Source organism: Pseudomonas sp. (genome assembly GCF_049653025.1).
In the GTDB taxonomy this organism is placed as follows: Bacteria; Pseudomonadota; Gammaproteobacteria; order Pseudomonadales; family Pseudomonadaceae; genus Aquipseudomonas.
Window position 1 is genome coordinate 1 of sequence record NZ_JBASFM010000003.1, and the last position, 114270, is coordinate 114270.

The 114270-nt window shown below is 64.6% G+C and carries 99 protein-coding genes, 1 pseudogene and 1 riboswitch (1 of these 101 only partly in view); of the genes and pseudogenes, 55 read left to right on the top strand and 45 right to left on the bottom strand.

Translation table 11 applies throughout. The features are described from left to right. Window positions 1–61 precede the first annotated feature (61 nt). From WBK23_RS00615 to WBK23_RS00645, 7 genes are all read right to left on the bottom strand, one after another. Window positions 62–859, bottom strand: a complete 798-nt coding sequence (locus tag WBK23_RS00615; protein ID WP_424482078.1) for a YfaP family protein — start codon at window positions 857–859, stop codon at window positions 62–64. Window positions 860–864: 5 nt separating this feature from the next. Beyond that, the gene (locus WBK23_RS00620) at window positions 865–2502 is read right to left on the bottom strand and encodes a DUF2300 domain-containing protein (protein ID WP_424482079.1); all 1638 of its coding nucleotides are present in this window, start codon (window positions 2500–2502) and stop codon (window positions 865–867) included. A 3-nt stretch (window positions 2503–2505) separates the two neighbouring features. Next, window positions 2506–7056: an alpha-2-macroglobulin family protein gene (locus tag WBK23_RS00625; RefSeq protein ID WP_424482080.1), complete on the bottom strand. Its 4551-nt coding sequence runs from the start codon at window positions 7054–7056 to the stop codon at window positions 2506–2508. Beyond that, window positions 7053–7691 (bottom strand): DUF1175 domain-containing protein, encoded by a 639-nt coding sequence (locus WBK23_RS00630; RefSeq protein ID WP_424482081.1) that lies wholly within the window; start codon window positions 7689–7691, stop codon window positions 7053–7055. The genes WBK23_RS00625 and WBK23_RS00630 overlap by 4 nt, the downstream gene beginning before the upstream one ends. Beyond that, entirely contained in the window at window positions 7688–9520 is a 1833-nt protein-coding gene (locus tag WBK23_RS00635; RefSeq protein WP_424482082.1) for a DUF2138 domain-containing protein, read from the bottom strand. The genes WBK23_RS00630 and WBK23_RS00635 overlap by 4 nt, the downstream gene beginning before the upstream one ends. Before the next feature lie 37 nt (window positions 9521–9557). Then, window positions 9558–10346, bottom strand: coding sequence for a YfaP family protein (locus tag WBK23_RS00640; protein ID WP_424482083.1), 789 nt, complete (start codon window positions 10344–10346; stop codon window positions 9558–9560). 182 nt (window positions 10347–10528) lie between these two features. After that, on the bottom strand, window positions 10529–11470 hold the full coding sequence (locus WBK23_RS00645) for an AEC family transporter (protein WP_424482084.1): 942 nt from the start codon (window positions 11468–11470) through the stop codon (window positions 10529–10531). Between the two features lie 352 nt (window positions 11471–11822). Here WBK23_RS00645 and WBK23_RS00650 point away from each other — a divergent pair, with 352 nt between their 5' ends. Beyond that, a complete protein-coding gene (locus tag WBK23_RS00650; protein ID WP_424482085.1) occupies window positions 11823–13130 on the top strand; it encodes a CitMHS family transporter in 1308 nt (435 codons plus the stop codon). A gap of 67 nt (window positions 13131–13197) precedes the next feature. On the opposite strand, the gene WBK23_RS00655 is transcribed toward WBK23_RS00650, so the two are convergent. Both WBK23_RS00655 and WBK23_RS00660 read right to left on the bottom strand, forming a co-directional pair. Continuing rightward, window positions 13198–13758 carry a response regulator transcription factor gene (locus WBK23_RS00655; protein ID WP_424482086.1) on the bottom strand — a complete coding sequence of 187 codons (561 nt, stop codon included), beginning with the start codon at window positions 13756–13758 and terminating at the stop codon, window positions 13198–13200. 12 nt (window positions 13759–13770) lie between these two features. Beyond that, the gene (locus tag WBK23_RS00660) at window positions 13771–15024 is read right to left on the bottom strand and encodes an ATP-binding protein (RefSeq protein WP_424482087.1); all 1254 of its coding nucleotides are present in this window, start codon (window positions 15022–15024) and stop codon (window positions 13771–13773) included. 199 nt (window positions 15025–15223) lie between these two features. Here WBK23_RS00660 and WBK23_RS00665 point away from each other — a divergent pair, with 199 nt between their 5' ends. The 6 genes from WBK23_RS00665 to WBK23_RS00690 all read left to right on the top strand — a co-directional run bounded on the left by WBK23_RS00665 (window position 15224) and on the right by WBK23_RS00690 (window position 21901). Beyond that, window positions 15224–15937: an SIMPL domain-containing protein gene (locus tag WBK23_RS00665; protein ID WP_424482088.1), complete on the top strand. Its 714-nt coding sequence runs from the start codon at window positions 15224–15226 to the stop codon at window positions 15935–15937. A 223-nt stretch (window positions 15938–16160) separates the two neighbouring features. Further along, window positions 16161–17759 (top strand): ABC transporter substrate-binding protein, encoded by a 1599-nt coding sequence (locus WBK23_RS00670; RefSeq protein ID WP_424482089.1) that lies wholly within the window; start codon window positions 16161–16163, stop codon window positions 17757–17759. Between the two features lie 262 nt (window positions 17760–18021). Beyond that, complete coding sequence (locus WBK23_RS00675) at window positions 18022–19032, top strand: ABC transporter permease subunit (RefSeq protein ID WP_424482090.1); 1011 nt, start codon at window positions 18022–18024, stop codon at window positions 19030–19032. 10 nt (window positions 19033–19042) lie between these two features. Continuing rightward, window positions 19043–19945 (top strand): ABC transporter permease subunit, encoded by a 903-nt coding sequence (locus WBK23_RS00680; RefSeq protein ID WP_424482091.1) that lies wholly within the window; start codon window positions 19043–19045, stop codon window positions 19943–19945. 10 nt (window positions 19946–19955) lie between these two features. Then, window positions 19956–20930, top strand: coding sequence for an ABC transporter ATP-binding protein (locus WBK23_RS00685; protein ID WP_424482092.1), 975 nt, complete (start codon window positions 19956–19958; stop codon window positions 20928–20930). Next, entirely contained in the window at window positions 20930–21901 is a 972-nt protein-coding gene (locus tag WBK23_RS00690; RefSeq protein ID WP_424482093.1) for a peptide ABC transporter ATP-binding protein, read from the top strand. Before WBK23_RS00685 ends, WBK23_RS00690 begins: the two co-directional genes overlap by 1 nt. Before the next feature lie 27 nt (window positions 21902–21928). Here WBK23_RS00690 and WBK23_RS00695 read toward each other — a convergent pair whose 3' ends face one another. Both WBK23_RS00695 and WBK23_RS00700 read right to left on the bottom strand, forming a co-directional pair. Next, the gene (locus tag WBK23_RS00695) at window positions 21929–22705 is read right to left on the bottom strand and encodes a YdcF family protein (protein ID WP_424482094.1); all 777 of its coding nucleotides are present in this window, start codon (window positions 22703–22705) and stop codon (window positions 21929–21931) included. A gap of 26 nt (window positions 22706–22731) precedes the next feature. Further along, entirely contained in the window at window positions 22732–23175 is a 444-nt protein-coding gene (locus tag WBK23_RS00700; protein ID WP_424482095.1) for a hypothetical protein, read from the bottom strand. 200 nt (window positions 23176–23375) lie between these two features. On the opposite strand from WBK23_RS00700, the gene leuS reads away from it, so the two are divergent. The 6 genes from leuS (at window position 23376) to lipA (ending at window position 30521) form a co-directional block, all read left to right on the top strand. Then, window positions 23376–25988 (top strand): leucine--tRNA ligase, encoded by a 2613-nt coding sequence (leuS, locus tag WBK23_RS00705; protein ID WP_424482096.1) that lies wholly within the window; start codon window positions 23376–23378, stop codon window positions 25986–25988. Between the two features lie 72 nt (window positions 25989–26060). Beyond that, window positions 26061–26672, top strand: coding sequence for an LPS assembly lipoprotein LptE (lptE, locus tag WBK23_RS00710; RefSeq protein ID WP_424482097.1), 612 nt, complete (start codon window positions 26061–26063; stop codon window positions 26670–26672). 39 nt (window positions 26673–26711) lie between these two features. Further along, entirely contained in the window at window positions 26712–27758 is a 1047-nt protein-coding gene (gene holA / locus WBK23_RS00715; protein WP_424482098.1) for a DNA polymerase III subunit delta, read from the top strand. Window positions 27759–27835: 77 nt separating this feature from the next. Beyond that, window positions 27836–27994, top strand: coding sequence for an alternative ribosome rescue factor ArfA (gene arfA / locus WBK23_RS00720; protein ID WP_424482099.1), 159 nt, complete (start codon window positions 27836–27838; stop codon window positions 27992–27994). Window positions 27995–28064: 70 nt separating this feature from the next. Then, the gene (locus WBK23_RS00725) at window positions 28065–29342 is read left to right on the top strand and encodes a lytic murein transglycosylase (RefSeq protein WP_424482100.1); all 1278 of its coding nucleotides are present in this window, start codon (window positions 28065–28067) and stop codon (window positions 29340–29342) included. A 126-nt stretch (window positions 29343–29468) separates the two neighbouring features. Next, a complete protein-coding gene (lipA, locus tag WBK23_RS00730; protein WP_424482101.1) occupies window positions 29469–30521 on the top strand; it encodes a lipoyl synthase in 1053 nt (350 codons plus the stop codon). 68 nt (window positions 30522–30589) lie between these two features. On the opposite strand, the gene lipB is transcribed toward lipA, so the two are convergent. The 11 genes from lipB to WBK23_RS00785 all read right to left on the bottom strand — a co-directional run bounded on the left by lipB (window position 30590) and on the right by WBK23_RS00785 (window position 40783). Then, on the bottom strand, window positions 30590–31243 hold the full coding sequence (gene lipB / locus WBK23_RS00735; RefSeq protein WP_424482102.1) for a lipoyl(octanoyl) transferase LipB: 654 nt from the start codon (window positions 31241–31243) through the stop codon (window positions 30590–30592). Further along, window positions 31243–31512, bottom strand: a complete 270-nt coding sequence (locus tag WBK23_RS00740; protein ID WP_424482103.1) for a DUF493 domain-containing protein — start codon at window positions 31510–31512, stop codon at window positions 31243–31245. The genes lipB and WBK23_RS00740 overlap by 1 nt, the downstream gene beginning before the upstream one ends. Window positions 31513–31584: 72 nt before the next feature. Then, window positions 31585–32760, bottom strand: a complete 1176-nt coding sequence (locus WBK23_RS00745; protein ID WP_424482104.1) for a D-alanyl-D-alanine carboxypeptidase family protein — start codon at window positions 32758–32760, stop codon at window positions 31585–31587. Window positions 32761–32882: 122 nt separating this feature from the next. After that, the gene (locus tag WBK23_RS00750) at window positions 32883–33887 is read right to left on the bottom strand and encodes a septal ring lytic transglycosylase RlpA family protein (protein ID WP_424482105.1); all 1005 of its coding nucleotides are present in this window, start codon (window positions 33885–33887) and stop codon (window positions 32883–32885) included. Then, window positions 33887–34897, bottom strand: coding sequence for a lytic murein transglycosylase B (mltB, locus tag WBK23_RS00755; RefSeq protein ID WP_424482190.1), 1011 nt, complete (start codon window positions 34895–34897; stop codon window positions 33887–33889). The genes WBK23_RS00750 and mltB overlap by 1 nt, the downstream gene beginning before the upstream one ends. A 17-nt stretch (window positions 34898–34914) precedes the next feature. Beyond that, complete coding sequence (rodA, locus tag WBK23_RS00760) at window positions 34915–36018, bottom strand: rod shape-determining protein RodA (protein ID WP_424482191.1); 1104 nt, start codon at window positions 36016–36018, stop codon at window positions 34915–34917. Window positions 36019–36056: 38 nt separating this feature from the next. Then, window positions 36057–37946: a penicillin-binding protein 2 gene (gene mrdA, locus WBK23_RS00765; RefSeq protein ID WP_424482106.1), complete on the bottom strand. Its 1890-nt coding sequence runs from the start codon at window positions 37944–37946 to the stop codon at window positions 36057–36059. A gap of 24 nt (window positions 37947–37970) precedes the next feature. Next, window positions 37971–38438 (bottom strand): 23S rRNA (pseudouridine(1915)-N(3))-methyltransferase RlmH, encoded by a 468-nt coding sequence (gene rlmH, locus WBK23_RS00770; RefSeq protein ID WP_160016131.1) that lies wholly within the window; start codon window positions 38436–38438, stop codon window positions 37971–37973. Window positions 38439–38450: 12 nt separating this feature from the next. Beyond that, on the bottom strand, window positions 38451–38822 hold the full coding sequence (gene rsfS / locus WBK23_RS00775; protein ID WP_424482192.1) for a ribosome silencing factor: 372 nt from the start codon (window positions 38820–38822) through the stop codon (window positions 38451–38453). Between the two features lie 37 nt (window positions 38823–38859). Further along, window positions 38860–39504: a nicotinate-nucleotide adenylyltransferase gene (nadD, locus tag WBK23_RS00780; protein WP_424482107.1), complete on the bottom strand. Its 645-nt coding sequence runs from the start codon at window positions 39502–39504 to the stop codon at window positions 38860–38862. A gap of 13 nt (window positions 39505–39517) precedes the next feature. After that, window positions 39518–40783, bottom strand: a complete 1266-nt coding sequence (locus WBK23_RS00785; RefSeq protein WP_424482108.1) for a glutamate-5-semialdehyde dehydrogenase — start codon at window positions 40781–40783, stop codon at window positions 39518–39520. Window positions 40784–41047: 264 nt separating this feature from the next. On the opposite strand from WBK23_RS00785, the gene WBK23_RS00790 reads away from it, so the two are divergent. Continuing rightward, on the top strand, window positions 41048–42277 hold the full coding sequence (locus tag WBK23_RS00790) for an alpha/beta fold hydrolase (RefSeq protein ID WP_424482109.1): 1230 nt from the start codon (window positions 41048–41050) through the stop codon (window positions 42275–42277). Here the strand turns inward: WBK23_RS00790 and WBK23_RS00795 are convergent. Continuing rightward, on the bottom strand, window positions 42274–43128 hold the full coding sequence (locus WBK23_RS00795) for a class I SAM-dependent methyltransferase (protein ID WP_424482110.1): 855 nt from the start codon (window positions 43126–43128) through the stop codon (window positions 42274–42276). The genes WBK23_RS00790 and WBK23_RS00795 overlap by 4 nt on opposite strands. Before the next feature lie 63 nt (window positions 43129–43191). Between WBK23_RS00795 and WBK23_RS00800 the strand changes: the two genes are divergently transcribed. Together WBK23_RS00800 and WBK23_RS00805 are read left to right on the top strand one after the other, a co-directional pair. Next, window positions 43192–43908 (top strand): DNA-3-methyladenine glycosylase, encoded by a 717-nt coding sequence (locus tag WBK23_RS00800; protein ID WP_424482111.1) that lies wholly within the window; start codon window positions 43192–43194, stop codon window positions 43906–43908. Continuing rightward, window positions 43905–45221, top strand: a complete 1317-nt coding sequence (locus WBK23_RS00805) for a bifunctional DedA family/phosphatase PAP2 family protein (protein ID WP_424482112.1) — start codon at window positions 43905–43907, stop codon at window positions 45219–45221. Before WBK23_RS00800 ends, WBK23_RS00805 begins: the two co-directional genes overlap by 4 nt. Here WBK23_RS00805 and WBK23_RS00810 read toward each other — a convergent pair. The 3 genes from WBK23_RS00810 to WBK23_RS00820 are packed head-to-tail and all read right to left on the bottom strand — an operon-like array spanning window position 45215 to window position 46894. Beyond that, window positions 45215–45811, bottom strand: coding sequence for an LON peptidase substrate-binding domain-containing protein (locus WBK23_RS00810; protein WP_424482113.1), 597 nt, complete (start codon window positions 45809–45811; stop codon window positions 45215–45217). The genes WBK23_RS00805 and WBK23_RS00810 overlap by 7 nt on opposite strands. A gap of 10 nt (window positions 45812–45821) precedes the next feature. Beyond that, a complete protein-coding gene (locus WBK23_RS00815; RefSeq protein ID WP_424482193.1) occupies window positions 45822–46532 on the bottom strand; it encodes an LrgB family protein in 711 nt (236 codons plus the stop codon). A 2-nt stretch (window positions 46533–46534) separates the two neighbouring features. Next, window positions 46535–46894 carry a CidA/LrgA family protein gene (locus WBK23_RS00820; RefSeq protein ID WP_424482114.1) on the bottom strand — a complete coding sequence of 120 codons (360 nt, stop codon included), beginning with the start codon at window positions 46892–46894 and terminating at the stop codon, window positions 46535–46537. A 218-nt stretch (window positions 46895–47112) separates the two neighbouring features. Between WBK23_RS00820 and WBK23_RS00825 the strand changes: the two genes are divergently transcribed. The 6 genes from WBK23_RS00825 to WBK23_RS00850 all read left to right on the top strand — a co-directional run bounded on the left by WBK23_RS00825 (window position 47113) and on the right by WBK23_RS00850 (window position 53853). Beyond that, window positions 47113–47568 carry a MaoC family dehydratase gene (locus WBK23_RS00825; protein WP_424482115.1) on the top strand — a complete coding sequence of 152 codons (456 nt, stop codon included), beginning with the start codon at window positions 47113–47115 and terminating at the stop codon, window positions 47566–47568. Window positions 47569–47699: 131 nt separating this feature from the next. Next, window positions 47700–49427 (top strand): C13 family peptidase, encoded by a 1728-nt coding sequence (locus WBK23_RS00830; protein ID WP_424482116.1) that lies wholly within the window; start codon window positions 47700–47702, stop codon window positions 49425–49427. Between the two features lie 61 nt (window positions 49428–49488). After that, a complete protein-coding gene (locus WBK23_RS00835; RefSeq protein WP_424482117.1) occupies window positions 49489–50130 on the top strand; it encodes an oxidoreductase in 642 nt (213 codons plus the stop codon). A 29-nt stretch (window positions 50131–50159) separates the two neighbouring features. After that, a complete protein-coding gene (locus WBK23_RS00840) occupies window positions 50160–50513 on the top strand; it encodes a DUF5629 family protein (RefSeq protein WP_424482118.1) in 354 nt (117 codons plus the stop codon). Window positions 50514–50535: 22 nt separating this feature from the next. Beyond that, window positions 50536–51147 carry a class I SAM-dependent methyltransferase gene (locus WBK23_RS00845; RefSeq protein ID WP_424482119.1) on the top strand — a complete coding sequence of 204 codons (612 nt, stop codon included), beginning with the start codon at window positions 50536–50538 and terminating at the stop codon, window positions 51145–51147. Window positions 51148–51225: 78 nt separating this feature from the next. Then, window positions 51226–53853, top strand: a complete 2628-nt coding sequence (locus WBK23_RS00850) for an EAL domain-containing protein (protein WP_424482120.1) — start codon at window positions 51226–51228, stop codon at window positions 53851–53853. Between the two features lie 138 nt (window positions 53854–53991). On the opposite strand, the gene WBK23_RS00855 is transcribed toward WBK23_RS00850, so the two are convergent. The 4 genes from WBK23_RS00855 to WBK23_RS00870 form a co-directional block, all read right to left on the bottom strand. Further along, a complete protein-coding gene (locus WBK23_RS00855; protein ID WP_424482121.1) occupies window positions 53992–54300 on the bottom strand; it encodes a YceK/YidQ family lipoprotein in 309 nt (102 codons plus the stop codon). Then, complete coding sequence (gene ubiX / locus WBK23_RS00860) at window positions 54293–54925, bottom strand: flavin prenyltransferase UbiX (protein ID WP_424482122.1); 633 nt, start codon at window positions 54923–54925, stop codon at window positions 54293–54295. The genes WBK23_RS00855 and ubiX overlap by 8 nt, the downstream gene beginning before the upstream one ends. Further along, on the bottom strand, window positions 54926–56278 hold the full coding sequence (gene mpl / locus WBK23_RS00865; protein WP_424482123.1) for a UDP-N-acetylmuramate:L-alanyl-gamma-D-glutamyl-meso-diaminopimelate ligase: 1353 nt from the start codon (window positions 56276–56278) through the stop codon (window positions 54926–54928). A 127-nt stretch (window positions 56279–56405) separates the two neighbouring features. Then, window positions 56406–58310, bottom strand: coding sequence for a sigma-54-dependent Fis family transcriptional regulator (locus WBK23_RS00870; protein ID WP_424482124.1), 1905 nt, complete (start codon window positions 58308–58310; stop codon window positions 56406–56408). A 324-nt stretch (window positions 58311–58634) separates the two neighbouring features. Here WBK23_RS00870 and exaC point away from each other — a divergent pair, with 324 nt between their 5' ends. The 5 genes from exaC to WBK23_RS00895 all read left to right on the top strand — a co-directional run bounded on the left by exaC (window position 58635) and on the right by WBK23_RS00895 (window position 64625). Beyond that, window positions 58635–60155 (top strand): acetaldehyde dehydrogenase ExaC, encoded by a 1521-nt coding sequence (gene exaC, locus WBK23_RS00875; RefSeq protein WP_424482125.1) that lies wholly within the window; start codon window positions 58635–58637, stop codon window positions 60153–60155. Window positions 60156–60315: 160 nt separating this feature from the next. Next, window positions 60316–61686: an ethanolamine permease gene (gene eat, locus WBK23_RS00880; RefSeq protein WP_424482126.1), complete on the top strand. Its 1371-nt coding sequence runs from the start codon at window positions 60316–60318 to the stop codon at window positions 61684–61686. A 116-nt stretch (window positions 61687–61802) separates the two neighbouring features. Next, window positions 61803–63197 (top strand): ethanolamine ammonia-lyase subunit EutB, encoded by a 1395-nt coding sequence (locus tag WBK23_RS00885; RefSeq protein WP_424482127.1) that lies wholly within the window; start codon window positions 61803–61805, stop codon window positions 63195–63197. A 14-nt stretch (window positions 63198–63211) separates the two neighbouring features. After that, window positions 63212–64024: an ethanolamine ammonia-lyase subunit EutC gene (gene eutC, locus WBK23_RS00890; RefSeq protein ID WP_424482128.1), complete on the top strand. Its 813-nt coding sequence runs from the start codon at window positions 63212–63214 to the stop codon at window positions 64022–64024. Window positions 64025–64157: 133 nt separating this feature from the next. Next, a complete protein-coding gene (locus WBK23_RS00895; RefSeq protein WP_424482129.1) occupies window positions 64158–64625 on the top strand; it encodes an N-acetyltransferase family protein in 468 nt (155 codons plus the stop codon). A gap of 18 nt (window positions 64626–64643) precedes the next feature. Here WBK23_RS00895 and WBK23_RS00900 read toward each other — a convergent pair whose 3' ends face one another. Then, window positions 64644–66242 (bottom strand): protein kinase, encoded by a 1599-nt coding sequence (locus WBK23_RS00900; RefSeq protein ID WP_424482130.1) that lies wholly within the window; start codon window positions 66240–66242, stop codon window positions 64644–64646. Window positions 66243–66354: 112 nt separating this feature from the next. Here WBK23_RS00900 and WBK23_RS00905 point away from each other — a divergent pair, with 112 nt between their 5' ends. The 9 genes from WBK23_RS00905 to WBK23_RS00945 all read left to right on the top strand — a co-directional run bounded on the left by WBK23_RS00905 (window position 66355) and on the right by WBK23_RS00945 (window position 77463). Then, window positions 66355–67194, top strand: a complete 840-nt coding sequence (locus tag WBK23_RS00905) for a zinc-dependent peptidase (protein WP_424482131.1) — start codon at window positions 66355–66357, stop codon at window positions 67192–67194. 78 nt (window positions 67195–67272) lie between these two features. Further along, on the top strand, window positions 67273–67800 hold the full coding sequence (gene ppa, locus WBK23_RS00910; RefSeq protein WP_341438136.1) for an inorganic diphosphatase: 528 nt from the start codon (window positions 67273–67275) through the stop codon (window positions 67798–67800). Between the two features lie 490 nt (window positions 67801–68290). Next, a complete protein-coding gene (locus tag WBK23_RS00915; protein ID WP_424482132.1) occupies window positions 68291–69862 on the top strand; it encodes an ABC transporter ATP-binding protein in 1572 nt (523 codons plus the stop codon). Between the two features lie 31 nt (window positions 69863–69893). Next, complete coding sequence (locus WBK23_RS00920; protein WP_424482194.1) at window positions 69894–70973, top strand: ABC transporter permease; 1080 nt, start codon at window positions 69894–69896, stop codon at window positions 70971–70973. 1 nt (window position 70974) lies between these two features. Then, window positions 70975–71907 (top strand): ABC transporter permease, encoded by a 933-nt coding sequence (locus WBK23_RS00925; protein WP_424482133.1) that lies wholly within the window; start codon window positions 70975–70977, stop codon window positions 71905–71907. A gap of 86 nt (window positions 71908–71993) precedes the next feature. Next, window positions 71994–73091, top strand: coding sequence for a BMP family ABC transporter substrate-binding protein (locus WBK23_RS00930; protein ID WP_424482134.1), 1098 nt, complete (start codon window positions 71994–71996; stop codon window positions 73089–73091). 178 nt (window positions 73092–73269) lie between these two features. Beyond that, the gene (locus WBK23_RS00935) at window positions 73270–73680 is read left to right on the top strand and encodes a DUF2946 family protein (RefSeq protein WP_424482135.1); all 411 of its coding nucleotides are present in this window, start codon (window positions 73270–73272) and stop codon (window positions 73678–73680) included. Between the two features lie 69 nt (window positions 73681–73749). Then, entirely contained in the window at window positions 73750–75915 is a 2166-nt protein-coding gene (locus WBK23_RS00940; RefSeq protein WP_424482136.1) for a TonB-dependent receptor, read from the top strand. Between the two features lie 18 nt (window positions 75916–75933). Continuing rightward, the gene (locus WBK23_RS00945; RefSeq protein WP_424482195.1) at window positions 75934–77463 is read left to right on the top strand and encodes a PepSY domain-containing protein; all 1530 of its coding nucleotides are present in this window, start codon (window positions 75934–75936) and stop codon (window positions 77461–77463) included. 84 nt (window positions 77464–77547) lie between these two features. On the opposite strand, the gene WBK23_RS00950 is transcribed toward WBK23_RS00945, so the two are convergent. Then, a complete protein-coding gene (locus WBK23_RS00950; RefSeq protein WP_424482137.1) occupies window positions 77548–78537 on the bottom strand; it encodes an AraC family transcriptional regulator in 990 nt (329 codons plus the stop codon). A gap of 184 nt (window positions 78538–78721) precedes the next feature. On the opposite strand from WBK23_RS00950, the gene WBK23_RS00955 reads away from it, so the two are divergent. From WBK23_RS00955 to WBK23_RS00985, 7 genes are all read left to right on the top strand, one after another. Next, window positions 78722–79576 (top strand): MaoC family dehydratase, encoded by an 855-nt coding sequence (locus WBK23_RS00955; protein WP_424482138.1) that lies wholly within the window; start codon window positions 78722–78724, stop codon window positions 79574–79576. 157 nt (window positions 79577–79733) lie between these two features. Continuing rightward, complete coding sequence (locus WBK23_RS00960) at window positions 79734–80489, top strand: hypothetical protein (RefSeq protein ID WP_424482139.1); 756 nt, start codon at window positions 79734–79736, stop codon at window positions 80487–80489. A 74-nt stretch (window positions 80490–80563) separates the two neighbouring features. Then, window positions 80564–80878 (top strand): nucleotide pyrophosphohydrolase, encoded by a 315-nt coding sequence (locus WBK23_RS00965; RefSeq protein WP_424482140.1) that lies wholly within the window; start codon window positions 80564–80566, stop codon window positions 80876–80878. After that, entirely contained in the window at window positions 80875–81624 is a 750-nt protein-coding gene (locus WBK23_RS00970) for a methyltransferase (RefSeq protein WP_424482141.1), read from the top strand. The genes WBK23_RS00965 and WBK23_RS00970 overlap by 4 nt, the downstream gene beginning before the upstream one ends. Window positions 81625–81652: 28 nt before the next feature. Next, window positions 81653–82246, top strand: coding sequence for a DUF4136 domain-containing protein (locus WBK23_RS00975; protein ID WP_424482142.1), 594 nt, complete (start codon window positions 81653–81655; stop codon window positions 82244–82246). 30 nt (window positions 82247–82276) lie between these two features. Then, window positions 82277–82840 carry a DUF4136 domain-containing protein gene (locus WBK23_RS00980; protein ID WP_424482143.1) on the top strand — a complete coding sequence of 188 codons (564 nt, stop codon included), beginning with the start codon at window positions 82277–82279 and terminating at the stop codon, window positions 82838–82840. 15 nt (window positions 82841–82855) lie between these two features. After that, on the top strand, window positions 82856–83344 hold the full coding sequence (locus WBK23_RS00985) for an N-acetyltransferase family protein (protein ID WP_424482144.1): 489 nt from the start codon (window positions 82856–82858) through the stop codon (window positions 83342–83344). A 7-nt stretch (window positions 83345–83351) separates the two neighbouring features. Here the strand turns inward: WBK23_RS00985 and WBK23_RS00990 are convergent, their stop codons facing one another. After that, on the bottom strand, window positions 83352–84251 hold the full coding sequence (locus WBK23_RS00990; RefSeq protein ID WP_424482145.1) for a LysR family transcriptional regulator: 900 nt from the start codon (window positions 84249–84251) through the stop codon (window positions 83352–83354). Window positions 84252–84349: 98 nt separating this feature from the next. Here WBK23_RS00990 and WBK23_RS00995 point away from each other — a divergent pair, with 98 nt between their 5' ends. From WBK23_RS00995 to WBK23_RS01005, 3 genes are all read left to right on the top strand, one after another. Then, window positions 84350–85222 (top strand): MBL fold metallo-hydrolase, encoded by an 873-nt coding sequence (locus WBK23_RS00995; RefSeq protein ID WP_424482146.1) that lies wholly within the window; start codon window positions 84350–84352, stop codon window positions 85220–85222. Between the two features lie 54 nt (window positions 85223–85276). Further along, window positions 85277–85726, top strand: a complete 450-nt coding sequence (locus WBK23_RS01000; RefSeq protein WP_424482147.1) for a DMT family transporter — start codon at window positions 85277–85279, stop codon at window positions 85724–85726. Between the two features lie 112 nt (window positions 85727–85838). After that, window positions 85839–86960 (top strand): GGDEF domain-containing protein, encoded by a 1122-nt coding sequence (locus WBK23_RS01005; protein WP_424482148.1) that lies wholly within the window; start codon window positions 85839–85841, stop codon window positions 86958–86960. 33 nt (window positions 86961–86993) lie between these two features. Here the strand turns inward: WBK23_RS01005 and WBK23_RS01010 are convergent, their stop codons facing one another. The 3 genes and pseudogenes from WBK23_RS01010 to pbpC form a co-directional block, all read right to left on the bottom strand. Further along, the gene (locus WBK23_RS01010) at window positions 86994–87731 is read right to left on the bottom strand and encodes a methyl-accepting chemotaxis protein (RefSeq protein ID WP_424482196.1); all 738 of its coding nucleotides are present in this window, start codon (window positions 87729–87731) and stop codon (window positions 86994–86996) included. Window positions 87732–87863: 132 nt separating this feature from the next. Next, a pseudogene (locus WBK23_RS01015) lies at window positions 87864–88925 on the bottom strand (HAMP domain-containing protein); the annotation flags it as partial. 189 nt (window positions 88926–89114) lie between these two features. Continuing rightward, complete coding sequence (gene pbpC, locus WBK23_RS01020; RefSeq protein ID WP_424482149.1) at window positions 89115–91496, bottom strand: peptidoglycan glycosyltransferase PbpC; 2382 nt, start codon at window positions 91494–91496, stop codon at window positions 89115–89117. Window positions 91497–91621: 125 nt separating this feature from the next. Between pbpC and WBK23_RS01025 the strand changes: the two genes are divergently transcribed. Next, window positions 91622–91915 carry a hypothetical protein gene (locus tag WBK23_RS01025; RefSeq protein WP_424482197.1) on the top strand — a complete coding sequence of 98 codons (294 nt, stop codon included), beginning with the start codon at window positions 91622–91624 and terminating at the stop codon, window positions 91913–91915. A 41-nt stretch (window positions 91916–91956) separates the two neighbouring features. Here the strand turns inward: WBK23_RS01025 and WBK23_RS01030 are convergent, their stop codons facing one another. Together WBK23_RS01030 and WBK23_RS01035 are read right to left on the bottom strand one after the other, a co-directional pair. Then, a complete protein-coding gene (locus WBK23_RS01030) occupies window positions 91957–96876 on the bottom strand; it encodes an alpha-2-macroglobulin family protein (protein ID WP_424482150.1) in 4920 nt (1639 codons plus the stop codon). Between the two features lie 128 nt (window positions 96877–97004). Continuing rightward, on the bottom strand, window positions 97005–97469 hold the full coding sequence (locus tag WBK23_RS01035; RefSeq protein WP_424482151.1) for an aminoacyl-tRNA deacylase: 465 nt from the start codon (window positions 97467–97469) through the stop codon (window positions 97005–97007). 339 nt (window positions 97470–97808) lie between these two features. Here WBK23_RS01035 and WBK23_RS01040 point away from each other — a divergent pair, with 339 nt between their 5' ends. The 5 genes from WBK23_RS01040 (at window position 97809) to ispA (ending at window position 101902) form a co-directional block, all read left to right on the top strand. Then, window positions 97809–99179, top strand: coding sequence for an MATE family efflux transporter (locus tag WBK23_RS01040; RefSeq protein WP_424482152.1), 1371 nt, complete (start codon window positions 97809–97811; stop codon window positions 99177–99179). Then, window positions 99166–100194, top strand: coding sequence for a diguanylate cyclase (locus WBK23_RS01045; protein ID WP_424482153.1), 1029 nt, complete (start codon window positions 99166–99168; stop codon window positions 100192–100194). Before WBK23_RS01040 ends, WBK23_RS01045 begins: the two co-directional genes overlap by 14 nt. Before the next feature lie 28 nt (window positions 100195–100222). Continuing rightward, on the top strand, window positions 100223–100672 hold the full coding sequence (locus WBK23_RS01050) for a DUF2214 family protein (RefSeq protein ID WP_424482154.1): 450 nt from the start codon (window positions 100223–100225) through the stop codon (window positions 100670–100672). 100 nt (window positions 100673–100772) lie between these two features. Further along, on the top strand, window positions 100773–101018 hold the full coding sequence (locus tag WBK23_RS01055; RefSeq protein ID WP_160016186.1) for an exodeoxyribonuclease VII small subunit: 246 nt from the start codon (window positions 100773–100775) through the stop codon (window positions 101016–101018). Continuing rightward, entirely contained in the window at window positions 101015–101902 is an 888-nt protein-coding gene (gene ispA, locus WBK23_RS01060) for a (2E,6E)-farnesyl diphosphate synthase (RefSeq protein ID WP_424482155.1), read from the top strand. The genes WBK23_RS01055 and ispA overlap by 4 nt, the downstream gene beginning before the upstream one ends. A gap of 21 nt (window positions 101903–101923) precedes the next feature. Here the strand turns inward: ispA and WBK23_RS01065 are convergent, their stop codons facing one another. Beyond that, window positions 101924–102814 (bottom strand): phosphatase PAP2 family protein, encoded by an 891-nt coding sequence (locus tag WBK23_RS01065; RefSeq protein ID WP_424482156.1) that lies wholly within the window; start codon window positions 102812–102814, stop codon window positions 101924–101926. 200 nt (window positions 102815–103014) lie between these two features. On the opposite strand from WBK23_RS01065, the gene WBK23_RS01070 reads away from it, so the two are divergent. The 3 genes from WBK23_RS01070 (at window position 103015) to WBK23_RS01080 (ending at window position 110533) form a co-directional block, all read left to right on the top strand. Beyond that, window positions 103015–106287, top strand: a complete 3273-nt coding sequence (locus WBK23_RS01070; protein ID WP_424482157.1) for a carboxyl transferase domain-containing protein — start codon at window positions 103015–103017, stop codon at window positions 106285–106287. Between the two features lie 94 nt (window positions 106288–106381). Next, window positions 106382–108280, top strand: a complete 1899-nt coding sequence (gene dxs, locus WBK23_RS01075; RefSeq protein WP_424482158.1) for a 1-deoxy-D-xylulose-5-phosphate synthase — start codon at window positions 106382–106384, stop codon at window positions 108278–108280. A gap of 66 nt (window positions 108281–108346) precedes the next feature. Next, a riboswitch (cobalamin riboswitch) is annotated at window positions 108347–108558 on the top strand. Between the two features lie 100 nt (window positions 108559–108658). Further along, window positions 108659–110533, top strand: coding sequence for a TonB-dependent receptor (locus WBK23_RS01080; protein WP_424482159.1), 1875 nt, complete (start codon window positions 108659–108661; stop codon window positions 110531–110533). Between the two features lie 47 nt (window positions 110534–110580). On the opposite strand, the gene WBK23_RS01085 is transcribed toward WBK23_RS01080, so the two are convergent. From WBK23_RS01085 to WBK23_RS01110, 6 genes are all read right to left on the bottom strand, one after another. After that, window positions 110581–111378, bottom strand: coding sequence for a helical backbone metal receptor (locus tag WBK23_RS01085; protein WP_424482160.1), 798 nt, complete (start codon window positions 111376–111378; stop codon window positions 110581–110583). Then, window positions 111378–111794, bottom strand: coding sequence for an MFS transporter (locus WBK23_RS01090; protein WP_424482161.1), 417 nt, complete (start codon window positions 111792–111794; stop codon window positions 111378–111380). The genes WBK23_RS01085 and WBK23_RS01090 overlap by 1 nt, the downstream gene beginning before the upstream one ends. Then, entirely contained in the window at window positions 111791–112411 is a 621-nt protein-coding gene (gene ribA / locus WBK23_RS01095) for a GTP cyclohydrolase II (RefSeq protein WP_424482162.1), read from the bottom strand. Before ribA ends, WBK23_RS01090 begins: the two co-directional genes overlap by 4 nt. Window positions 112412–112515: 104 nt before the next feature. Further along, the gene (locus tag WBK23_RS01100) at window positions 112516–113163 is read right to left on the bottom strand and encodes a retropepsin-like aspartic protease family protein (protein ID WP_424482163.1); all 648 of its coding nucleotides are present in this window, start codon (window positions 113161–113163) and stop codon (window positions 112516–112518) included. A gap of 16 nt (window positions 113164–113179) precedes the next feature. After that, entirely contained in the window at window positions 113180–113908 is a 729-nt protein-coding gene (locus WBK23_RS01105) for a substrate-binding periplasmic protein (protein WP_424482164.1), read from the bottom strand. Between the two features lie 14 nt (window positions 113909–113922). Then, on the bottom strand, window positions 113923–114270 hold the 3' portion of the coding sequence (locus WBK23_RS01110) for a phosphatidylglycerophosphatase A family protein (protein WP_424482165.1). It continues 183 nt past the right edge of the window; 348 of the gene's 531 nt are visible here — the last part of the coding sequence; the start codon falls outside the window, past its right edge; its stop codon occupies window positions 113923–113925.

Here is a 114270-nt window from a genome sequence, read left to right on the forward strand (position 1 = left end):
GGTGGGTCGCGCTTCACCGACCCACCCGACGGAACCTGACTCTGCCTAGCCCACCCGGATTTCAGGGATAGCTGAACTGCTTGACCAGGGTCAGCTCGCCGGCACCGCGCATGGGCACGATAAAGGACTCCTGCTTCTCGTTCGCTGTGCCCTCCTGGCTGATCAGGGTGATCTGCGCGGTGGTCAGCGCTTGCGCCGCATCGCCATCACTGGAGCCGCCACCGTAGTAGTTCACATAGACCAGATACTGCCCCGCCAAGGGCGTCGGCGAGGCGATCATTTCCGGGCCGAAGCCGCTGGTCACGTCGACGTCCAGCGCCGCGCCGTTGGCCAGCGAGCGCTCGCCGTACCAGACATGCCCGCCATCCGGCGTCACCAGGTGCAGGTCGAGGTCGCTGTTGTCGCTGTCCCAGGACAGCACCACGCGCAGCTTGGCCGGTGTCTCGCCGCTGCCCTGGTTGTAGAACTGCACCCGACGCACCTGTTGGCCGTCGGGGCTGCGCACCTCGACGTTGCTGCTGCCAGCCGGGAACACGAACGGGCGGTCAAAGCCGCCATCCTCCTGCACCTTGAGCGGCATACTGATGCCATTGACGATCAGCCGCGCCGGCGCGCCCTCGACCTTGGCCATGTTGTTGATCTGGCCGAGGATGCGCGCGGTGTCGGCCTGGTCCGGCGCGCTATTGACCGAGGATGCCGGGTAGTTGACCTCCTGGATAAAGTGCGCGCCATCCGCCGAACCCTGGCGCCAGCCGGCGCGCGGGGTGTCCAGGCGCACGTCAGCAACAGCAACGGCACTCGCGGCCAGCGGCAGCAGGCCAATCAGGATCAGGGCAATAGGGTGCACGCGAAGGGTCATGGGGTCTATTCCAGAAGCAGGTGACGGGCGAGGCTTTCGATATAGCCCTCGTCCTGGCCATTGGGGTGGGCCTCGAAGGCCAGATGCAAGTATTCGTGGGTCAGGTCGAGCCGGTCCTGCAACGACAGCAGGCCGCGCACGTAGATGCGCCGGCGCTCGCGGTCGACATAGGGGTTGCCGGAGAGCAGGCGGCATACGGCGAACTGCGCGGTCTCGCTGTAGCCGGGTTCGCCATCCAGGGTCGTGCGCCATTGCCGGCGCTGTGTGTGCAACCAGCCCTCAGCGGCGTCCAGCGGCTGGCAGGCGGCCACCGGCTTGTCCCAGCGACTAAGGCTGGCACGCGGGAAGGCACGGGCGAGGATGGCGTCGTAGCGCAGACCGGACTCGGCCTGCTCGACCGCCTGGCTCCAGGCCAGGCGCTCAGGCCCAGGCAGATCGGAGTGATAGGTCACGGCGCTGCCGGCCAGCACCAGATCGGCGCTCCAGGCGGTAATGGCGCGCGCACCGGCCGAAGCCGGGCGCGGCGCGACGCGCTGACTGGCGCTGCTGTCGCGGATTGCCAGGCATTCGCCACGGCGCTCGGCGTTCTGCAGCAGATAGGTGCGAATGGTCACCGCCAGGGCCTTGGCCGCCTCGGCCGGCTGCGCCGCCGCCTCGCGATCCAACACCCGCGCCACATATTCCTCACGACTCAAGCGCGCGACCAGGCGCGACTGCTCACCTTCGCGCAAGAGAAACAGCTCACCAGCGCTTTCGATAGGTAGGCGGTTGCCGTTGGCGAACTCCACCTCGTAGTGCCCACGCAACGCCCCGCTGGCCGCGATCCGCTCCTGCTGGCGCACCTGGCGCAGCGGATAACGGTCGAACAGCGCCACCTCCACGCACGTACCCAGCTCCTGCGGCCAGGGCGTCGGCAAGGTGCGCCCAAGCACTTCGGCGTAGCCGCGCAGAATGCTCTGGCTGGTGCCAGAGCCGCCGGCCCACAGCGGCGTGCCATCCACCAGCCAGCCGGCGAAGCCACCCTGACGCGCCTGCGCGTCGCCATCGGCCAGCCAGCTCCAGGTCTTCACCCGCAGACGTCCGCCCAGGGCACCGAGCGCGGTGGCATCCGGCGCATTCAGCGCCACGTCGAGCAATACCCGCCGCGCCTCGGCCTGAGCCGGCAGGCTGGCCAGTACCTCGAGCAGTTCGCTGACCGCCACCCGCCGCTGCGGCTGCAGGCCGTTGAGATCAGTGAGCCAGGCCGGGGCCTGCTGCGCCTGCCAGTAGCTCGACCACTCCCCCGCCTGCAGGCCCAGGCGCGTCGGGGCGAAATACAGGCCGCAGGACTTGGCCAGGGCCTGGTCGCGGTCGATGCGCTCGCCGGCCTGGCAGCAATAGACCTCCTCGCGATCCTGGCCGGCGCAGACGTAGCCCTCATCTGGGCGCTGAGTGTCGGTCAGGTAGGCGTAGACAAATAGCTTCCATAGGCTGCCCAGCGGCGTGTCCAGTTGCGCCGGCAGGCTGCTACGCGCCAGCACCTGCTGGCGATCCAACTGCAGCAGCTGCTCGCCCTGGCTGGTGCGCCAGGCCAGCTGCAACGGTGCCTGCCCCGCTTCGACGAGCAGGGGCACGCACAGCGCCAGCCAGCAGAGCGCGCGCACGGCCTATTCGACCTTCAGCTCGGCCAGCGCCGGCTCCTGCTCGACGGCCTGCTGCTGCGGGTCGTACATGCGCACGTAGCGCGCCGGCGGCAGGTGGAACTGGCCTTTCTGCGAGAAGCGCACCAAATGGCGCAACTGCAGGGTGCCCTGCAGGCTGTCGACCGGCACGGCGTAGAGCATCTGACCCGACTCGTGACGGGCCTTCTCCAGCGGTGCCGCCTCTTCCGAGTCGAGACCGCTGATCTGGATACCCCAGGTGGTGCGCTCGACATCGGCGCCCGGCGGCAGCGGCACTTCCAGCAGGCCGTAGCGGTAGGCGTGCTCCTCGTCGCCGCCTTGCAGGGTCACCTCGTCGAGGTACAGCTCGTCGCTGGACAGCGGGTCGTCGCCCACCTCCTCGACGCTGAAGCTGAAGGCTTTCTCGCCCGGCACCAGGCGCAGCAGACGGCGACTGACCTTGACCGGCAGCTCACCACTCGGCGCGGCGGCGCTGTCGAAGCTCAGCGCAGCATGCACGGCACCGCCCTGTTCGGCCGGCAACGCCAGCTCCTTGGGCAGTTCCTGACCTTGCCACTGCCACCAGCTCTCGCCGGTCGCGCCCTGCTGGGCCAGCCAGCCGGCACCCGGTTCCGGCACGGCGGCAGGCGGCGTTTGCTCGATACGGTTGTGCAGCCAGGTCAGTGCCAGCGCCCGTTCCAGGGTCGCCTGCTGCGGGGTCAGACGCTGCAGCAGGGCATTGACCTGCGATGGATCGGGCTGGCCGTGAGACTGGCGCAACGCAGCGGCAAATGGATGGGAGCTGCTCACCACACGCTGGCGGGCGTCATCCAGGTCGGCAGCGAAGGCCGCCGGCAGGCTGACCTTGGTCGCCGCTGCCAGATCGGCAGCCAGTACTCGCGCCAGCGCCAGGCCAAGCTGCGAGTTCGGGGCGGCCATCACCGGGCTGGTTTCGCCAGCGTCGTCCAGGCTGACGTCCTCACCTTCGCCAGCCTGGCCCAGGTCGGCCAGCAAGCCTTCCAGCAGGCTGTTCACCGGTAGCTGCATCTCGCGGGCGAAGTCGAGGATCAGCGCGCGCTGCAGCAACGGCGTGTTCGCCGCCTGCTTGGCGTAGACCTCCAGCACACGCTGCCAATGCTCTGGCGGCAGGTTGATATGCAGCGCACGGCTGGCATGCCAGTCGGCGTAGTAGGCGTAGGCGGTGAGGAAGGCATCCGCCTCGCCGTCCTGGCCCCACCAGGTGAAAGCGGCTTCCGGGCCGGCCATCTGCACCAGGCGCAGGCGGCTGTTCTGCATGATCAGGCGCAGGCGCTCGCCGATACGTGCCTCTCCCTTGGCCAGGGTCGGATACGCCAGGCTTAGCGGCAGCAGGCGGCTGGCAGTCTGCTCGACGCAGCCGTAGGGATACTCAATCAGATCATCGAGGGCCGAGCGGAACAGCGCTTGCGAGCTGTTATCCAGACGTAGACGGATATTGCCGGCATCGGCCGGCAGGCTTAGCGGATTGTTTCCAGCATTCAGCATCAGGCTCTGCGTATGCAAACGCTGCCAGCCTTCGCCGGCCACGCGCAGGGTCACGCCGAGGGCGTCCACCGGTTTACCGTCCTGCACCAGCTCGGCGCGCCACTCGCCGCCCACCAGGGCGGTCGGCGGCAGCGCCAGGTAGTTCACGCCCTTCTCCAGCTCGACCGACTCACGCTGCTCCTGGCCGGCATAGTGGGTGACCAGCTCGGCCGTGGTGCTCTCTTCGCCCTGGTTAAAGGCAAACAGGCCCATCTGCGGCTTATCACCGGCGCGGAACAGGGTCGGCCCGCTCCATTTCAGGTACAGCGGCTTCTCGGAGCGGATGAACTGTTTCTTCTGCCCCACTTCGCCGGCCTCGTTGACCGCGCGCACGGTGATGCGCCAGCGGGTCAGCGAGTCGGGCATGCGGAAGCTGAAACGCGCCTTGCCGTCGGCATCGGTGACCAGGTCGGGCTGCCAGGCGGCGGTGTCGACTTCCTCGCGGCGCGGCCGCTCCAGCACCTTGACTCCACGCTCACTGCGGTTGGCCCGGCCCGGCGCGGTCGGATTGCCCGGCAGGGCCACGTCGTAGCTAATAAACGACAGGCTGGCGCTGGTGCGCACGTTGTTGCGCCGCGGGTGGTAGAAGAACTGGTCGATGCCCGGGGCGATTTCCGGCTGCAGGGCATAGATCATTTCGTCCACCACGCTGACCGTCAGGCGCGTGGCCGCCGGCTTGCCCTGGAACTGGGTGGCGAGATCGACGGTCACCGTATCGCCCGGCTGATAGCGTTCCTTGTCCGCGCTGATGGCGATTTCCACCTGCGCCTTGGTCACCTTGATCCCGGCGTTCTGGAAGCTGTAGTCGCCACCCTTGGTGTAGAGCACGGAGAAGGTCAGGTTGGGCGCGAAGTGGTCGTCGACCGGGATGCGCGCGCGGTACTGGGTGTCGTTGAGCTTCTCCAGCTTGAGCCAGTCGCCGCCCTTGGACAGCAGTGCGGTGGCCTCAACCTGGTCGCGCTCCAGAGTCAGCAGCGCATCGCCGACCGGTTCGGGGAAGGTGATCAGCGCCAGGGCTTCGGCACCGGCCTGGTATTCATCCTGGTCGAAAACGATCTCCACGGTGCCGGCCACCGCCTTGATCCCGTCGCCGCTGACCGCATGGCCGGTGGCACCGAGGATCAGGCCGTGCTGGTCCTTGAGGGTGATGCTGTAGGTGCCGGGGCGCTCGAAACTGAGGCTGAAGCCCTGCTCGTCGTCACCCAAGCTGCTGCTGTGCTGGCTCTGGTCTTCCAGGCGCACCCATTCGTAGCTGGCTGGTTTGAGTTCGCTGGCCTGCTCGCTGTGGTAGCTGAACGACACGGCCTCGCCCACCGCGCTGAAGCGCTGCGGGGCCTCCAGGCGATAGCGCGCGGCACCGCGCTCGATCAGGATTTCCTTGCTGACCTTGACCCGGTAGGCGGCACCGTCGCTGGCGAACACCGTGAGCAGGTAGCGACTCGGCTTGTCCGCCGCCGGCAGTTCGAGCTCGGCGCGGCCCTGGTCGTCGGTGCTCAGCTCGCTGCTGGAAAGTTCAACCGGGAACTGGCCGAGGTACTGCAACTCGTTGTCGATCATCGACAGCTGCTGGGCGCGCAGGCTCAGCTGCAAGCGCGCGTTCTTCACCGGTTTGCCGTCCGGATAGAGCAGCACCAGGTTGCCGCTGACCTTCTCGCCGGTGCGGAAATCCGGCTTGCTCAGGTCGAGGGCGATCTCGAAGTGCGGCTTGATGTAGTCGGCGACACGGAAGGCGCTGCTATAGAGCTGGTCGCGGTAGCTGAAGCGCAACTCGTAGCCGCCAGCCACGGCGTTGTCCGGCAGCTGGAAGCGGCCCTGGCTGCCGGCCTTGCTGTCGAGGGCCAGGTCGAGGTTCTGCAGCACGGTGCCGGTGGCATCCAGCACGCTGAGCTTGAGCGGCGCGGCCTGGGCGGCCACCGAGTCGCGGGCGTTCTTGAACTCGCGACCGACTATCTTCACTTCCACCCAATCGCCGGGGCGGTACAGCGGACGGTCGGTGAAGGCGTATAGCTTGGTGTCGTAGATTTCGCTGTCGTAATAGAAGTTCTCGGAGACGAACACCCCACCTTCGCCGTCCTCGCCGAGCACGTAGGAACGCTCCGGGCTGGCGTGCTTGAGGCGCAGCAGGCCCTGGTCGTCGGTGTTGCCGCTGCTCATCACGCCCAGGCCATCGCTCCACAGCACCTTGGCCCCGGCCACCGCCGCGCCGTCACGCTTGTGCGCGGTCCACACCAGCAGCTCGTTGCCGGCGACCTTGCTCACCGCGACGGTGTTGGAGACAAACACTACGGTGGTCGCGCGGTACTTGCCGACCAGCGCCTCGACCAGGTACAGCCCCGGTGTGAGCTTGCCCAGCGGGATATAGACGTTGCCCGGATTGACGCTGACGAAGGAGCTGGACGAACCGGCCAGCTCGACGCCCTTGGGCGGCTGGATCGGCTTGGCGTCCCACAGCGGGTAGCGGAACTGGCTAACCAGCGGCAGACCCTTCATCGGCGCGTACTGCGGCTGCGCCTCGAACGGCGTCGGTGCCGCGATCGCGTCGCCCATCTTCAGCTCCGGCGCTTCCGCGGTGACCTGCTTGCGCGACTCGTAGGAGAAGGCGCGCTGCATCACCCGCCGCGAGGTGCGGTACCAGCTGTCCCACAGGTAGCTCAGGGTGTTGGACAGGCCCTCGCCCTTGAACTCGCCCTCGGCCACCACCCGGTGCAGGTTCTTCTGCCGCTTGAGGAAGTCCAGCGGCTTGTCGATGCGGTACACGCGCATGTCGACCCCGCCGTAGGGCTCCATCATGTAGCGTCGGTAGTCGCGCCCCGGTGCCTCCAGGCGCACCTGGGCCACTTCATCGGTGGCGAAGCTGGCATCGGCGAGGAGGAAGAACGACTGCCCGGCCACCGGCGTGTAGTCGCTCGACTCGACGTTGTCGTCGGCTTGGCTAACGCCCAGCGGCAGGATGGCTACGAGAAGGGCCGCAATGGCCAGGCGCGGCAGACTCATCGGGCGAGAAAGTGCAGTCGATAGACGCCGATAAAATTGGGGTTGGATGCGTCGGGTATCCATCGGGTGTCCTTCCATGTCATGAGTTGTTGCAGGCTCACCGAGCGCATGCCGTTGTCTGTTTGGGTAGTGGTGCCAGTGTGATAGGCGATATTGCGGCCCATCCAGATCATCAGGTGCTGGTCGTCACCCTGGTCGAAGAAGATCAGGTCGCCGGGGCGCGCCTGGTTGAGGTCGCGGCCGAGGAACTGGCTGTTGTACTGGATCAGCTTGATCGCGTTGACGTAGGGGCCGACCTGTCCGCCGCCCTGCTGCCACTGCTGGGCGAGTTGGCGCTGCTCCGCGCTCAGTTCCAGCTCCGGCGGCAGGTAGCGGTTGGACAGGCCGTTGGCGCGCAGCCACTTGGCGTCGTGCAGCTTGAGCGCCTCGTTGGCGGCGAAGCGCACCAGGCCGGCACAATCCTGCTGCTGCCAGCGCGGACTGGGGCCCTGGCGCAGCTGCTCCTGAGCGATGCGCACGAACCATGCGCGGAACACCTGCGACTGCTGCACGTCCAGCACCGGCGCGGCCTGCGCCAGCAGCACCGGGCTGCACAGCAGCAGGCAGGCGAGCGTCAGGTAGCGCAGTGCTCTCACAGGGCGCGCCACTGCAATGGCAGCCACTGCCAGGCGCTGCTGGCTTCGCTGTCGGCCGGCAGGGTCAGGGCGTATTTGCCGTGGGTGGACAGGGCGCGCAGCTTGGGCAGCAGGTTGCTCTGCGCGGCGTTGCGGAACACCGGCTCCATGTCTTCCGGCAGGCTCTCCAGGGTCTCGCGCTCGAACAGCGTGGCCAGGGTCTGCGGTGCCAGGTAGGCCGGCACCAGGGCATCCTTGGGCAGCACTTCGGCCAGCGGCGGGAAGCGTTTATCCAGGGTATCCAGGGCCTTGCTCACCAGGCGGTCGTCCAGCGAGAACAGCAGGGTCGAACCGTGCCGCGCCAGGCTGACCCGGAAGAAACCGGTGGAGGCCAGGGCATCTGGATTCTCGGCTTCACCGCCGCGGTACTGACCGAAGTTGGAGCCGACCTGGCGCTGCCACTTGTGCGCCGCGCCCTGCTCGCTGGCCTCGACCGGGAACTGCCCGCCCTCGGCATTGGCCTCCCAGGCACCGATTAGGCTGCCGAACAACTTGCCCAGCTCGGCGTCGGTCTGTGCGCTGGCCTCGCTATTGAGCGTGCCGACCAGCAACGGCGAGTGCAGGCGCGACTCGGCGTACCAGCACAGGCCGGCGGTGCCGCTAAGCTGATTACCCAGTTCGGCGGCCACCTTGGCCTCGGCACCGACCTTGCTCAGCAGGCGTTCGGGTACGGCTGCCGCCACGGGCAGGGCGACGCAGGCGCTGGCACCCATGGGCATGGCGCGCCACACCGGGGTGAAGTCGAACTTGGCCTGATCCTCCACCTCGTTGAGGGCCAGGAAACTGTGCCAGCCCTGCCCGTCCATTTCGAAGCGCAGGCCGGCGAAGGCCGGGATAAAACGCTGGTAGCCGAGGGCGAGGAAGTCCGAGCTGAGGCTGATGCGCTGCTCCAGCGGACCGCGTGCCTCCAGGCCGAAGCGCTCGGGGAAGGGATGCTGGCCGGCCAGCAGGGCCTCGACCGCATCGGTCGACACCTTGGCCAGCAGCGGGCCGGTTGGCTCGACTGGTTCGGCGACGGCCTCCTCAGCAGCGGTCGCCGCTTCCGGATCAGCGGCGGCGACCTCAGTCTCGTCATTCGCACTCGGCACTGCGGCTTCGCTCGAGGCCGGCTCGGGCTCAGGCTCGGGGGCGAACAGCATATCGGCGCTGGACAGCAGCAACAGCTGGTCGCCATGGGAGGCGAACAATACGGAACGGTCGCTGTTGTAGCGCAGGCGGTAGAACGGCACCGCAGCACCATCGACCATAAACTCGCCGGCCTGGCTTAGCTGGGTATCGTCCAGCGCCACCTTGGCCAGCGGCTCCAGGGCCTTGGCCAGGCCGCCGCGCTCGATCACCACCAGGAAGTGCTTGAGCCGGCCGCCGGCATCGCGCCACAGGGCGACCTCGGCCGGCTGGTCGAGCAGCTCGTCGAGCAGGTTGTCGCGCAGCTGCAGGTCGTGCTCGTAGATGATCCGCCGCAGGCTGCCGGTCAGGCCGAGGAGATCGGCGTTGGCCTCGTAATAGAACACCAGGTCCTCGGTCAGGGTGTCGCGCAGCAACGGCACGGCCAGCAGATCCTTGGGCAGGCGGCTCAGCGAGGCGCTCTCGATCAGCACGTCGGGGCGCGCCAGATCGAGGCCGATCAGGTTCTCCTCGCCCAGCTGACGATCGCCCTGCTGCTGCCACAGCCAGCCGAAGATCCCGGCCGCCGCCACCGGCAGCGCCACGGCCAGGGCGAGCAGCAGCGGACGCAGTCGCCGACCGGTCGATGCGCCTTCGCTGGCGACGGGTGTGGTGTTTTCGCTCATGTCTGCAAACCCCGGTTCATCCCTGCTCAGGGAACATTCAATAGTTGAAGGACTTGATCAGCAGCAGATCGCCGATGGTGCGCAACGGCACCACGAACGTCTCGCGCTTCTCGTTGACGGTGTTCTCGTTGAACACCAGGCTGATCTGCGAGGTGATCACCTCGTTGAGGTTGCTGCCGGCCTGGAAGTTGTAGCCCTGGCTGTTCAGGTTGCCCCAGTAGTTCACGTAAATCAGGTAGGTGCCATGCAGCGGCGCGGTCATGGTGAACATTTCCGGGCCGGGACCGTCGACGCTGTCGACATCCAGACCGCCGCCATTGCTCATCACCGGATCGGCCCAGAAGGCGTGCTGGCCGTCGGGGGTGACCACGTGCAGGTCGAGCTCGGCCTTGGGGTCGTCCCAACCGAGGACGATACGCACCCGCGCCGGGGTCTTCTGGGTATTGGCCTCATAGAACTGCACGCGGCGCTGCGGCTGGCCATCGGCACGCAGCTCGACGCTGTTGGAGCCGGCACCGAAGTTGTAGGGCCGGGCGAAACGCCCTTCGGCGTCGGTATACAGCGGCAGCGGGTTGCCGTTGACCGCCAGCACATGGGGCTGGCGCAGGCCCTGGGTGCCGGCGAGCTTGCCTTCGATCATGCTGCGGTTGCGCTGCGCGCCGCGGTCGATCGGCGGCGTCGGGTAGGCCACACGGGCGTTTTCCGTGCGATCGAGCAGGCCGGAATAACGCCAGCCGGCGGTCGGGCCATCCAAATTCGCGGAGGGTTCTGCCAAGGCCAGCGACGCAAACAGCGCCAGGCCAAGCAGTAACAGCGGGGTGCGCATGATTAGTCCTTTAATAGCGCTAAGTTGCCAAGGCTATCGGGCAAGAGCACAACTGGCAATCACCGGCCTGCGGAACTGCCGAGTGCTTGGCAGAGGACATGACTCGACGAAAATCCTGGGCAAGCCTGACACAACACCACGGAAGTCACACCACTCTCGCCGGATCACCTGCGCCGCGGGCGTTAGATCCAGCCACCCCACTGCAGCACGAACAGGCCGATATTGGTGGTGATCGCCGCCGCCAGGGTGGTGATGACGATGATCGCCGCCGCCAGCTGATGATTGCCGCCTGCCGCCTTGGCCATAACAAAGCTGGCAGCGGCCGTCGGGCTGGCGAAGAACAGGAACAGGATGCCCAGCTCCGCCTCGCGAAAGCCGCAGAAGAACGCGCCGAGAGTGCCCAGCAACGGCAGCCAGACCATCTTCATCAGGCTGGCACCCAGGGCCAGCGCGCCGCTCTCACGCAACGCCGCCAGCGACAGGGTGGCACCGATGCAGATCAACGCCAGCGGCAGGGTCAGTTGCGCCAGGTACTCGCCCGAGGTGGTCAGCCAGGCCGGCAGGCGAACCTGCCAGTAGGCGAATGGCATCGCCGCCAGCACGCCGAGAATCAGCGGGTTGCGCAGGATGCTCTTGCTGATGCTCCACACGCTGGCCTTGGCGTTCGGGCTGTAGATCGCCAGGACAATCGCCGACAGGCTGTTGTAGCTGAGGATCACCACGCCGCCGAGCACCCCGCCGAGCGACAGACCGTAATCACCGTACAGGCTGGTGGCCAGCGCCAGGCCGATGATGCCGTTGTTGCCGCGAAACGCCCCCTGCACATAGACGCCACGGTCAGCCCGCGGCACCCGCCACAGCGCCCAGCCCCACACCAGCAGAAAGCCGGACACCGTCGCCAGCAGGAAGTAACCGAGCAAGGCCGGCTGCAGGGCGGTGCGCAGGTCGGCATGCAGGATGGCGAGAAACAGCATGGCCGGCATGCTGACGTTGAACACCAGGGCGGTGGCGGTGCTGATAAAGGCGGCGTCGATCTGCCCCAGGCGCTTGAGCAGCATGCCGAGAAACAGCATGGCGAACACCGGCGCAGTGATGCCGAGGATTTGCGAGAAGATTGCGAACATGCGAAAGCGCTGCGGGGCGAGAGGGTTGGCGATGATAGCAGGCCTGGCTTTCAGGCTGCTTTCAGGTCAAAAAGCCCGCAGGCCAGAGCCGACCGGCTGCAGGTCGGCGAAAGCTGGCTGAAAGCTTGCCTTCGTAGAATCGCCGCTACGGCCGACTCGACTCGGTCACCCCGGCTGCCAGCACGCCTGCGCACCTGACAAAAACAACAACGGTGATTGCCATGTTTATGATGCCGCTCTGCCCACGCCCCGCTGCGCGCCACACCGCGCCCCGTCTCCGCTCCGTTCGCCGGCTGCCGCGCCACGCCTAGCGCCACGCATCCATCCGTACCCGCCCACCCGGAGACTCGTCATGCTGACGTTCCTTGGCTTTGCCATGGTCATCACCTTTATGTACCTGATCATGAGCAAGCGCCTGTCCGCGCTGATCGCGCTGATCATCATCCCCATCGCCTTCGCCCTGATCGGCGGCTTCGCCAGCGACATCGGCCCGATGATGCTCGAAGGCATCAGCAAGCTCGCGCCGACCGGGGTGATGCTGATGTTTGCCATCCTCTATTTCGCCATCATGATCGACTCGGGCCTGTTCGATCCGCCCGTGCGCCTGATCCTCAAGCTGGTCAAGGGCGACCCATTGAAGGTCGCCGTCGGCACCGTGGCCCTGGCGCTGATCGTCTCCCTCGACGGCGACGGTTCCACCACCTACATGATCTGCGTCGGAGCCATGTTGCCGCTGTACAGCCGTTTGAAGATGAGCCCGACCATCATGGCCGGCCTGATCATCATGGCGGGCGGCATCATGAACATGACGCCGTGGGGCGGGCCGACCGCTCGCGCCGCCAGCGCCCTGCATGTCGACCCCTCGGATGTGTTTGTGCCGATGATCCCGACCATGGTGCTCGGCGCCATCGTCCTGTTCGCCGTCGCTTACTTCTACGGCCTGCGTGAGCGCAAGCGCCTCGGCGTGCTGCACCTGCCGGATGGCCAGGCCGGCCAGGAACAGATCAGCGTCTCGCAGTACCCCGAGGCGCGCCGGCCCAAGCTGACCCTGATCAACGCCGCCCTCACCGTGATCCTGATGACCACGCTGATTGCCGGCCTGCTGCCGATGCCGGTGCTGTTTATGATCGCCTTCAGCGTCGCCATGATCATCAACTACCCCTGCCTGCAGCAGCAGAAAGAGCGAGTCGCCACCCATGCCGGCAACGTTCTGGCGGTGGTAGGGCTGATCTTCGCGGCGGGAATCTTCACCGGCATTCTGTCCGGCACGGGCATGGTCGACGCCATGTCCAAGAGCCTGCTGGCGGTCATTCCTGACGCCTTCGGCCCGCACCTGGCAGTGATCACGGCACTGGTGAGCATGCCGTTCACCTTCTTTATGTCCAACGATGCGTTCTACTACGGCATCCTGCCGGTGCTCAACGAAGCCGCCGCCAACTACGGCATCAGCCCGGTGGAAATGGCCCGTGCGTCGATTGTCGGCCAGCCGGTACACCTGCTCAGCCCGCTGGTGCCGTCAACCTACCTGCTGATTGGCCTGGCCAAGATCGAGTTCGGCGACTTGCAGCGCTTCACCCTGAAATGGGCGGTGCTGATCTGCCTGGCGATCCTGCTGGCGGCACTGCTGCTGGGGGTGTTCCCGCTATTCGCCAGCCTCTAACGGCAGGGATAGCTGGGATAAAGCAAGGTCGCGGCAGCGCTTTAAACAGCCTGCCGCGTCAGGCCGCTCAGCGGCGTACCGGGCGCTTCTGCAACTTGCGCTGCAGGGTGCGCCGGTGCATGCCCAGGGCGCGGGCGGTGGCGGAGATATTGCCTTCGTGCTCGGTCAGCACGCGCTGAATATGCTCCCACTGCAGGCGGTCCACCGACATCGGGTTTTCCGGCACCAATGTGTCCAGGTCGGCATGCTGGGTCAGCAGCGCAGCCAGCACGTCATCGGCATCGGCCGGCTTGCACAGGTAGTTGCAGGCGCCGCGCTTGATCGCCTCCACGGCGGTGGCGATGCTCGAATAACCGGTGAGGATCACCACGCGCATTTCGGCGTCCAGCTCCAGCAACTTGGGCAGCAACACCAGGCCGGAGTCGCCTTCCATCTTCAGGTCCAGCACGGCGTAATCCGGCAGATCCTGCTCGGCAATCGCCAGGCCTTCGTCCGCCGAACCGGCGGTGGATACACGCAGGCCGCGGCGGCTCATGGCGCGCGCCATCACGCGAGTGAAGGTCGGATCATCGTCGACCAGCAGCAGGTGGGGCTGTTCTTCACCTTCGAACAGAACTTCGTCGCTCATACGGATATTTCCTTAAGCTCGGCCATAGGCGCGTGGCAGCTTCAGCTCGGTGAGCGTGCCGCCCTCTTCATGGTTATACAGTTTAACCGTGCCGCCGGCACGGGTGACGCTGGCCTGGCTGAGGAACAGCCCGAGGCCGAAGCCCTTGCCTTTGGTGGTAAAAAACGGTCGACCTATCTGCTCGGCAATCGCCAACGGCACGCCTGCACCAAAATCGCGGATGCTCAGGCGCAGCCACTGGTGATCCCAGTCAAGGCGAATATCCAGATTGTCCGGGCAGGCGTCGGCGGCGTTATTCAGTAGGTTGAGCAGCGCCTGGGTCAGGTCGGCCGGCGGCATCATCCGCGGCGGCGCACCACGCCCCAGGCATTGGTAGCGATAGCTGGCTTCGGGGCGCATCAGGTGCCAGCGGTTGAGCGCGGCTTCCAACCATTCCCCTGCGGACAGTTCGATCACCGCCTGCCGCCGATCCGCCTCGGCGGCGCGCACCAGATGCTGCAGGGTTTCCTTGCACAGTTTGACCTGCTCCTGCAGCACCGCCAGGTCCTCTTGCAGGGTCGGCTCCTGATGCTCGCGGCGCAGTTCCTTGATCAACACGCTCATGGTCGCCAGCGGCGTGCCCAGTTCGTGGGCAGCACCAGCGGCCTGGGTGGCCACAGCGAGCAACTGCTGGTCACGCAAGCCTTCCTCACGGCGCTCGGCGCGTAACTCTTCCTGATGGCGCAGCTCTTCGGCCATCTTCGCCACGAAGAAGGTGATCAGTCCGGCGGCCAGGGCGAAGCTCAGCCACATGCCGTAGATCAGCAGACTTTCACGCGGTGCAGCGGGTAAATCCAGCGGGTGCGACCACACCAGCAGAAAGGTGTAACCGCCCAGCGCCAAACCAGACAGGGTGATGGTGTACAGCCAGGGCAAGGTCGCCGCCGCGATGGTCAGCGGCACCAGGTAATAGGAAACGAAGGGATTGGTCGAGCCGCCCGAGTAATACAGCAGCAGGCTGTGGATGATCAGGTCGCAACCCAGCTGTACCGCGTACTCCTGCTCGGTTACCGGCCAGGGGCCGCGCAGGCGCAGCGCGGTCAGCAGGCACAGCACCAGCGAGATACCGAGGGTAACGCTCAGCTCCAGCCAGGGCAGCGGCAGCGCCCCGGATTTATAGGCCAGCCCTACCGAGCCGGCTTGCGCGGCCAGCACCAGGATGCGGATCAGGGTCAGGCGCCAGAGGTTTTGCCGGCTCGCCGACAGTAGCTGCACGGGTGCGAGCATAGATTCTCCAAGAGGCTCATTCAGCGAGCCGCAGGAGTATAACCAAGCCTCTGTGCGCCTAACTGCGGCAACACGCCGCAGCTAGGCGCAGTCAGGATAAATAAAGGGGAACCGGCTTTAACCCGTCTAGTCAGATCGCTACGTCTACCCTCTGGAAAGCCGCGCATAACCCATGCGCCCAACACATAAAGGAATCGTCATGCTGCCATTGTCCCGCCTCGCCACCGCTCTACTGCTGAGCGCCACCACCCTGTTGAGCGCCACGGCCATGGCCGAAGAAGCGCGCTACAACCAGGTCGCGCTGCGTGCCGAGGTCAATCAGGAAATCGCTCACGACCTGATGCACGTCACCCTCTACAGCGAAGCCCAGGACAGCGACCCCGCCGCACTCGCCGCGCAGATCAGCAAGACCCTCAACGCCAGCATCGCCCAGGCGCGCAAGGTCAAAGGCATCAGCGTCACCTCCGGCAGCCGTAACAGTTACCCGGTCTACGATGACAAGGGCCAGAAAATCACCGCCTGGCGCGAGCGCGCCGAGCTGCGCCTGGAAAGCGCCGACTTCAGCGCCCTGTCCAAGCTCACCGGGGAAATGCTGCAAACCCTGAAGATGGGCGGGATGAACTTCAGCATCGCCTCAGGCACCCGCAAAACCCACGAAGACGCCCTGCTCAAGGACGCCGTAGGTGCCTTCAAGGCCCGCGCGCAGCTGGCCACCGCAGCCCTGGGCGGCAGCGGCTACAAGCTGGTTAGCCTGAACCTCAACAGCGGCGGCTTCCATTCACCAATGCCAATGCGCATGGAAGCCATGAAAGGCGCAGCGATGATGGATGCGGCGGTTACCCCGCAGATCGAAGCAGGCACCAGCCAGGTCAGCATTACTGCTGATGGGGTGATTGAGGTGCAAACGCCCTGAGAACTGCTACAAACAGAAGCAGCGCCGTTATCCGACGATAGCGGCGCTTTGCCATGCTTTCGCAGCACAGTTATAGAAATGCGACAGCAAGATACAAGCGCACCACCATTACGCCCCTCAACACGGCATCGCCCTTGCCTACGGCATATGCCGTGCATAGTTTCATCCAAGGTCTCCACAAGAGGCCCCTCAGGATCACAACCACAATAAACATGAGGTCACTATGCGTAAGAACGCCGTCATCCAGGCTTTACTCGCCGCTGGGCTGATCGCCAGCACCCCGCTTGCCAGCGCCGCCGGCAACCTGGTGTTCTGTTCCGAGGGCAGCCCCGCCGGGTTTGACCCGGGCCTGTACACCACCGGTACCGATTTCGACGCGGCAGCGGAAACCGTGTTCAATCGTTTGAGCCAGTTCGAGCGCGGCGGCACCGCGGTGATCCCCGGCCTTGCCGAGAAGTGGGACATCAGCGAAGACGGTCTGAGCTACACCTTCCACCTGCGCCCGAACGTGAAATTCCACACCACCGAATACTTCAAGCCAAGCCGCAGCTTCAACGCCGATGACGTGCTGTTCACCTTCCAGCGCATGCTCGACAAGGAGCATCCGTTCCGCAAAGCCTACCCGTCGGAATTCCCCTATTTCACCGACATGGGCATGGACGCGAATATCGCCAAGCTGGAAAAGCTCGACGAGATGACAGTCCGGTTCACCCTCAATGAAGTGGACGCCGCCTTTATCCAGAACCTGGCGATGAGCTTCGCCTCGATCCAGTCTGCCGAATACGCCGATAGCCTGCTCAAGGCCGGCAAGGCCGCCGATATCAACCAGAAGCCCATCGGCACCGGCCCCTTCGTGTTCAGCCGCTACCAGAAGGACGCGGTGATCCGCTTCAAGGGCAACAAGGAATACTGGCAACCGGATGAGGTGAAGATCGACAACCTGATCTTCGCCATCAACACCGACGCCTCGGTGCGCATGCAGAAGCTCAAGGCTGGTGAATGCCAGGTCACCCTGTTCCCGCGCCCGGCGGACCTCGACGCGCTGAAAAAAGACCCGAACCTGGACATGCCCGAGCAGGCCGGCTTCAACGTCGGCTATATCGCCTACAACGTCACCCACCCGCCGTTCGACAAGCTCGAAGTGCGTCAGGCGCTGGACATGGCGGTGAACAAGCAAGGGATCATCGACGCGGTGTACCAGAGCGCCGGTCAGCTGGCGGTCAACGGCATGCCGCCGACCCAATGGTCGTATGACGACAGCATCAAGGACCCTGCCTACAACCCGGAAAAAGCCAAGGAGCTGCTCAAGGCCGCCGGCATCAAGGAAGGCACCGAGATAACCCTGTGGGCCATGCCCGTGCAGCGCCCGTACAACCCCAACGCCAAGCTGATGGCCGAGATGCTGCAAAGCGACTGGGCCAAGGTCGGCATCAAGGCCAAGATCGTCAGCTACGAGTGGGGCGAATACCTCAAACGCGCCAAGGCCGGCGAGCACGACGCCATGCTGATCGGCTGGAGCGGCGACAACGGTGACCCGGACAACTGGCTGGGCACCCTGTACGGCTGCGACGCGGTGGACGGCAACAACTTCTCCAAGTGGTGCAACGCCGACTACGACAAGCTGGTGAAAGCCGCCAAGCGCGTGACCGACACCACTGAGCGCACCGAGCTGTACAAGCAGGCCCAGGTGCTGCTCAAGCGTGAAGTGCCGATCACCCCGATCGCCCACTCCACGGTCTACCAGCCGATGAGCAAGAAGGTCGTGGACTTCAAGATCAGCCCGTTCGCGCTGAACTCGTTCTACGGCGTCGGCGTCAAGTAAGCACACGCTGCACTCTGGTTGGCGGGCGGTTTTTCGGCCCGCCAACCGGACCATAACCGCCTACACCGCATAACAGCGCCCGGCCTTTGCAGTTAGCAGGCCGTAGAAAAACGTAGGCGAGGCAGGCAAGACAAGGCAAAAACAGGCGAGGAAGCGGAGTGTACTTTTGTACATGAGCATTCCGAGCCTGTTTTTAACGCAGTATTGCCAACGCAGGTAGTTTTTCAACGGCCTGCCGGGCACACACGGAGCACCCATTTGTATGCTGTCCTTTATCGCCCGCCGTTTGGGGCTGCTGATCCCCACCTTTTTCGGTGTCACCCTGCTGACCTTCGCGCTGATCCGCATGATCCCCGGTGACCCGGTGGAAGTGATGATGGGCGAGCGCCGCGTCGACCCAGTGATGCACGCCGAGGCCATGGAGCGCCTGGGCCTGAACAAGCCGCTGTACGCCCAGTATTTCGACTATATCGGCCAGCTGGCCCAGGGCGATCTGGGTGAATCACTGCGCACCCGCGAAAGCGTCTGGAGCGAATTCACCACCCTGTTTCCCGCCACCCTGGAACTGTCCCTGGCCGCCCTGCTATTTGCCGGCTCGCTCGGCCTGATCGCCGGGGTGATCGCCGCCCTGAAACGCGGCTCACTGTTCGACCATGGGGTGATGGGCATCTCGCTGGCCGGCTATTCCATGCCGATTTTCTGGTGGGGCCTGCTGCTGATTATGTTCTTCTCGGTATGGCTGGGCTGGACGCCAGTGTCCGGGCGTATCGACCTGCTCTACGACATTCCGCCGGTCACCGGCTTTATGCTGATCGATACCCTGCTTTCCGGCGAAGAAGGTGCCTTTGTCGACGCCCTGCGCCACCTGATCCTGCCGGCCATCGTGCTCGGCACCATCCCGCTGGCGGTGATCGCGCGGATGACCCGCTCGGCCATGCTCGAAGTGCTGCGCGAGGACTATGTGCGTACCGCCCGCGCCAAGGGCCTGTCGCCGGCCCGCGTGGTTTTCGTACATGGCCTGCGCAATGCGCTGATCCCGGTGCTCACAGTGTTCGGCCTGCAGGTCGGCGCGTTGCTGGCGGGCGCGGTGCTGACCGAAACCATCTTCTCCTGGCCGGGAATCGGCAAATGGCTGATCGAGTCGATCGGCGCGCGTGACTACCCGGTGGTGCAGAACGGCATCCTGCTGATCGCCTGCCTGGTGATCCTGGTCAACTTCGTCGTGGACATCCTCTACGGCCTGGCCAATCCACGCATTCGCCATCAGCGCTAAGGAGAGCCCAATGACCACGCAGGCCACACTCGACCAATCGCTGTTCTACCCCTCACCGCTCAAGGAATTCTGGCAGGCCTTCGCCCACAACAAGGGCGCAGTCGCCGGGCTGCTGTTTATGATTGTGCTGGTGATCTGCGCGCTGTTCGCGCCGTGGATCGCGCCGCACGACCCCAGCGAGCAATACCGCGAGTTTCTGCTGACTCCGCCGGCCTGGCTGGAAGGTGGCCAGTTGCAGTTTCTGCTAGGCACCGATGAAGTCGGCCGCGACCTGCTGTCGCGGCTGATTCATGGCGCACGGCTGTCGCTGCTGATCGGCCTGGCCTCGGTGCTGATGTCGCTGATCCCCGGCATCCTTCTGGGCCTGGTCGCCGGCTTCTTTCCGCGCCTGCTCGGCCCGTCGATCATGCGCCTGATGGACATCATGCTGGCCCTGCCCTCGCTGCTGCTGGCGGTGGCCATCGTCGCCATCCTCGGCCCAGGGCTGATCAACACCATCTTCGCCATCGCCATCGTTTCGCTGCCGTCCTACGTGCGCCTGACCCGCGCCGCGGTGATGGGCGAACTGAACCGCGACTACGTCACCGCCGCACGCCTGGTCGGTGCCAGCCTGCCGCGACTGATGTTTGTCACCGTACTGCCCAACTGCATGGCCCCGCTGATCGTACAGGCCACCCTGAGCTTTTCCTCGGCGATTCTCGACGCCGCCGCCCTGGGCTTTCTCGGCCTCGGCGTACAACCTCCAACGCCTGAGTGGGGCACCATGCTGGCCTCGGCGCGCGACTATATCGAGCGCGCCTGGTGGGTGGTGACCCTGCCGGGCCTGACCATCCTGCTCAGCGTGCTGGCGATCAACCTGATGGGCGACGGCCTGCGCGATGCGCTCGACCCGAAGCTGAAGAATGCGCAGTGAGGAGCCCAGCATGAGCCTATTGGATATCAAGAACCTCAAGGTGCGCTTCGGCGATGCCACTGCCGTACCGGTGGTCGACGGCCTCGATTTGAGCGTGGAGAAAGGCGAGGTGCTGGCCATAGTCGGCGAGTCCGGCTCGGGCAAGTCGGTGACCATGATGGCGCTGATGGGGCTGATCGACGCCCCCGGTATCGTCAGCGCCGACGGCCTGCACTTCGACGGCACCGACATGCTGCGACTCAAGGGCCGCCAGCGCCGGCATATCGTCGGCAAGGACCTGTCGATGGTCTTTCAGGACCCGATGACCGCGCTCAACCCGAGCTTTACCGTGGGCTTCCAGATTGAGGAAGTGCTGCGCCAGCATCTCGGCCTCAAAGGCCAGGCCGCCCGTACGCGTGCCCTGCAACTGCTGGAACGGGTGGAAATCCCCGCCGCCGCCAGCCGCCTGAATGCCTACCCGCACCAGCTTTCCGGCGGCATGAGCCAACGGGTGGCGATTGCCATGGCGATCGCCGCCGAACCTAAGCTGTTGATCGCCGACGAGCCGACCACGGCGCTGGATGTGACCATCCAGGCGCAGATTATGGACCTGCTGGTGGGCCTGCAACGCGAGCAGAATATGGCCCTGGTGCTGATCACCCATGACCTGGCGGTGGTCGCCGAAACCGCCCAGCGCGTCTGCGTGATGTATGCCGGGCAAGCGGTAGAAATCGGCCATGTGCCGCAGCTGTTCGATGCGCCGAGCCACCCCTATACCGAAGCGCTGCTCAAGGCGATCCCCGAGCACAGCCTGGGCCAACGCCGCCTGGCCACCCTGCCCGGCATCGTTCCCGGCCGTTACGACCGACCGCAGGGCTGCCTGCTGGCCCCGCGCTGTCCTTATGTACAAGCCCGCTGCCACGAGCAACGACCGCCGCTCAATGCGCATCAGCACGGCGCGGTGCGCTGTTTCTATCCCCTCAACCTGACCGCGGAGGTGGCGTGATGAGCACCGTACTAACGGCCCGTGACCTGACCCGTCACTATGAAATCTCCCGCGGCCTGTTCAAACCGGCCGCGCAGGTGCAGGCGCTGAATGGTGTGTCCTTCGAGCTGGCCGCCGGCAAGACCCTGGCGGTGGTCGGAGAGTCCGGCTGCGGCAAATCCACCCTGGCCCGCGCCCTGACCCTGATCGAGCAACCCAGCTCGGGCTCGCTACAGATCGCCGGACAGGAAGTGACCGGCGCCAGCAAGGCCCAGCGCAAACAACTGCGGCGCGATGTGCAGATGGTCTTTCAGAACCCCTATGCCTCGCTCAACCCACGGCAGAAGGTCGGCGATCAATTGGGTGAGCCGCTGCTGATCAACACCGCGTTGTCGCGCCTGGAACGCCGCGACAAGGTGCAGGCGATGATGCAGCAGGTCGGCCTGCGCCCCGAGCACTACCAGCGCTACCCGCATATGTTCTCCGGCGGCCAGCGCCAACGCATCGCTCTGGCCCGCGCGATGATGCTGCAACCCAAGGTGCTGGTGGCGGACGAGCCGACCTCGGCGCTCGACGTGTCGATCCAGGCGCAAGTGCTCAACCTGTTTATGGACCTGCAGGAGGAGTTCAACACCGGCTACGTGTTTATCTCGCACAACCTCTCGGTGGTGCGCCACGTAGCCAATGAAGTGCTGGTGATGTACCTCGGCCGCCCAGTGGAAATGGGGCCGAAGGAGTTGATCTACAGCCACCCGCTGCATCCCTACACCCAGGCGCTGCTGTCCGCCACGCCGAGCATCCACCCGGACCCGAGCAAACCGAAGATCAAGATAGTCGGCGAACTACCCAACCCGCTGTCGCCGCCCAGCGGTTGCGCCTTCCATCAGCGCTGCCCACATGCCAGCGAACGCTGCCAGGTTGAACAGCCCGCACTGCGTCTGCTGGATGCGCGGCAGGTGGCTTGCCACCATGCCGAGCAGATCAATAGCTAAAGAATGCGAGCCCCGGCCAGCTGGGGCTTATTCCTGCGCCGGGGCCCGGTAGAACAACCTGTAACCCAGCAGTCCGACTGCTTCATTTAGCAGCAAACCGTTCTGCCAGACCGCCTTGCTTTCCGGCAACCAGCCGCCAGCAGGACGGCCATTGGGCGTACCGAGAAAGCCCATCGGCGCGCTGACCACCTGCAACCCAGCCTGTTCGAAACTCCAGCGCGAGCGCGGCATATGCCAGGCCTGGGTCACCAGCACCACACGGGTAATTCCCGCCTGCTTCAGCAGCTCTGCGCTGTGGGTCGCATTCTCCCAGGTGGTGCGGCTCAAGCCTTCCTGCCAGCGCACCGGCACGTCGTAATCGCGCGCCAGCACCTCGGCCATCAGTGCCGCCTCACTCGGCGGTACTCCATAGTGCAACCCGCCGCTGGTCAGCAGCGGCAAACCTGAGGCCTTGGCCAGCCGAGCGGCGAAACGTACGCGCTCCTGCCCCATCAGACTGGGCTGATCGCTGCCCCAACCGGGGTCGCCGAGTTCACTGCCATTGCCAAGGACTACGATCACATCAGCCTGCTGCGCCAAGCTGGCCCACTGCGTCTCGTTCAAGGCGGGTTCGCGCTCCAGCAGCCGCGCCGAATACTCGACCGCCAGCGGCAAGCTGAACAGCCACAAGCCGCCCAACCCCATGGCAAAACAGCCCGCCGCCAACCGCGGAAAACGCCGACGCAGCCACCAGGCGGCCAGCAGCAAAAGCAGAAAGAGGCCAGGCGGCAGGAAAAACTGTTTGAGAATGTAGCGAATCGGCATCAGGCACCTCCAACGGTGCGCGAAGCCTAACGAGGATTGCTCGCGCGGAACAGCTGTGAGCCGCACGCCTGGCAGGCCTGCATGCCGTGCCCGGATTGCCAGCCGGCCTGAGTGCCGCACAGCGCGCAACACAACTGCATGCGCCGTTTGAGTAGCGGCCGAACCTTGCCAGGGAGTGCCGCAGAGGCCTTGTGTGCCCCGCGCCCGACCTTGCGCGCGCCGGATAACTGTTCGATCTGTGCCATCTCCTGGGCCGCCGCATGCCAGCCGCGCAGCCAGTCCAGATCGCGATTCAGATAGGCGCGGATCAGCTCCATTTCCGCAACGGTGAGGCCACGCAGCTCCAGTTCGAGCGGCGGTTCGGCAGCCAGGCCGCTCACGCTGTCTGCTTCATCCAAGGCCATGGCAAGACGCTGCAGCAGTCGCTCATAGAGCCCACCTGCGCTCGCGCCACGCCTTAACTCTGCCATCCACGCACCTCACGCCGGGCCCAACCATATGGCCCATATAGCAAGCTTAGCGCCCGCGCTTTGAGCGATGACGCGTCGCGACAAACGGCGGGACCGGCCGGTGCCCCTCGGCGCAGGCGCAATCAGGGTTTCCCTGAATAAGCGGGGCTCATGTATGCTACCGCGTTTCCCGCAAGCCCTTATTCCCAGCGCCGGTAGCCATGCAAGAACAGTATCAGCCACGCGAAATCGAAGCCGCCGCGCAGTCCCATTGGGACGCGCAGAAATCCTTTGTAGTGAGCGAACAGCCAGGCAAGGAGACCTTCTACTGCCTGTCGATGTTCCCCTACCCGAGCGGCAAGCTGCACATGGGCCACGTGCGCAACTACACCATCGGTGACGTGATCGCCCGCTACCAGCGTATGCAGGGCAAGAACGTGCTGCAGCCGATGGGCTGGGACGCGTTCGGCATGCCGGCGGAAAACGCCGCAATGAAGAACAAGGTCGCGCCGGCCAAGTGGACCTACGAGAACATCGAGTACATGAAGACCCAGCTGAAATCGCTGGGCCTGGCCGTGGACTGGACCCGCGAAGTCACCACCTGCAAGCCGGATTACTACCGCTGGGAACAGTGGCTGTTCACCAAGCTGTTCGAAAAAGGCGTGATCTACCGCAAGAACGGCAGCGTCAACTGGGACCCGGTCGACCAGACCGTACTGGCCAACGAGCAGGTGATCGACGGTCGTGGCTGGCGTTCCGGCGCGCTGATCGAAAAGCGCGAAATTCCCATGTACTACTTCAAGATCACCGCCTACGCGGAAGAGCTCTTGAGTGGCCTGAACGAGCTGGATGGCTGGCCGGAACAGGTCAAGACCATGCAGCGCAACTGGATCGGCAAGAGCTTCGGTGCCGACGTGGTGTTCGACTATGACCTGGGCAGCGTCGGTATTGACGGCCAGCTCAAGGTCTACACCACCCGCCCCGACACCCTGATGGGCGCGACCTACGTCGCCGTCGCCGCCGAGCACCCGCTGTCGCAGCGCGCCGCCGAGAGCAATCCGGCCATCGCCACCTTTATCGCCGAATGCAAAGCCGGCTCCGTGGCCGAGGCCGACATGGCCACCATGGAGAAGAAAGGCGTCGCGACTGGCCAGTTCGTCATCCACCCACTGACCGGCGACAAGCTGCCGGTGTTCGTCGCCAACTACGTACTGTGGGGCTACGGCGAAGGTGCAGTGATGGCCGTACCGGCGCATGACGAGCGCGACTTCGAATTCGCCAGCAAGTACGCACTGCCGATCAAGCAGGTCTACGCCGCGGCGGACAAGGACTACTCGGCTGCCGAGTGGCAAGCCTGGTACGGTGACAAGGACGGCCTGAGCAGCATCAATTCCGGCAAATACGACGGCAAGAACTTCAGCGAAGCCTTCGACGCCATAGTCGCCGACCTCGAAGCCTGCGCCCACGGCGCACGCAAGACCCAGTTCCGCCTGCGCGACTGGGGCATCAGCCGCCAGCGTTATTGGGGTTGCCCGATCCCGATCATCCATTGCGACGCCTGCGGCGACGTGCCGGTACCGGACGACCAGCTGCCGGTGGTGCTGCCGGAAGACGTGGTTCCGGATGGTGCCGGCTCACCACTGGCGCGCATGCCGGAGTTCTACAGCTGCACCTGCCCGAAATGCGGCGGCGCGGCCAAGCGCGAAACCGACACCATGGACACCTTCGTCGAGTCGTCCTGGTACTACGCTCGTTACGCCTCGCCGCACTACGATCAAGGCATGGTCGACCCGGCCGCGGCCAACCACTGGCTGCCGGTGGATCAGTACATCGGCGGTATCGAACACGCGATCCTGCACCTGCTCTATGCGCGCTTCTTCCATAAGCTGATGCGTGACGAAGGCCTGGTGTCGTCCAATGAGCCATTCAAGAACCTGCTGACCCAGGGCATGGTGGTCGCCGAGACCTACTACCGCACCCTGGAAAACGGCGGCAAGGACTGGTTCAACCCGGCCGATGTCGAGCTTGAGCGTGACGCCAAAGCCAAGGTCATCAGCGCCACGCTGAAGACCGACGGCCTGCCGGTGGAAATCGGCGGCACCGAGAAGATGTCCAAGTCGAAAAACAACGGCGTCGACCCGCAGTCGATGATCGATGCCTACGGTGCCGATACCTGCCGCCTGTTTATGATGTTTGCCTCGCCACCGGACATGAGCCTGGAATGGTCCGACTCCGGCGTCGAAGGTGGCAGCCGCTTCCTGCGCCGCGTCTGGCGCCTGGCCCAGGGCCACGTCAGCCAGGGCCTGCCGGCAGTGCTCGACACCCAGAATCTAAGTGATGAGCAGAAGCTGGTGCGCCGCGCGATTCACCTGGCGATCAAACAGGCCAGCGTCGATATTGGCCAACACCACAAGTTCAACACCGCCATCGCCCAGGTGATGACGCTGATGAACGTGCTGGAAAAAGCCCCGCAAGCCAGCGCACAAGACCGCGCCCTGCTGCAGGAAGGTCTGGAGGCGGTAGCCCTGCTGCTGGCCCCGATCACCCCGCACATCAGCCACCAGCTGTGGCAGGAGCTGGGCCACGACGGCGCGATTATCGACGCCCAGTGGCCACAGGTCGATGAATCGGCGCTGGTGCAGGACAGCTTGACCCTGGTGATCCAGGTCAACGGCAAGCTGCGCGGACAGATCGAAGTGCCGGCCAGCGCCAGCCGCGAGGACGTTGAAGCCACCGCCCGCAGCAACGAAAACGTGCTGCGCTTCACCGAAGGCCTGAGCATCCGCAAGGTCATCGTGGTGCCAGGCAAGCTGGTCAACATTGTTGCCAACTAAATAGTCGCCAACTGATTAAGCTTGGCGCGACCGCACAGCGGCGCGCCGCAAGACACGCCAAGGGGATAAAAGATGAGCAAACGGAATCTGTTGGTAATTGGCCTGGCTACCCTGCTCAGTGCTTGCGGCTTCCAGCTGCGCGGCACCGGTGACGTGCAGTTCGCCCTCAAGGAGCTCGACGTCAGCGCGCGCAACGCCTACGGCGAAACCGTCAATGAAGTGCGCGAAGTGCTGCAGAACAACAACGTGCGGGTCTTCCCGGGCGCGCCGTACCACCTGGTCATCAGCAACGAGCAAGAGAACCGCCGTGCCGCCAGCTTTACCAGCGCGGCCCGCACCGCCGAGTACGAGCTGACCAAGCACCTCGAGTACGAGATTCGCGGCAGCAAGAACCTGCTGCTGCTCAGTGACAAGCTGGAAGCCCAGAGCTACTACAGCCAGGACAGCAACAACCTGGCGGGTGGCGACCAGGAGGCCGCGCAAATTCGCCTGGAAATGCGCCGCGAACTGATCCAGCAGCTGGTACAACGCCTGCAACAGATCACCCCGGAGCAGCTCGACCAACTGCAACAGACCGCCGAGGCCAAGGCGCAAGTCGAAGCAGACGCCCTGGAAGCCGCTCGCCAGCAACAGGCCGCGCAGCCTCAGCAGTCGCCGATCCAGCTGCCGATTCCGGCTCAGTAAGTCCGCCGGGCCGCGCAAGCGGCCCCGCTCTGCGACCCGATGAAACTCAACCCCGCACAACTCGGCAAACACCTGCAGGGCAACCTGAGTCCGGTGTATGTGGTCAGTGGCGACGAGCCCCTGCTCTGCCAGGAAACTGCTGACGCCATCCGCGCCGCAACCCGCCAGCAGGGGTTCAGCGAGCGCCAGGTGTTCAATGCCGACAGCAACTTCGACTGGGGCAACCTGCTGCAGGCGTGCGCCAGCATGTCGCTGTTTGCCGACAAGCGCCTGCTGGAACTGCGCCTGCCCACCGGCAAACCTGGCGACAAGGGGGCGAGCGCCCTGCTCGAATACCTGGCCCGCCCCGCCGACGACACAGTGCTGCTGATCAGCCTGCCGAAACTCGACGGCAGCGCGCAGAAAACCAAGTGGGGCAAGGCGCTGATCGAAGGCGCGCAAACGCAGTTCGTGCAGATCTGGCCGGTCGACGCCAACCAACTGCCGCAGTGGATTCGCCAGCGTCTGGCGCAAGCCGGCCTTAGCGCCAGCGCCGAAGCAGTGGAAATGCTCGCCGTGCGCGTCGAAGGCAACCTGCTGGCTGCCGCCCAGGAAATCGAGAAGCTCAAGTTGCTGGCCGACGGCACGCAGATCGATGTCGACACCGTGCAAGCCTCGGTGGCCGACAGCGCCCGCTTTGACGTATTCGGCCTGATCGATGCCGCACTTAACGGCGAAGCAGCTCACGCCCTGCGCATGCTCGAAGGCCTGCGCGGCGAAGGCGTCGAGCCGCCAGTGATCCTCTGGGCCCTGGCTCGGGAAATCCGCCTGCTGGCGACCATCGCCCAGCAGTACAGCCAGGGCATGCCCCTGGACAAAGCCTTCAGCTCAGCGCGCCCGCCGGTCTGGGACAAACGCCGGCCGCTGGTCAGCAAAGCCCTGCAACGCCTGTCGGCATCACGCTGGGCCGCCCTGCTGCAGGATGCCCAACGCATCGATGCACAGATCAAAGGCCAGGCCGCGGGTGATCCCTGGAGCGGCCTGAGCCTGTTGACCCTGACCCTGTGCGGGCAGCGCCTGGGGCTTGGCAGCGAACGCACGCTTTAGTCCATCTGGACATTCCCCTCACAGCAGCCCATGCTTCGCCCGCCCGCGCACCGCGGCCAGCCGTTAGAGGAACCCCCATGGCGAAGAAAAGCAAACACGGCCCGAACAAGGCCAAATCCCTGATAGCCCAGCCACTGTTTCGCTCTCGCCAGGAAACACCCGGCAAAGGCAAAGGCAGCTACCGCCGCGAAGCCTCCCAGCAAAACTGGGAGGCTTCATACTTTCTGGCCGCCTGAAAAGCCCGCCAACCCGCCTAGCGCCTCAATCGTGCTAAGGTTACGGCCTGCAAAATGTGCCGAGACCACCATGCCTTACCTGTTTCTTCGTGGCCTGACCCACAGCGCCGCAGCCTGCCTCCTGCTGCTGCTGACCGCTTGCGCCGAAGCCCCCGCGCAGCCTCTCGCCGTTGCGCCACTGACTCCAGCCGCCACAGCCATCAGCCCACCCGCCGCCAGTGCCCCCAGCCCGCTGCTGAGTTTCGAGGAGTGGCGCAGCCTGCTGCGCAGCGATGCGATTGCCGCCGGCATTGATGCCGAGCTGTTCGACCGCGCCTTCGCCGGCATCACCCTGGACCCCAAGGTGGTCAGCTCTGACAACAGCCAGCCGGAGTTCACCCGCCCGGTGTGGGAATACATCGACGGCGCAGTTTCCGTGACCCGTATAGCCCAGGGTCGTCTGCTCAAGGCGCAGCACCGGCCAACCCTGAAAGCCATTCGCAGCACCTACGCGGTCGACCATGAAGTGCTGATTGCGATCTGGGGCATGGAAAGCAATTTCGGCAGCAACATCGGCAGCCACAACGTGATCCGTTCACTGGCCACCCTGGCTTACGACGGCCGCCGCCAGGCGTTCTGGCGCAGCCAGTTGCTGGCCGCCCTGCAAATCCTGCAAGCCGGCGACAGCACCGTCCAAGGCCTGATCGGCTCCTGGGCCGGGGCCATGGGCCAAACCCAATTTATGCCGACCACCTTTAATCAGCATGCCGTGGACTTCGATGGCGACGGCCGCCGTGATCTGTGGCGCTCCGCCCCTGACGCCCTGGCTTCCGCCGCGCATTACCTGCAAGCCTCGGGCTGGGAAAACGGCCAGCCCTGGGGCTTTGAGGTGAACCTGCCGCAAGGCTTCGATTACGCCCTGGCCGACCCAGAAGTACGTCGCAGCCTGGCGCAGTGGCGCACCCTCGGAGTCAACCCGGCCACCGCCGTCGATGCCAATCAGCAAAGCCTGGCCACACTGTTTTTACCGGCCGGCCATCGCGGCCCGGCCTTCCTGCTGCTGAACAACTTCCGCAGCATCCTCAAGTACAACAACTCCACCTCTTACGCCCTGGCCATCGGCCTGCTCAGCGATGCACTGGACGGCAACCCTGGTGTACAGGCCGCCTGGCCACGCAATGACCGCCAGCTCGGGCGCAGCGAGCGCATCGAGCTGCAGGAGCTGCTGACCGGCAAAGGCTACCAACCCGGTCCGGCCGACGGCATCATCGGGGCCAATACGCGCAAGGCCGTGCGGGCCTTCCAGCAGAGCCTGGGCCTGCCAGCCGACGGCTACCCCAGCCATGAACTGCTGCAACGACTTAGATAACTGACAGAGGCCGCCTGGGCGGACCGCACGGCAGCCGACAGACTGACCAGTCAGTCGCTGTGATAAACTGCGCGGCGGCCACAAGCCGCCTCGTCCACGGAGCCTCTAGCGGAGCCCAGATTGCCGATGTCCGATACCTCCCCGCCTAAAACCGTTGCCAGCGGCGAAAAATTCCGCACCACCCAAGGCATCACTGCAATCAAGGACGGCCAGAAGCGCCGCGCCTCCAGCGAACCCCAGGTGTTCGAACCCAAGCCCAAGTGGCTGCGGGTCAAGGCCCCCGGTGGCAGCCGCTTCGAAGCGGTCAAACGCAATGTCAGCGAACACCGCCTGAGCACCGTGTGCCAGGAGTCCCACTGTCCGAACATGGGCGAATGCTGGTCCAACGGCACCGCCACCATCATGCTGATGGGTTCGGTATGCACCCGCGCCTGCCGCTTTTGCGCGGTGGATACTGGTAACCCGAATGGCTGGCTGGATCTGGAAGAGCCACAGAACACCGCCAAGTCGGTGGAGCTGATGGCGCTGCGCTATATCGTGCTGACCTCAGTGGACCGCGACGACCTGGATGATGGCGGCGCCGCGCACTACGCCGCCTGCGTACGGGCGATCAAGGAGCGTACGCCGCAAGTGGTAGTGGAAGCCCTGACCCCAGATTTCGACGGCGACCTGCAGGCCATTGAGCGCGTGGTGGACTCGGGCCTGGAGGTGTTCGCGCAGAACGTCGAGACGGTCAAGCGCCTGACCTATGAGGTGCGCGACCCCCGTGCCGGTTACGAAAAGACCCTGCGCGCGCTGGAACATGCCAAACGCCATCGCCCGAGCATGCTGACCAAGACCAGCCTGATGTTGGGCCTGGGCGAGACCGATGAGGAAATCCTGGAAACCATGGATGACCTGCGCGCCATCGGCGTGGACATCCTCACCCTCGGCCAGTACCTGCAACCGACCCGCAACCACCTGACGGTCAAGCGCTGGGTCACCCCGGAAGAGTTCAATCGCTTGCGCGAAATCGGCCTGGAGAAAGGCTTTATGGAAGTCGCCGCCGGCCCGCTGGTACGCTCCAGCTACCGCGCCGACAAGGTGTTCGAGAAGAATAACCTGGGCCTCGCCGCCCCGGTGCCAGTGCCGGGCCAGCCGCTGGACAACAACCTGATTCCGACCCTCACCCTAAACTGATCGGGCCGCACAACGCCTGCCTTTGGGCTTTGCCTGGGGCAGGCGTTTGTTTATCCGCCCGCCCTGCTCTAGCCGTTTATGGCACCAGCCAGGCTCCGCTGCTGCGCGTAGTCGAGGTGTTTGACCAGCTGCTCACGCAGCCGCGCACTCACCTCGGATAGCACTATCGGTCCCGCCGCCAGGTCGGCCAGCTGGGTCATGGGCATGCCGGCATAACCGCAAGGGTTGATGCGCTGGAACGGCTGCAGGTCCATATCCACATTCAGCGCCAGGCCATGGAAGGAGCGGCCGTTGCGGATACGCAGGCCCAGCGAGGCGATCTTCGCGCCATCCACATACACACCCGGGGCATCCGGCTTGGCAGTGGCGCTGACACCATAGCTGGCGAGCAGGTCAATCAGGCTGCGTTCGATCCGGCTAACCAGCTCACGCACGCCAATGCCGCTACGGCGCACATCCAGCAGCAGGTACGCGACCAACTGGCCGGGGCCGTGATAGGTCACCTGGCCGCCGCGATCAACCTGCACCACCGGAATATCACCGGGAAACAGCACATGCTCGGCCTTGCCGGCCTGGCCCTGGGTAAACACCGGAGGGTGTTCGAGCAGCCAGATCTCGTCAGGCGTATCCACGCCGCGCGTATCGGTAAAACGCTGCATCGCGTGCCAGGTCGGCTGATAGTCAACCAGGCCCAGCTCGCGAAAGCCGAGCGGCAGGCTCATCAGAGCACCATGTGGACGATACCGGTCGCGCGCAGGGCGCTATTGATATCGCGCAATTGGTCTTCGCCGGTGGCTTCGATGTGCAGCTGCACAGTGGTGTATTTGCCATTACTGCTCTGGCGCTCGGCCAGCGTAGTGAGATCGACCTTGGCATGCTTGCTAAGGATTTCGATCACCATGTCTTTGTAATTGGCACCACTGTCGCCCACCACCTTGATCGGGTAGTCGGCGCAAGGGAATTCGATTTTGTGCGATTTGACGTCGGTCATGGCAGTAACGGCCTCGTAAGCCGTGGCAACAACAACGCCCCCGCGGTCGGCAGGGGCGTGCTGGTCACGCTATCAGTTGAACAATCCGAAGAAGAACAGGCTGATGCTATCCCACAGCCGGCGGAAGAAACCACCTTCCTCAACGGCTTCCAGGGCGATCAGGTCGGCGCTGTGCACCACCTCTTCACCCAGTTTTACCTCTACCTTGCCGATCACATCGCCCTGAGCAATTGGAGCGGACAGTTGCGGATTGAGGATCATGCCGGCTTGCAGCTTGTCCAGCTGGCCTTTGGGCAAGGTCAGGCTCAGGTCAGCCGCCAGGCCAGCCTTGACCTGACGCACGGTGCCTTTCCACACCTGCGCCTGGGCCAGCTCTTGGCCTTTCTTGTAGAAGGTGCGAGTTTCGAAGAAGCGGAAACCATAGGTCAGCAGCTTCTGGGTTTCAGCGGCGCGAGCCGACTCGCTGACAGTGCCGAACACCGAGGTGATCATCCGCGCACCTTCACGTACGGCAGACGATACCAGGCAGAAGCCGGCTTCTTCGGTGTGGCCGGTCTTAAGGCCGTCGACCGTCTTGTCGCGCCATAGCAGCAGGTTGCGGTTGCCCTGCTTGATGTTGTTCCAGAAGAACTCCTTCTGCGAGTAGATCGCATAGTGTTCCGCGTCTTCATTGATGATCGCGCGCGCCAGGATCGCCATGTCGTGGGCGCTGGAGTAGTGCTCCGGATGCGGCAGGCCAGTGGCGTTCATAAAGTGGGAGTTCTTCATGCCCAGCTTTTCGGCGGTCTCGTTCATCATGTCGGCGAAGCCATCCTCGCTGCCGGCGATGTACTCGGCCAGGGCAATGCTGGCGTCGTTACCGGACTGGATGATCACACCGTGCAGCAGGTCATCCACCGACACCTGGCTGTTCAGCGGGAGGAACATGGTGGAACCGCCGGAAGCCGCACCACCGGTACGCCAGGCGTGCTCGCTGACGTTGACCAGGTCCTGCTCGCCGATCTTGCCCTTGCGAATTTCCAGGGTGGCGATATAGGCGGTCATCAGTTTGGTCAGGCTGGCCGGCGGCAGGCGCTGGTCACCATTGTTCTCCACCAGCACCTTGCCGCTGGCACCGTCGAGCAGCACGTAGGACTTGGCGGCGAGCTGTGGCGGTGCCGGGATCACGGCCTGATCGGCCCACGCGGCCGATGCGCTGAGCAGGGCAAGTGACATGAAAACGCGTTGCGCAAAGCTGGTGATATTCATCCGTCTCTCTAGATTGCTGATGGTCGAACAGGCCCAGTGGGCACATTGGGTACTAGCCCTGGCCCGCTTAAGGCCAGCCAGGGTTGTTGTTTAGTCATGCGAGGGCGCGATAAGTGCCGTGATCAGTCGGCCTTGACCAGCGTCGGCTGACCGAGGTTGGCCAGGCGCACGCTGTCCTGCAGCTGCTCAGCCTCGCCCTGGCTGCCCACCGGCCCCAGGCGTACGCGGTGCAGAATCTGCTGGTTGCGTACCACTGAGCTGATGAACACCGGCGCAGCTACCATCTCGCTCAACTTGGCCTTGAGAAGCTCCGCAGCGTCCGGATTGGCGAAGGCGGCCACTTGGAGATACAGGCCAGAGACTGCGACTGAAGCGTTTTTTTTTGCGTCAATCTGCACGGGGAGCACCGCGGCGGCATGCTGCTGCGGGGGCGGCGAATACTGCTCGACGGGCTGCGCAATAGGTTGCGCAACCGGCTTGGCCTGCGCGACTTGCTGCGGCGCAGCCAGCACCAGCGGCACCGGGCGGCCCTGCTGAGCCCACCACTCGTGCGGATCGATCCCCTCGACCTTGACCCGTGCGGTGCCGCTTTCGGCGTAACCGAGCTTCTTCGCCGCGGCGAAGGACAGGTCGATGATACGGTCGGAATAGAACGGCCCGCGGTCGTTGACCCGCAGAATCGCGCTCTTGCCGTTGTCCAGGTTGGTCACACGCACATAGCTGGGCAGCGGCAGGGTCTTGTGCGCGGCGGTCATGCCGTACAGGTCATAGGTCTCGCCGTTGGCGGTGGCCTGGCCGTGGAACTTGGTGCCATACCAGGACGCTGGGCCGACCGCCTGATAGCGACGCGCATCGGGAATCGGGTAGTACTGCTTGCCAAACACCGTGTAGGGGCTGGCCTTGACCGGGCCGTAATGCGGCATCGGCACCGCATCGGGAATCCGCGATACGTCGACATCCCACCAGGGCGCGCCATCACGATGTGGCTGCTTGTAATCACCCGGGCCGGAAATTGCCCCGCCCGACTGTATGGGCGCAACCGGCTGCGGCGCGCGGCTGGACGAGCAGCTTGCAAGCAGCAATGCCAGGCTGCCGAAAGCGGCCAACTTGAAGGACAGACGCGACATCAATTATTTCCCCGTGCGGCAACCAGTGCCTCGGCCAGCTGATTGACCGCCATGGCATACATAACACTGCGATTGTAGCGGGTGATCACAAAGAAGTTAGGCAGGCCCATCCAGTACTCGGCACCCTCGGCACCTTCCAGACGGAAGGCAGTCACCGGCAACTCGCCCGCCAGCGGGTCGGCACTGCTCCAACCTAGGGAGCGCAACTCGCCGACAGTCTTCACCGGATCGAGGCCCACGGTCAGGCCTTGCTCGGCCTGCTCACCCTCGACGCTGGCGGGGCTGGTGACCGGCTGCCCCGGCTGCCAGCCATGACGTTTGAAGTAACTGGCCACGCTGCCGATGGCATCCACCGGGTTGGTCCAGATATTGATATGGCCGTCGCCGTCGAAGTCCACCGCGTAGGCGCGGAAGCTGCTCGGCATAAACTGCGGCAAGCCCATGGCCCCGGCGTAGGAGCCGGTGAGGGTCAGCGGCTCAACCTGTTCTTCACGGCTCAGCAACAGAAACTCGCGCAGCTCCTTGCGAAAGAACGGCGCGCGCGGCGGGTAATCGAAGGCCAGGGTCGACAGCGCATCCATCACCCGGTAGCTGCCGGTGTTGCCGCCGTAGGAGGTTTCCACACCGATGATCGCCACGATCACCTGGGCCGATACGCCGTATTCGGCCTCGGCACGCGCCAGGGTCGCCTCATGCTGCTTCCAGAACTCGACACCCTTATTGATGCGCGCATCGGTGATAAAGATCGGCCGGTAGTCTTTCCACTGCTTGACCTTCTCCGCCGGGCGCGAGATGGCATCGAGAATCGCCTGCTTGCGCTCGACCTCGGCAAACAGGCCGACCAGTTGCTCACCGGCAAAGCCGTAGTCGCGGGTCATTTCGGCAACGAACTCGGCCACCTGTGGTGACTGCTGATAATCCCCGGCCGACGCCGGTTGAACCATCCCGCACACCCCAGCCAGAGCCAGCCAGGGAGCCGTACGTACCATCCAACCACGCGCGTTTTGCATTGAACTCATAATCCCAATCAAGCCTGTGTCATCCACTTACGATGAGTGTGGATCGACATCAAAATCCCAAATCCCGACAGCAAGGTAATCAACGAGGTGCCGCCGTAGCTGATAAACGGCAACGGCACGCCCACCACCGGCAACAAGCCGCTGACCATGCCGATATTGACGAAGACATAGACGAAGAACGTCATGGTTAACGCGCCGGCGAGAAGCTTACCGAACAGCGTCTGCGCTTGCACGGTAATCACCAGGCCGCGGGCGATCAACAGCAGATACACCAGCAGTAACAAACACACGCCAACCAGGCCGAACTCTTCGGCCAACACCGCGATGATAAAGTCGGTGTGGCTCTCCGGCAGGAAGTCCAGATGCGACTGGGTACCCTGCAGCCAGCCCTTGCCAAATACCCCGCCCGAGCCAATCGCCGCCTTCGACTGAATGATGTTCCAGCCACTGCCCAGCGGGTCGCTTTCCGGGTTGAGGAAGGTCAGCACGCGCTGTTTCTGGTACTCGCGCATAACAAAGAACCACATGCCGATGGCGATCGGCACCACTGCGGCCACCGCGCCAACCACCCAGCGCCATTGCAGACCGGCGATAAACAGCACGAAGCCGCCGGAAGCGATGATCAGCAGCGAGGTGCCCAGGTCCGGCTGCAGCAGAATCAGCACAAAGGGCACGATGATCATCGCCAGACTGATGGCGATATGCTTCAAGCGCGGCGGCAGGCTGCGCCCGGACAGGTACCAGGCGATGGTCGCCGGCATGATGATCTTCATGAATTCCGAAGGCTGGAAGCGGATCACCCCAGGGATATTGATCCAGCGGGTGGCCCCCATGGCGTTATGGCCCATGACGTCCACCACCACCAGCAGGCCGACGCCGGCGACATAGGCCAACGGCACCCAGCGCGCCATAAACCGTGGCTCGAACTGGGCAATGATAAACATGCCGACCAGGCCGATACCGAAGGAGCTGGCCTGCTTCATCAGCAGATCAAGGTTCTTGCCGCTGGCCGAATACAGGATAAACAGGCTGCCGGTGGCCAGGATCAGCAGCAACAGCAGCAGGACGCCGTCGATATGCAGGCGCTGCAGCAGGGTTGCGCGGCGGCGCATCAGGTCTTCAGAGGACAGATTGCGATCGAAGTTACTGTTCATGGCGCGGCGACCTCAGCCGCCACAGGCGGAGCAAACTCGGCTTTCAACTGACCGTTCTCATCGAGCAGCCAGGCGTCGATCACCTGCTTGACCACCGGTGCGGCGACCCCGGAGCCGGACTCGCCGTTCTCGACCATCACCGAAACGGCGATCTGTGGGTTGTCCGCTGGGGCAAACGCAACGAACAGCGCGTGGTCACGGTGACGCTCGGCGACCTTGCTGCGGTCGTATTTCTCGCCCTGCTTGATCGCTACCACCTGCGCGGTGCCGCTCTTGCCGGCAATCCGGTACAGCGCGGCATCGCCCACCTTGCGCGCGGTGCCGCGCGGACCGTGCATGACCGACACCATGCCCTTGACACCGGCGTCCCAGAACGACGGATCGCGCAGCACGATATCCGGCATCGGGTTGGGGTCCACCGGGGCCTGGCCCTGGATGGTCTTGGCCAGGTGCGGGCGAATCCACTTGCCGCGTGTGGCCATCAGCGTCACCGCCTGGGCCAGTTGCAACGGCGTGGTCTGCATATAGCCCTGACCGATACCGAGAATCAGCGTCTCGCCCGGGTACCAGGCCTGGCGGTAACGCGCGCGCTTCCAGTCCCGCGACGGCATCAGCCCGGCGGTTTCTTCGAACATGTCCAGCGACACGCGCTGACCCAGCCCGAAACGGGTCATGTAGTCATGCATGCGGTCGATGCCCATCTTGTGCGCCAGCGAGTAAAAGTAGGTGTCGTTGGAGCGCATGATCGCGTAATCCATATCCACCGAGCCGTCGCCCGTGCGGTTCCAGTTGCGGTATTTGTGGCTGTGGTTAGGCAGCTGGTAGAAACCGGGGTCGAATACCCGGGTCTGCGGCGTTACCACCCCGGCATCCAGCCCGGACACGGCCACCATCGGCTTGATCGTCGAGCCCGGCGGGTACAGGCCGCGCAGCACGCGGTTGTACAGCGGACGGTCGATCGAGTCGCGCAAATCGGCATAGGCCTGGAAGCCGATCCCGGTGACGAAGGGATTGGGGTCGAAGCTCGGCTGGCTGACCATCGCCAGTACTTCGCCAGTCTGCGGCTGAATCGCCACGATGGCCCCGCGACGCCCGGCCAGGGCTTTTTCCGCGGCCTGCTGCAGGCGTACATCGAGGCTCAGGACGATGTCCTTGCCGGGCAGCGGGTCAGTGCGTTTAAGCACCCGCAACACGCGGCCGCGGGCGTTGGTCTCGACTTCCTCGTACCCCACTTCGCCGTGCAGCTCGTTCTCGTAGAAGCGCTCGATCCCGGTCTTGCCGATATGGTGGGTGCCGCTGTAGGCCACCGGGTCGAGTTCTTTCAGTTCCTTCTCGTTGATCCGCCCGACATAGCCGACCGAGTGCGCGAAGTGCTCACCATGCGGGTAGTAACGCACCAACTGGGCCACCACCTCGACGCCTGGCAGGCGGAACTGGTTGATCGCAATCCGCGCGATCTGCTCCTCGGACAACTCAAACAGCACCGGCACCGGCTCGAACGGCCGGCGCCCCTGACGCACGCGGCGCTCGAACAGCGCACGGTCCGCAGGCGTCAGCTCCAGCACCTCGACGATCGAGTCCAGCACCTGCGGCCACTCGCCGGCGCGCTCGCGGGTCAGGGTCAGGCTGAAGCTCGGCCGGTTGTCAGCGATGATCACGCCGTTGCGGTCGAAGATCAGCCCGCGCGTGGGCGGCAGCGGCTGCACATGGATGCGGTTGTTCTCAGCCAGGGTGGTGTGATGTTCGAACTGCACCACCTGCAGGTAGTACAGGCGCGCCACCAGCACCGAGGTCAGCAGCAAAACCACCACAGCACCGACGAACGCCCGCTTGCGAATCAGGCGGCCGTCTTTCTCGTGGTCTTTGAGGCGAATGGGTTGCGGCATCGGTGGCTGCTGATTACTGGCTGATTACTTGTGATAAGGATGACCGGACAACACGGTCCAGGCACGATACATCTGTTCGCCGATCAGAATCCGCACCAAGGGGTGCGGCAAGGTCAGCGGCGACAACGACCAGCGCTGCTCACTGCGCGCCTGCACCTCGGGCGCCAGCCCTTCCGGGCCGCCGACCATCAGGTTGACGGTGCGTGCATCCAGGCGCCATTTGTCGAGCTCGACCGCCAGCTGCTCGGTGCTCCAGGGTCGCCCTTCGACTTCCAAGGTAACGATGCGTTCCCCCGGCGCGACCTTGGCCAGCATGGCCTCGCCTTCCTGACGGATCATCCGCGCCACATCGGCATTCTTGCCGCGGGTGGTCAGCGGAATTTCCACCAGTTCCAGGGACAGCTCGCTGGGCATGCGCTTGGCGTATTCCTGCCAGCCCTCTTCCACCCATCGCGGCATCCGCGAGCCGACGGCGATCAGTTTGATCCGCACCGCTGCGTGTCCTTATTCCTGCTCTGGGCTCGGCTCGGCGCTAAACTGCGCACGACTCTGCTCGGCACCCTGCCACAGACGCTCAAGGTCGTAGAACTGGCGAGCCGTCGGCAGCATCACGTGAACCACGATGTCGCCGAGGTCGAGCAACGCCCACTCGCCGGTATCCATGCCTTCAGTACCGATCGGGCGCACGCCCTGCTCCTTGACCTTCTCCAGCACGTTGTCGACCAGCGACTTGACGTGACGGCTGGAGGTGCCGCTGGCGATCAGCATGAAATCGGTGATGCTGGTCTTGCCGCGCACATCAATGGTGGTGATGTCCTGCGCCTTGATTTCTTCCAGGGCTGTGATGGCCAGTTTGACCAAATCTTCGCTCTGCATTTTTGCCTTAGTCATAAGTAACTCATTTGCCTCGTGTTCAATTCGCGCCACGGTACAGTCCGTGGGCATGGATATAGGCCAGTACCGCGTCAGGCACCAAAAAGCGTGCCGACTTTCCGTTCGCCAGTAGCGAACGGATCTGGGTGGCAGACACCGCCAGGGGTGTTTGCCAGATAAAAGCAATTTGCCCGCTCGGCCCACTCAGGGCCGAAGGGTCACTCACACTGCGCGCCGCCAACAGATCACGCAGCGCCTCCGGCGCTTCACTGTCGGCGTCCGGTCGTTGCAGCACCAGGATGTGGCAGTGCTGCAGCAATTCGTCCCAGCGCTGCCAGCTGGGCAGGCCGCAGAAGGCATCCCAGCCCAGCAGCAGAAACAGCTGATCATCCGCCGCCAGCTCGCCACGCAGCGATTCCAGGGTATCGATACTGTAGGACGGTTTATCGCGCTTGAGCTCGCGATCATCCACCTGCAGGACAGCAGCATCGCTAACCGCCAGCGTGACCATGGCCAAGCGATCCGCCGCGCTGACCTGCGGCGTCTTGCGGTGTGGCGGCCGCGCGCTGGGAATCAGACGCAGCTCATCCAGCACCAAGCTTTCCGCCACTTCCACGGCGCTGCGCAAATGGCCGATATGCACCGGGTCAAAGGTGCCACCGAGCAAGCCAATGCGCCGGGCCATCAGGTGCGCCCCATCAGGTACGAATGTGCCCGTCGCCAAACACCACGTACTTCTCGCTAGTCAGCCCATCCAAGCCGACCGGACCACGGGCGTGCAGCTTGTCGGTGGAAATGCCGATCTCCGCGCCCAGGCCGTACTCGAAGCCATCGGCGAAACGGGTCGAGGCATTGACCATCACCGAAGCGGAATCCACTTCGGTGAGGAAGCGCCGCGCATCAGTGAAGTTCTCGGTGATGATCGCGTCGGTGTGTTTGGAGCCGTAATGGTTGATGTGCTCGATGGCCGCATCCAGCGAGTCGACGATGCGAATCGCCAGGATCGGCGCGTTGTATTCGGCGAACCAGTCTTCCTCGCTCGCTTCCAGCACATCACTGCCCAGCAGTGCGCGGGTCGCGGCATCGCCACGCAGCTCGACGCCCTTGTCGCGGTAGATGGCGGCCAGCGGCGGCAATACGCGCTCGGCGATGGCGGCGTGCACCAGCAGGGTTTCCATGGCGTTGCACGGCGAATAACGATGAGTCTTGGCGTTGTCGGCGACGCGGACGGCCTTGTCGAGGTCGGCGGCGACGTCGATATAGACGTGGCAGACGCCGTCCAAGTGTTTGATCACCGGCACCTTGGCGTCACGGCTGATGCGCTCGATCAGACCCTTGCCACCGCGCGGCACGATCACGTCAACAAACTCGGGCATGGTGATCAGCGCACCGACGGCGGCGCGATCCGTGGTTTCCACCACCTGCACGGCGCTGGCGGGCAAACCGGCTTCGGCCAGACCGTGCTGAATGCAACGGGCAATCGCCTGATTGGAATGAATGGCCTCGGAACCACCGCGCAGGATGGTGGCGTTACCGGACTTCAGGCACAGGCTGGCGGCGTCGATGGTCACGTTAGGACGCGACTCGTAGATGATGCCGATCACGCCCAGCGGTACGCGCATCTTGCCGACCTGGATACCCGACGGCAGGTAGCGCATGCCCTGGATCTCGCCGATCGGATCCGGCAGCGTGGCAACCTGACGCAGACCTTCGATCATCGAGTCGATCACCGCCGGCGTCAGCGCCAGACGGTCAACCATGGCCGGCTCCAGGCCATTGGCGCGCGCGGCGGCCAGGTCCAGCTCGTTGGCGGCAGTCAAATCGCTGCGCGCGGCATCCAGCGCGGAGGCTGCAGCATGCAGGGCACGATTCTTCTGCGCAGTACTGGCACGCGCCAGCACGCGCGAAGCGCTGCGGGCGGCCTGTCCCAGGCGGGTCATATAGTCGAGCACGGACTCAGTCATGGTCTTGGCAGGTCTGGCGGTTGAAAAAAGTCGCTGAGTATAACGGGCGCGCCGCTCCACGCCCAGCGCTGCGCGGCGGACGGTAAACACGGCGTTCGCCGCAGCCTGCGGTAACGCCGGCAAACGCCGCCTTACCGGCGGCAGCGAGAAACAGTGACACCACAGGCCATCAGCCGCCCGAAGGTTAGGTAAACAAAAGCCACCCGAATGTTTACCTTGCCATTAAAAGCAAGACAGGCGGCCGACCGCCGGGGTGGGATCAGCATGCATTACCGTACCGACTACTGCGCCGCACAACTCAACGACCCCCCGCAGGTGCTGCACCTCGGCGACCTGCGCCTGCACTACCAGGCCTACGCCTGCCGCAGCCACGACCCGCGCCCGCCCGTGCTACTGCTGGGCGGCGCGTTCCAGAGCTTTCGCTCGTTTGCCGCCGAGGTCAGCGAGCTGCTTGGCGAGCATCCGGTGATTCTGCTCGATCTGCCGAGCCAGGGTGGCAACCTGCAACTGGTGCCCGACCTGAGCCTGGAGCAGCTGGCCGACCTGATCGCCGCCTTCGCCAACGAGCTCGACCTGCCGCCGCTGATGCCCATCGGCCTGTCCTACGGCTCGGCCCTGGCGGCATTGTTTGCCGCCCGCCATCCAGCGCGCTGCGCCCGCGTACTGCTGGCTGGGATCACCGCCTTTGGCCGCCCCGGCGCACGCCTGCTGTTGCAGGAAGGCTTGGCGCTACTGGCCGAAGGTCGCTGCGACGCCTTTGCCCACGGCGCGTTGACTGGCCTGCTTAACCCCTTGCGCCTGGAGCAGACCGGCGTGGCCCCGGTATTTCGCAAGGCGCTGCTGCGACAGATCCAACGCCTGTCGCCCGCCGATATCGAGCGCTATCGGCAGAACAGCCAGCGCCTGCTGGATTTCCAGGGCTTTCACGCGCACCCCAGCTGCCCGACCCTGGTGCTGGCCGGCGAATATGACCACTTCACCCAACCCTGGGAGCACGCGCACTTTGCCGCTGCCTGCGCCCAGGCCAGTTGCGCGCTGATCCACAACGCCGATCACCTCGCGCAATTCGAACAACGCGATGCCTGCGCCAGCCTGTACAGCCCATTTCTGCGCGGCGAAGCTCTGCCAAACCGCAGCCCAGGCAGCAGCCTGCTGACCAGCCAACAACTGCTGCAATTGGAAAAACGCCACGAGCCACGCCTGCCGCCCAGCCAGCGCCAGGCGCGCCTGCAGCATGTCGAGGGCGGCGAATGGGCCGTGGAGATCAGCGAACTGGGTTTCTTCGGCGGGCTGTTGCAAGCCGATCTGCCGGCTATGCGCGGCGTGCGCGGCTGGCAATTGCTATGCAAGGACCTGCCCGCCCAACCTCTTCTACCGCTGCGCCAGGATCAAAACGGCCTGGCCTTCGTCTTCCCGCACAGCGATCAACTGGCCAGCCAGGCCCTGGCGACCCAGTTCCAGCAACAGCCACTCCCGACAGCGGCCTGCGCTTAAACGCGGGCTTCAATCACCCGCACCAGACCGGCACTGCGCGACGGTGCCAGGCCAAGCGTCTGGCTCGCGCGACTGGGGTCAAACACCTCGACCTGACTGAAGCCGCAATTCTTGAAACCCTGCACAATCGCCTGGTCGTTGCGGTAGTGCAGCGGGTAGTTGCCACGGGTCAGCCGCCCGATCAGGCCGACGCCCCAGCGCAACTGGCGATAGCGTGGGTGCTCGCGCAGGTCCGGGTACAGTTCGGTCAGGTAGGTGGCTTGGGGGAACTCGCGCAACTGATCGGCCAGGCGCGTCCAGAATGACTCGATCAGCGCCAGTTCGAAGTAATTCACCAACCCCTCGGTAATCACCACCACCGGCTGGCTGTGGTCCAGCTCGGCGAACAGCGCCGCCAGACTCTTCGGCCCGTCCTCGGCGAGAATATCCACCGCGCGCACCTGATGCTGGTTACCCAGCCAACCCTCGCTGTTGAGCAGCAAGCGCTTGCGCGCCGCCATCACCGGCAGATCGGCCTCGACATAGCGCAGCTCGGGATAACGCTCGGTAAAGCGCCTGCCACGGGGCGACAGCCCGCAGGCGATTTCCACCACCTGGCGCACCCCGCCCTGCTCGATGGCCGCCGTCAGCTGGGCATCGATCTGCAGGTGCCGCTGCAACAGGAACTGCTCGATATCCAGGCCGAAACCCACTCGCGCGCCCCAGGTGATCGGCGTCAGCAGTCCATGCACAAAGCGCCCGAACGCAGTAACGAACGCTGGCTCGGCCAACTGATGGCGGTACCAGACATAGCCGGTGTAGTGGGCACTGGGACTGATGTGGGCGCTGCTGACGCGGGCACGTTCAGACATGGTTCAGACTCTTATTGTTATCATCGCCCCAGCCTATGCCCAGCCCAGCCACAACGACAGCGCATGCCCAACGAACCCACCCTTAGTTTGCCCTGGCCCGACGCCCGCGCCCTGCCGGCGAGTTTCTTCGACCGCGACGCACGCCTGCTGGCCCGCGAGCTGCTGGGCAAGGTGATTCGCCATAAGCAGGGCGAACGCTGGCTGAGTGCGCGCATCATCGAGACCGAAGCCTATTACCTGGCGGAAAAAGGCAGCCACGCCTCGCTCGGCTACACCCACAAACGCCGCGCGCTGTTTATGGACGGCGGGCACATCTATATGTACTACGCCCGCGGTGGCGACTCGCTGAACTTCAGCGCTCACGGCCCAGGCAATGCGGTGCTGATCAAATCCGCCTACCCCTGGCAGGACCAGCACTCGGACGCCGCCAGCCTGGCGCAGATGCAAACCAACAATCCGGACGCCCAGGGCCGGCCGCGCTCGCCGCAAAGCCTGTGCGCCGGGCAAACCCTGCTGTGCAAGGCCCTCGGCCTGAAAGTGCCGGATTGGGACGCGCAACGCTTCGATAATCAGCGCCTGTTTGTCGAGGATGTTGCCGAACGCCCTGCCGTCGTAGTGCAATGCGCGCGCCTGGGCATCCCTGCCGGCCGCGATGAACAGCTGCACTACCGCTTTGTCGATGCCGCCTTTGCCCGCCACTGCACACGCAACCCACTGCGCCGCGGGCAAATCGCCGGCCAGCACTTCCATCTACTCACCCCTAAGGATAACTACCGATGAGCCAGTGGCTCGACAGCTTGACCCTGTGGCTTGGAGCCAACCCTGAGTGGCTGGGCCTGGCGATATTCCTGATTGCCTGCGTCGAATGCCTGGCGATTGCCGGCATCATCGTGCCGGGCACTATTGTGCTGTTCGCCGTCGCCGTACTGGCCGGTAACGGCGTCCTGTCGCTATGGGAAACCCTGGCGCTGGCCTACTTCGGCGGCTTGCTGGGCGACGCGCTGTCCTACTCCATCGGGCGCTATTTCCATCAGGACATTCGCCGCCTGCCGCTCCTGCGCAGTCACCCGCAGTGGCTGAGCGCGGCCGAAATCTACTTCCAGCGTTATGGCGTCGCCAGCCTGCTGGTCGGCCGTTATATCGGCCCACTACGGCCGATGCTGCCGATGGTTGCGGGCATGCTGAACATGCCGCTCGGGCGTTTTATCGTCGTCAGCATGCTGGCCGCCGCCGGCTGGTCCGTCGCCTATATGCTGCCCGGCTGGGCCACTGGCGCGGCGCTGCGCCTGCCGTTGCCGCCAGGCTTCTGGCCGCAGGCCGGTGCAGTGGCCGCGGGTTTGGCCCTGGTGCTGGTAATCAGCGCCCAGGGCAGCCTGCGCGGGCAGCGCCACGCCAGCCTGCTCACCGCCGGCTCAAGCCTGGCATTGCTGATCGGCCTGTTCTATGGCTGGCCGCAACTGACTCAGCTCGACCAGGGTTTGCTGGCGATCATCCAGGAACAGCGCAGCCCCGCGCTCGACAACCTGATGGTACTGGTTACCCGCCTGGGCGACCTGCAAACCCAAGTGGCCGCGGGCGTCTTGCTGACCCTGGTGCTGCTGGTGACGCGGCAGTGGCGCGCCGCGGCGTTTGCCGGCGCTACCTTGCTCGGCACCGCGCTGGCCAACGACCTGCTGAAAAGCCTGTTTGCCCGCACCCGCCCGGAAGTCCTGCTGGAACCGCTGGGCAGCTTCAGCTTCCCCAGTGGCCATAGCTCGGCGGCGTTCGCATTCTTCCTGGCGCTAGGGATTCTCGCCGGACGCGGTCAACCGGCGCGCATGCGCCTGACCTGGCTGCTGCTGGCCTGCCTGCCGGCGGCAGTGATCGCCATTTCACGGGTGTACCTGGGGGTGCATTGGCCCAGCGACATCATCGCCGGGGCCGTACTGGCGACCAGCATCTGCGCGCTGAGCCTGGCCCTGGTGCAGTGGCGTACACCGCTGCTGGCGCTGCCGGCCAAGATCTGGTGGTTGCTGCTGCCGGTGATCCTCGCGCTGCTGGGCGGCATCGCCACCTGGCAGTGGTCCGCCGACCTGCTGCGCTACCGCTACTGACTGCCGCCCGCCTGGCCTTGCAGCTGCTCAAGCAGTTCATGCAGCAAGTCCAGGCGCGGCTGTACCTGCGCCATGCCCAGCAGTTGCAACTTCTGCTCGAGCGCCAGCGGCAGCAGGTACGCCAGCTGATTAGCCAGCGCATTTTGCCCATCCGGCTCGTTCTGCATGCCTAGCGCCGCGACCAGCGGGTGCACGCTCAGGGCACTAAGCAGCGCCGCCAGATCGGCATGCTCGTCCAGCAGCGGCTGCTCCAGCGGCTCATCCAGCCACTCGACTTCCGCCAGGGTCAGCTGGTCAGGCAGCACCTGGGCGCGCTGCACCTTGAAGCGCCGCCCGCCTTCCACGCGAATCCCCAGCAGGCCATTGGCTAGCGGCTGAAAATCCCGAATCAGCGCCTCACAGCCGATCGCCGCGAATTGCCCGGCAGCCGCGCCGACCTCGGCACCCTCGAGAATGCCGACCACGCCAAAGCCCGTGCCTTGCCTCATGCAGCGGCTGATCATGTCCAGATAGCGCGCCTCGAAAATCTGCAGGTCGAGCATGCAACCGGGAAACAGCACGGTATTGAGTGGGAATAACGGCAGGGTCATAGGCATCACCTCAGATCAGCAACAGAATCGCCAGCGGCAGCAGCACGGCGGTGAACATGCCCATCAGGCTCATCGCCAGGGCGGCGAAGGCCCCACACTCCTCACTCTCCTGCAAGGCCCGCGCGGTACCCACCGCATGCGCAGTCAGGCCCAGGGCCATGCCCAGCGCAGCCGGGTGGCGCACGCCGCAGCGTTTGAGCAGGGACGGCCCGACTATCGCGCCGATGATCCCGGTGATCATCACGAACACCGCCGCCAGCGCGGCAATCCCGCCAATCTGGTTGGCCACCAGCATGGCAATCGGCGAGGTCACCGATTTCGGTGCCATGCTCATCAGCATGATCTGCTCGGCACCGAAGGCCCAGGCCAGACTTACGCCCAGCGCGGTGGCAAATACGCCGGCCAGCAGCAGGGTGATCAGAGTGGGCCAGAACAGCTGGCGAATCCGCCGCAGATTGAGAAATAACGGCACCGCCAGCGCCACCGTGGTCGGCCCGAGGAACAGGGTCAGGGCCGCGGCGCTGGCCTGATAGTCGGCAAAGCTCAGGCCGCAGGCCAGCAGGATGCCGATCACCGCAAGCATCGAGACCAACACGGGCTGCAGGAACACCCAGCGGGTTTTCTCGTAGGCGGCAATAGCCAGCTGATAGGCACCCAGGGTGATGCCCACGCCAAACAACGGATGGTGGATCAGCGCCTGCCAGGCGGCGTGCCATTCCAGGCTCATGCGTCCTCCCGGCGCTGCTGGCGTTCGATCAGCTTCTGCATCAGCCAGCCGGCGAACAGGATCGACACCAACAGCGACAGCAGCAAGGCCCCCGCCACCGCCCAGAAATCCGCGGCAATCGCTTCGGCATAGACCATCACCCCCACCGCCGGCGGTATCAGCAGCAATGGCAGGTATTTCAGCAGGCTGCTGGAGGCCAGGTGCAGCGACTCGCCGACTTCGCCACGCAGCAGCAGAAAGCCGAACAACAGCAACATGCCAATAATCGGCCCCGGCAGCATCGGTACCAACAAGACGTTGAGCGCCGTGCCGAGCAACTGGCACAGCACCAGCCAGGAAAGGCCGCGTAACAGCATGATGGGTAATCTCCGAATCGTATGATCCCAGGCGCAGTGCCACGCATTATAAGCAGATGCAGCCCTACAACGACCGGTTTACAGCGGTTGCGCGATTTTCACGGGAAGTTTGCCGCGCACCTACGAGGCACTTGACCCTGCGCCAAACCCATGATGATCTTAGGGCAGAAGGATTTACGCCCCAAAAAAAACAACACTTGCGTCTTCAAGGAGAAACCATGACTTCAGTACCCGCCGCCGAATTGCCCAGCTATATCGGTAAAGAACTCGGTCGCTCCGAGTGGCTGACCATCGACCAGGATCGCATCAACCAGTTCGCCGAATGCACCGGCGACCACCAGTTCATCCACGTCGACCCAGTCAAAGCCAAGCTCACCCCATTCGGCACCACCATCGCCCACGGCTTCCTCTCGCTGTCGCTGGTACCCAAGCTGATGGAAGGCATCATGCTCATGCCCCAGGGCCTGAAGATGGCCGTCAACTACGGCCTGGACAGCGTGCGTTTTATCCAGCCGGTCAAGGTCAACTCCAAGGTACGCCTGGTGGTCACCCTCACCGATGCCCACGAGAAGAACCCCGGCCAATGGCTGCTCAAGGCCAAGGCCGTGCTGGAAATCGAAGGCTCGGAAAAACCGGCCTATATCGCCGAACCGCTGACGCTCTGCTTCGTCTGAAGCCAGCCGCAGCACACAGGCGCGCATCCACCAGGGGCGCGCCTTTTTTATGCCCGCAAGCGTTCTGCATCACGGCGCAGCCGCCGGTTTGAGGCATACTCGGCCACACCCTTCCAGCCTGGATCATCGTCATGCGCCGCCTTGCCCATCTGGCTCCGCTGAGCCTCGCCCTGCTGCTTGCCGCCTGCGGTGACGGCGAACCCCTGCTGCCACCCGATGCCGTATTGCCCGATGGCGGCCGCTACCGCGGAGAAGTGATCAATGGCCTGCTGCAAGGTCAGGGCCGTATCGACTACAGCGACGACAGTTACTACGAAGGGCAGTTCAAGGACGGCCAGTTCGGCGGCCAGGGCAAATGGTTCAGTGAACATAACGAGCACTACGAGGGCGAGTTCCAAGGCGGCAACTTCCACGGCCAGGGCAGCCTCGTATACAGCGACGGCAGCCGCTACCAGGGCAACTTTGCCAACGGTACGCCCAATGGCGAAGGCCACCTCAAACGCGGCGATATGGAATACCGCGGCGAATTCAGCAAAAGCCTCTACAACGGCCTGGGCAAGTTGCAGTGGGGCAACGGCGCGAGCTTTCAGGGCCAGTTCAAGAAGGGCAAACCCCACGGCCAGGGCGTGCTGATCGACGCCGAAGGCAATGAGTTCTCTGGTGCCTTCGAGCAAGGCCAGCTGGACGGCCAGGGCAGTTACAAAAGCCAAAGTGGCGACCTCTACAGCGGCGAGTTCCGCAACCAGCAATTTCACGGCAAGGGCCGCTACCAGAGCGCCGACGGCGAAGTCTGGAGCGGCCGCTTCGTCGAGGGTGCGCTGACCGGCAAAGGCGAATTCAAGTCCGCCGACGGCACCCATTACCGTGGCCAGTTCAGCGACTGGAGCTACCACGGCGAAGGCCGCTTGAGCCTGGTCGATGGCAGCCTCTACCAGGGTAACTTCGCCTACGGCCAGTACGACGGTGCTGGCAACCTGACCCTGGCCGATGGCAGCAGCCAACACGGCATCTGGCAGAACGGCCGCCGGGTGCGCGACGAGCACGGCAAGGCGCTGCCCGACAGCCTTGAAATCGGCCTACTGGAGCAGGGCCGACTGCTCGATGCGGCCATCGCCAAGTTGCCTGCCTCGACACCCGCGATCGAGCTGTACGCCCTGACCCTGGCCGGTGATGGCAAGCAGAGCGTGTTTATGCGCGAAGCCGATTACGTCGGCAAACTGCTGGATGAACGTTTCGCCGCCCACGGCCGCATCACCCTGATCAACCACCGCGACCACCTGGCCGACCGCCCCGCCGCCACCCGCACCAACCTCAGCCGTGCGGTGCAGGCGCTGGCCGAGCGCAGCGGCAAGGAAGACCTGATTTTTATCTACCTGACCAGCCACGGCTCGGCCAGCCATGAGCTGAACCTCGACCAGCCGCGCCTGCAGCTCAACGACCTGCCGGCCAGCGAACTGGCCGCGCTGCTCGAACCGCTGAAGGAGCGGCACAAGGTGCTGGTGATTTCCGCCTGCTACTCCGGTGGTTTTATCCCCAAGCTGCAGAATGACAAGACCCTGGTAATCACCGCCGCGCGCGCCGACCGAGTGTCCTTCGGCTGCTCGGAGGAAAACGACTTCACCTACTTTGGCCGCGCGCTGTTTGCCGAAGCGCTGCAACAGACCGACGACCTGCAGCGCGCCTTCACGCTGGCGCAAAGCAGCGTGGCCGAACGCGAGAAAACCGACGGTTTCGAGCCATCAGAGCCGCAAATATGGCCCGCCAAAGCAGTGCTCGCGCAATGGCGCAGCCTGCGCGAGCAGCAGGCCGAGCGCGCCTTGAACAATGCACTTGAGGCGCAATCTGCGGTCAACCCATAACAGCCATGCGCATGCCCAACAGCCTGTTAAGCTGAGAGATATCAGCGGAGAACCCCAAGCTATGTATTTGACGCCCCAGCATATCCTTCTCGCAGGTGCTACCGGCTTGACCGGCGAGCATCTGCTGGACCGTCTGCTGAACGAACCCACGGTGGCCCGCGTGCTGGCTCCCAGCCGCCGCCCGCTGGCTGCGCACGCGCATCTGGAAAATCCCCAGGGCGAGCTGCTGGCACTGTTGCCGCAATTGGCCGGCAAGGTCGACACCGCCTTCTGCTGCCTGGGCAGCACAATCAAACAGGCCGGTTCGCAGGAGGCCTTCCGCGCTGTCGATCATGACCTGGTGATTGCCTTTGCCGAACGTGCCCGCGCACTCGGCGCACGTCACCTGCTGGTGATCAGCGCCCTCGGCGCGGACGCTCGCTCCACGGTGTTCTACAACCAGGTCAAAGGCGAAATGGAACAGGCCCTGCGCGCGCAGGACTGGCCGCAGCTGACCATCGTCCGCCCTTCGCTGCTGCTCGGCGCACGTCAGGAATTTCGCCTCGGCGAACGTCTGGCCGCACCGTTTATGCGCTGGCTGCCGGGCAAATACCGCGGCATCGAAGCCACCGTGTTGGCCCGTGCGCTCTGGCGCCTGGCGCTGGAAGAAGACGGCGGCACCCGCGTGATCGAATCAGACCAACTGCGCCGTCTTGGCCGCTAACAGCCGCGAATAAAAGAAGCCATCGACTTATGAGCACCACTCCGCACGACCTGATCAGCGCCCTGAGCCATGCCGACATGCTGGAAATCGACGGCCTGCACGCCTGGCAATTCAGCCTGGACGCCGAGCAGCTGGCTCGGCACCAGGCCGACAGCAACCCAGGCACCACTGACACCCCGCTACTGAGCATCGAATGCATGGATGGCCGCGCCCTGCGCAAATGGCAATTCAGCCTGGCGCAGGTCGTCGCCGCGCGTTTCGACGGCGAAGCCGACGCCTGGAGCATCAGTGGCGCTGCCACCCCCCACCTGATCAAGTGCTTTGCCGCCGTCAGCGGTGACAATGCCGACCAGCCGGACGACGCCAGTAACGACGCCGAATAGCACGGCGGATGAGGGCAAGTGCATGGGCCTGTATGACCGCTACCTGCTACCGCACCTGATCGACTTCGCCTGTGGCATGGGCGAGGTGATGAAAGCGCGCTCGCAACTGGTGCCCCAGGCCCATGGCCGGGTGCTGGAGATCGGCATCGGCAGCGGCCTCAATCTGGCGTTCTATGACGCCAGCAAGGTCAGCGTGATCATCGGCGTCGACCCCAGCGCCGCCATGCAGAAGCTGGCCAAGCAGCGCGCGGCGCAAATCAGTACACCAGTCGAGATGATTGCCCTCGAACTGGGGCAGATCAAAGCGGCCGACGCCAGCTTCGACTCGATCGTCTGCACCTTTACCCTGTGCACCATTCCCGATGCCGTAGCGGCGCTGAAAGAAATGCGCCGCGCGCTCAAACCCGGTGGCCGCCTGTTGTTCTGCGAACACGGCATGGCCCCCGAACTGCCCGTGCTGCGCTGGCAAAACCGCCTGACACCGCTGTGGAAGCCACTGGCCGGCGGCTGCCATCTCAACCGCGATATCCGCGCATTGATCGCGGCCGGCGGCTTTCACATCGGCGAACTGAGCAATCGCTACCTCAAGGGGCCGCGCCCCATGACCTATATCTACCAGGGTTGGGCTGAGTAACCGCCTCGACTAGCCAATAGCCAGCATCCGTCAGCACCGGGGCCATATTCTGACTATCGTTAGGCCACGGACTGTCGAATGGACGTTGGCCCACGCATGAAGCGCCTGTCATTTCCCCTGCTCGCCCGCCTGCTCCTCGCGCTTAGCGCCCTCACGTTGCTAGCTAACGCCGCCTGGGCGCAGCCGCGCCAGATCAGTGTCGGGGTATACGCCAACGAACCCAAGCTGCTGCTCAGCCAGGATGGCAAGCTCTCCGGCATCCTCGGCGAACTGCTCAACGAAATCGCTCGCCGGGAAGATTGGCAGCTGCAACCCGTGCCCTGCGAGTGGCTACGCTGCCTGGAGCTGACCCAGCTCGGCGAAGTGGACCTGATGCCCGACGTCGCCTTCAACGAGGCCCGCGCCCAGGCCCTCGATTTCCACCGAGTGCCCTCGCTGTTCAGCTGGTCGCAGCTGTACAGCGCGGAAAACCTGCAACTCCAATCGGTCCTCGACCTGCAAGGCTTGCGCATTGCCGTGCTGCAAGGCTCGGTGCAAGAGGAATACCTGCAGGGGCTGCTGCACAGTTTTGGCCTGAAAGCCCAGCTGATCGGCGTGCAAAGCCTGCCGCAGGGCTTCGAACAGGTCGCGGCCGGCCAGGCTGATGCAGTGGTGGCCAACCAGCGCTTTGGCGACTTCCATGCGCCGAGCTACCAGCTGCAAAGCAGTTCGATCATGTTCCAGCCGGCGCAACTGTTCTACGCCACCCGCAAGGGTGACAACGCCGACCTGCTCGCCAGCATCGACAAGCACCTGCTGAACTGGCAGGACTCGCCCAACTCGGTGTACTACCAGATCCTCCAGCGCTGGGGCGGCGAGCGCCCCCGCCTGCTGGTGCCGACCGCCGTCTGGTGGGGCCTGGCGACCCTGGCGTTATTGCTGATCGCCGCCCTTGGCGGTGCCGTGCTGCTGCGCCGCCAGGTCCGCGAGAAGACCCGCCACCTGCAAGCCAGCGAACAACGCCTGAATACCATCCTCGACAGCGTCGAGGCCTACATCTACATCAAGGACGCGCAGCTGCGTTATCAGTACGCCAACCGCAAGGTCTGCGAGTTATTCGGCCAGCCCCTGAAACAGGTCATCGGCAAGACCGACGAATACTTTTTCGACATCGATACCGCGACCAACCTGCACGACAACGACCGCCGCGTGTTGAAACTCGGCGAGCGCGTGCAAACCGAGGAAATCAACCGCAGCCTGGATGGCCGCACCGAGCTGGCCTTTCTCTCGGTCAAGCTGCCGCTGCGCGATGGCAACGGCAAGATCTACGCGCTGTGCGGCATTTCCACCGACATTACCGAACACAAGAAGAACCTGGAAAAGATCAACCAGCTGGCCTTCTACGACCCACTGACCGGCCTGCCCAATCGCCGCCTGCTCCTCGACCGCCTGCAACAGGCCCTGGCCAAGCATGCACGTGGCCTGCAACAGGGCGCGCTGCTGTTTATCGACCTGGACAACTTCAAGGACCTCAACGACACCCTCGGCCACGACATGGGCGACCAGTTGCTGCAGCAGGTCGCCGAGCGCCTGAGCAGCCATGTGCGCGCCCAGGACACCCTGGCCCGCCTGGGCGGCGATGAGTTCGTGCTGATGCTCGAGGGGCTGAGCCTGAAACCCATGCAGGCCGCTCAGCAGGTCGAAAGCGTCGGCAACAAGATGGTCACCGCGCTCGCCGCGCCCTACAACCTGCACGGGCGCAGCCATATCAGCACCGCCAGCATCGGCGTCGCACTGTTCCCCAACGAACACAGCAGCGTCGATGAAGTGCTCAAGCGCGCGGACCTGGCCATGTACCAGGCCAAGGCCGCCGGGCGCAACGCGCTGCGTTTTTTCGACCCGAAGATGCAGGCCGACGTCAGCGCCCGCGCCAGCCTGGAAAGCGACCTGCGCCAGAGCCTCGGCGAGCGGCAGTTTATTCTGCACTACCAGCCGCAGGTGAATGCCCTGGGCCAATTGGTCGGCGTCGAGGCCCTGGTGCGCTGGCAGCACCCGAGCCGCGGCCTGGTGTCGCCGGGGGAATTTATCCCGCTGGCGGAAAGCACCGGACTGATCCTGCCGCTGGGCCGCTGGATTCTGCACAGCACCTGCCAGCAACTGGTGGCCTGGGCCACGCACCCGCAACTGAGCCAGCTGACCCTGGCGGTCAACGTCAGCGCCCGGCAGTTCCACCACCCGGACTTTGTCGACGATGTACTCGCCGCCCTGAAGGAAAACGGGGCCAACCCGCAACGCCTGGAACTGGAGCTGACCGAGAGCCAGCTGGTGGAGGATGTGGAAACCCTGATCAGCAAGATGAGCCAGCTCAAGGCGCATGGTATTCACCTGGCGCTGGATGACTTCGGCGCAGGCTACTCCTCGCTCAACTACCTCAAGCGCCTGCCGCTGGACCAGCTGAAGATCGACCAGTCGTTCGTCCGCGACCTGCTGGTGCAGCCCAGCGACGCCGCCATCGTGCGCACCATCCTGGCCCTAGGGGCCAACCTCAACCTGGCGGTGACCGCCGAAGGAGTGGAAACCCAGGAGCAGTACGATGCCTTGCAGCGCATGGGCTGCCGACGCTTCCAGGGTTATCTATTCGCTAAGCCCGGCCCGGCGCAGGCGCTGCTGGACTGGCCTGAGACCGCAAGCTGGTTGGCCAGCGCCACACTTAGCCCTGACGTTTAGAACCTGTTTACGATCTCGCGAGCTAGAGCGAGACAAGGCAGAAATGGCCGAGGGCGCGGAGTTTACTGGCTGTAAATGAGCAGCCCGAGGCCATTTCTAACGCCGGATCGCCGACGCGCAGCAGATCGTAAACAGGTTCTAAAGGCCGCCGCTGACGCCAAACTGCACGCCCATGGCGGTGGCCAGTGACAGTGGCAACAGCAAGGTGTCGAGCAAGGCACTGGCCGGCAGATCGACCGCCGGATAGGCCGGTGCCTCGGCCCCGAAACGCTCGCTGGCGCAGCAGCCACCGTTGAGTGCATACAGGTCCAGGCGCGTGCCGGCGTAGACCACCGGCGCATTGAGCTTGGCGGCATCCAGGGTGCGCACGGTGGCGCAGCCACTGCACAGCAGCATCAGCATCAGGCAGGCCAGGTGCCGGCTCACCCGCCGCGCTGGCTCAGTCATCGGCGCTGACTTGATGATGCTCACCCCAGCGCGGCAGCATGTCCTGGGGAATATTCAGGCAGTTGAGGATGCGCGCCACCACGAAGTCGATCAGGTCATCGATGGTCTGCGGCTGGTGATAGAAGCCCGGCGCGGCCGGCAGAATGATCGCGCCCAGGTTCGACAGCTTGAGCATGTTCTCCAGGTGAATGCTGGAAAACGGAGCCTCGCGCGGCACCAGAATTAACTGGCGACGCTCTTTCAGCGCCACATCGGCGGCGCGTTCGATCAGGTTGTTGCAGGCCCCGGTGGCAATCGCCGACAGCGTACCGGTGGAGCACGGCACCACCACCATGGCGGTGGGCGCGCCGGAGCCGGAGGCCGCCGGGGCCATCCAGTCTTCCTTGCCATACACGCGAATCTGCCCCGGCGCGGCACCGGTGTACTCGCTCAAGAACGCCTGCATCGCCTGGGGTTTGGCCGGCAGGGTGACGTCGGTCTCGGTGGCCATCACCAGCTGCGCCGCCTTGGAGATCAGAAAGTGCACCTCGCGGTTTTCCTGCACCAGGCAATCGAGCAGGCGCAGGCCGTATTGCGCGCCCGATGCTCCCGTCATGGCCAAAGTAATACGTTCAGGACCGGACATTTACCCCTCCAGGGCCGCAGCCAGCTTGCCGTGCAGGCCGCCAAAGCCGCCATTGCTCATCACCACCACCTGGGTGCCCGGCGCAGCCTCGGCCTTGACCCCGGCGATGATCGCTTCCAGGGAATCGCAGACCTGGGTCGGCACGGTCGAGCTGGCCACGGTGCCGGCCAGGTCCCAACCGAGGTTCGGCGGCGCGTACCAGTACACCGAATCGGCCTGCACTACGGATTCCGGCAGACCATCGCGATGCGCGCCGAGCTTCATCGAGTTGGAGCGCGGCTCGACGATGGCGATCAATTTGGCGTCGCCGATACGTTTGCGCAGCCCATCCAGGGTGGTGGCAATAGCCGTCGGGTGGTGGGCGAAGTCGTCGAAGATGGTCACGCCATTCACTTCGGCAACCTTCTCCATACGCCGCTTGGCGTTGATAAAGCCGCACAGCGCGGCGATGCCCAACTCTGGCACCACGCCAACATGGCGCGCCGCCGCCAGCACCGCCAGGGCGTTGGCGACGTTGTGCTGACCGGTCAACTGCCAATCCACGGTGCCGGCAACCTTGCCCTCGAAACTGACTTCGAAGCGCGAGCCGTCAGCACTGAGCAGACGCGCCTGCCACTGACCGCCCTCACCGGTGGTTTGCACCGGGGTCCAGCAGCCCATCTGAATTACCCGCTTGAGCGCCGGTTCAGTGGTTGGATGAATGATCAGGCCGTCACCCGGAATGGTGCGTACCAGATGGTGGAATTGCCGTTCAATGGCCGCTAGATCCGGGAAGATGTCCGCGTGATCGAACTCCAGGTTATTCAGGATGGCGGTGCGCGGGCGGTAGTGGACGAACTTGCTGCGCTTGTCGAAGAAGGCGCTGTCATATTCATCGGCCTCCACCACAAAAAACGGCGTGCCACCGAGGCGCGCGGAGATACCGAAGTTCTGCGGCACGCCGCCAATCAAAAAACCCGGACTCATGCCGGCATGTTCCAGCACCCAGGCCAGCATGCTCGAACTGCTGGTTTTGCCGTGGGTGCCGGCCACCGCCATCACCCAACGGCCCTGCAGCACATGGTCGGCCAACCACTGTGGGCCGCTGACGTAGGGCAGCCCCTTGTTCAGCACATACTCCACCGCCGGGTTACCGCGCGACAGGGCATTGCCGACCACCACCAGATCCGGCGCGGGGTCGAGCTGGGCGGCGTCATAACCCTGGGTCAGTTCGATGCCCTGAGCCTCAAGTTGGGTGCTCATGGGCGGGTAAACGTTGGCGTCGGAGCCGGTCACGCGGTGGCCAAGTTCCTTGGCCAGCACGGCCAGCGAGCCCATAAAAGTGCCGCAGATGCCGAGAATATGGATATGCATGATTTACCTTGAAGGCGTCGTCAGAGCCGGTGAATAAGGCGGGATAAAAACTGGCCGCAGATTAGCACAGCGCCGCCGCCCCGCAGAGGCCTGGCGGCGCGCTGCGAGGCAGGGTTCAACAGGCCATTCAAACCGCTGAGCGCAACTTGATCCCATGTTTGCGCAGCTTGCGGTACAGGGTGTTGCGGCTGATGCCCAGCTGTTCGGCGCTGCGACTCATCTGCCAGTGCTGTGCCTCTAGGACCGCGAGCAACGCCTGGCGTTCGGCGTCGCCCAGCTGGTCGGGCTTGGCGCTGGGCAACAGGGCAAGTGCGGGGCGTGCATGGCGAATTTCAGCGGGCAGTTCGGCGTGGCTGATCACGCCGTGTTCGCACAGCGCGCAGAGGGTGCGCAGCACATTGCGCAGTTGACGCACATTGCCCGGCCAGGGATAAGCCAGCAACGTTTCGCGCGCTTGCTCGTCGAGACGCAAGGCCTGGCCGCGCGCTTCCTCGGCCAGAAGGAAATCCAGCAGCGTCAGCTTGTCGCTGCGCTCACGCAATGGCGGCAGGTCGATCACCAGGCCATTGAGGCGATAGAACAGGTCCTGGCGAAACTCGCCGCTGGCCACCCGCTGAGTGAGATCACGGTGGCTGGCGCTGATCACCCGCACATCGATGGCCTGCGATTCACCACCAATTGGTTCGACCCGGCGTTCTTCAAGCACCCGCAGCAAGCGGGTCTGCAACGCCAGCGGCATATCGCCGATTTCATCGAGAAACAGCGTGCCGCCGTCGGCCTGCTGCAGCTTGCCGCGCATGCCTTCCTTGCGTGCGCCAGTAAAGCTGCCGCCGCGATAGCCGAACAATTCGCTCTCGATCAGGCTCTCGGGAATCGCCGCGCAGTTCAGCGCCACAAACGGCTTGCCGCCGCGGGAGCTGACCTGATGCAGGGCCTTGGCAAACGCTTCCTTGCCGGTGCCGGTTTCACCGCCGATCAGCAGCGGCACATCGCGCTCGTACACCCGCAGGGCACGGCGAAAATTGTCCTGCAACGCCGGATCGGCCAGGCATAACCCTGGGGTTGCTAGCGCTGCCGGGCCCAGCGCCTGGGCGTTGCGCCGGGGTTGGCCGCGCAGCATGGCGAACAGCAGCTGGCCACGCTGGGTGTACAGCGGCCAACTCGCGCTGGGTTGCGCCGAGGCGCGACCGAGCAGGTCATCCAGGCGGCAGTCGAACAGCTCGATCAGGGTGCGCCCGAGCAGTTGCCGGCGCGCCAGGCCGAGCAGGTTGATCGCGCTCTGATTCACCGCACTGACCCGGCCATCGCCGTCGAACGCCAGCAGGCCCTCACTGAACTGGCCGATATATTCGGCCTGGGCGTGGAAGCGCAGCAGCCACTCGCCTTCGTAGCTGCGCAGGAAATGGCAGCCTTCGATGGCCTTGGCCGACAGGTTGACCAGCGCCATGGTGTGGAACTGGCTCTGCCGCGATACGTCATGCCGCGCCGAGGACACATCCAGCACCGCCAGCAGTTCGCCATGCGGGTCGAACACCGGACTGGCCGAGCAGGTCAGTCCGGTATGCCGGCTGCGGAAATGCTCATTCTGGTGGATGGTCAGCGGCTGACGCTCGACCAGGCAGGTGCCGATGCCATTGGTGCCTTCGCAGGCTTCGCTCCAATCGGCACCGAGCCACAGGCCGGCCTGCTCGAAGGTGCGCTTCTCCGCCTGCTCGGTGACGCAGTTGAGGATCACCCCGCGCGCATCGGTCAGCAGCACCGCGTGGCCGCTGCCGGCCAGCTGGCGGTGCAGGCTGTTCATCTCGTTGCTGGAGATCTCCAGCACCTGTTGCAGTTGCTCGCAGCGCTCGAGCATATGCGCATGCTCGAGCACCGCCGGGGCCATGGCCTGCGCCGGGTCGAGGTGGTGCTGCTCCAGGCAGCGCAGCCAGGAGCGCGCCACGGAGGGATCGGCCGCAGGCCCCGCGAGCGGATTGCGACCTTGGGCCACAGTCAGCACCTGCTGAGCGTGGCGGCTTGCGTGATTGTGCATTGTTATTGTTCTCCATTCTGGAGTCGCACGTGACGCTGCCAGCGCGTCTTAGCGCAGCAGCATCCACCAGCCCGAAAGCCATTGCAAGATGGCCTGACCCGCGAGTCATCGCGGCGTACCAAGTCTGGTACAGAGTGTCACCCCAGGCTGTATCGACGCTGACACAACCACTCAGCCGCAACCCTCACACACCCACGCCGCGAGCGCTCTAACTCGCCACTCTCGCACTCCTGGCCCAGCCCTTGCTCTAGCCCAGAGCAAGCGCCACCGCGCGTCTTCCCGCAGCATCACAAAAACAAGCATAAAAGCCAGGAGACACACAGCATGCGTTACGCCCACCCCGGCACCCCAGGTGCCCTCGTTTCGTTCAAATCCCGTTACGGCAACTACATCGGCGGCGAGTTTGTCGCACCGGTCAAAGGCCAGTACTTCACCAATACCTCGCCGGTGAATGGCCTGCCGATTGCCGAGTTCCCGCGCTCCAGCGCCGAGGATATCGACAAGGCCCTCGACGCCGCCCATGCCGCTGCCGACACCTGGGGGCGGACCTCGGTGCAGGAGCGCTCGCTGACCCTGCTGAAGATCGCTGACCGCATCGAAGCCAACCTGGAAGTGCTGGCCATCACCGAAACCTGGGACAACGGCAAGGCCGTGCGCGAAACCCTCAACGCCGACATTCCGTTGGCCGCCGACCACTTCCGCTACTTCGCCGGCTGCCTGCGCGCCCAGGAAGGCTCGGCTGCCGAGATCGACGGCAATACCGTGGCCTATCACATTCATGAACCACTGGGCGTGGTCGGGCAGATCATCCCGTGGAACTTCCCGCTGCTGATGGCCGCCTGGAAACTTGCCCCGGCCCTGGCCGCCGGCAACTGCGTGGTATTGAAGCCCGCCGAGCAAACGCCGCTGGGCATCAGCGTGCTGATGGAGCTGATCGGCGACCTGCTGCCGCCGGGCGTGCTCAACGTGGTGCAAGGTTTCGGCAAGGAGGCCGGCGAAGCCCTGGCCACCAGCAAACGCATCGCCAAGATCGCCTTTACCGGCTCAACGCCGGTGGGCGCGCACATCATGAAATGCGCCGCCGAGAACATCATCCCGAGCACCGTGGAGCTGGGCGGCAAATCGCCGAACATCTTCTTCGAAGACATCATGCAGGCCGAGCCAAGCTTTATCGAAAAAGCCGCCGAAGGCCTGGTGCTGGCCTTCTTCAACCAGGGTGAGGTGTGCACCTGCCCGTCGCGGGCGTTGGTGCAGGAATCGATCTACCCGGCGTTTATGAAAGAGGTGATGAAGAAGGTCGAGCAGATCAAACGCGGCGACCCGCTGGACACCGACACCATGGTCGGTGCCCAGGCCTCCGAGCAGCAGTTCGACAAAATCCTCAGCTACCTGGAAATCGCCAAGCAGGAAGGTGCCGAGCTGCTCACCGGCGGCGCGGTGGAAAAACTCAGCGGCACGCTTAACGGCGGTTATTACATCCAGCCGACCCTGCTCAAGGGCCACAACAAGATGCGCGTGTTCCAGGAAGAGATCTTCGGCCCGGTGGTCAGCGTCACCACCTTCAAGGACGAAGCCGAAGCCCTGGCGATTGCCAACGACACCGAGTTCGGCCTCGGTGCCGGCCTCTGGACCCGCGACATCAACCGCGCCTACCGCATGGGCCGGGCGATCAAGGCCGGGCGCGTGTGGACCAACTGCTACCACCTGTACCCGGCGCACGCCGCGTTTGGTGGCTACAAGAAGTCCGGGGTCGGTCGCGAGACCCACAAGATGATGCTCGACCACTACCAGCAGACCAAGAACCTGCTGGTCAGCTACGACATCAACCCGCTGGGTTTCTTCTAAGACCCGGGCTTGCGCACCGCGCGAAAACGATCTGGAAACGCCTTCCACATAGCTAAAAACGCACGACGCCCTGCCAGCCGCAACATTCTGTTGCAGCTGGCATGGGCGTTGCGTAAATCCGCAAGTCTCTTGGACTGTTCAACACTCAGGGCGGGTACTCATGACTACAACAACGACACTCAAACCTACACTCGGCACCCTGCATCTCTGGGGTATTGCCGTCGGCCTGGTGATTTCCGGCGAATACTTCGGCTGGAGTTACGGCTGGGGCAGCGCCGGCACACTGGGCTTTCTCGTCACCACGCTGATGGTGGCGGCGATGTACACCTGTTTTATCTTCAGCTTCACCGAACTGACCACGGCCATTCCCCACGCGGGCGGCCCGTTCGCCTACAGCCGCCGGGCCTTTGGTGAAAAAGGCGGGTTGATCGCGGGCCTGGCCACGCTGATCGAGTTCGTCTTCGCGCCACCGGCGATCGCCATGGCCATCGGTGCGTACCTCAACGTGCAGTTCCCGGGGCTCGACCCCAAGCTTGCCGCGGTCGGAGCGTATGCCGTGTTTATGACCCTGAACATCCTCGGCGTGAGCATTGCCGCGACCTTCGAGCTGATCGTCACCGTGCTCGCGGTGGGTGAACTGCTGGTATTTATGGGCGTGGTGGCACCGGGCTTCAGCTTCAGCAACTTCGCACTGAACGGCTGGGCCGGCTCCGACACCTTCAGCACCACCTCGATTGCCGGGATGTTCGCGGCGATTCCGTTCGCCATCTGGTTCTTCCTCGCCATCGAAGGCGCGGCCATGGCGGCAGAAGAAGCCAAAGACCCGAAACGCACCATTCCGCGCGCTTACGTCAGCGGCATCCTGACCCTGGTATTCCTGGCCATCGGCGTGATGATCATGGCTGGCGGCGTCGGCGACTGGCGTCAACTGTCGAATATCAACGACCCGCTGCCGCAAGCGATGAAGGCCGTGGTCGGTGATCACTCCGGCTGGCTGCACATGCTGGTGTGGATCGGTCTGTTCGGTCTGGTGGCGAGCTTCCACGGCATCATCCTCGGCTACTCGCGGCAGTTCTTCGCCCTCGCCCGCGCCGGCTACCTGCCGGTTGGCCTGGCCAAGCTGAACCGTTTCCAGACCCCGCACCGGGCGATTCTCGCCGGTGGTGTGATCGGTATCGCGGCAATCTACAGCGACGGCCTGATCAACCTGCAGGGCATGAGCCTGACCGCCGCCATGATCACCATGGCGGTGTTCGGTGCCATCGTCATGTACATCATGAGCATGCTCAGTCTGTTCAAGCTGCGTAAAACTGAGCCGCTGCTGGAGCGCACCTTCCGCGCGCCGGGCTATCCGATCGTGCCGGGTATCGCCCTGGCCCTGGCGCTGGTCTGCCTGGTGGCGATGGTCTGGTTCAACCCGCTGATCGCCGCGCTGTTCCTCGGCTTGATGGTCGTGGGCTTTGTCTACTTCCAACTGACCCACCAGCAACGCGCCGATGCCCCGGCTGACGCCATGCTGACTGGCGTTTAACATGCACCGCTGCCGGGCCTCGGCCCGGCAGCGGCCCCATTCAGGTGCAGACGGCTACCCTGCGTACCGCCGTTTGCCCCCCAGCAACAACCCGCCGGATCAGGAGCACCACACAGATGAGCGGTTTTTCCCATAGCATCGGCGTGGAAACCTTCCGCTTCGACAGCCTCGCCGAGGTCATGGCCAAGGCCAGCCCGGCACGTTCCGGCGACTTTCTCGCCGGCGTGGCCGCGAGCAATGCCGGCGAACGCGTGGCGGCGCAGATGGCCCTGGCCGACATCCCGCTCAAACACTTCCTCACTGAGGCACTGATTCCCTACGAGGCTGACGAGGTCACCCGACTGATCATCGACAGCCACGACCTGGTCGCCTTCGCCCCGGTCAGCCACCTGACCGTCGGTGGCTTTCGCGACTGGCTACTTGGCGACAGCGCCGATGAAGCCAGCCTGCGCGCCCTCGCACCCGGCCTGACGCCGGAAATGGCCGCTGCGGTATCGAAGATCATGCGCGTGCAGGACTTGGTCCTGGTGGCGCAGAAAATCCGCGTGGTCAGCCGTTTCCGCAACACCGTAGGCCTGCGCGGGCGCATGTCGACCCGCCTGCAACCGAACCACCCGACCGACGAACCGGCCGGCATCGCCGCGAGCATTCTCGACGGCCTGCTCTACGGCAACGGCGACGCCATGATCGGCATCAACCCGGCCACCGACAGCATCAGTTCGATCTGCGAGATGCTGCGCATGCTCGACGGCATCATCCAGCGCTACGAAATCCCTACCCAGGCCTGCGTGCTGACCCACGTCACCACCTCGATAGAGGCGATCAACCGTGGCGTGCCGCTGGATCTGGTGTTCCAGTCGATCGCCGGCACCGAGGCGGCCAACGCCAGCTTCGGCATCAGCCTGAAAATCCTCCAGGAAGGCTATGAGGCCGGCCTGAGCCTCAAGCGCGGCACCCTCGGCGACAACCTGATGTATTTCGAAACCGGCCAGGGCAGTGCGCTGTCCGCCGGCGCTCACCATGGCCTCGACCAGCAGACCTGCGAGACCCGCGCCTATGCGGTGGCGCGGCATTTCAAGCCGTTCCTGGTGAATACCGTGGTCGGCTTTATCGGCCCGGAGTACCTCTACAACGGCAAACAGATCATCCGTGCCGGCCTGGAAGACCACTTCTGCGGCAAGCTGCTGGGCCTGCCGATGGGCTGCGACATCTGCTACACCAACCACGCCGAAGCCGACCAGGATGACATGGACGTGCTGCTGACCCTGCTGGGGGTGGCCGGGATCAACTTCATCATGGGTATACCGGGCTCGGACGATGTGATGCTCAACTACCAGACCACCTCCTTCCATGACGCCCTCTACGCCCGGCAGAGCCTGGGGCTAAAGCCGGCCCCCGAGTTCGAGGGCTGGCTGCAGCGCATGGGCATCCTGACCCAGGCCGACGGTCGCCCGCGCCTGGGCACCACGCTGCCGCCGGCGTTTCGCCAGGCCCTGGCCCAGTTGGGTTAACCGAGGAGTAGCCGATGTACGATGACAGCCCACTCAGCGGTGCCAGCGAAAACCCCTGGCAGCAACTGCGCAATCTGACTCCGGCGCGTATCGCCCTGGGCCGCGCCGGCACCAGCCTGCCGACCCACGCCCAGCTGGATTTCCAGTTCGCCCACGCCCAGGCCCGCGACGCCGTGCACCTGCCGTTCGACCACGCCGCACTGACCGCCGGCCTGACCCACCAGCATCGGCAGAGCTTGCTGCTGCACAGCGCTGCCAAGGACCGCGACACCTACCTGCAACGCCCGGATTTGGGCCGGCGCTTGAGCCACGAATCCGCCGAACTGCTGGGCCAGCATCGCGAAAACAACCCGGACGGTTATGACCTGGCCGTTGTCATCGCCGACGGTTTGTCTGCCCTGGCCGTGCATCGCCATGCCCTGCCCATGCTCGAACGCCTGAGCGAACAGACCCAGGCCGAAGGCTGGAGCCTGGCCCCGGTGGCGCTGGTCAGCCAGGGCCGCGTGGCCGTGGCCGATGAAGTGGCCGAACTGCTTGGCGCACGCATGGTGGTGATCCTGATCGGCGAACGCCCCGGCCTGAGTTCGCCGGACAGCCTGGGCCTGTATTTCACCTACGCGCCCAAGGTCGGCCTGACTGACGCCTACCGCAACTGCATCTCCAACGTACGCCTGGAGGGTTTGAGCTACGGCATGGCCGCGCACCGCCTGCTGTACCTGATGCGCGAGGCCTGTCGCCGCCAGCTGTCCGGGGTCAACCTGAAGGATGAGGCCGAAGTGCCGCTGCTACCCGGCTCAGGCAAGCGCGATAACTTCCTGCTGGGCTAAGCGCGGCGCGGCATTACGACCAAACGCTTGTTTGGATTGCGCTTTCCAAAAGCTTTAGGCAGCATCGGGTTCGTTCGCAGGCAGCCTGCATGTGCTGCCCAGGCCATCCACCTTCATGACGTCGAGGCTCACCATGCGCATTGTTCAAGCCACGCTGGAGCATTTGGATCAACTCACGCCACTGTTCGTCAATTACCGCGAACACTTCGGCCAGCTGCCCTACCCGGACTCCTCGCGCAGCTTTCTGGAAAAGCGCATCGGCCGCAATGAGTCGGTGATCTACCTGGCCATGGCCGATGACGAAGACAAGATTCTCGGCTTCTGCCAGCTCTATTCGAGCTTCTCCTCGCTGTCACTCAAGCGTGTGTGGATTCTCAACGACATCTACGTCTGCCAGGACGCACGCCGCCAACTGGTGGCAGACCGCCTGATCCAGACAGCCAAGAAAATGGCCAAGGAAACCAACGCCGTACGCCTGCGCGTAGCCTCCAGCATCGATAATCTGGTGGCGCACAAGCTCTACGAATCCATCGGCTTCGTCGAAGACACCGAGTTCAAGAGCTTTGTCCTGCCGATTACCGAAGACTTCACCGCACGCTAAACGCTGCACTCGCCGTGCTCAGCCGCTCAGGCTGAGCCACAGGCCGACGGCCAACTGCACCAGCAGCACGGCCAACACCGCCAACTGCCAGCCTGGCCGGCGCTGACGCAAGCGTTGTGCCATGGCGGGTGGCTGTTGCAACGGTTGCTGCAAGGCCTGTTGAAATTCCGACAACGCCTCGAAGCGCGCCTCCGGCCGTGGTGCCAACGCCCGCGCCAGTACACCATCCCAACCCGTCGGCACATGCCCGCTGAACTGCGCCAACGGCACGTAGCGGCTGCTGGCCCCCGCATCAGCCATCGCGGCATCCGGCCAACGTCCGCAAAACAGCCAATACGCCAATGCCGCCAGGGCGAATTGGTCGGCGCGGCCATCCACCGCCTGCGCCGTGCGCAGCTCCGGCGCCAGCGGCACAGCCGCCTCCGGCAGGCACTGACGCGGCACACCCGGCAGCAGCGCCGCATGTTCGGGTAACAGCAACAACCGCCCGCCTTCATCCAGCAGAATACTCCGCGGGTCCAGCCACAAGCCCTGCATGCCGCGCCGCTGCAAGGCACGCACGGCGGCGATCAACTGCTCAAGCAAGGCCAGTAACGTCAGCGCATCCACCGGGCCACGGGCGGCCGCCCAATCATGCAGGCTGCGCATGCCCGGCGCGGCCGGCTCGAACAGCCAGAAGGCGTGCCGACGCGGCTGATGCGACGACAGCACCTGCGGCAGGCTGGCCACCGGGCTACGGCGCAATGCCCATTCGCGCTGCCAGAACGCCTCATCGGCCGCCTTTTCGGCCAGCCACAACATGGCCTCACGACCGCGCTCATCGGCAGCGCGAAACAGCCGCCCCGGCGGGCCGTAAGGGCACGCGGCCTGCACGGTCCAGCCATCCAGCTGCATGCCCGGCCGGGCATCCACCAGCGCCGGCCAGGTCTCACGTACCCAGGTGGCCGGCGTCGGCTCAGACGCTCCGGGCAGCAGCAACACTGCCGCACCGGGAGCCTGCAGCAACGGTTGCAATAGCGGCTGCATCTGCTCGGCCGTCAACTCGGCGCAACCATTGCGAAAGCGCTGTAGATCAGCGACATCCAGCAGCGGCTGCGGCGCCAGCAGCAACGCGGCCCCAGGCGTCAGCGGCAGACTGTGCTGCACCAGCGCCAGCTCGGCCTGCGCGCCCAGCGGCGTACCCTCGCGCCCGACCAGGCTGTGCAGGCTGCCGGCCTGATAGCGCAATAAACCGATGGCCCCGGCCTGGAGAAACTGCGCCGTGTCGCCCTGTAACAGCAACAGCCCGCCGTTCAACTGGGCGCTGCTGCCCCCGGCCTGACGCTGACGAAACAGCTGCAGGTTGAAGGCGGCCAAGACCTGACGTGCCGCCTGGGCCCCGCTCCAGCCTGCGGGCGTGCCGTCGAAATCGGCCAGCAGGCCATCCAGATAGCCGTCGAGGGCGCGCACTACATCAGTGCATTCGCGCGCCCAGAGCAGCAGCACCAGCAGCACCGGTGCGCGCCCCTCGCGGCCCGGCAGCCAAAGGCTACGCGCCCGTGCGGCCTGACTGGGCAGGTCAAGGCCCTGGCCGCAGAGCAGTTTGACGGCGGGATGATGCAGAGGCTCGGTCGACATTGGCAGCCCTCCCAGGTCGCGGTTTACCCAGGGCACTGCAGCCTTTATGCCGACTTGCCCGACAGCGCAGCCACGCTTATGGTGGACGCTTCCTGTCACCCGAGCCGAGTCCATGTGGTCGCTTCACGCCTGGCGTCGCCGGCGCATTCTCGCCCGCCACCCGATCAGTCCCGCCGCCTGGGCCGCCGTGCGCCAGCCGCTGCCAATTCTCGATGGACTGGATGAAGCAGAACAGCAGCGCCTGCGCGAACGCGCCGTATTGTTTCTGCACCACAAACACCTGACTGCGCTGCCCGGCGTCGAGCTGGATGCCGGCGCACGCCTGCAACTGGCGGTGCAGGCCGAGCTGCCGCTGCTGCACCTGGCCGACCTCAACTGGTACCAGGGCTTCCATGAAATCGTCCTCTACCCGGATGATTTCGTCAGCCCGCAGCGCCATCGCGACGCCAGCGGCGTGGTGCATGAATGGGACGCCGAACACAGCGGCGAAGCCTGGCAGCAGGGCCCAGTAATCCTCGCCTGGCCCGGCGTACAGGCCAGCGGCCAGTGGGATGGCTATAACCTGGTGATCCACGAACTGGCGCACAAGCTGGACATGCTCAACGGCGACGCCAACGGCCTGCCGCCGCTGCACAGCAATATGCGCATCAGCGACTGGGCCGACGCCATGCAAAGCGCCTTTGATCAGCTCAATGCCCAGCTCGACGCCGACCCCGAGGCCGAAACGGCCATCGACCCTTACGCCGCGGAAAATCCGGCGGAGTTCTTCGCCGTCACCAGCGAATACTTCTTCAGTGCGCCAGACCTGCTGGCCGAGGCCTTCCCGGCGGTTTACGCGCAGTTGGCGCTGTTCTACCGGCAGGACCCGCTGGCCCGATTGCAGCGGCTGCAGGCCAGCAACTTGGACTACCAGGTCAGAACCGAAGACAGTGAGTTCGCGACCAATGGCTAGGCATCCTGGCGTAGCAACGCTGGGGGAATATGCCTATAATCGCGCCACTTTTTTGGCCCACCCCTCGGGAGTCGCCCCATGAGCTACAGCAAGATCCCAGCCGGTAAAGACCTGCCGAACGACATCTACGTCGCCATCGAGATCCCGGCCAACCACGCGCCGATCAAATACGAAATCGACCACGACATCGATTGCCTGATGGTCGACCGCTTCATGGCCACCCCGATGTTCTACCCGGCCAACTACGGTTTTATCCCGCACACCCTGGCTGACGACGGCGACCCCCTCGACGTGCTGGTTGTGACCCCTTACCCGGTGGCGCCAGGCTCGGTTATCCGTGCCCGCCCAGTTGGCGTGCTGCACATGAGCGACGAAGCCGGCGGCGACGCCAAGCTGGTTGCCGTACCGCACGACAAACTCACCGTGCTGTACAAAGACGTACAGGAATACACCGACCTGCCCCCGCTGCTGATTGAGCAGATCAAGCACTTCTTCGAGAACTACAAAGATCTCGAAAAAGGCAAATGGGTCAAGGTCGAAGGCTGGGGCGGCGCTGAAGAAGCCCGCGGTCTGATTCTCAAGGCAGTCGCGGCTTACCAAAAATAAGTCGGGACTACCCCCTAAAAGCCGGCCACAAGCCGGCTTTTTTATTGCCTGAAGAAAACCTATCTAGCCCAGACCCGAACGTCTAGCCTAGCGAAATCAGCGCCTGGCCACATTGGGCGGCCCCACTCCAGCCACCCGCACCGAGCCCCGGACAGCCATCAGGTTGCCGGGGCCTTTTTGCCGGCGTGGCCACGGGTATGCAGGCCTACACGCTGGAGCAACGGAGTAGCCAGCAATCATTTATGTATACAAAAACACGCAAACAAATCAGCCATTGACTACACGAACAAGATTAATTGTTCACACACTGTTGCAAATCCCTACAAAAGCGTAGTACACAAGACCGCGCAGTCACGGCTCTATGGACCGATCTGTGACGGGCAACAGAAGGGTGCAACGGCCGCCAAGGCGCTGCTCCTCTCCAATAATAAAGGCACCGACACCTGCTCGTTAGAGCGACTAAGGTCATCGGATGACAGGAGAAAACCCCATGAAGCATGAGCACGCCGCCGTTGCGTCTGCTGTGCAGCCGCGCTTGACCCTGACCGGCATCCGCAAGGTCTACCCCACGGTCATCGCCAACGATGGCATCGACCTCAGCGTGATGCCTGGCGAGATCCATGCCGTGCTTGGCGAGAACGGTGCCGGCAAATCCACCCTGATGAAAATCATCTACGGCGTGACCCGCCAGACTTCCGGCGAGATGCTCTGGGAGGGCAAGCCGGTCACCGTGGAAAACCCCGCCCATGCGCGCAGCCTGGGGATCGGCATGGTGTTCCAGCACTTCTCCCTGTTCGAAACCCTGACCGTACTGGAGAACGTCGCCCTCGCCCTGCCGGGCAAACCCGATATGACCGACCTGGCCCGACGCATCGAGTCGGTGTCCAAACGCTATGGCCTGCCGGTCGACCCGCGCCGCCATGTGCATGCGCTGTCCGTCGGCGAGCGCCAGCGAGTCGAGATCGTCCGCTGCCTGCTACAGAACCCGCGCCTGCTGATCATGGACGAGCCGACCTCGGTGCTCACCCCGCAGGCCGTGCGCAAGCTGTTCGAGACCCTGCGCCAGCTGGCCAGCGAAGGCTGCTCGATCCTCTATATCAGCCACAAACTCGATGAAATCCAGGAGCTTTGTCACAGCGCCACGGTGCTGCGCGGCGGCAAGGTGACCGGTGCCTGCATTCCGTCTGAAGAAACCCCGAAGAGCATGGCGCGCCTGATGATCGGCAAGGACCTGCCCGCCTGCGAACACAGCACGGCCCAGGCCGCTGGCGCAGTCCGCCTGAAGCTGGCGGGGCTGTCCCAGGCCTCGCTCGACCCCTTCGGCATCCACCTGAAGAACCTCCAGCTGGAGGTGCGCTCCGGCGAGATCGTCGGCATCGCCGGGGTCTCGGGCAATGGCCAGGCCGAGCTGCTCTCGGCCATTTCCGGGGAGAGCACGTTGGCTGACAAGGCCCAGGTGCAGATCTGCGGCAGTGCCGCGGGACGCTTGCCGCCCGATCGGCGCCGGCAGATCGGCCTGTGCTTCGTGCCGGAAGAGCGCCTGGGCCGTGGCGCGGTGCCGAGCATGGCGCTCAGTGACAACGCCATTCTTACCGCTGCCACTGCCAAGGGCCTGGTCAAGCGCGGCCTGATCGACTTCCGCGCGGCCAAGGCCTTCGCCAGCGAGTGCATCGAGCGCTTCAACGTCAAATGCGGCGGGCCGGCGGCGCAAGCCCGGTCGCTGTCCGGCGGCAACCTGCAGAAATACATCATGGGCCGCGAAATCATGCAGGCACCCAAGCTGCTGGTGGCCGCGCAGCCGACCTGGGGCGTGGACGTGGGCGCGGCGGCCTTTATCCGCCAGCAGATCATCGACCTGCGCAACAGCGGTTGCGCGGTGCTGGTGGTCTCCGAGGAGCTGGACGAGCTGTTCGAGATCTGCGACCGCATCGCCGTGATCGCCGACGGCCGCCTGTCACCGACCCGGCCCCTGGCCGAGACCTCGGTGGAAGACATAGGCGTGTGGATGAGCGGTATGTGGCCTGGCAACGAGACGACTGCGCCAGCGACCAGCCACCAATAACCCCGAACCAGAACAAGGGAAGCGCAGCATGCTGTCATTCAAGCTTGAAACCCGCCCCGAAGCCTCACGCCTGATGAGCTATCTGTCGCCACTGATCGCGGTGGTGCTGACGATACTCGGCGGGCTGCTGGTGTTTTCTGCCCTGGGCAAGGACCCCATCGAGGGCTTCCAGGTGTTTTTTATCAACCCGATACGCAACTGGTACGGGGTGTCTGAGCTGCTGCTCAAGGCCACGCCACTGATGCTCTGCGCCGTGGGCCTGGCCATCGGTTTTCGCGCCAATGTGTGGAATATCGGCGCGGAGGGCCAGTTTATCGTCGGGGCCTGCGCGGCGACCGGCGCGGCACTGCTGCTCGAAGATGTCAGCGGACCCCAGGTGCTGCTGGCGATGGTGGTCGCAGGTGCCTTGGGTGGCGCGGCCTGGGCGGCGATTCCGGCCTTCCTGCGCACCCATTTCAACGCCAACGAGATTCTGGTCTCGCTGATGCTGGTGTATGTCGCACAGCTGCTGGTGTCCTGGCTGGTGTTCGGGCCCTGGATCGACCCCGACGGTTTCAACTTCCCGCAGACCAAGATGTTCTCCGACTCGGCGCTGCTGCCGATGCTGGTGGAGGGCACCCGGTTGAACCTGGCCTTCGTCATCGCCCTCGGGGTGCTGGCGGTCGGCTATGTGTTTATGCAGAAGAGCTTTCTCGGCTTCAAGATGCGCGTGGCCGGCGAGGCGGCGGATGCGGCGCGTTACGCCGGTTTCTCGGCCAAACTGATGATCTGGATCGGCCTGCTGGCCGGTGGTGCCTGCGCCGGTTTGGCCGGCATGGGTGAAGTCGCCGGCCCCATGGGCCAGCTGACCGACAAGGTGGGCAGCGGCTATGGCTTCGCCGCGATCATTGTGGCCTTCGTCGGCCGCCTCAACCCTATTGGCATCTTCTTCGCCAGCCTGCTGATGGCGCTGCTGTTTATCGGCGGCGAGCAGGCGCAGCAATACATGAGCCTGCCCTCGTCCATCTCCAAGGTGTTCCAGGGCATGTTGCTGTTCTTCCTGCTCGGTTCCGACCTGTTTATCAATTACCGGTTGCGCGTGCGCAGAACCCTGACCAAGGCGGGTGCATAAGATGGAACAGAGTCTGATAACCGCAATCCTGTTTGCCACCCTGGTGGCCGGCACGCCGCTGATCATCGTTGCCCTGGGCGAGCTGGTTACCGAGAAAGCTGGGGTGCTCAACCTCGGTGCCGAAGGCACCATGGCCATGGGCGCGGTGGCCGGTTTCGCCGCCACCCACTACAGCGGCAACCCCTACCTCGGGGTGTTGGCCGGGATGGCTGCCGGGGCCTTGATGAGCCTGCTGTTCGGCCTGCTGACCCTGACCTTTATGGCCAACCAGGTCGCCTCGGGCCTAGCCCTGGCGATCTTCGGCGTCGGCCTGTCGGCCTTTATCGGCAAGCCTTACGAGTCACTGACCCTGCAGACGGTGCCGGCGATACGCATCCCGCTGCTGGCCGATATCCCCTATATCGGCCCGGCGCTGTTTAACCAGCAGTCCTTGGTCTATTTCTCCTGGGCGCTGCTCGCCGGGGTGATCTGGTTCCTCTACAAGAGCCGCGCCGGCTTGATCCTGCGCGCCGTCGGCGAGTCGCCTGCATCGGCCCACTCCATCGGCTATTCGGTAATCCGCATCCGCTACCTGGCCACCCTGTTTGGCGGTGCCATGGCCGGTATCGGTGGTGCCTTCCTGTCGGTGTTCTACACCCCCTTGTGGGTCGAGGGCATGGTCTCCGGGCGCGGCTGGATTGCCCTGGCACTGGTGGTATTCGCCACCTGGCGGCCGCTGCGGGTGATGGTCGGCGCCTACCTGTTCGGTGGCGTGATGATCACCCAGCTGTTCGTCCAGGGCTCGGGGCTGAATATCGAGGTGCCGTCGCAGCTGCTCTCGGCCCTGCCTTACCTGGCGACCATCATCGTGCTGGTGCTGATCTCCAGAAACCAACAGACCATTCGCCTGAATTCACCGCAATCCCTCGGCCAGCCTTACCGGCCGGATGCCTGACCCAAGTGGCGGGCCCGAGCGGTTGGGCCCTGCCTATATGTTTCCCCCGCTAACAAAAACAACCAGAGCAACAAGGAGAGGAACTGATGGCTAATCGCAGACATTTCATCAAGGCAGCAACGGGCATGGCCGTGGCCGCGGCGTTCGGCGTCGGCCTGCTCGGCCATGCGCAGGCGGCCGACCCGTTGAAGGTAGGTTTCGTCTATATCAGCCCGATCGGCGATGCCGGCTGGACCTACCAGCACGACCTGGGCCGCCTGGAGATGGAGAAGGCGCTGGGCGACAAGGTGGAAACCAAATACATCGAGAACGTGCCGGAAGGTGCCGACGCCGAACGGGTGATCCGCGAGCTGGCCAGCAGCGGTTACAACCTGATCTACGCCACCAGCTTCGGCTATATGAACTTCGTCGAGCGCGTGGCCAAGCAGTTCCCCAATGTCACCCTGATGCACGCCACCGGCTACAAGACGGGCAAGAACTTCGGCAACTACAACGCGCGCTTCTATGAGGGCCGCTACCTCAACGGGGTGATCGCCGGCAAGATGAGCAAATCCAACGTGCTCGGCTACGTCGCCGCCTTCCCGATCCCGGAAGTGGTGATGGGCATCAACGCCTTCGCCCGTGGCGCGCGCAGCGTCAACCCGAATGCCGAGGTACGGGTGATCTGGGTCAACAGCTGGTATGACCCGGGCAAGGAGCGCGAGGCGGCGCTGACGTTGATCTCCCAGGGTGCCGACATGATCACCCACCACACCGACTCGACCGCCGTGGTCCAGGCAGCGGAAGAGAAAGGCGTGAATGCCTTTTCCTACCACTCGGACATGAGCAAGTACGGGGCCAAGGCGCAGCTCTCCGGCACCACCCACCAGTGGGGCAAGTACTACACCGACACCACCCAGGCCGTGCTAGATGGCACCTGGAAACCAACCTCCACCTGGGGCGGGGTGAAGGATCAGATGATCGAGATCGTGCCGCTCAATGCCTCGGTGCCTGCCGAGGTGAAGGCCGAGGTCGAGAAACTGGAAGGCGAGATGCGTGCCGGCACCTTCCATCCGTTTACCGGCCCGGTGGTCGACCAGGACGGCAAGGTCCGCGTACCGGCTGGCGAGGTGATCAGCGACAACGACCTCGGCCATATGAAGTACTTCGTCGAAGGGGTGGCGTCCAAACTGCGGCAGAACTAAACGCCAATCACGGATGACAACGTGAATGCTAAAAGGCCAACCTCGCGGTTGGCCTTTTGCTTTGCAGCGTCCAGGCTCCCCCCTGAATTGCTCCGAACGCCCCGACACATGCTGCTATCTGCGACAAATCGCCTGGCCGGCTTTCGGCGGGCCAGGCGCAATGGTAGATTGCCGCCCCATGAAGCCTTCCCATCGCCATCGCGCACTGACTGCCTGGACGCTGTACTGCAGCCTCCTGCTAGGCCTGTTCGCCTGTGGTATTCATCACGGCCAAATGAGTGGGCTGAGCCTGAGCGGGCTGGGCAGCGGCTTCTGTTCGCTGGGCAGCGACAATGGCCCCGGTGTCGACCTGGGTAGTTCGGAGCAGACGCAGCAAACGGCCTCGTCGCTCAGCTGCCCACTGTGCTCCTCCTTTGCCGGCGCGGTGGCGATCAACACGTCGACCTGGGCCCTGGACTATGCGCCGGGCAGCGCCGTGGCACCGATCGTCGTGCGCAGCTGGGCGCAGCCGCCACCCCGTTACCTGTGGCCCGCGCTAAATCCCCGCGCCTCTCCCGCCAACTTCCTCGCAGTGAATCCATCCGTCTGATTCGGTCTGCCTGCGCCTCGGCGTAGCCGCACGAAACAGCCATCACTCTTCGCGTGGAAGTTGTTCTTCATGACTATAAGAAACACCGCTTTGGTGCTGCTGCTCAGCCCCTGCAACCTGGCGTGGGCGAATCACGCGCCCATCGAGTTGGACGCCCTGACTATCGAAGGCACCCTCGAAAAGCCATCAGGCGTGGTACTCGATCAACCGATCAAGACCGGCTCGCGCCTGGGTCTGACCGCCCGCGAAACCCCGGCCTCGGTCAGCGTCTCCGACCGCAGCATCATCGAGGCGCGCGGTGCCAAGGACACCCAGGACGTGATCAATACCATGACCGGGGTCAACGCCTCGGCCAACCCGGGCTACGGCGGCTATGTGTCCTATCGCGGCTTCACCGCCGGGCAGATCACCCAGCTCTACAACGGCATCGGCATGAGCTACAGCAGCGCCACCCGCCCGGTGGACGCCTGGATCTATGACCGCGTCGAGCTGATCGGCGGGCCCTCGACCTTCCTCTACGGTGCCGGCGCGGTCGGCGGCTCGATCAACTACATCACCAAGCTGGCCAGCCGTGAGGAGCAGGCCGTGGAAGGCCGCGTGCGCTACGGCAGCTACGACAGCTCGGAGCTGGCCATCGGCGTCAATCACGCGCTGAGCAGCGATCCCGATCCCAAGCACTTCGCGCGCCTGGATGTCAGCCGCACAGCCGGCAACGGCTACATGGACCGCAACGATCGCGAGTCGACCAGCACCGCCTTCTCCATCCTCAGCGACCTGACGCCCAACCTCAGCCATACCCTGGCCCTGGAGTACCAGGAGGATAAGGAAAACAGCCCCTACTGGGGCTCGCCGCTGCTCAACCCAGTGGGCGACAGCATGAAGATCGACGAGGACCGCCGCTTCGAGAACTACAACGTCGAAGACGGTCGCTACGAACAGCGCGTACGCTGGGTGCGTTCGATCATCGACTACCAGATCAATGACAGCACCAGCCTGCAGAACACCCTCTACCACTACGACGCCCAGCGCGATTACCGCAACCTGGAGAACTACGTCTATAACGCCGACAACAGCCGCCTGAACCGTTATGCCGCACTGCTGCAACGGCATGACCAGCAGGTCAATGGCAACCGCTTCGAGCTGCGCCACGACAACCAGCTGTTCGGCCTGTTCAGCCAATGGTCGGCCGGCATGGACTACTCGGTGAACCAGCAGAAGCTGCACCCCAACAGCCAGTTCAACGCCAGCCCCTACGACACTATCGACCCGGACCATTTCGACCCGGGCAGTTTCTACGACATCCCCGGGGTCAGCAGCGGCCTGCAGAAAGTGCGCAAGCATGAGGTCACCACCCTGGCCGGCTTCCTGGAGAACCGCCTGGAGCTGAGCGAGCGCCTGTCGCTGCTGACCGGCCTGCGCTACGACCACCTGCACATGGAGGTGACCAACTACGGCACGGTCACCCCCACCAGCCCAGCGTTCTTCGAGCGCACCTGGGAGCCGCTCACCGGCCGCGCCGGCCTGGTTTATGAGCTGACCCCGGCGGCCAACGTCTATGTGCAGTACAGCACCGCCGCCGACCCGCCAGCCGGCTCGCTGGCCTCGGCCACCTATTCGCAGGTCGGCCTGTATGACCTGACCACCGGCGAGCAGTGGGAAGTTGGCAGCAAGTTCGACTTCCTCGACGGCCGCGGCTCGGCCACCGTGGCGCTGTACCAGATCGTCCGCCGTGACTTCACGGTGAGGGACTCCAGCAACCCCAACCTGACCGTGCAGGCCGGTCAGCAGACTTCCCGTGGCATCGAGCTGGCCGGCAAGCTACAGGTCACGCCGAAACTACTGGCCGAGGCCAACTACGCCTACGTCGATGCCCAGTACGACGAGTTCAACGAGAAGGTGGGCAGCGCATCGGTGTCGCGCGAGGGCAACAGCCCGACCAACGTGCCGGACAACGTCGCCAACTTCTGGCTGACCTACGACATCGCCCCAGCCTGGCAGGCCGGCGTGGATGCGCGCTATGTCGCGGCGGTGTTCGCCGACAACGCCAACAGCCTGGAGGCGCCGTCCTACAGCCTGTACGGTGCCTTCGCGCGCTACCGGGTGGATGAGCACACCGCGGTGACCGCACGGGTGCGCAACCTGACCGACGAGATCTACGCCGAACAGGCCTATGGCACGCTCTACTACATGGGCGCGCCGCGGACGTTCGAAGTGGCCATCGATACCCGCTTCTAAGAGGCCCGCAGCATGGCGATCAAACGCTACCTCTACCTCTGGCACCGCTGGTTGGGCATCAGCCTGTGCCTGTTTATGGCGCTGTGGTTCGTCTCCGGGGTGGTCATGCTGTATGTCGGCTATCCCAAGCTGACGCCGGCCGAACATCTGGCGCACCTGCCCGAGCTGTCGCCGCGTGATTGCTGCGTCAGCCCGGGCCAGGCGCTGGCCGCCAGCGGACGCAGCGAGGTGCCGAGCACACTGCGCCTGAGCAGCGTCGCCGGCACGCCGCGCTACCTGCTCGGCTACGCCGACGGCACGCGCCTGGTGGTGGACGCGCGCAGTGGCCAGCGGATTACCACGGTCGATGCACACACGGCGCTGGCCAGCGCGCGCCAGTTCGCCGGTACAGACCCGGTGGACTACCTCGATCAGGTGCAGGAAGACACCTGGAGCCATTCGCGCGCCCTCGATCCGGACCGGCCGCTGCACCGCGTGCAGGTGGCCGACGCGGCGGGCAGCCTGCTGTACATCTCCGGCCAGACCGGCGCGGTGGTGCGCGACGCGACGCGCACGGAGCGGACCTGGAACTGGCTGGGGGCCTGGCTGCACTGGTTGTACCCGCTGCGCGACAGCCCCTGGTGGACGCAGATTGTCATCTACCTGGCGCTGGCCGCCACCCTTATGGCGCTGCTCGGACAGGTCGTCGGTCTGCTCCGTTGGCGCTTCGCCAAACCCTATCGCAGCGGCTCGCGCTCGCCTTATGCGGGTGGCTTCGCGCGCTGGCATCACATCGGCGGGCTGCTGTTCGGTGCGGTGCTGATCGCCTGGATTTTCAGCGGGCTGCTGTCGATGAACCCCTGGCAGCTGTTTGCCAGTTCCTCGACCGCCACCCCGGCGGCCTATCGCGGCGGCGAGCTGAATACCGGTAGCGATCACCAGCCGCTGGCCGAGACGCTCGCGCAGTTCCGCCAGGCCGGCCTGGCGGTGCGGGAAGTGCACTGGCAGAGGGTCGGCGGCCAACTCTACCGGGTGGGCTACGACGCGGCCGGCGAGAGCCGCATCCAGAGCGTCGTCGAAGGCGCGCCCGTGCTCGCGCAACTGCCCACCAGCACCCTGGAACAGGCCGCGCGCGCCATGCTGCCGGGCGTGGCCGTGCAGTTCGACTGGCTGGAGCGCTACGACGCTTATTACTACCAACGCGCCGAACAGAGCATGTACGGCCACCAGCGCAAGCGCCTGCCCCTGCTGCGTGTGCGCTTCGATGATCCCGCCGCCACCTGGGTGCATCTCGACCCTTACAGCGGCGCGCTAATCGAGCAACTCGACCAGCGCCAACGAGTCTCGCGCTGGCTGTTCAACCTGCTGCACAGCTGGGACTGGCTGCCGCTGCTGGAACGGCCACTGCTGCGCGAGGTGCTGATCATCGCCTTCAGCCTCGGCGGCCTGGCCATCAGCGTCAGCGGCATCGTCCTCGGCTGGCGTCGCCTGCGGCGCAATCCGCTCCAGCACAGACCGCCCCGCCGCCTGAAAACACCTGCGGTGGCCCAGCAAAGAGGGGTTACCTGACCAGACGATCACGCCGTACAGATGCTGTGTCGGCGACTTGGCCATTCGTGCGCCACGACCTTGGTCGGCTTGGCCCAGTAAGCCTTACTTGCCGCGCTTGCGGAATTCCACCGGCGTCTCGCCGACCCAGCGTTTAAAGGCACGGTAGAAGGTGCTCGGCTCGGAGAAGCCGGTGCGTTCGACGATTACCTCGATGCGCTCGTCGGTGTTAAGCAACAGGTCCTTGGCCAGGCGGCAGCGGTAGTCGGTGACCAGGTCATTGAAGCGCACCCCGGCCATGGCCAGGCGCTCGCGCAGCCGCCGCGCCGGCATATTCAGCCGCGCCGCGACCTGCTCCAGAGTGGCACCGCTGTCGACCAGCAGCTCGCCGATCAATTCACGCACCTTGCGCACCAGGTCCAGCCGCTCGACTTCGGCCAGCTGGCGGCGTGCCAGCGACTCGTGCATGCGCAGCAATTCCGGGGCGGCATGCCGCGAGGTTTTCTCCAGCACCGCCGCATTGAACACCAGCGCATAGCGCTCACCGGCCAGCACCGCCGGGCAGCCATAGACCTGCTGATACAGCTCGGCGGGCGCGCCATCGGCATGCATAAAGTGCACTTCGAAAGGCGTGAAATCGCCCTCGGTGAGGGCCGCGAACAAACGGATCACCGCGCCGGCGAGCATCTCCGGGAAGTGCCGAGGTGTGCCGGGAATCAGCCCGAGCACCAGCACCGCACGCTCATCCTGCACCTCCAGGCGGGCATTCAGGGTGTCGGACAGCAGGCGCACATAGCGCAGCGCATGACGCAGCCCTTCACCGAAGGTTTCGCTGGAGAGAAACAGGTATTCCAGCAGCAGGCCATGGAATGCCGGCAGGTGCTGAGCCAGGTAGAGGCCGACATGTTCCTCGCCGCATTCATCGATGGCGGCCTTCCAGAACATGGCCTGGGCAGCATGGGGAAAGCGTCCGGCAGGCAAACCACCGGGCGGCAGGCCAACGCGCGCCAGCACCCGATCGGGGTCGTTACCGCTGGCACGCAAGGCGTCGATCACCGGGCGCATCAGCGCCACGTCGTCGGTTAGATCACGCATATTTTTCTGATTTCTTGTTATCCGCGAGGCGCGGCCATCTTAGGCAGCTTTGGGCTCTGCGCTCAAGGCGTGAATCAGTGTTGCGCCGCTCTATTGACTGGCCTGCCGCACAGCCAGGCGAGCCGGCCAATGCACGCCACGGACGGCCGACTAAGCTGCTGCCACCGTTCTGAGGAGTTCGCCCATGGCCATCGACTGGCTCGACCTGCCCGCCCCACCCGCCTTGCCTGGCCTGTTTGCCCGCGCAGCCTTGCGCCGCAGTGTCAGCGGACGCAGCCTGCCCAACCTGGGGCTGCGCTGCCAGGTCACGGTCGACCCCGCGCATCTGGCGCGTTACCGGCAGATCTGCGGTTTTAGCGACAACGGCCTGCTGCCGGCGACCTACCCACATATCCTCGCCTTCGCCCTGCAGATGCAGCTACTCACCGACAAGCGCTTTCCGTTCCCGCTACTGGGTCTGGTGCACCTGGAAAACCGCATCCGCGTGCTGCGCCCGCTCGGCGGCCTCGGCCCATTCAGCGTCAGCGTGCAGGTCCAAGGCCTGCGGCCCCACGACAAGGGCGTGAGCTTCAGCCTGATCACCCAGCTGCACGACCAGCTCGGCCTGCTCTGGGAAGGTGACAGCCGCATTCTCTGCCGCGCCTTGCGCCTGGACGGCAAACCGGCCGAACAGGCTGCCGAAGCCCCGCGCCCCCAAACCACCCTCGCCCACTGGCAGGCCCCGGCGGATATCGGCCGGCGTTATGCGCGGATTGCCGGTGACTACAACCCAATCCATCTGTTTGCCGCCAGCGCCAAGCTATTCGGTTTCCCCCGCGCGATTGCCCACGGGCTGTGGAACAAGGGCCGCGCCCTGGCCGAACTGGGCTCACGCCTGCCCAGCGCCGGTTATCAGGTCGCCGTGCGCTTCCACAAACCGGTGCTGCTGCCCAGCGACGTGCACCTGCAAGCCAGCGAGGCCACGCCCCATGGCCAGTTCAGCCTGCTCGGCAAGGATGAGCTGATGCATATGAGTGGCAGCTGGAGCCCCCTCGACTAGCCGCGCGAGCGTTGCATATACAGGACGCGGCATGGCCGGCACTTCCAGCAGCAGAGGCTTGGCGTTTTTCCGGAGCAGGATTATCGTGTTGCCTCTTGCGCCCACGCGGTCACGGTTGACCCGCCAGGCAACTCCCATGGAACTAGAGAGCATCCGCATGAACAAGATCGCAACACTCGCCACCGCCCTGACCCTCGCCGGTACAGCCCTGCAGGCCCAGGCCCTGGACGCCTCCGGGCAACGCTACGTCAACCAGCTGGTGCAGGGCGGCCCGGTGTCGATTCGTGAAGCGGCGCAGAGCATCTACCACAGCGGCTACCGCGATACCGAGACCCTCGACGTCGCCGCCGAAGTGCTGCTACAGAAGTACCGCACGGCCTCCGACAACACCACCTCCGATGCCCTGGCCTGGGTCTGCAAGGCTCTCGGCAGCTCCGGCAACGGCCGCTACAAGCCGGTGCTCGATGAAGTGGTGGCCAACGCCAACAACCGCAAGCTTGACCGCCACTGCGAAAACGCAGCCGACAGCCTCAGCCCAGGCGGCGCGGCTTACACCGCCGGCAGCGTCAACCTGGATGCCTACCGCAATGGCAAGGGCCAGCCGGCCAGCAGCGCGCCAGCGGCCGCCGCACCTGCCGCCGCCGTCGCCCAGGGCAGCGGCTCGTTCAGCGATATCCGCACCGGCATGAGCATGGACGAAGTCAACGCGCTGCTCGGCGCGCCTACCGCCACCTACTCGCACCAGACTGGCAAAGCCTGGATCCCGTTCAACTTCAAGGGCAAGGACGTGGCCCGCGTGGTCGCGCTGTACAAAGGCAAGGGGCGCATCACCTTCTCCCAGGAAAGCGTCTACGCCAACGTCTGGCGCGTGATGGAAGTGACCAACAATCCCAACGAAAGCGGCTATCCATAAGAACTCCGTTGTTTTGCCGGCTTGAAGCCAGGCCGGCAAAGCCCGAAGCTATGCGCTCCTGCCTGGAGCGCCTGATGAACCTCGCCGAACTGACCACCCGCATGCACGCCATTCGTGATCGCAACGACTGGCGGCCATTCCACAGCCCGAAGAACCTGGCCATGGCCGCCAGCGTGGAAATGGCCGAGCTGGTGGAAATCTTCCAATGGCTGACCGAAGCACAATCACACCAGCTTCCCGCCGATCAACTGGCCCATGCCGGCCAGGAAATCGGCGATATCGTGCTGTATCTGGTGCTGCTGTGCGGCGAGCTGGGTCTGGACATGGAACAGGTGGTACGCGCCAAGCTGGCCGACAACGAACGGCGCTTTCTCGGAGAGGCGCAATGACTGATCGCCATTTCGACGAGCTGGCCACCCGCTTCGCCGAGAAGATCTACGGCGGGGCCAAGGGCGCAATCCGCCTGGCCGTGCTCCAGGCCGACCTGGCCGATGCCCTGCCCGAGCGGCCGTTGCGGGTACTGGATATCGGCGCGGGGCTGGGCCATATGTCGTTGTGGCTGGCCCAGCGCGGCCATCAGGTGACCCTGGCGGAACCCGCCGAACCGATGTTGCAGGGTGCCCGCCAGCGCTTTGCCGAGGCTGGCCAACACGCCACGTTTATTCAAGCGCCCTGGCAAGACCTGCTCGGTCAGCTCGAGCAACCCTATGACCTGGTGATCTGCCACGCCGTGTTGGAATGGCTGGCCGAGCCGCAGAGCATTCTGCCGGTGCTGCACCAGCTCTGCGCGCCCGGCGGCTGGCTGTCGCTGGCCTTCTACAACAAGGACGCGCTGATCTACCGCAACCTGCTCAAGGGCCATTTCCGCAAGCTGCGCAAGGCCGAGTTCGCCGGGGAAAAACAAAGCCTGACCCCACAGATGCCGCTCGACCCGCGCGAACTGGCAGCGCAACTTGAGCTGACTTGGCAGGTCGAAAGCCAGAGTGGCGTGCGGGTGTTTCACGACTATATGCCGCAACCCTTCCAGGCCAAGGCCGAACTGATCGACCTGCTGGAAATGGAGCTGGCCTACCGCCGCCACCCCAGCTTTGCCGGGCTGGGGCGTTATCTGCACTGGATCTGCCGGCCACTCTGACAGCCATCGCACTGGAGGCATGCACGCGATGAAACGACTTGGCGCATTACTGCTACTGGCCACCCTCGCGGCCTGCCAGAGCCACAACCCCTACACCGCGACCAGCACCCCACTGCCACCCGCGCCGGTACAGGCCGCGCAACATCTGGACCTTAGCGCCTACCCAGCGCCGCCGCGCGACTATGGCCGCTATCGCACCTGGAGCTGGCAGCGTCTGCCCGCCGGCACGGCCTGGGCCAGTTCCGAGCAGGTACAGGAAGCCCTGAGCAATGCTCTCGACCAGCGCGGCCTGCGCCCGCAACGCGGTGCGGCCAGCAGCGATCTGCAGGTCAGCGCCGAACTGCGCCTGGAGCAACGCATCCGCCAGGTCACCGAAAGCTACGGCAGCTATTACGGCCATAGCCGTTATGGCGATGACTACGGCCTATGGGGCAGCGCGCCGCTGGTGCGCAGCTATACCGAAGAGGTCATAGTGGTGGCTATCGAACTGTTCGACAGCCAGGATGGCCAGGTGCTGTGGAGCGCCAGCGCCGAAACCCTCAGCAGCGGCAGCCAGAGCGAACGCATGGCGGCCTTGCGCACGGCAGTGCAACAGGCCCTGAGCGCTTATCCACCGAGCTGATTGCCCCACCCGACACCCACGGAGAACGTCATGCGTGCATCGATCCTGCTACTGCCCCTGCTGTTGCTGCTGAGCGCCTGCCAGACGCCCCAGCTGCAGCGCGACTTCGACCCTAATCGGGATTTCGCCGCCTACCGCAGCTGGAGCTGGCAGGAGCCGGGCGTGCAATACAAGCCCGATGACCCACGCCTGAACAGCGACCTCACTGGCCAGCGCATCCGTGCCGCCGTTACCGAGCAGCTCGACCAACGCGGCCTGCGCACAACCGCGGCAAACACGCCGGCAGATCTCAAGGTAAAGGTCTGGCTGATCGTCGATAACCGCCAGCAGCAGGTCAGCACTCAGGTTGGCGGGGCCTGGGGCAACCCTTGGGGCGGCGGTTTCTGGGGCGGCCCGGGGTATGTCGAGACGCGCAATGTGGATTATCAGGTGGCCACCCTGCAGATCGACCTGCTCGACGGCAAGGATGGCAAGCTGGTCTGGCGCGGCAGTACCGAGCAGATCGTGCGCAACAACCCAGCCAACCCAAGCGAGCGCGAAGCGGAAATCCGTAACAGCGTGGCGCAGATTCTCAGCCAGTATCCGCCACGCTAACAATCAGGGCCTTGCATGAACCCTAACCCGCAGCTCAGCCATCGCCCGGCGGTGGCCAGTGATCTGGCCGACATCGTCAATTTTCCGCAGAACGCCGAAGAACTGTTCTTCTGCTACCCCAAAGCCGACTGGCCGCTAAGCATCGGTCAGCTGGCCGCCGCCATGGCCGAACGCCGCGACAGCACCGTGGTGGTGCTGAACGGACGGGTTGCCGGCTTCGCCAACTTCTACCAATGGCAGTACGACGACTACTGCGCCCTCGGCAACCTGATGGTGGCACCCTGGGCGCGCGGCCAGGGCGTGGCGCATTACCTGGTGGCGGTGATGGAGCAACTGGCGCGCGAGCACTACCACGCCGTGCGCATGCAGGTGTCGTGCTTCAACGCCAACAGCGCCGGGTTGCTGCTCTACCCGAAACTCGGTTACGCCCTCAGCGGCGTGGTCGAGCGGCGTGACCGGCACGACCAGCGCGTGGCGCTGATTCAGTTCAGCAAGCCACTGTAAGCCCCGCTTACAGATCCCAATCCGGCGTACTGGCCAGGCGCTCAATCAGAAAATCCAGCAAGGCGCGCAGCGCCGTCGGCATCTGCCGGCGGCTGCCGTACAGCGCATGAATGCCCAGCTCCTGCGGCTGGTACTCGGGCAGCAGCTGCACCAGCGCCCCCGAGCGCAGCAGCGCACTCACTGAATAACGCGGCTGCAGGCTGATGCCGGCATCGGCCAGGGTCGCCTCCAGCAGCACCATCGACTCATTGGCGCTGAGGTTGCCGCTAACCGCCACCGCATACGGCTCGCCGCCACGCTGAAACTCCCAGATGCTGCGACCGAAATAGGCGTAACTCAGGCAATTGTGCTGCGCCAGCTCTTCCGGCCGCTGCGGCGTGCCGTGCTGCGCCAGGTACGCCGGAGTGGCGCAGACCACCGAGCGGCACACCGCCAGCTGACGCGCGATCAGGTTGGGGTCGAGCTGGTTGGTGATGCGCAAAGCCAGGTCGATGCGCGCCTCGACCAGATTGACCGCCTGGCTGCCCACCAGCAGATCGACACTGACCTGCGGGTGCAGGCGGATAAAGTCGCGCAAGCCGTGCACCAGCCAGGCCTGGGCGAACGACTGGCTGCAGGCGATGCGCAGGTTGCCGCGCGGCGCGCTGTCCTGCGCCAGGCTGACGCCTTGCATGGTTTCGGCCAGCGCCAGCATCTCGCGGCATTGGCCCAGCAACTGTTCGCCAGCCCCGGTCAGGCTCAACTTGCGCGTGGTGCGGTGCAGCAGGCGCGCGCCGACCCAGCCCTCCAGCTCGCCGAGGTAGCGCGAAACCATCGCCCGCGACATCTCCAGTGCCTCGGCGGCGGCCGTCTGGCTACCCCTGTCCACCACCTCGACAAATACCCGGGTTGCTGTAAGCCGATCCATAACTCGCTCGATATACGCAATAAACCTGCGCAGATTAAGGGGCTTTTGGCTCGATTTAAAGCAACTAAGATCAGCTCACGTACTTATCGGAGGTCACCATGTTCAGTTCACCCATCATTCGCCAGCTGCTCGCCAGCATCAGCCTGTTCGGCGCGGCCACGGCCGCTATCGCCCAACCGCTCAGCATCGAGGTGTACAACCCGGGCGAGAGCGCGATCTTCCCGGTCACCTCGACCCTGATCAGCGGCGAGCGCGATGCCATTCTGGTCGATGCGCAGTTCTCCACTCGTGAAGCGCAGCAGCTGGTCGAGCGCATCCAGGCCAGCGGCAAGAACCTCACCACCATCTTTATCAGCCACGGCGACCCGGATTTCTACTTCGGCCTGGACACCCTGACCCGCGCCTTCCCCAAGGCCAAGGTACTGGCCACGCCGCAGACCATCGCCTATATCGAGAAAAGCCGTGCGCCGAAGCTGGCCTACTGGGGCCCGATCCTCAAGGACACTGCGCCCGCCCGCACTGTGGTGCCGCAAGCACTGCAAGGCGACCACCTGATGCTGGAAGGCCAGCCCCTGCAACTGATCGGCCATGACCCCAAGCACACCAGCCTGTGGATCCCGAGCCGCAAGACCGTGGTCGGCGGCGTGCTGACCTACGCCAATATCCACCCCTGGATTGCCGATGCGCAGACGCCCGCCGCGCGCCAGTCCTGGCTGCAATCGCTGGCCGAACTGGAAGCCCTGCAACCGCAGACCCTGGTGCCCGGCCACTACCTGGGCAAGCCCAAGCTGAACCTGGACGACCTGCGTTTTACCCGCGCCTACCTGAACAGCCTGGAAACCGAACTAGCCAAGGCCCAGAACAGCCAGGCACTGATCGCCGCGATGACGGCCCGCTACCCGCAGCTGCTCGACGCCAGCAGCCTGGAGCTGAGCGCCAAGGTGCTTAAAGGCGAGATGCAGTGGCCGTAGACTGACCCCGCGCACGACCTTGCGGCATAATCAGCGGCCAACCTGGAGATGCCCATGCCTGCCCCGATCTGGTGGTTACTTGCCTTGCCGTTTGTCGCCGGAGCCTGCCTGCCGTTACAGGCCGGCATCAACGGCCAGTTGGCCAAACAGCTGTCCAGCGTGCTGTCCGCCGCACTGCTTTCCTTTACCGTCGGCACCCTGGCGCTGCTGATCCTGGTGCTGGCACAACGCGAGTTTCCCAGCATCGGTGCGCTGAAAGGCCTGACCTGGTGGCACTGGAGCGGCGGCCTGCTAGGGGTGATGTTTATCGCCACCGCCGCCTTCGCCGGGCCCAAGGTTGGTGCGTTGCTGTTTATGGCGCTGGTGATTGCCGGCCAGCTGAGTATGGCGCTGACCCTGGATCACTTCGGCTGGGCCGGCTTTCGCGAAGCGCCGATCAGCCTGGGCAAAGTCGGTGGCCTGCTGCTGATCGTCGCCGGCATCTGGCTGATCCGCCGCAGCTGACCGGCCAAATTCCGGCCAGCAGCAGGATGTTTTCTCGTACTGGCGATCTGACAGCTTTTTCAGAACGAAACAGTTATGCTGCGGTCAGGCCGCTTTTTTGTGATCACAAGCCATGACCGAACCCCACGTCCCCCGTCAGCCGCAGGCTTTCGCACTCTGGCGCGAAGCCCAGGACACGCGCATCCGCACGCCGCTGGGGGGCATCTATTACCTGCTGGCGTGGCTGCTCACCTGGGGGTTCAGCAATGACCCGCTGGCGCTGCTGGCCCCGGGGCTGATCGGCCTGGGCGTGTTCGCCCTGCTACTGACGCTGCGCCTGCTGCATCGCCTGCCAGACGAGCAGACGCCCGCCGCGCTGCAGCGCTGGCTCAATCACCACTGGCTGTTGATTCTCAGCACCGCGCTGGCCTGGGGCCTGGCCCATGCCCTGGCGCAGACGCATGCGCTGTTCAGCAGCTCGGCGATCATCGCCACCCTCAGCACCATAGCCTTCAGCACCGCGCTGGCCTTCACCTTCTCGATGCGCAAGAAACGCGCGACCCTGGCGCTGCTGCTGATCTACCTGCCGGGACTGCTCAGCCTGGCGCTGGACTGGCAGGCACGGCACGCCGTGCTGATCACCCTGAGCTTCTACCTGAGCTACCTGCTGCTGGCGCTCAACCGCAGCCACCGCGAATACCACAACACCCTGGCGCTGGAGCTGCAGCTGCTCGACCAGCAGGAGCGCCTCGAGCAACTCAGCCGTACCGACAGCCTGACCCAGCTGGGCAATCGCTATCAGTTCAACTCCCTGTTCCCGGTGATGGTCGCCAACGCCCAGCGGCAGAGCCAGCCACTGTCGCTGGTGCTGCTGGATATCGACTTCTTCAAGCGGATCAACGATGAGCACGGGCATGCCTGTGGCGATACCTGCCTGAGCGCCTTTGCCGAGCGCATGCGGCAGAACTTCCGGCGTGACAGTGACGCCCTGCTGCGCCTGGGTGGCGAAGAGTTCGGCATACTGATGCCCAATACCCCGCTGGAGCAGGCGCGCCTGCTGGCCGAGCAGTTTCGTCAGGAGCTGGAACGGGAAGGCTTCGAGGTCCCGGGCGCAACGCTGCCGCTGACCGCAAGCCTGGGGGTGGGGTGTTACGACATGCGTCACGACAGCAGCGCCGAGGCCTTCTTCAAGCGCGTCGACGACGCCCTGTATCAGGCCAAGGATGCCGGGCGCAATCGCCTGCAGCTGGCCTGAAGCGGCATCCCGCAGATGCCGCCGCACCTGGTATTACAGACGGAAGCTACCCATCTGCTTGGCCAGATCATCAGCCAGGCCGCGCAGGGTCTGGCAATCCTCACGACACACCTGCACCTCACCGGCCGTGGCATGCGCCAGGTCGGCAATCCCCTGCACGTTGCGGTTGATCTCCTCGGTAACTGATGACTGCTCCTCGGTCGCTGCCGCCACCTGGGTGTTCATGTCGCTGATGCGCTCGATCTGATCGGTGATTGCGCCCAGAGATTGCCCAGTGCGCTGACTGGACTCGACCCCGGTGCCGGTAGCCGCCTGGCCTGCGTGCATGGAGCTGACCGCGGTTTCGGCACCCTGCTTGAGGCGCTGGATCATCTGCTGGATTTCATCGGTCGAGCTCTGCGTGCGGCTCGCCAGGGTGCGCACTTCATCGGCGACCACGGCAAAACCACGGCCCATCTCACCGGCCCGCGCGGCCTCGATGGCGGCGTTGAGGGCCAGCAAGTTGGTCTGCTCGGAAATGCCGCGAATCACCGCCAGGACCTGATCGATCGAGGCCACCTGGGTGGCCAGCTCGCTGACCGCAGAGGCTGCGCCGCCAATGTCCGCCGACATCTTCTCGATCTGGCTGATCGATTGCCCGACCACTTTGCGCGCCTGCTGCGCCTCGTCCCGCGCCGACTGCGAGGCATGCGCCGCGCTGCTGGCATTACGGGCGATTTCCTGCACGGTCAGGCCCATCTCGTGCACCGCCGTGGCGACCATATCGGTCATTTCCTGCTGCTGGCCGGAGCGCCCGGCGGTGTTTTCCACCACCTGAGCCACCTGGCCGACCGCCGCGCGCAAGCGCTCGCTGGTCGCCAGCACATCACTGATCAGGCTGCGCTGACCACCGATAAAGCGATTGAAACCACGCGCCAGATCACCCAGTTCGTCCTCACGCGACTCGTCCAGACGCCGGGTCAGGTCACCACCACCACCGCCGATCTCCACCAGCGCCACCGTGACCTGACGAATCGGCCGCACCAGCCCGCGCGCCAGCAGCACCACCAGGCCGAGGAACAGCAACGCCACACCAACGCCAATCGCGATGGTCATCATCAGCGCCTCGCGCGCCTCGGCGTAGATTTCCGCTTCCGGCACCTCGCTAACCAGCAGCCAGTCCAGGCTGCCAAGCTTCTGTGCTACCGCCAGGTAGGTTTCACCGTCGCGCTCGAAACGTACGGCCTTGCCTCCACCGCCGAGCAACTGCTCGGCCGGGGACTTGCCAAACAGTTCGGCCAGGCGGCCGCTGCCGCTCAACTCGGCCTGTGGATGCACCTTGATATCGCCCTGGGCATCGATCAGAAACACCTGGCCGCGCTCACCAAAACGGAAATCACGGATCATTTCCGACATGGCCTTGAGGCTGAAGCCCAGCCCGGATACGCCCAGGGTTTTGCCGCCCTGCTTGATCCGCTGGTTGATAAACAGGGTCGGCAGACGCGTGCCCTTGTCGATATCGATTTCCAGCACCTGGTCGCGGCTGCCGTCGACCAGCTTGTAGAACCACTGGTTTTCCGGCTGATCACGGCTGATCACCCGCGCCAGGCCCGCGCCGGTGAAATAGTTGCCGCTGTCCAGCACGGCAATCGAGGTGGTCAGGGCGTTCTGCTGCTGGCGCACGCCCTCCAAGTAACGCGCCACGGCGTCACGCTGGCCTTCCTCTTCGCCGGCGGCCAGCCAGTCCTGGATAAAGCTGTTGCTGGCAATCCCGGCGTTGGCGGTGATCGGGGCCGTCAGCACCCGCTCCAGGTCATTGCGGATCGCCAGCACCCGCGCCGGCAATGCCTCTTCGACCAGGAAGCGCTCGGTCAAGCGGTTAACCACCGCCGAATAGACGCCGACCACGATCAGAATGCTGGTGAGCAGGGCCGCGCCCATGCTGAGAATCAGCTGCCACTGAATGCTGCGCTTCCACAAGCTCATGGAGATTACCTTTTAATTATTGTTCGAAGACGACGATTGAATACATATTTGTATACAAACTCAACAGCCGCTGGGTTCAAACACCTTATCGGCAGGGCGTAGGGCCGGCTTGAGGCGCTTGATCACTAACAGCATAGATGGCCGCCGCGCCGGTGCCGCCAAGCAAGCTGATCGCACCCCAGGCATGGGCTACTGGTTCAGGCTGAACTGCACCCGCGCGGTCTGTCCGCTTTCATCGAGCACGCTCAGCTGGTATTCGCCGGCGCGGCTAAAAGCCTGGTTGAACTGCGCCTCGGCGGCGGTTTCCGCCAGCGGCTGGCCATCGACAAACCACCAGCGCCGGCCGCTCCCGCCCAACGCCGAGAGGCGCAAGCGCAACGGTTCGGCGCTGCCGGCGGGGCGGCGCAGATGATCGCCATCGCGCACCCCGACAATCGACAAGGGCGCCGCTGGCGCGGCATGCCGCGGTGGGCACGCGGGGTCGACCACCGGCAGGCGCGTGCTGCGCCGCTCGCGCTTGGCTAGCCAGGGTTCCAGCGGCGCGGGCCAGAGCGCCAGGCGCTGCGCCACAGCGCCCGGGCAACTGGCATCGACCCGCTGCCCTGCCGGGTTAAGCCAGACGGTTTCCTGCAAACCCAGCCCCAGCGGCTGATCGAGCGCCTGCAAGGTCGGCGGCGTGGTGCCGTCCAAGGTCCAGGCAAAGCGCTGGCGACGGCAGTTGGGATCGCGGCTGTCCAACGGCTGACCCAGCGGCCAGCAGATGGCGGCTACGCCGACCGAAGCGGGCTGCGGGTCGACCGGCAAGGCAATCCCGCGCTGGCTGTCACGGTTGACCAGCAGGTCGTGCACCTGCAACAGCAGCGGCGCGGCCGAGGCCAGGCCGAACTGCCCCGGCACTGGGGTGCCATCCGGGCGGCCGATCCAGATGCCGATCAGGTAACGCGGGGCCACACCAATCGCCCAGGCATCGCGAAAGCCGTAACTGGTGCCGGTCTTCCAGGCCAGGCTTGGCCGCTGCACCAGCTGCGCGCGTGGATCACGGTCCGGGCGCGCCTGACCGCTGAGAATGCGTCGCACAATCCAGGCCGATCCCGGCGACAGCAGACGCCGCTCGTGCAAGGCATCCTGCGGCTGCAAGCGCAGGCGCGCGGCCTGGCCGCCACGGGCATAGGCGCTGTAGCCGCTGACCAGTTCTTCCAGACGACTACCGGCACCGCCGAGAATCAGCGCCAGGTTCGGTTCAGCCAGCGGCGGCAACAGCAGCGGCACCCCGGCACTGCGCAACTCGCCGGCAAAACGCTTCGGCCCGTAGGCTTCCAGCAGCTGCACGGCGGGCAGGTTCAACGAGGTGGCGAGCGCCTCGCTGGCGGACACCGCGCCACTGAAACCGGCGGCGAAGTTGCCCGGCCGGTAGTCGCCATAGCGCCGCGGCACATCCTGCAGCAGCGACTCGGAATGGATCAGCCCCTCGTCCAGCGCCATGCCATAAAGAAAAGGTTTCAGCGTCGAGCCCGGGGAACGCACGGCATTGATCATGTCGACATGGCCGAAGCGCTTGGTGTCGGCAATATCCACCGAGCCGAGGTAGGCGCGCACCGCCATGCTGGAATGCTCGACCACCAGAATCGCCGCCGAGGTGCGCTCCGGCAAACGTGCCCGCCATCCCAACAGCAGATCCTCCAAGCGGCGCTGCAAGGCCGCATCCAGCGTGGTGCGGATCAGCGGCGGGCTGCCGGCCGTGTTCAGGCGCCGAGCCAGCAGCGGCGCCAGGCGTGGTTCCTGACGCGGCGCCAGCAACACCTGCTCCTGCAGGGCATCGTTGATCGCCGACTGCGGCCACACCTGGAAACTGGCCAGACGCCGCAGCACCTTGTCGCGCGCGGCCTGAGCGCGCTCTGGATGTCGATCCGGGCGCAGGCGGCTAGGTGCTTGTGGCAGCACCGCGAGCAGAGCAGCTTCGGCGCGGGTTAGCTGGCTCGGCGACTTGCCCAAATAAGCCCAACTGGCCGCTGCCACGCCTTGCAGAGTGCCGCCAAAAGGCGCGCGATTGAGATAGAGAGTGAGAATTTCAGCCTTGGACAGGTGCCATTCCAGCTGCGCGGTGCGCCACAGCTGCTTGAGCTTGCCGCCGTAGCTGCGTGCGTGCGGATCGAGCAGACGCGCCACCTGCATCGACAGCGTGCTGCCGCCCGAGAGCACGCGCCCGCCACTGAGGTTCTGCCAGGCGGCACGGCCCAGCGCCAGCGGGTTGACCCCGGGATGCCGATAGAACCAGCGATCCTCATAGGTCAGCAGTGCTTCCAAGTAATAGGGCGACACCTCACTGAGGCTGATCGGGTAGCGCCATACGCCGTCGCGGTCGGCAAAACGCCACAACGGTGCGCCATCCTCGGCCAACACCACCCGCGCCAGGTCATCTGCCGGCAACGGCAGCGGAAACAACCGATCAGCCAGCGCCAGCGTCAACAGCAGGCACAGCGGCACAGCCAGCCAGGGCCGGCGCAACAGCGGCCACGCCCGATTACGCCAGGCGCGCAGGGCCAACAGGTAGAGCTGCTTAACGCGGGTCATGCGCGGATCCATTCCTTGTATCGCGATGCTGTACTGACAAACGGCCAAGGGCGCTGCCATTCTGCCAAATGGCTGGCACACTGGCGCGCAGCAGCAACCAACAGATGGCCAATTGGAACGAGAAAATGGGTGTAGACGGCTTTTTTGAATCCCTCGGCGAGGCGTTCGGCTCGGTAATCCGCTTTATTGTCGAAGGCCTGAGCGGCTTTTTCGGCATGCTTGGCGGCGCGGTCAGCAGCTTTATCACCGGTATGTCCAAGGCTTTGGGGGTAACGCCTTCACTGCTCAGCATCGTGGTTCTAGTCGCCGGTCTCTGGCTGCTGTACCTGGCAGTACGCGCCTTTATCCGCCGCTCAATTATTGCCGGGGTGATCTGGCTGGTGCTCGGTTTATGGCTGCTTAGCGGTTTAATCGGTTAAGCAAACAACAAGGCCCGCCAGTTTGGCGGGCCTTGTGCGTTCTAGCGTTCCTTGACCACCAAACGCCCCGGCGTTTCGCCCAGCGCCTGCCAGTTCGGCCGGTACATGGATTCCACTTGCGGTGGCGGCACGCGGTAGCTGCCCGGGGTGACGGCGCGTGCCAGGTACAGCAGGTGGGTGGTGTCGTAGCCGTTTACATCCAGCGCCGCGACGTAGCGATCACCACGGAACTCCTGATGTTTGATACTGGCGTTCTGCATCGACTCACGCCACTCCTTCACCGCGCTGCTGGCGTCATCCAGGCTGGCTGAGCTTTGCGCCAGGTTCTGGTTTTCCAACTCCAGGCCGGCCGGCAGTAAGTCGACCACCAGGGCATCCGGCACCCGTTGTTTGGCCGCCACGGCCAGGTGCACCAGCACCAGTTCGCCGCTTTGCAGGGCGCTCAGGTCCAGCGGTTCGCCATCCATACCCAGGTACTCGCGGTAGATCGAGAGGTTTTCACCACCCGCCGCCGGAGCCTGGCTTGGGTAGCCGGACAATGTCAGCTGCTGATACAGCGGCGTCTCGCCCGGCTTGCTCGTCGAATTGCTGATCGTCAGCGGCGCGGCCAGATCACTGCCATCGAGCTTGAGGCCCGGCTGGGCGTTGCTCAGCTCGAAGGCCAGGCTGCCGCTTTGCAACCCAGCACTCCAGTTCGGCTCCGGCTTGCTCAGCAGATTGCGCCCAGCCAGGTACAACGAGTTGCGTTCCTGGGTCGACAGCCACTGCTGCCCGGCCACTTCGTCGGCCAGGTTGAACAGGCGTTCTTCGCGGCGCTCAGCGAGCAGGTCGTGCTCTTCCAGCAGCGCCAGAATCAGCGCCTGATCGCGCAGCGGGCTGCCGTAGTCAGCCAGCCAGTTGTCGCTGTCACGGCCACGGGCCAGACCGGCAGTCAGCAGCGCATCGGCGCGGGGCTGATCGCCCATTTTCTGCAAGGCCACGGCCAGGTGCACCAGCGGCAAGCCGGACAGCGCATCACTGCGGCGCTCGTACAGGCTGCGCAAGGCACCCAACGGCGCCTGTTGGCTGCGCGCCAGCACATAACCGGCGTAGGCCTGCACGGCAAAGCGGCTGTGGTCGGCGTTATCGCTGTAATTGACCTCGATCAGGTTGCGCTCCTGCACATAGCGCAGCAGGCGTTCGTTGGCCTTTTTCAGCGCCTCTTCCGGCACGCCGAAACCCTGTTCGCGGGCGCGCAGGAGGAAGTCGCTGACATAGGCGGTCAGCCAGTATTCCTCGTCGCTGTCCGCGCCCCACAAACCGAAGCTGCCGTTGTAGCGCTGCATGCTCAGCAGGCGCTCGATGCCCAGCTCGATGGAGCGTTTGCGCTGTTCATCCGGCTCGGCTTCCACGCCCAGGCGCTTGAGCGTCGCCGCATCGGCGTACAGGGAGGGATAGAGGCCGCTGGTGGTCTGCTCCAGGCAGCCATACGGGTACGCCTTGAGTGCACGGATCTGCTCACCGAGGTTGAGCGGCGGCCGACTGGAAACCGCCAGACGCGCTTCCAGACCTGCCGCCTCGAAGGCGCTCAGCGCATCCGCCGGCAGGCTCCAGGGCTGATCCTTGAGCACCGCGCGGAAGTGTTGCAGCTGCGCCGGGTAGGCCGGACGAATGCCCAGCTTCCACTCGCGGCTGAACGGCGGCAGGTCTTCACCTGGCAACGCCAGGCCTTTTACGCTGACCTTGAAGAGGCCCTGGCCATAGCCGCCCAACGCGGTCACCGGAATGCGCAGAATGGTGCGCTGACCATCCTCCAGGGTGATCGGCGCCACCGCCGCGCCGGGGTTCTGCGCCAGGCGCAGCTGGCCTTCGGCGCTCAGCTGCACATCCAGCTTCTGTTCACGCCCGGACAGGTTGCTCAAATCCAGCGCCAGGGTGGTTTCATCGCCACCGGCAAGGAAGCGCGGCGCGGACAGCTCGGCGATCAGCGGCGCGGCGACCACCGTCTTGCCTTCGCCCATGCCGTAATGCTCGTCGGTCCAGGCCTGCGCCATCAAGCGCAGCTCGCCGTTGAAGTCGGGAATATCCAGGCTGACTTCGCCTTCACCCTGCTCGTTCAGCGCCAGCGGCTGGCTTTGCAACGCAACGATCAGCACGCTGGTGTCTGGGCGCTTGCCGCCACCGGCCAGCGCGGCGTCACCACCGAAAGCCAGCTTGGCCAGCCGGCCCTGGCCGGCCTCAATCAACTGGCCGTAGATATCCAGATGGTCGGCACCGTAGGCCTTGCGGCCGAAGAAGTTGGCGAACGGATCCGGCGTGGCGTACTCAGTGATATTGAGAATGCCGACATCCACTGCCGCCACCAGCACCTGCGCCTGTTTCGGGATGCTGCCGTCGGCGTTGCGCGCCTGCACCTTGACCTTGAGCGGCTGGTTGGGGCGCATCTTTTCCACAGCGGTGAGGGTCAGCGCCAGTTTGCGCGGCGCACGTTCCAGCGGCAGATGCAGCAGGCCGACCGCACGCTTGGGCGTGGCATTGCTCTTGCGCTCGCCGGGGCGAATCACCAGGGCGCTGACATACAGGTCATGCCGCGCCCAGTCCTTGGCAATCGGGATGTCGAAGGTCTTGCCCTCGGCCGGCACCTCGATCTCTTCCCACCACAACGGCCCTTCGCTGGATTCCACCATCAGGTAGCCCTTGCCCGCGGAAGGCGGGGTGACCGTGACCTGGGCGGTGTCGCCATCGACATAAGCTGGTTTATCCAGCGCCAGCTTGACCTGATCCGGCCGCACCGCGCCGCCGTCGGCGTTGTCCTGCCAGCGGTAGCCGGCCCAGAAGCGCAGGCTGCTGACCAAGCCGGTCTGGCCGTCAATCACTTCAACGCGGTACGGACCCCACTCCACCGGGAAGCTGATCTTGGCCGTACCGCCGGCAGCCACCTGGAGGGTTTCCTCATTCAGGGTGAGGAATTTCTCGGTGTAGTTGTGGCTCCAGCCCTCGTCCTCGGAGAAGTTCCAGAAGTAGTCACGGCGCTCACGCACCAGGCGCACGCTGAGCTGATCCGCCGCCAGCTTGTTACCCTCAGCATCCGCCACCAGCACTTCGAACTCGGCCAGGCTGTCGGCGTCCACTTCCTCGCCTTCAAACAGCCCGCGCACGCCGGGCAGGCGCTCGGCTGGCCACACCGGCTGAATAACCCGCCGGGTAATTGCACGACCGCCGGACTCCTGCAGACTGGCTTGAAGAATCAGACGCAGCGGCGACTTGGCATCGGCCCAACGGCTTTCGATATCCAGGCTGGTTTTGCCCTGTTCGTCCAGGCTGGTTTCATCTAGCTCGATGTCCTCGCTCAGCTCCTCCTCGGTCACCGAACCGAACTGATAGCCCGGCAAACTCGCCACCGCCTCACGCAGCGGCCGCACATAGAGCTGGCCGCTTAGGCGGTTACCCGCCGCCGGTGCGCCGTAGAGGTAACGCCCGGTCACCTCGAACTGGGCGTTTTCCGCCGGGGTATAGGGCTGTTCGCTGCCTTTGAGTTCCAGCGCCATGCGCTCGGGCAGGAAGTCTTCCACGGAGAATTCATAGAGCTGCGGGCGGCCATCGCCCAGGTCGAAGAGCAATTGCCAGCGCCCGGTCGGTGCCTCTTCGGCCAGTTGCAGTTGGTATTGATACAAGCCGGCATCATCGGCCTGCCAGACGAACTTGCGGCTGACCTGCTCATCCGGGCGACGCACTTCGACATTCACCGGTTGGCTCTTCACCGCGCGGCCATCGGCATCGCGCAGCAAGCCATTGAGCAGCACGGTCTCGCCCGGACGATAGAGATCACGCGGGCCAAACACGAAAAATTGCAGTGGCTGGCCCATGGGCCCGGCGATATCGAACTCGGCCAGATCCAGCGCCGCACTGTTCAGGCGCAGCAGGCTGGTCTGCTCACCCTGATGCGCCAGCAGCACTTCGGCCTTGGCCGGCAACGGCAATTCGCCATGGCCGGCGCTGTCGGTCTTGCCCTCGGCCAGCACCTGGCCTTCGGCATCGAGCAGCTCCAGGCGTACATCGGCCAGCGCATCACCGCCCGCCAAGGCCTGGGTGAACACATCCAGGCGGTCGTGATAGCGCCGCGCCGACAGGCCGATATCACTCAGGGTAAACAGGGTGGCGGGCTGCGAATAATTGAAGCTGCCGGCTTCACGCATCACCGCCAGGTACACCCCGGGCTGCTTGAACGGCTCCAGGCCGGCGATCGGCAGCAACAGGGCTTCGCGGGTGTTGCGCGCCGGGTTCAGGTCGAAGCGGCCGCCGTACACCAGCTCGGCCATCGGCAGCAGCGAGCGCGCGTCCCAGGGGTCGAGGTTGCTGGAGCTGCCCCAGCGATTGAGGAAGGCCGGCAGCGATTCGGCCTTGATGCGGAAGAACTCGACATTGACCTTGTCGACGTTCAGCGCGATCACCGGCAGGCCTTCGGCCAGGCGGGTCGGCAGCAAGGAGCCACGACTGGCGAAGCCGACGCTGGCTTGCAGGTCGCGGGTTTCCAGCCGGGTGACCTGCTCGGCGGCGAGGCTCTGGCCATTCAGCCCAAGTAGACCGGCATCCACGGTCAGTACCAGTTTGCGCTGCGGCTCCAGATGGCGCAGGCGCAACTCCATCAGGTTGTCGGTCAGTTCCCAGGCCCCGTCGACCTTGCCATCCTTGCTGTCGACCAGGTGCAGGCGCTCGGCGAACTTCTGCTCGGGGTCGAGTGGCACCGAGAAGCTGATCGACAGCGTGCTGGCACCTTCCAGCTGAATTTCCGAGACGTCCACCACGCTCAGCTCGCGCCCGGCATAGCGCTTGGCCAGGGCCTCGCGGTCGACCTCCGCGCGTGGGGCCGCGCTGCTGGCCGCGGATGAACTGGCGCTGACAGCGGCCGGCTCGGGGGTGGACGAATCACAGGCGCTGAGCAGGCTCAGGACAAGTGCCAGAAGTAATCCTTTCTTCGGCATTGCGGGGCTCCAACAAGGGGGTGGCGGTACAAGCCACCCACTATAGTCGAGCCCCATGCAGGCGACGAGTGCGGCACCCGCAAAGCCGCGAATGCCGCACAAGGTCCTGCTAGCGGACGCCTAAAGACTCAAGCGCAGAGCGCACAGATCTCGGCATTGGGCACCAGCCTGAAGAAGTCATCGAGTGGCATATGCACCAGGCTTTCGTGATCACCCGCCTCCAGGTAGATGTCCTGCAGGGCAACCAGCGCCGGGTCGATCAGCATGTCGAGGCCGTAGAGCTCGCCCAGGGCCGGTACCGCGCCGCGCTGGCAATCCTTGAACAGCTTGGCCAGCGCCTGCTCGCCACTCAACTGCCAGCGCTGCGGGCCCTTGCGTACCTTGCTCAGATCCAGCTGGCGATTGGCCGGCAACACGGCCATCAGGTAATGCCCGCGCCGATCATCGAGGATCACCGACTTGGCCATGTGCGCGGCAGGTATGCCCGCCTTGCGTGCCGACTCCAGACTGGTCGCCGACTCGCTGTGCTCGACCAGCTCATACTGACATTGCGCGCGGTTCAGGCTGCGCTCCAGGGTTTGCGCCATCTGCATAAGTCACCTCCACGACCGCGTGCTACGCGGCTACTACTGATCCCCCTAACAAGCCGTTTAAAAACTACTGCGCTCGACCATGCCGCGTTGAAATCAGCCTCAGAATGCTCATGTACAACTCGTACACTCCGCTTCCTCGGCTAATTTCGCCTTGCCTGGCCTTCGCTCGCTACATTTTTCAACGGCCTGTTAAACCCAGTTTAGTCAGTCCCGCCGGCCAGCAGTGAGCGGCCTCAGCAACGCTTGCTGCTATGCCGGGCGCGGCATAGTCAAAAACACACTATCGAGGTGCCGGCCAAATCGCGCGGCCCCTATACTCGCGCTTTCCCCGGAGCTCCTATGCCTGCACTGCTCGACGCCTGGCAGCACCGCCCAACCCAGCGCAAGGTCTGGGCGCTGGCTGCGCCGATGATTCTGTGCAACCTGTCGGTGCCGTTGGTGGCGCTGGTCGACAGCGCGGTGATCGGTCATCTGCCGCATGCCCATCAGTTGGCCGCCGTGGCCGTGGGCGGCAGCCTGTACACCCTGCTGACCTGGGCCGTGGGTTTTCTGCGCATGGGCACCACTGGCTTCGCCGCCCAGGCGGCCGGGCGCAATGACGGCGGCGCGCTGCGTCAGGTGCTGTTGCAAGGCCTGCTGCTGGGCGTGACACTGGCCGTGGCCTTGAGTGCCCTGGCCGTGCCGCTGAGCAGCGCCGCGCTCAGCCTGATGAACCCGTCTGGTGAACTCGACAGCCTGGCGCGCAGCTACCTGCAGATCCGCCTGTTCGGCCTGCCGGCGGCGCTGGCCAGCTACGCGCTGGTCGGCTGGTTGCTCGGCACCCAGAATGCGCGCGGGCCGCTGGCGCTGCTGCTGACCACCAACCTGCTCAACGTGGCCCTCGACCTGCTGTTCGTCCTCGGCCTGGACTGGGGCGTGGCCGGCGCGGCCTGGGCCTCGGTGATTGCCGAATGGAGCGGCGCACTGCTCGGCCTGTGGCTGGCGCGCCGTGCCCTGCGTGCCTATGCCGGCAAACTCGACTGGCCAGCGCTACGCCGCTGGCTGAACTGGCAGCCGCTGCTGGCGGTAAACCGCGACATCTTTATCCGCACCCTGGCGCTGCAATCGGTGTTCTTTCTGATCACCGTACAGGGCGCGCGCCTGGGCGATGCCAGCGTGGCGGCCAACGCCCTGCTGCTCAACGGCCTGCTCCTGACCGCGCATGCCCTCGACGGCCTGGCCCATGCAGTCGAGGCGCTGAGCGGGCATGCCCTGGGCGCGCGCGACCGGCCGGCCTTGCGCCGTACGCTGATCGTCGCGGGCGGCTGGGCGCTGCTGGCCAGCCTGGGCTTTGCACTGTTCTTCCTGCTCGCTGGGCACTGGTTTATCCAACTGCAAACCACTATTGAATCGGTGCGTGAAGCGGCCTTCGCCAACCTGCCGTACCTGGCCATACTGCCGCTGCTGGCCGTGTGGAGTTACCTGCTCGACGGCCTGTTTATCGGTGCCACCCGTGCCCGCGAGATGCGTGACGCCATGCTCCTGGCGCTGTTGCTCAGCCTGCCGCTGGCCTGGTGGCTACAAGCGCTGGGCAACCAGGGCCTGTGGCTGGCGTTTCTCGGTTTTATGGGGCTGCGCAGCCTGTGCCTGGCTGGCTATGCTTACCGCCTGAGCCGTGCCGACCGCTGGTTCGCCGACCATCCACAAGGAGTAGCCGATGCTCAGCCCTGAACTGCCGCATGATGAACCCCTGCGCCAGCAGGTACTCGATGACAACGAGCTGCTCGACACCCCGGCCGACCCCTACCTGGACACCCTGGTGCGCGTGGTGCGTCAGGTGTTCGCGGTCAAGACCGTGCTGATCAGCCTGATCGACCACGACCGCCAGTGGTTCAAGACGCGCCTGGGCCTGGAGATCGCCGAAACCCCGCGCACCATCTCCTTCTGCGCCCACGCGATCCTCGGCACCCGACCCTTTATCGTCGAAGACACCCACCTGGACCTGCGCTTTCACGACAACCCGGTGGTGACCCACAACCCGCAGATTCGCTTCTACGCCGGCCAGCCGCTGTTCTCCGAGGAAGGCCAGGCGCTGGGCACCCTGTGCCTGATCGACCCACGCCCCGGCCACCTCAGCGAACAGCAAGTGCGCCTGCTGATCGACATGGCGACCCTGGTCGAGGGTTACCTGAAGCTGCGCCACGTCAGCGAGCAGACCGTGCAGCTGCGGGCGGCCCTCAGCCGCGAGCAGCGCAAGACCATGCTCGACCCGCTGACCCAGCTGTGGAACCGCGCCGGCCTCAACCACTTCCTGCCCAAACAGCAGCAACAGGCCGACGAACTGGGCCTGCAGTTGGGCGTGCTGTTCTGCGACCTCGACTATTTCAAGAAGGTCAACGACAGCCACGGCCACGCCGCCGGCGACCAGGTGTTGTGGGAAACCGCACGCCGCATCAGCGCCTCCGTACGCCCGCAGGATGTGGTGACGCGCAGCGGCGGCGAAGAGTTCGTGGTATTGCTGCTGGTGCACGATGAACATGAACTGCTGCAGATTGCCGAACGGATTCGCAGCGCCTTGAACAAAGAGTCCGTGGCCATCGACGAGCTGCAGCTCAACCTGACCATCAGCATCGGTGCCGCCCTCGGTGCACCGCACGAGGCCCCGGCCAAGACCCTGAACCGCGCCGACCAGGCGCTGTATCAGGCCAAGGGCAATGGCCGTAACCGGGTCGAATTCGCCCACTGATCATCCACCCCAGAGAAGGGACTCCACCATGGGCCAAGCACTTGCCGCCTACCTGCATTACCTGTCGATCTTCCTGCTGTTCGCCCTGCTCAGCATCGAGCATGTGCAATTCAAACTGCCACTGGACCTGCGCCGTGCGCGCAACCTGATCATTACCGACATCGCCTATGGCATCTGCGCCGGCCTGGTGCTGTTCACCGGCCTGGCCCGGGTGCTCTGGTATGGCAAGGGCCTGGACTATTACCTGGGCAACAGCCTGTTTCACGTCAAAGTCGGCCTGTTTATCCTGGTCGGGCTGATCTCGGCGCTGCCGACCTTTGTCTTCGTCAACTGGCGCAACAGCCTCAAGGCCGGCGAAGTGCCGCAGGTCAGCGCACGCCAGGGCCGCCTGGTGATTAGCGTGATTCGCCTGGAACTGTTGCTGCTGCTGTGCATCCCATTACTGGCAGTGTTGATGGCGCGCGGCTACGGCGTCTAAGCCGTTAACCACCGGCCAACCGCTGGATTTGCCCGCGCGGCATGGCTCTGCTAGTGTCGCGCCGGTTCCATTTCCCCCGATCTGCCCCGAGAAATCCGCCATGGCCGCCCGTAAAAAAGCCGCGCTCGACTTCGAGCAATCCCTGACCGATCTGCAGAACCTGGTCGAGCGTCTGGAAAACGGCGAGCTGTCGCTGGAAGACTCGCTGACTGCCTTCGAGCAGGGCGTGCGCCTGACCCGCGACTGCCAGACCGCCCTGGCCCAGGCCGAACAGAAAGTGCAGATCCTCATGGAGCGCGACGGCGAGCTGGAGGAAGCCCCCTTCGACGCGGATCAGCAGGCATGATCGCGGCGTACCAGAGCAGCTGCCAGAACCGGGTAGATGCCGCCCTGGAAAACCTCCTGAGCAGCCCACGCCCTGAGCTGGAACGCCTCTACGCGGCCATGCGCTACAGCCTGTTCAATGGCGGCAAACGCGTGCGCCCGCTGCTCGCATACGCCGCCTGCGAAGCCCTCGGCGGCGAGCCGGAGCGCGCCAATGCGGCGGCCTGCGCGGTGGAACTGATTCACGCCTATTCCCTGGTACACGACGACCTGCCGGCGATGGACGACGATGACCTGCGCCGTGGCCAGCCGACCACCCATATCGCCTTCGATGAAGCCTGCGCGATCCTCGCTGGCGACGGCCTGCAAAGCCTGGCCTTCGAGGTGCTCGCCGACGCCACACACAACCCGCATGACGCCGAGTTGCGCCTGTCCATGGTCAGCGCCCTGGCCCGCGCCGCCGGCCCTGCCGGGATGGTCGGCGGCCAGGCCATCGACCTCGGCTCGGTCGGCCGCAAGCTCGACCAGAGCGCCCTGGAAACCATGCACCGGCACAAGACCGGCGCATTGATCGAAGCCAGCGTGCAGCTCGGGGCCCTGGCCAGCCAGCGTGCCGACGAGCATGCGCTAAAAGCCCTGCACACTTACGCCCGCGCCATCGGCCTGGCGTTTCAGGTGCAGGACGACATCCTCGACGTGGAAAGCGACACCGCCACCCTGGGCAAGACCCAGGGCAAGGACCAGGCCCACGACAAGCCGACCTACCCGGCCCTGCTCGGTCTCGACGCCGCCAAGGCCTACGCCCTGGAACTGCGCGACCAGGCCCTGCACGCCCTGCGTCCGTTCGACCAGGCCGCCGAGCCGTTGCGCGAGCTGGCGCGCTATATCGTCGAACGGCGCAGCTAAGCGCGCCGCTGCAGTTTTCGATCAGGCAACCGCAGCGACCGGCTCGTTGCGCGGCAATCCCTTCAGCAGCCCCAGGCGCACCAGCAGCCAGGGCATCAGCCAGGCGACGAACAGCCCCATAAGCAATCCGCGCAGGCCCTGCCACCCCAGCGGGTCTAACGGCCAGGCCGCGCCGGCCAGTTTCAGGCCCTTCTGCAGCAGAATAAACGCCAGTGCGCCGAGGGTCGCCGCCAGCAGGCGACGCCAGACCGCCACCTCGGCCGAGAATGCCAGCCGCCGATAGCCAACCAGCACACCCAGCATCATCCCCGCCAGCAGTGGCACATAGCTCGGTGCCACGCCCGGCCAGGTCAGCCAAGCGGCCATGAACACCAACAGCACCAGCCCCGCGAGCCACAGTTCATGGGCCTCGCGCCACCCGCTCCAGTGACGCACCTGGGCGAACAGCAGCAACGTGGCGAGGCCCAGCAGCGAACCGCCGAGCACGTCTTCCACATCATGGGCACCGAGGTACAGGCGGCTGAACACGATACCGACCACCACCACCGTGCTGACCAGCCAGGCCCAGGTTCGGCGCAGCTCCCAGGCCAGCCAGAACCAAATCACCACGGCGATCTGCGAGTGACCGCTGGGCAGGCCGAAGCTGTCGCCCACTTCGTGGTCCATGCGCAGGGCGATATCCGGGCGCGGGTCCTGCCAGAAGTCCTTGAGCCAGGCATTGAGCAGCGCGGTCACGGCCACCAGCACCAGCAGGCGCAGGAACACCCCGCGCTGCCACGCCCAGTAGCCCAGCGGCAGGAAGAACAGGATGAATTTCTCGTAGCCGAGCAGGGTGAAGAAACGCATCAGCGGGGTCAGCCCGTCGCTGCGCAGCGGCAGCACCCAATCAAGGCTGTGCAGCAGTTCGAACATGACGCATCTCTCTTGTCGTAATCAGGCCGCCATTGATAGCCCGCGCCGCGCCCTAGCGCCAGTGGCCAATCCGGACAAAGCGCAGACTAATCAGGATAACCGCGCCGGGGGTCGCACCATTCGCCAGCCTGGGCATGGCTGCAACAGCACCGCGCCAGCGCCTAAGCTGAAACCTCGCTCGTTCTAGCCCAGGATCGCCCATGCCCTTCGCCGCCCTGCTGATCGCCAACCGTGGCGAAATCGCCATCCGTATCGCCCGCGCCGCCGCCGAGCTGGGCATTCGCTCGGTCGCCGTGTACGCCGAGGACGACGCCGCTTCCCTGCATGTGCGTCAGGCCGATAGCGCTGTCGCGCTCAAGGGTCGTGGTGTAGCGGCCTATCTGGATATGGATCAGCTGATCGCCATCGCTCAGGCCGAGGGCTGCGATGCCGTGCATCCGGGCTATGGCTTTCTCGCCGAAAACGCCGAATTTGCCCGCCGTTGCCAGGTCGCCGGCTTATGCTTTGTCGGCCCCAGCGTCGAGGTATTGCAGCGATTTGGCGACAAGGCAGCGGCGCGGGAGCTGGCCGAGCGTTGTAACGTGCCGCTGGTAGCCGGAATCAATCGGCCGATCAGCCTCGCCGAAGCCCACGGCTTCTTCGCCGAGCACGGCGAGGTGATGCTCAAGGCCCTGGCCGGCGGCGGTGGCCGTGGCATGCGCCCGGTATTTAGCGCCGCCGAGCTGGACCAGGCCTTTGCCCGTTGCCAATCCGAAGCGCAAAGCGCCTTTGGCAATAACGCGCTGTATATCGAGCAACTGGTCGGCCATGCCCGGCATATCGAGATCCAGGTGCTGGGCGACAGCACGGGCGCGGTCAGCCACCTGTGGGAGCGTGACTGCAGCCTGCAACGCCGCCAGCAGAAACTGGTGGAAATTGCCCCCAGCCCGGATCTGCCCGCCGCCACTCGCGAGCGCATGATCGCCGCCGCGCTTAAGTTGGCCAGCGCGGTGCAGTACCAGGGCCTGGGCACCTTCGAGTTTCTACTGGATGCCGAGCACCCCGAGCGCTTCTACTTTATGGAAGCCAACCCGCGCATCCAGGTCGAGCACACCGTCACCGAACAGGTTACCGGTGTCGACCTGCTGCACACCCAACTCAAACTGGCCGCCGGCCAGTCGCTGGAACAACTCGGCCTGCTGCAACCACCACCGCTTAATGGCTGCGCCGTGCAACTACGGATCAATCTGGAAAGCATGAGCGCCGACGGCAGCACCCGCCCAGCCACCGGCACCCTCAGCACCTATGAACCGCCCAGCGGCCCTGGCCTGCGCGTGGACGGTTATGGCTACGCCGGCTACCCGGTCAGCCCCAGCTACGACTCGCTGCTGGCCAAGCTGATCGCCCACGCCCCGGATTACCCCAGCGCCCTGCGCCGTGCCTATCGCGCGCTCTGCGAGTTCCGCCTGGAGGGCGTGGCGAACAACCTGCATCTGCTGCAGAACCTGCTGCGCCTGCCACAGGTCACGGCCTATAACGTCAGCACGCGCTTTGTCGAAAGCCAGCTGGACGCGCTGCTGGCTGCCCAACCGCAGGCCCATCCACATCGCTATTTTGCCGCCAGCGCGGCGACCATCGCGCAAACCACATCGACAGTCGATGCACCGCCCGGCTGCCTGCCATTGGCCACGCCCAGCACCGGCGTGGTGGTCAGCCTGGACGTGGGCGAAGGCGACGCGGTGGCCGTCGGCCAGAACATCGCCGTACTGGAAGCAATGAAGATGGAGTTCGTGGTCAAGGCCAGTCACAGCGGCATCGTCCGCGCGCTGGCGGTACAGGTTGGCAGCGCCGTCGGCGAAGGCCAGCCACTGCTGTTTATCGAGCCCGCCGCCGTGGCTGCCGAGAAAGGCCAGAACGAGGAAAGCCTGGACCTCGACTACCTGCGCGCGGATCTGGCCGAAGTGCTCGAACGCCACGCGCTACTCACCGATGTACGCCGTCCTGCCGCCGTGGCCAAACGACGCAAGACCGGCCAGCGCACAGTGCGCGAGAACCTCGGTGAGCTGCTGGATGACGGCAGCTTTATCGAATACGGCGCACTGGCCCTGGCCGCGCAACGCCGTCGCCGCTCGCTGGACGAGCTGATCGAACAGAGTCCGGCCGATGGCCTGGTAGCCGGTATCGGCACGGTCAACGCCGAAGCGTTCGGCAGCCAGGCGGCGCGCTGTATGACGATTGCCTACGACTACACGGTGTTCGCCGGCACCCAGGGGGTAATGAACCACAAGAAAACCGACCGCATGCTCGGCCTCGCCGCCCAGTGGCGCTTGCCCCTGGTGCTGTTTGCCGAAGGTGGCGGCGGCCGGCCCGGCGATACCGATTTCGTCGGGGTGGCCGGACTGGACTGCCACACCTTTGTCGGCATGGCCAAGCTCTCCGGCCTGGTGCCGTTGGTGGGCGTGGTTTCGGGCCGCTGCTTTGCCGGCAACGCCGCCCTACTCGGCTGCTGCGACGTGATTATCGCCACCGACAACGCGACTATCGGCATGGCCGGCCCGGCGATGATCGAAGGCGGCGGCCTCGGTAGCTTCAAGCCGGAACAGGTCGGCCCAGTAAGCGTACAAGGCCCCAATGGGGTGATCGATGTACGGGTCGCCGACGAAGCCGCAGCCGTCCGCGTGGCCAAGCAATACCTGAGCTACTTCCAGGGCGAGCTCAAAGAATGGGACTGCGCCGACCAACGCGAACTGCGCCACCTGATCCCGGAAAACCGCCTGCGCGTGTATGACATCCGCCAGGTGATCGCCACACTCGCAGACACGGGCAGCGTGCTGGAACTGCGCCGCGAGTTCGCGCCGGGGCTGGTCACCGCGTTTATCCGCATCGAGGGCCAGCCGTTTGGCCTGATCGCCAACAACCCCGCGCACCTCGGTGGTGCCATCGACGCGGTGGCCGGCGATAAAGCCGCGCGCTTTATGCAGCTGTGCGATGCCTTCGATATCCCGCTGTTGTCGCTGTGCGACACCCCCGGATTTATGGTCGGGCCGCAGGCGGAGAAACAGGCCACGGTGCGCCACGTCTCGCGCATGTTTGTTGCCGCCGCCAGCCTGACAGTGCCGTTCTTTACCGTGGTGCTGCGCAAGGGCTACGGCCTCGGGGCCCAGGCCATGGCCGCCGGCAGCTTCCATTCACCGCTGTTTACCATCGCCTGGCCCAGCGCCGAGTTTGGTGCGATGGGCCTGGAAGGTGCAGTACGCCTGGGTTTTGCCAAGGAGCTGGCGGCTGTGGAAGAGCCCGGCGAGCGCCAGCAGCTGTTCGACAAGCTGGTGGCCAAGGCCTACCAGAACGGCAAGGGCATCAATATGGCCAGCTTTCTCGAAATCGATGCGGTGATCGACCCAGTGGAAACCCGCGCCTGGCTGCTGCGCGGGCTAAATGCCACGCCACGGCCTGCACCGCGCGAGGGCAAGAAGCGCAGCGTCGATACCTGGTAATCCGCAGGATGCCGGCCTGGCCGAACCATGTTTGGGCAGTTTCCGGCGCATCGGGTAAACTGCCGCATCTTTTACACCTATAACGATCTGCCTGATGCCGACGACCTTCCACGAGATTCCCCGTGAGCGCCCGCTGACGCCCCTTCTAGACCGCGCCAACACGCCGGACGAGCTACGCCGTTTGGCCGAAGCCGAGCTGGAAACCCTGGCCGACGAGCTGCGCCAGTACCTGCTGTATACGGTCGGGCAGACCGGCGGGCATTTCGGCGCGGGCCTCGGCGTGATCGAGCTGACCGTGGCCCTGCATTACGTCTTCGACACCCCGGATGATCGCCTGGTGTGGGACGTCGGCCACCAGGCCTACCCGCACAAGATTCTCACCGGCCGTCGCGAGCAGATGGGCAGCCTACGGCAGAAGGACGGCATCGCCGCCTTCCCGCGCCGCTCGGAAAGCGCGTACGACACCTTTGGCGTCGGCCACTCCAGCACCAGCATCAGCGCAGCGCTGGGCATGGCCCTCGCGGCCAAACTGCAGAACAGCAAGCGCAAAAGCGTGGCCGTGATCGGCGACGGCGCACTGACCGCCGGCATGGCCTTCGAGGCGCTCAATCACGCCAGCGACCTCAACGCCAATATGCTGGTGATCCTCAACGACAATGACATGTCGATCTCCAAGAACGTTGGCGGCCTGTCCAACTACCTGGCCAAGATCCTCTCCAGCCGCACCTACGCCAGCATGCGCGAGGGCAGCAAGAAGATCCTCTCGCGCCTGCCGGGTGCCTGGGAGATCGCGCGCAAGACCGAAGAACACGCCAAGGGCATGCTGGTGCCCGGCACCCTGTTCGAGGAACTGGGCTGGAACTATATCGGCCCGATCGACGGCCATGACCTGCCGACCCTGCTCGCCACCCTGCGCAATATGCGCGACCTCGATGGCCCGCAGTTCCTGCATGTGGTGACCAAGAAGGGCAAGGGCTTCGCCCCGGCCGAAGCCGACCCGATCGGCTACCACGCGATTACCAAGCTGGAGCCGATCAACGCGCCAGCAGCGCAACCCAAGCAAGCCAGCGGCCCGAAATACTCCAGCGTCTTCGGCCAGTGGCTATGCGATATGGCCGAGCAGGATAACCGTCTGGTTGGCATCACCCCGGCGATGAAGGAAGGCTCCGACCTGGTCGCGTTCAGCGAGCGCTACCCGCAGCGTTACTTCGACGTCGCCATCGCCGAACAGCATGCGGTGACCCTGGCCGCTGGTATGGCCTGCGACGGTGCCAAACCGGTGGTGGCGATTTATTCGACCTTTCTGCAGCGCGCCTATGACCAGCTGATTCACGATGTGGCCGTGCAGCACCTCGATGTGCTGTTCGCCATCGACCGCGCCGGCCTGGTCGGCGAAGACGGTCCGACCCACGCCGGCAGCTTCGATATCTCCTACCTGCGCTGCATCCCCGGCATGCTGGTGATGACCCCGAGCGACGAGAACGAACTGCGCCGCATGCTCACTACCGGCCACCTGTTCAATGGTCCTGCGGCGGTGCGCTACCCGCGCGGCAGCGGCCCCAATGCCGCCATCGAACCGGGCCTGGAACCGCTGGAAATCGGCAAGGGCATCGTCCGTCGCCAAGGCAGCCAAGCGGCCCTGCTGGTATTCGGCGTACAACTAGCCGAAGCGCTCAAGGTTGGCGACAGCCTGGATGCGACAGTGGTCGATATGCGCTTCGTCAAACCGCTGGACGAAGCCCTGGTACGCCAGCTGGCAGCCAGCCACGAGCTGTTGGTGACCATCGAAGAGAACAGCGTGATGGGCGGTGCCGGCAGTGCCGTCAGTGAATTCCTCGCCCACGCTGGCATCCTCAAGCCGGTGCTGCACCTGGGCCTGCCGGACTACTACGTCGAGCACGCCAAACCGGCGCAGATGCTCGCCGAATGCGGGCTGGATGCCGCCGGTATAGAAGCCGCCGTGCGCCAGCGTCTCGCCACCCTTTCTGCATGAGCACCGCTCATCCAAAGCTGAGTCAGGCTTGCTTGTAATTCATTCAACCGCGCATTAAGGTGCGCGGCGTTTTACTTCCGCCAAGGTGCGCCCCTTCCTGTTGAAGCGGCGTTAAACGGGAAGCCGGTGCGTTCTTAAACTATCCCGGCGCTGCCCCCGCAACGGTAATCGACCGCAGACCCGCGTCTGCACGCCGCCTCACACGCCACTGGGTTGCCCGGGAAGGCGAGGCCGCGCACGTCGAGAGCCCGGAGACCGGCCTTGCTGGATGTGACTGGTGTTGCGGAGGGCATCACCGTCAAGCTCAGGCTGCGTTTGCGCGCCCGTTCTTGCCCCTGCCCTTCTCAAAAGTTTTCCGACCTTTTGAGGATCTTCTCAGTGAATCTGTCCCGAATCGCCCTTGCCGTGGCTCTTGCGCCCAGCCTTAGCCTGGCCAACAGCACCGACATCGAGCTGCCGCCGCTGGTGATCACCCGCGCCACCCCGCTGCAAACCCCAGCCCCGGCCAGTGTCCGGGTGATCGACCGCAAGCAGATCGAAGCCAGCGCCGCCAGCTCGCTGGTCGATGTATTGCGCGGTGAAGCAGGGATGCAGGTGCGCGACGCGATCGGCGATGGCAGCCGCGCCACCTTTAGCCTGCGCGGCTTTGGCGAAAACGCGGTAAACAACACCCTGATCCTGGTCGACGGCCGCCGCCTCAACCAACCCACTCAGGCGGGCGCAGACCTCAGCAGCGTACCGCTGGCCAATATCGAGCGCATCGAGATTATCCGTGGTGCCGGCACCGTACTTTATGGCGACCAGGCGGTAGGCGGAGTGATCAATATCGTCACACGTACCCCGAGCAGCAATGAGGGCTATCTGGAAGCCAGCCGCGGCAGCCACGACCTTGAAGCCTTCCGCGGGCATATTTACCAGCAGCTAGGGGCAGGTTTCTCCACCTACCTGAGCGGCGAGTCGCGCACCCAAGACAACTACCGCGACCACAACAACGCTAACTACAGCAACGCCTTCGCGCGCCTGCGCTATGACCACGCCAGCGGCCATGCCCTGTATGAATACCAGACGGTGGACGATGAGCTGCTTTACCCCAACGCCCTATCCCTTGCGCAAATTCGCCAAGACCGCAAACAGAGCGGCTCTAGTGCCTGGAACGACCGCAAGACCCAGGTACATCGCTTCGCCATTGAACAACGTCTGAACGATATCTGGAGCGCTGACTTCGACTACAGCCTCAGTGATCAAGACGGCGTTGGCAGCTTTGCCGCCCCCGGCCGCTACGACCAAGACACCCGCACCGAAAGCTACAGTCCGCGCCTCACCGCGCGCTTCGATAACGGCCTGGGTAACGCCGAATGGTTACTGGGCCACGACCATATCACGGGTGACGCACAGGCAAGCTGGGGTACTGACTTCCACCAGACCCAGCGCGACTGGTACAGCCAGCTCAGCCAGGGCATTGGTCGTGACGTCAGCCTAACCGCCGGTTACCGCACCAGCGAAGCGGACGACCGCAACAAGGCTGCGGGCAAGACCCACCGCGACCGCGAAGACAGCACCAGCATCGGTCTAAGCTGGCAGGCCAACCAACAGACACGGCTGTTTATCAAGCGTGAGGATGTACTGCGCTGGGCCAACGTGGATGACAATAACTGGATCAACCCCGGGGTCGATTTTCTCAAGCCGCAGACAGGCGTTTCCTGGGAAAGCGGGATCGAATGGCACGATCAGATCCAACGTTACCAAGCCACAGTCTATCGGCTCGACCTGCAAGATGAGCTGATGTACGACCCGGTCAACTTCGTTAATACCAACCTGGACAAGACCCGTCGTGAAGGACTGATGCTTGAAGGTCAGCGCCAACTTACCGAGCGTTTGAACCTCAACGGACAGTACAGCTTTACCGACTCGGAATACCGCGCAGGCAGCGCCAAAGGTAATGAGGTGCCAGGAGTTGCTCGCCACAGCGCCAGCATCCAACTCGGCTACCGCCTGCTTCCAGAGCTGAATACGCAACTGGAGGCGGTATACACCGGCGCGCAGTACCTGTCTGGCGACGACACCCACAGCCAAGCGCGACAAGGCGGCTACACCCTGCTCAATGCAGCACTTGTCTATGACTACCGCCAGTTCACCAGCAAGCTGCGGCTGAACAACCTGACAGGCAAGCAGTACAACGTGTATGCCAATCTCTACGGCCGTTACCCGGCGGCAGAGGAGCAAGTGCAATTGAGCGTCGGCTACCGCTTCTAAACAAGCCCGCTCAGCCGCTGACTGAGCCCGCAACATGCAGAGCTCAGTCAGCGCGCCTCAACCAGCTGTTCGCACAAGCGCTCCAACGCTCCCAGCATCTGAAAACTCGGCCGTTCCAGGCCGGCATCCGGCACCAGCCATAGCTGCTGGAGCTGCACGGCGGGCACGCTCGGCCAGCGCTGCCAGGCATCCAGTTGCGGTTGTACCCCGGCGAGAATCACCGCAGGTTTGCGCTGCAATACCGCCTCGACGCTGACCTGCGGGGCCGGCAGGCTGAGTTCGGCAAAGATATTCTCGGCCCCACAGATACGCAGGGCGTCGCTGATAATCTGCTGCCCACCGATGGTGTACAGCGGCACATCCCAGATCTGATAGAACAGCGGCAATGGTTGCTCGCGCTGAAAACGCTGACGCAAGTCGGCAAGACCGCTATTGAACTGGCGCTGCAGCTGCCGGCCTTGCTCGGCGCGGCCAATGCGGGTGCCGATTTCGACGAAGTTCTCGGCCAGGTCGGCCAGCTTGCGCGGCTCGGCAATCAATAGCGGAATGCCCAGTTTCTCCAGCTGCTGACGCTGCGCACTGCTGATGCTGTCCGGCCAGAGCAGCAACAGGTCGGGCTGCAGCTTGAGCAGGCTCTCCAGTTCCAACTGGCCGTAGCGCCCCACCGAGGGCAGGTGCGCCAGCGCCGGCGGACGCTCGCCGCCGTCGAGTACGCCCACCAGCAGGTCGGCGGCACCCAGTTCAAGGACGATTTCGCTCAGCGACGGAGCCAGACTGACCACCCGCTCGACCGCTACTGCGGGCAACGCCAGCAACAACATCAGGCAGAACGTGGCGGCGCGCATCAGCCGAGTTGGCGAGGAATGCGGTAGAGGTAAAGCAGGACGATGCTGGAGATCGCCAGGAGAATCAGCGGAATCGCCTCCAGGCCGGCAAATACCGCGGCTGCGGCAACCCAGGCGGGCAGCCCGGCACCAAGAAATGCTAGACGACGAGTGCGTGCCAGGTCGATCCAGGCGTCGTGTTCGGCGGGGGTATCCAGGGCTTTTTCAGTCGCGAGCAACGCGCGTTTGTAGGCGCTGAACAGCGGCAGGCTGACAAACATCGAGGCCAGGCCGGTGATAAACAGCGGCATGCTGAGCAAGCCGTACTGCTGGTCGGCACCAAACAGCAGGTTGAGCACGAACAGCGGCAGCAGGGTCACGGCCAGCTGCCGCCACCACTCCAGCGCCAGCCGCCGGCGCACTTCGCCGCGGGTCACAGGCTTTCCTCGACCTCGCCCTGGTGCAGGCTGCCGAGCATATGCCCGAGCTTGCCGGCCTTGGTCGCCAGGTATTTCTTGTTGTGCGGGTTGTGGTCGATCTGCAGCGGCACGCGGGTCGCTACATTGATGCCCATGTCGCCCAGCGCCTTGACCTTGCGCGGGTTGTTGGTCATCAGCTTGAGCTGGCTGATACCCAAGTGGTCGAGCATCGGCAGGCAGATCGCGTAGTCGCGCTGATCGGCACCGAAACCCAGGCGTTCATTAGCCTCCACGGTATCGGCACCACCATCCTGCAACTCATAGGCGCGGATCTTGTTCAGCAGGCCAATACCCCGGCCTTCCTGACGCAGATAGAGCAATACACCACGGCCTTCGCTGGCAATCGCGCGCAGCGCCGCTTCGAGCTGAAAACCACAGTCACAGCGCAGGCTGAACAGCGCATCGCCGGTCAGGCATTCGGAATGCAAACGGCCCAGCACCGGTGCGCCATCGGCCACATCGCCAAAGGTCAGGGCGACATGCTCCTTGCCGGTGGCCTCTTCAAGGAAGCCGTGCATGGTGAACACACCAAAGGGCGTGGGCAGCTGGGAGGCGGCGACAAACACGACAGACACCGGATGCTCCTAAAGAAAATGGGCAGGAAAATCAGGCCGGCATTGTAACAGCAGCCCTTGGCCGTCGGTCAGCCTGAATTACTGATGATAAGGATCGAACAGGCCTAGTACTTGGATTCCAGCACCAGCACATCCTGCTCAACCTTCCAGCCAACCCGGCTGAGAAAGCTCATGCCGAGCAAGGCCTCGGTGGGCGAGTCGCCTTCCAGCACCACGGCTTCGACGCCGAGCACTTCCAGCTCGCCGACCTTGACCCGGTCCAGCGTCACGCGCCAACCACGGGCGGTGCCGCTGGCGGTACTGACCTGCAAGGGCGACCCGATCACCCGGTAATCGATACCCAGCCGGCGCGCATGCGCGTCATTCAAGGCGATCGAGGTGGCCCCGGTATCAACCAAGAACTGGATGGACTGGCCATTGACCGAACCCGCCACCCAGTAATGCCCGCCAATGCCTTTGGCGACGCTGAGCTGCTTTTTCTGCGCCTCGGCGAAGCCTTCGCTATATTCACGACTGAGGCTGTAGCTGCGCTCGACGCCGTCGACTCGCAGCACCGCACCACGGCTGTCGGCGCTGACCACCACCACCCCACCGGGGCCAGCCTGGCCGACTTTGACCAGCTTGCGCTGACCGTCGACACTCAACACCGCCGCCCCCGGAAACAACCCGACCACCCGTACCTGGGTGGCCGCCAAGGCCCAGCTGCCGACGAGCAGCGGCAGACTCAGAATCAGAACTTTCAACGCGTGCATGGAGCGTCTCGCAGAGTTAGTCGAACGGATAGGGTTGCTGCCAGCGCCGGAAAATCGGGCGCAAGCTGCCATCTTTGACCAATACCGCCATGCGCTTATCGAACAGCTCGGCCAATGTACGGCCGCGCGGGTTATCGGCAAAGCCCAGATAGACCGGCAGCTTGGTCAGCGGCGTCACCCGGTACAGCGCCGGATCACGCGCGGCGCTCAGCACATCGCTAACCTCGGTGAGGGCGTCGATATAAAAGTCCGCATGACGCTGATCGAGCATGCCCAGGATGCCGCTGCGACGTATCACCTCGCGGTATTCGCGCACCTTCGGCAGGTAGCGCTGGTATTCGTAACCACGCACCCAAATCAACCGGTACTGATCGAGCGAATCCAGGTGTGGCTCCGGCTGCGTCAACAACCCCAGCGCGGCGATCTGATCGGCATCGTAATGCCAGCGCGGGTAGAAAACGCTCTGTTTGATCTCATTATGATAAGAACCGGCCCAGGCATCCGCCTCGCCGCGCTGCACCAGGCCGATGGAGCGGGTGTAGGGCACACTCTGGATCGCCAGCTGCACACCCGCTGGCTCATAAACCTTACGGAAGATATCCCAGGCCAGACCACTGCCATCGGCATTGGTATGCCCCGCCCAGACTTCGCTGGCAATGCGCACGCGCTCAGGCTCGGCCGCATGCGTGAACGCACCGGCACATAGCAGCACAGAGCAGAGCAACCAGCCACACCAGCGGTTCATCAGCGACCTCTTCGTTACCAGCCCAATGCTGTTGCCAAGCCATTGGCCCACGCCCAGACGAGCAGTTGCAGGCTCATCCAGGCGAACACCCCGGCCAGTACATCGTCGAGCATGATGCCAACCCCACCATGCACATGCCGGTCGATCCAGCGGATCGGCCAGGGCTTGAGGATGTCGAACAGACGGAACATTAAAAAGCCTAGCAGTAGCCAGCCCCAGCCGTCCGGCACCAGCCAGAGGGTGATCCACATGCCGACCATTTCATCCCAGACAATGCCCTCGTGATCGTGCACCCGCAGGTCATCGGCCACCTTGCCGCACAGCCAGAAGCCGAACAGCATGGTGACGCCGAGCATCAGCCA

What these genes read in the sequence shown, in the direction of transcription:
- WBK23_RS00615 (WP_424482078.1), bottom strand. Translation starts at nt 859, where the DNA reads ATGACCCTTCGCGTGCACCCTATTGCCCTGATCCTGATTGGCCTGCTG.
- WBK23_RS00625 (WP_424482080.1), bottom strand. Translation starts at nt 7,056, where the DNA reads ATGAGTCTGCCGCGCCTGGCCATTGCGGCCCTTCTCGTAGCCATCCTG.
- WBK23_RS00635 (WP_424482082.1), bottom strand. Translation starts at nt 9,520, where the DNA reads ATGAGCGAAAACACCACACCCGTCGCCAGCGAAGGCGCATCGACCGGT.
- WBK23_RS00640 (WP_424482083.1), bottom strand. Translation starts at nt 10,346, where the DNA reads ATGCGCACCCCGCTGTTACTGCTTGGCCTGGCGCTGTTTGCGTCGCTG.
- WBK23_RS00645 (WP_424482084.1), bottom strand. Translation starts at nt 11,470, where the DNA reads ATGTTCGCAATCTTCTCGCAAATCCTCGGCATCACTGCGCCGGTGTTC.
- WBK23_RS00650 (WP_424482085.1), top strand. Translation starts at nt 11,823, where the DNA reads ATGCTGACGTTCCTTGGCTTTGCCATGGTCATCACCTTTATGTACCTG.
- WBK23_RS00655 (WP_424482086.1), bottom strand. Translation starts at nt 13,758, where the DNA reads ATGAGCGACGAAGTTCTGTTCGAAGGTGAAGAACAGCCCCACCTGCTG.
- WBK23_RS00660 (WP_424482087.1), bottom strand. Translation starts at nt 15,024, where the DNA reads ATGCTCGCACCCGTGCAGCTACTGTCGGCGAGCCGGCAAAACCTCTGG.
- WBK23_RS00665 (WP_424482088.1), top strand. Translation starts at nt 15,224, where the DNA reads ATGCTGCCATTGTCCCGCCTCGCCACCGCTCTACTGCTGAGCGCCACC.
- WBK23_RS00670 (WP_424482089.1), top strand. Translation starts at nt 16,161, where the DNA reads ATGCGTAAGAACGCCGTCATCCAGGCTTTACTCGCCGCTGGGCTGATC.
- WBK23_RS00675 (WP_424482090.1), top strand. Translation starts at nt 18,022, where the DNA reads ATGCTGTCCTTTATCGCCCGCCGTTTGGGGCTGCTGATCCCCACCTTT.
- WBK23_RS00680 (WP_424482091.1), top strand. Translation starts at nt 19,043, where the DNA reads ATGACCACGCAGGCCACACTCGACCAATCGCTGTTCTACCCCTCACCG.
- WBK23_RS00685 (WP_424482092.1), top strand. Translation starts at nt 19,956, where the DNA reads ATGAGCCTATTGGATATCAAGAACCTCAAGGTGCGCTTCGGCGATGCC.
- WBK23_RS00690 (WP_424482093.1), top strand. Translation starts at nt 20,930, where the DNA reads ATGAGCACCGTACTAACGGCCCGTGACCTGACCCGTCACTATGAAATC.
- WBK23_RS00695 (WP_424482094.1), bottom strand. Translation starts at nt 22,705, where the DNA reads ATGCCGATTCGCTACATTCTCAAACAGTTTTTCCTGCCGCCTGGCCTC.
- WBK23_RS00700 (WP_424482095.1), bottom strand. Translation starts at nt 23,175, where the DNA reads ATGGCAGAGTTAAGGCGTGGCGCGAGCGCAGGTGGGCTCTATGAGCGA.
- leuS (WP_424482096.1), top strand. Translation starts at nt 23,376, where the DNA reads ATGCAAGAACAGTATCAGCCACGCGAAATCGAAGCCGCCGCGCAGTCC.
- lptE (WP_424482097.1), top strand. Translation starts at nt 26,061, where the DNA reads ATGAGCAAACGGAATCTGTTGGTAATTGGCCTGGCTACCCTGCTCAGT.
- holA (WP_424482098.1), top strand. Translation starts at nt 26,712, where the DNA reads ATGAAACTCAACCCCGCACAACTCGGCAAACACCTGCAGGGCAACCTG.
- arfA (WP_424482099.1), top strand. Translation starts at nt 27,836, where the DNA reads ATGGCGAAGAAAAGCAAACACGGCCCGAACAAGGCCAAATCCCTGATA.
- WBK23_RS00725 (WP_424482100.1), top strand. Translation starts at nt 28,065, where the DNA reads ATGCCTTACCTGTTTCTTCGTGGCCTGACCCACAGCGCCGCAGCCTGC.
- lipA (WP_424482101.1), top strand. Translation starts at nt 29,469, where the DNA reads ATGTCCGATACCTCCCCGCCTAAAACCGTTGCCAGCGGCGAAAAATTC.
- lipB (WP_424482102.1), bottom strand. Translation starts at nt 31,243, where the DNA reads ATGAGCCTGCCGCTCGGCTTTCGCGAGCTGGGCCTGGTTGACTATCAG.
- WBK23_RS00740 (WP_424482103.1), bottom strand. Translation starts at nt 31,512, where the DNA reads ATGACCGACGTCAAATCGCACAAAATCGAATTCCCTTGCGCCGACTAC.
- WBK23_RS00745 (WP_424482104.1), bottom strand. Translation starts at nt 32,760, where the DNA reads ATGAATATCACCAGCTTTGCGCAACGCGTTTTCATGTCACTTGCCCTG.
- WBK23_RS00750 (WP_424482105.1), bottom strand. Translation starts at nt 33,887, where the DNA reads ATGTCGCGTCTGTCCTTCAAGTTGGCCGCTTTCGGCAGCCTGGCATTG.
- mltB (WP_424482190.1), bottom strand. Translation starts at nt 34,897, where the DNA reads ATGCAAAACGCGCGTGGTTGGATGGTACGTACGGCTCCCTGGCTGGCT.
- rodA (WP_424482191.1), bottom strand. Translation starts at nt 36,018, where the DNA reads ATGCGCCGCCGCGCAACCCTGCTGCAGCGCCTGCATATCGACGGCGTC.
- mrdA (WP_424482106.1), bottom strand. Translation starts at nt 37,946, where the DNA reads ATGCCGCAACCCATTCGCCTCAAAGACCACGAGAAAGACGGCCGCCTG.
- rsfS (WP_424482192.1), bottom strand. Translation starts at nt 38,822, where the DNA reads ATGCAGAGCGAAGATTTGGTCAAACTGGCCATCACAGCCCTGGAAGAA.
- nadD (WP_424482107.1), bottom strand. Translation starts at nt 39,504, where the DNA reads ATGGCCCGGCGCATTGGCTTGCTCGGTGGCACCTTTGACCCGGTGCAT.
- WBK23_RS00785 (WP_424482108.1), bottom strand. Translation starts at nt 40,783, where the DNA reads ATGACTGAGTCCGTGCTCGACTATATGACCCGCCTGGGACAGGCCGCC.
- WBK23_RS00790 (WP_424482109.1), top strand. Translation starts at nt 41,048, where the DNA reads ATGCATTACCGTACCGACTACTGCGCCGCACAACTCAACGACCCCCCG.
- WBK23_RS00795 (WP_424482110.1), bottom strand. Translation starts at nt 43,128, where the DNA reads ATGTCTGAACGTGCCCGCGTCAGCAGCGCCCACATCAGTCCCAGTGCC.
- WBK23_RS00800 (WP_424482111.1), top strand. Translation starts at nt 43,192, where the DNA reads ATGCCCAACGAACCCACCCTTAGTTTGCCCTGGCCCGACGCCCGCGCC.
- WBK23_RS00805 (WP_424482112.1), top strand. Translation starts at nt 43,905, where the DNA reads ATGAGCCAGTGGCTCGACAGCTTGACCCTGTGGCTTGGAGCCAACCCT.
- WBK23_RS00810 (WP_424482113.1), bottom strand. Translation starts at nt 45,811, where the DNA reads ATGACCCTGCCGTTATTCCCACTCAATACCGTGCTGTTTCCCGGTTGC.
- WBK23_RS00820 (WP_424482114.1), bottom strand. Translation starts at nt 46,894, where the DNA reads ATGCTGTTACGCGGCCTTTCCTGGCTGGTGCTGTGCCAGTTGCTCGGC.
- WBK23_RS00825 (WP_424482115.1), top strand. Translation starts at nt 47,113, where the DNA reads ATGACTTCAGTACCCGCCGCCGAATTGCCCAGCTATATCGGTAAAGAA.
- WBK23_RS00830 (WP_424482116.1), top strand. Translation starts at nt 47,700, where the DNA reads ATGCGCCGCCTTGCCCATCTGGCTCCGCTGAGCCTCGCCCTGCTGCTT.
- WBK23_RS00835 (WP_424482117.1), top strand. Translation starts at nt 49,489, where the DNA reads ATGTATTTGACGCCCCAGCATATCCTTCTCGCAGGTGCTACCGGCTTG.
- WBK23_RS00840 (WP_424482118.1), top strand. Translation starts at nt 50,160, where the DNA reads ATGAGCACCACTCCGCACGACCTGATCAGCGCCCTGAGCCATGCCGAC.
- WBK23_RS00845 (WP_424482119.1), top strand. Translation starts at nt 50,536, where the DNA reads ATGGGCCTGTATGACCGCTACCTGCTACCGCACCTGATCGACTTCGCC.
- WBK23_RS00850 (WP_424482120.1), top strand. Translation starts at nt 51,226, where the DNA reads ATGGACGTTGGCCCACGCATGAAGCGCCTGTCATTTCCCCTGCTCGCC.
- WBK23_RS00855 (WP_424482121.1), bottom strand. Translation starts at nt 54,300, where the DNA reads ATGACTGAGCCAGCGCGGCGGGTGAGCCGGCACCTGGCCTGCCTGATG.
- ubiX (WP_424482122.1), bottom strand. Translation starts at nt 54,925, where the DNA reads ATGTCCGGTCCTGAACGTATTACTTTGGCCATGACGGGAGCATCGGGC.
- mpl (WP_424482123.1), bottom strand. Translation starts at nt 56,278, where the DNA reads ATGCATATCCATATTCTCGGCATCTGCGGCACTTTTATGGGCTCGCTG.
- WBK23_RS00870 (WP_424482124.1), bottom strand. Translation starts at nt 58,310, where the DNA reads ATGCACAATCACGCAAGCCGCCACGCTCAGCAGGTGCTGACTGTGGCC.
- exaC (WP_424482125.1), top strand. Translation starts at nt 58,635, where the DNA reads ATGCGTTACGCCCACCCCGGCACCCCAGGTGCCCTCGTTTCGTTCAAA.
- eat (WP_424482126.1), top strand. Translation starts at nt 60,316, where the DNA reads ATGACTACAACAACGACACTCAAACCTACACTCGGCACCCTGCATCTC.
- WBK23_RS00885 (WP_424482127.1), top strand. Translation starts at nt 61,803, where the DNA reads ATGAGCGGTTTTTCCCATAGCATCGGCGTGGAAACCTTCCGCTTCGAC.
- eutC (WP_424482128.1), top strand. Translation starts at nt 63,212, where the DNA reads ATGTACGATGACAGCCCACTCAGCGGTGCCAGCGAAAACCCCTGGCAG.
- WBK23_RS00895 (WP_424482129.1), top strand. Translation starts at nt 64,158, where the DNA reads ATGCGCATTGTTCAAGCCACGCTGGAGCATTTGGATCAACTCACGCCA.
- WBK23_RS00900 (WP_424482130.1), bottom strand. Translation starts at nt 66,242, where the DNA reads ATGTCGACCGAGCCTCTGCATCATCCCGCCGTCAAACTGCTCTGCGGC.
- WBK23_RS00905 (WP_424482131.1), top strand. Translation starts at nt 66,355, where the DNA reads ATGTGGTCGCTTCACGCCTGGCGTCGCCGGCGCATTCTCGCCCGCCAC.
- ppa (WP_341438136.1), top strand. Translation starts at nt 67,273, where the DNA reads ATGAGCTACAGCAAGATCCCAGCCGGTAAAGACCTGCCGAACGACATC.
- WBK23_RS00915 (WP_424482132.1), top strand. Translation starts at nt 68,291, where the DNA reads ATGAAGCATGAGCACGCCGCCGTTGCGTCTGCTGTGCAGCCGCGCTTG.
- WBK23_RS00925 (WP_424482133.1), top strand. Translation starts at nt 70,975, where the DNA reads ATGGAACAGAGTCTGATAACCGCAATCCTGTTTGCCACCCTGGTGGCC.
- WBK23_RS00930 (WP_424482134.1), top strand. Translation starts at nt 71,994, where the DNA reads ATGGCTAATCGCAGACATTTCATCAAGGCAGCAACGGGCATGGCCGTG.
- WBK23_RS00935 (WP_424482135.1), top strand. Translation starts at nt 73,270, where the DNA reads ATGAAGCCTTCCCATCGCCATCGCGCACTGACTGCCTGGACGCTGTAC.
- WBK23_RS00940 (WP_424482136.1), top strand. Translation starts at nt 73,750, where the DNA reads ATGACTATAAGAAACACCGCTTTGGTGCTGCTGCTCAGCCCCTGCAAC.
- WBK23_RS00950 (WP_424482137.1), bottom strand. Translation starts at nt 78,537, where the DNA reads ATGCGTGATCTAACCGACGACGTGGCGCTGATGCGCCCGGTGATCGAC.
- WBK23_RS00955 (WP_424482138.1), top strand. Translation starts at nt 78,722, where the DNA reads ATGGCCATCGACTGGCTCGACCTGCCCGCCCCACCCGCCTTGCCTGGC.
- WBK23_RS00960 (WP_424482139.1), top strand. Translation starts at nt 79,734, where the DNA reads ATGAACAAGATCGCAACACTCGCCACCGCCCTGACCCTCGCCGGTACA.
- WBK23_RS00965 (WP_424482140.1), top strand. Translation starts at nt 80,564, where the DNA reads ATGAACCTCGCCGAACTGACCACCCGCATGCACGCCATTCGTGATCGC.
- WBK23_RS00970 (WP_424482141.1), top strand. Translation starts at nt 80,875, where the DNA reads ATGACTGATCGCCATTTCGACGAGCTGGCCACCCGCTTCGCCGAGAAG.
- WBK23_RS00975 (WP_424482142.1), top strand. Translation starts at nt 81,653, where the DNA reads ATGAAACGACTTGGCGCATTACTGCTACTGGCCACCCTCGCGGCCTGC.
- WBK23_RS00980 (WP_424482143.1), top strand. Translation starts at nt 82,277, where the DNA reads ATGCGTGCATCGATCCTGCTACTGCCCCTGCTGTTGCTGCTGAGCGCC.
- WBK23_RS00985 (WP_424482144.1), top strand. Translation starts at nt 82,856, where the DNA reads ATGAACCCTAACCCGCAGCTCAGCCATCGCCCGGCGGTGGCCAGTGAT.
- WBK23_RS00990 (WP_424482145.1), bottom strand. Translation starts at nt 84,251, where the DNA reads ATGGATCGGCTTACAGCAACCCGGGTATTTGTCGAGGTGGTGGACAGG.
- WBK23_RS00995 (WP_424482146.1), top strand. Translation starts at nt 84,350, where the DNA reads ATGTTCAGTTCACCCATCATTCGCCAGCTGCTCGCCAGCATCAGCCTG.
- WBK23_RS01000 (WP_424482147.1), top strand. Translation starts at nt 85,277, where the DNA reads ATGCCTGCCCCGATCTGGTGGTTACTTGCCTTGCCGTTTGTCGCCGGA.
- WBK23_RS01005 (WP_424482148.1), top strand. Translation starts at nt 85,839, where the DNA reads ATGACCGAACCCCACGTCCCCCGTCAGCCGCAGGCTTTCGCACTCTGG.
- WBK23_RS01010 (WP_424482196.1), bottom strand. Translation starts at nt 87,731, where the DNA reads ATGACCGATATGGTCGCCACGGCGGTGCACGAGATGGGCCTGACCGTG.
- pbpC (WP_424482149.1), bottom strand. Translation starts at nt 91,496, where the DNA reads ATGACCCGCGTTAAGCAGCTCTACCTGTTGGCCCTGCGCGCCTGGCGT.
- WBK23_RS01025 (WP_424482197.1), top strand. Translation starts at nt 91,622, where the DNA reads ATGGGTGTAGACGGCTTTTTTGAATCCCTCGGCGAGGCGTTCGGCTCG.
- WBK23_RS01030 (WP_424482150.1), bottom strand. Translation starts at nt 96,876, where the DNA reads ATGCCGAAGAAAGGATTACTTCTGGCACTTGTCCTGAGCCTGCTCAGC.
- WBK23_RS01035 (WP_424482151.1), bottom strand. Translation starts at nt 97,469, where the DNA reads ATGCAGATGGCGCAAACCCTGGAGCGCAGCCTGAACCGCGCGCAATGT.
- WBK23_RS01040 (WP_424482152.1), top strand. Translation starts at nt 97,809, where the DNA reads ATGCCTGCACTGCTCGACGCCTGGCAGCACCGCCCAACCCAGCGCAAG.
- WBK23_RS01045 (WP_424482153.1), top strand. Translation starts at nt 99,166, where the DNA reads ATGCTCAGCCCTGAACTGCCGCATGATGAACCCCTGCGCCAGCAGGTA.
- WBK23_RS01050 (WP_424482154.1), top strand. Translation starts at nt 100,223, where the DNA reads ATGGGCCAAGCACTTGCCGCCTACCTGCATTACCTGTCGATCTTCCTG.
- WBK23_RS01055 (WP_160016186.1), top strand. Translation starts at nt 100,773, where the DNA reads ATGGCCGCCCGTAAAAAAGCCGCGCTCGACTTCGAGCAATCCCTGACC.
- ispA (WP_424482155.1), top strand. Translation starts at nt 101,015, where the DNA reads ATGATCGCGGCGTACCAGAGCAGCTGCCAGAACCGGGTAGATGCCGCC.
- WBK23_RS01065 (WP_424482156.1), bottom strand. Translation starts at nt 102,814, where the DNA reads ATGTTCGAACTGCTGCACAGCCTTGATTGGGTGCTGCCGCTGCGCAGC.
- WBK23_RS01070 (WP_424482157.1), top strand. Translation starts at nt 103,015, where the DNA reads ATGCCCTTCGCCGCCCTGCTGATCGCCAACCGTGGCGAAATCGCCATC.
- dxs (WP_424482158.1), top strand. Translation starts at nt 106,382, where the DNA reads ATGCCGACGACCTTCCACGAGATTCCCCGTGAGCGCCCGCTGACGCCC.
- WBK23_RS01085 (WP_424482160.1), bottom strand. Translation starts at nt 111,378, where the DNA reads ATGCGCGCCGCCACGTTCTGCCTGATGTTGTTGCTGGCGTTGCCCGCA.
- WBK23_RS01100 (WP_424482163.1), bottom strand. Translation starts at nt 113,163, where the DNA reads ATGCACGCGTTGAAAGTTCTGATTCTGAGTCTGCCGCTGCTCGTCGGC.
- WBK23_RS01105 (WP_424482164.1), bottom strand. Translation starts at nt 113,908, where the DNA reads ATGAACCGCTGGTGTGGCTGGTTGCTCTGCTCTGTGCTGCTATGTGCC.